The sequence below is a fragment of the Paenibacillus sp. FSL E2-0177 genome, assembly GCF_037992975.1.
GTDB classification, from domain to species: Bacteria; Bacillota; Bacilli; order Paenibacillales; family Paenibacillaceae; genus Paenibacillus_AQ; species Paenibacillus_AQ odorifer.
This window is the reverse complement of sequence record NZ_CP150307.1, coordinates 1,499,460-1,614,802: the sequence shown is the minus strand read 5'-3', so window position 1 is coordinate 1,614,802 and position 115,343 is coordinate 1,499,460. Positions and strand designations below refer to the sequence as shown.

The following is a 115,343-nucleotide window of genomic DNA, read 5'->3' as shown; positions in this document are numbered from 1 at the left end:
GTGAAGTCATAGTTAATCATAGCGCCATTAGGACCTGCGAAGAGGCCGGTTCGGACCGGTTTGGTCACTTCTTTCCCTTCAGCGTCGATATAGCTAAGCGTAATATCCATCGTGCGGTTGGTGTTGTTCCACCAGTCCCGATGGAATGACGTAATCGTATATTTGCCTGCATTCAAAGGGAGCAGGTATACAAGTGGATTATTTTTTGTATCCGAACCATAAACACCTGTCTGACTTTTATCAGAGAGAACTACAGCGCCACCAAGCCCCTTGAGGAGGTACTTAGTACTGGTATGCCCCCATACGCCATTGCCTGTCGAAGGCTGATCCGCCTTGTTATTAAGCAAGCTGTCACCTACAAAATCCTTGATTAACGTATACGGCGGCGTGATACCGTCCACCGATACACCAGCATCGAGGAAGTATAAGAGCCCCTCCGGTACCACTTCCACATAACAAGTTGTTTTCAGATTTCCATAAGTGCCGGTTACAGCTACCCGTTCATACGGATTGTTGAAGCTGGCCGCATTTACATTCCACTTTACTGATACCAGCAATTTGGATCCGTCTGCCCGAGTGGCTTCCACCTTGTCTGGAAGATTCGGCAGTTTTCCAGCATAAGTAGCCAAATCCTGAGGAGCGACAAGCTCCCGTATATCTCCCGTAGTCAACTGGTTCTGGGCGGAGATCAGGCGTGCTTCAAGCTGAGTAACTCCTTCCTGATCCAATTTGTATAAAATAGGATTATCCAGTGCTTCCTGTGCAGCGCTCTGTGCATCTACGAAGAGCTGCCAGTCTCTGTCCGAATATTCATCCTGTTTGTTCATTTCTTTCGCGGCTGTTACCGCCGCCTGAAGAGCAGCAGTATCTACAGTACCGGTTACTTCCCCGGAAACAACCGCCACCGCGTCGACAACCAAGGTGCCGCTTACCACCTTTATCTGCACATGGTGCTGGCCATATTTAAGCCCGCGGAGTGCGTACGTCTGGTACAGCTCCTTGGAAGCTAATGTATCAGCCGATAGAACAATAACTTTTCCGTCCACCGTTACCTCAAGCTTCGCCGATCCGTTATTCGCTCCTAGAATATCCAGTCCGGTGCCTTCAAACGTATATTCCATTGCAGCGTCTACAGCCTGGCTGGTAGAAAGAGAACGCTGGTAAATGTACATGCCCGCTCCATTTATATGGCTCCACGACCCGGTATATATCAGTTTAGGGTTCGGAGCCGCAGCCAGGTCATACATCTCAAGATTGTCTAGAAGCTCTGAATAATACGGCGTGTAGCCCTCAACCTTCTCCACCTTCAAATTATCGAAGCGGACGTGATAGTAGCCGCTGGCCAGATCTACCCGGCCGGACAATTCAGGAGTAGGGTCTGTATAGGAAGCCAGCTTCACCCCATCCAGATAGGCAGTCACTTTATCGCCTGCAACCTGAACGGCAATATTATGCCATGCGTCATATGCGGTATCGAATCCGTCGATCTTCACGCCGCCGGAACCGTTCGCGGCATTTCCGCTCGCAACTGCGCTATTGTTGACCAGCAGCTGCCAGCCGCCGTCGAACCAGAATTTCAGCACATACGGTGTACCGGTTATGGAGTGGGAACTGCCACCTCCCTGATAACGGGCGCCTATCGCAGCATAATTTGCTCCGCCCTGAGTATTGTTTGTTTCGAACGAAACATCAACACTGGCCTTGTAGTTCATCCACCGGTTGTCGCCGATGGCCGTTACGGGATCTCCGCTGTTCCATGTGCCGCCAAGCCCCATGGTTCCCGTGTCCAGCTGCTGCCGCAGGACATAATTGTCTGAACCGTCCGGAAGATAGGCCTCAAATGCCCCGTTGCGGTCATGGGTATAACGCGGGATAACGCTTTGGGAACCGCCGCGGGATTCGATATAGCTCTGGGTACCCTCAGATTGACCGCCTGCACCAATCTTCACAACAGTCTGCTTGGAATAGTCAAAATCATCAGCGTACAGAATGTTGTCCCCAGTACTGTGTCCTGCTCCTGTAGCATCAGTATCCAGTACGGTACGCTCGCCTTCTACAGGCAGCGGTGTATTATATTCTTCTTTGTCCTTGTTCTTCAAAGTAGACACAGTCACGGTCGAATACGGTTTAACCTTAACGGTATACACCCCGCTGCCATCAGCAGTGACATCACCGAGATACTGCATATAATTGCTGTTGAACGCTTCTCCTGCATCAGCGGCACGGGTTTCCCATACTTCCATGGATGGATTACCCGTATAAGCCATATTGACTGTCTGCAGTTTGTAGATTTTGGAATACTCGCTATCGTTCACGATAACCGTCGAGAAATCTTTTTTATCAGGTGCTGCAAGGGTTATATAGCTAGGGGAACCGTTGCGGCCGCTGACCGGATTGGTGCCTGTCGCACCTGTAGAGCTGGCTTGAGGAACCGCTCGCCAGATCCCAGCAGTATTATCCTCGTTCTCCCAGCCTACATTCGCAAACCAGCTGTAATGCTGCAGAGTGACAAGACCCGCATCATAATGAATCCATCCCGACCACGGATCGCGCATGCTGACCAATTCCTTGAAGGAATATTGTCCGCCTTCATAAAAGGAACCAATGGCGGGTTGGTAAATAAAGTGTGTCCGGCGGGAGTTAACGAATCCTTTAATAATCGTGTTACTCATCTCCAGCGGACTGCCGACACCACCAATTCCTGTTCCTGCCACTGTAGGATCTTTCATATTGTTGTTGGGACGGAAAGAGGAATTACTGAAGGTAGACTGCGCCTCGCTGTTCCAAACCTCAATATCATATTGTTCTGCAAGTTTTTTGAAATTGCCTGCGCTGTCGTCGTCCGTGTTGTAGTGGTATCCAGCGATCGGCACGGCTTCCCGCAGAGAAGGATCACTCACCATACTGGCACCGAAACTGCCAATCCCGACTTCATCGGATATCACAGACTTGATCCGGTTGTACAGTTCCCGCTCTTCGGTGCTGTTGAAGCCTTCGCTGTCAGTCTTGACTCTCTCAGCGTACTGTTTGGTCCACGCCAAATCTGGAGCGTGCTCGTTGATATAAGGATTAACGTAATCGGCCATATAACCGTATTCACGATAAGCGGCCAGAATGGTTTTTTTGTACCAGGTATAGATTTTGTCGTTGTTATTCGCCCAGGCCGGAGCACTCCATCGCAGGATGCTCACTTTAAGATCAGGGTTCACTGCCTTGGCATCTGCGGCAAGCTGGAAGCCGGGATGCCGGGTAACATTTGCCTCTTCATCGGCCGTACGCATAGTCGCCGGGTCAGGTCCCGTGGAGTTATTGCGGTCATTGCCCATCTCGATTTTCACATGCGTCATGAGCGGATGTTCTCCACCGAACAAGATCTGTAGCATTTCTGCATAAGCCTCTGGATGCTCTGACTTATAGTCCATCAAAAGCGCACTGGTGCTGTTAGCGCTTAGTACGCCAAATCCCTTGAATGTGAGGCCGTTGACATTGTCAGCTTGGATATCGTTGCCGTCAAGCAGAACCTTGACCATAGAAGCTGCGCTCTGTGTAGCCTCTTCGATCTGTTTCTTGATTCCGCCCTTGGCAACGGCGAACCAGCTCAAAATAGGTTTTTCGTCAGCAACATAGGCGTAAGTCAACGTCATTGGACTACTAACGTCAATGTCTCCAGGAATGGTGAATTCGCCGGAAATTAGCTTAGTCACATTAGTGTTGAACTGGTCAAACAAGATCGTCTTGGTTGCCCCGATAGCATCCTTATACTCGATCTGAGGACGTATTACACGGGAGCGGCTGCCGTACCAATCATGGAAACCGCTGCTGAGCGTATAGGTTCCAGCTTCAAGCGCTTTTAATTTATACACGATATGATTGCTGGCAGGGTCGGCACGAAGTCCGACAGTCCATAGGGACGGATCGGTGGCTGGATCGGTAAGTCCCCCGTCTTTGGAATTCTTGACCTTGTTTACGGAATCATCAAATCCCCAGTCCGCCGTACCGCTGATATACTTCTGGTCGGGTGACTGGTTGAGCAAATCGCTGCCGCTCAGCGTGCGGACCGCTTCGTACAGCGGCGAGGAAGTAGGCCCGTTGCCTACGGAATCGCCCCCTCTGCCGCTATCCACAAAGTAAACCAACGGATTACTTGCGGGCGGAATAACTTCCACACTGGCTACGACCGGCCCCCCGTTTGCTGTACCGCTGACGGTCACGGCATCGTATGGCACGGCAAAGGTATCTGCTCCAATATTCCAGTTCACTGCTGTGCTCTGGCCTCCGATATCAATGCTGGCTGGCAGAGTAGTATCTGCAATTGTTGTAGCCCCCATATGGGCGGCAGCGTAGATAGAATTTACGGTAGCAGCAGAGGCTGCAGGCAGAGTGAATGCCGGAAACATCCCAACTACGAGCGCAGTAGTCATCGTTATTGAGAAAAGCCTTTTTCGAAAGTGCTCTCTGTTCATTCTCTTCTCCTCCTTTGATGGCCAATAATAAAAGAAAGCGTATTCATTTTATTGTTAAATGAATAATTACTAGAGTTATACAGACCCCTTTGACTTATAAAAAAACCTGGCAGCCTATGAAGCATGCAACTGCCAGGTCAAATACGGTTCTAGCCCTTAATGCCCGATGCTGCAACACCTTGTACAAAGTACTTTTGCAGAGCCAGGAAAACAATTACAACCGGAATAATGGACACCACACTCGCGGCCATAATCAGGCCATATTCGGCGGAATATTGCGAGATGAACATTCTTAGTCCGATTTGGATAGTCTTGAGTTTCGTATCTGTCAGATAAATCATTGGCCCTAGGAAGTCATTCCAGGTAGCGACAAAGGTGAAGATCGTCAATGTAGACAATGCTGGCTTGGACAACGGCAGCATGATTCGCGCCCAAATTCCATATTCGCTCAAGCCGTCAATACGGGCAGCCTCGCATAATTCATCCGGAACACCTTGATAGAACTGGCGCATCAGAAATACTCCAAATGCCGAGAATGCCTGCAGCAGTATGATTGCCAAATGCGTGTTGTTAAGTCCCATGTAACGCATCAGGATAAATTGCGGCACCATGTAAGCCTGCCAAGGGATCGCAATTGTTGCAATATATCCAAGGAATAGAATGTTTTTTCCCCGGAAATGCAGTTTGGAGAACGCGTACGCAGCAAAGCTAGAAGTCAGTAGTTGTAGAATCGTTACGATAATCGATAATTTCGCCGTATTGTAAATAAAACGGCCCAGCGGAATCCGTGTCCAGATATCCGCGAAATTCTCCCAGCGCGGATTCTGTGGAATCCACTGCATTGGGAAGGAAAACACATCTTTGTTCATCTTGAGTGAAGAAGACAACATCCATATATACGGAACCAGCATCGCCAGTACTGTCGCAAACAACAAAATATACACAAGAACCATAATGCTGATTCTAAGTCCTTTACTTTTACCAACCATATCTTTTGAATCCTCCTATTGTCCGTATTTCTTCTCGCCGCGGAACTGGACGATGGTGATGCCAAGTACCAGCAGAAACAATACAATGGCCATGGCGCTGGCATATCCGTAATCAAGCGAGCGGAACGCCGTATTATAGATTTGATACACCATAACCCTTGTAGAATCATTCAACTGGTTATCGGCGCCGGCAAATAGGTTGATAAAGATATCGTAGACTTTGAACGAATTGATGACTAGAATCATCAGAACAAAGAAAGAGGTAGGCGCCAGTTGAGGGACCGTCACATTGCGGAATCTTCTCCACGCGCCCGCACCATCAAGTTCAGCAGCCTCATACAATTCAGGGTTGATGCCCTGAAGACCTGCCAAGTAAATAACCATGTAATAACCCATATTTTTCCACACTGTAAACAGTATTACTGTGAACATCGCCCAGTGTTTATCCGCTGCCCAGCGGGGAAGATCCTCCAGCGGGATACCGGTAAGGGTATGCAGGATATTGTTGATCGGACCCATCGTAGGACTGAAGATAAAGTTCCATACGGCAGCAACGGCTACCAGGGATGCTACATAAGGGAAAAAGAATACGGTTCTCATGAAATTGCGGGCCATTATCTTCTGATTAAGCAGAATCGCCAGCGCCAGCGCGACAATCATGGTGAACGGTACTACGCCAATAGTGTAAACAATGGTATTCCATAATGCTTTGTGAAATGTTGTATCTCTGATCAACCGGGTGAAATTGTCCAGCCCGATAAACTTCATTGGATTGGCCCCGTCCCATTTCACAAAAGCAAGGATAAAGGCAAAAAACATAGGTACCAGTGTAAACAGGGCAAATCCGATAAAGTTCGGCGCAATGAAGCTGTAAGCTACCAGGTTTTCCCGGACACCTTTTGACAAATGACGTTTAGGGATCTTTTTTGTACCCAATATGGTTTCGTTCTGCATTCTTTCTCCTCCAAACCTTCTAAAACTTTCCCCACAAATCTATACTCTTTAATATAAAAGGCGGGCTTTCACCCGCCCTTAGAACCGGCTCTCTTAAGGTTAATTATTCAAGAGCTGCTGTACGCGAGCATTCATATCATCCAAACCTTCGTCAATCGAAGCATTTTTAGTCATAATATTGTCATGCGCTTCATTCAAAATAACTTCGATGTCTGCGCTCTTTTCATGCATAGGCATTTCCAGATAAGTCTTAACAGTAGTCAGTGCCGCTTTGCTGTTCTCATCCGTAGGGAAGCCCTCGATGGAAGTAATGGAATTGATAACTTCATCATTCTTAATCGCTGGAATGGTTCCGGTGGAAGCAATGACTTTAGCGCCTTCTTCACCAGTCACGAATTTCATGAAATCAAGTGCGGCTTCTTTATGTTTGGATTTCTGATTTACAGCTAGGGATGTAATTGTACCCAAGGTTGTACCGGCTTCCACACCATCCGGATGAGGGTATTTCGCAATGCCCCAGTTAGCCGATTGGGACTCGCCACTCTTCACTTTCTCAATTTGTGTAGCGATAAACCAGCTGCCCATGTTCATAGTAGCAACGGAATTATTGTAGAATACGCCAGAATAGTGCGTGCTTGAAGTCTTCAGTGTGGCGTAATCCATTACGATGCCGTCTTCCTGTTCTTTCAGGATCCGCTCATAGGTTGGTTTCAAGAAATCGTAGTTTCCGTCAACAACAGTGTTCTTGCCGTCCAGAATACCGAACAGTTGAACCGCACTACGCCAAGTATGGTAGTGAGCTCCGTACACTTTTTCAGAACCGCTGCCGGAAGTCATTTTTCTGGCCAACTCATCATATTGCTCGAATGTCATATCATTGCTTGGATATTCCACGCCTGCTTTGTCGAACAAATCTTTATTGTAGTAGAGAATCCAGAAATCGCTGCGGAAAGGAAGCGCATACACCTCATCGTTCACTTCGATTTGTTCTACAGTACCTCCATATACCGAAGGATCAATAGCGTTGCCACTCATAAAGCTTTTAAGCGGCTCCAGGTGATTCTGTTTCACAAGGTTCGAGTAGCCCGGAATATCTTTAATTGTAAGTACGTCCAGATCTGCGCCACCGGAAAGTTGTGTGCTTAACATGGTCATATAGTCCGTCGACCCCAGATCGACATATTCGATCGTTACATTCGGATGCTCAGCTTTATAGGCATCGATTAGCGGCTTGTAGTAAGCAGTAGCTTCCCAATCCCACAAGGCCCATTTCAAAGTCACAGGCTCCTGGCTCGGTTCAGCGGAAGCGTTTGCAGAATTCCCCGTTGCTGGAGCTGTCGTTGCAGCAGCACCTTCGTTGTTGTTATTACCAGAACATCCAGCCAACAGACTCATGGAGAATACTGTGGCGAGGGTTATGCCATAGAATCTTTTCAGTTTCATTTAAATATCCCCTTTTCTTCTGATTGTGTAACTACGATCGGCTCTTCTGAGCTTAGTTCAAAGTTTATAGCTTTTTTCGCAAGAATGGCATGCATTATCAAACAAAGTTCATTCACTTTTCTGTGTTCTTCTTCCCTGCTCCGGTTCAAACCTGTAATTTTCTATCTAAAACATGTAAAATATTCAGCTTATGTACCTCCCCCTGTATCGGAACGCAGGAATATGCTATGGTATATGAAAACGCTTTATATGTTTTCACATTTTGTAGAGGAGTGTTAAATACGGTAAGAAAATCCACCATTAAAAGTCGCATTATTCTGCTCATGGCCGTATTCGCACTGCTGATAGCGTCGCTGTTGTCTTTTTTTAGCTATGAATTAATTACTTATTATCAGCGTAAAACAACCATCCAGGCGACCGAATTCAATCTGCAGCTGGTATCCCATATTATTGAACAGGATTTAATTGATCTGTCATCGCTGGCGATGACTTGCAGCACTAACTCTTCTACTAATACCCTGATTACAGACTACTTCAGCTCACCTAAGGCTAGCTCTAAGGAAGCAGTTAATGTATTCAACTCGATGCAGCAGGACTTCCTGAACAACCGCTCCAACAGCTATGCCCGCCGTCTGATTGTTACGGATAGCAACGGAAAGTTTCTGCAGGTGGATAAAACCGGCACCTCTGTTCCGCTTACCATACACAATATCGGTCAAATTACCGGCCTTAGCAATGATGCCGAGGAGAAATGGGACCGGGTGATCAAGGACCCGCTCTCCAACACGAACGGAATTCCTTTTGTTTTTCCTATTTACGGCAAAGGAGCTTCCCGCGTTGGAACAGTGTACCTGTTAGCGAATACCACTGTTATTACCGACAAGCTGAAAGGGTACTCCCTGCCGAAGAATTCCCGGCTGCTGCTGACGCTCGGCAATCATCATTATCAGCTCATCGGCGACCAGGTCATCGCCATTGCAGAGCCGTATGAACCGGTGGCCTATACCAATGATAAACCTGTCGGTCCGCAAACTGAGCTATCCATGGTCAAGCTCGAGGACGAGAAAGAGAGCCATATCGTGGTATCTTATCCCGTACGCAGCGGAGTCATTCTGTCACAGACTTTATCCAATGACCTGTTCGCTCCCAAGACAAATATATGGATTCTGGTTATGCTCGGCGTCTGTCTCCTGGTTATTGTCTTAAGCGCTATCATTACGCTGTATCTGACCCGTACCATCAGTCTTCCGGTGGAAAAACTGAAGAAGCGGATTGATAAGATCGCCCAGGGCAATTTCCTGCTGGACCGCAATATCGAATGGAACAGCGAGCTTGGCGATGTCGGCCGGGGCATTAACCGCCTGTCCCAAGATATCGTAGCGCTTATGGACAGCCGGCTCGCTGACGAGAAACAGAAGCAGGAGCTGGAATACCGGATGCTGCAGAGTCAGATCAATCCCCATTTCCTGTACAACACACTGAATTCGATCAAATGGATGGCTACAATTCAGAATGCTACCGGCATCGCGGAAATGACCACTTCACTATCCAGACTGCTGCGCAGCATCGCCAAAGACAACCGTAGACTAATGCCGTTGAAAGATGAGCTGAGCCTGCTGGATGATTATTTTCTAATTCAGAAATATCGCTATGGCAGTACGGTCTCTATGGTAAAGGAGATTGACAACGAGGAACTGCTAACCGGCCTAATTCCACGATTCACGCTCCAGCCCCTGGTCGAGAACGCCATCTTCCATGGCATTGAGCCCAAAGGCAGAGGAGAAATTCTCATTAAGGTGGCCAAAAGTGGATTCGCCGATATTCTAGTTACGATTGAAGACAACGGTATAGGGATGAAGGAAGAAGAAATCTCCACGATTCTGTCGAATCCAGGTAATGGAAGCAAAGAAATGCCCGAGAATATTGGACTCCGCAGCGTAAATGAACGTTTGCGCCTGGCATTTGGGGATAATTACGGTCTTTCGATTGAGAGTGAGTCGGGCCAATATACCCGGATGAAGATTCTTCTGCCGTTCCTGCAAAAGGAATAGAGTAGCATATCAAGCAAGGATGTGATGGAATTGATCAAGTTGTTAATTGCTGATGACGAGGCGCTGGTCTGTATCGGCTTGCAGTCCATGCTGAAGTGGGAGCAATATAATATAGAAATTGTCGGCATTGCACACAACGGGGCTCAAGAGGAAGAAATGATTGACACCCTTCGTCCTGACATCGTAATCAGCGATATAAAAATGCCAATTAAAAGCGGCTTAGAAGTTGCCAATGCGGTACGCAAAAAACACGGCCGGCTTCCGCTGTTCATCATCTTAACAAGCTACGAGGAATTCGAATACGCGCGTGGAGCGATTGAAGTGCAAGCCACAGATTATCTAGTGAAGCTAGAACTGACACCAGAGGCACTTGATGCCTCCATTCGGAAAGCAATTTCCCAGTTGGAGGCTTTTCAAACCCTAGACAGCTATCCCATGCTTGCTCATAGAGGCAATCTACAAGCTCAACGCGATAAATTTTTCATCCGCCTATTCAATAACTTATTCGCAAATAAAAACCAGTACCTTTTGCAGAGAGATGATTTAAACCTTGAGCTCAAGGAACCTGCTTATCTAGTCTGCACTTGCCGTATTTTGGGGCCAGACAGTGTCCCGCCCCGCGGCGATAAAATGGTTGCTCTGTGTTCAAGTACCGTCCAAATGGCCAAAGATACGCTTACTTCCATAAGACCTTGTTATGTGAGCAGTCTGGACTTGCGCAATTTTGCTGTAACCCTGCCCGTCAACGGGACGGATTCACGGCAATGGATGCCTGAGATTGAAATGCTATTGACCCATATGGCCTCCATACTCCATAACTACTTCAATGTAAGGATCATCGGCGCGATCGGCTTTGCGGTCGAGGATCCTTATTTGCTGCGGGAAAGCTACCTCGCTGCGCGAAAAGCGCTTCCTGCTGCGGTTAAAGCACAGTCGTTTGTGTTTTTTGCCGAAGGAGAGTCGCTGGAGCAGGATCATCTGTTGTTTGATTTCTCCGAATTGCGTACAGAGATCCGCCGTGCTTTTGAAGAAATGGATACCCAAGCTTTATACGCCATTATCTCCAAAATGATCGAAATCTTCGACGGCCGGGCCGACCTGCTGGTTCCCGCCACTGATGCCGCCTGCAACATTCTGTACATGGCCACTTCACTGCTCGCAGACGGTGAGAACATTGTGGAACAAATTTTCGAAAATGAACCGGAGGGCTACCGGGCTATCTACCAGATGCATACGATTGAAGAGATCGCTGGCTGGCTGATCCAGTTCCGGGACGGTTGCTCAGACATCCTCTCTACCCGCAGACAAAGCTACAAGGAGCAGCTCGTCAAAAATGTCCAAGAGTATATTAAACGAAATCTCGGAACTAAGCTCTCGCTCAATCAAGTGGCTGATGTCTTCAATTTCAGTCCCAACTATCTAAGCCACCTTTTCTCCAAGGTTGCCAAGGTCAACTATGTGGAATATATCACGGAGATCAAAATCACGACAGCCAAAGAAATGATGGCACGTGGGGAAGGTCGCATCTACGAAATCTCACAGAAGCTGGGATATGAGAGTGCCTTCTATTTCAGTAAAGTTTTCAAAAAGGTAACCGGAATTTCCCCCAGGGAATACATGCAGCAACTTAAAGCAGATTCACCATCTGACCGAAGCCTCGGAGTGAACAACCGTTCTTGAGATCAAGAGATTATTAAGAATAATCCCACTTCGCAAAAATAAAGCCAATAAATCTGCAAGGAGCAGGCTCTGTTCCTTACAGATTTATTGGCTTGCCATCACCCTCAGCAGCATCCCTAAGTATCACCCTTATTCCTGCAATTTTTTTATTTTTATTTTTAAACTAGCAAAATGCTAATACTCCGGTCTTTCTGCCCTAAAAGTCTACCAAAAAACCGCTTACGAGACACTTTCCCAGCTATTAAGACTGCTGTTCCCATATTGACTTTTCAACATATAGTAATTAAAATAAACAACGCACACTAAATATAGTATAGATACGATTTTTCAGAATTTATAGCTTATCCATTCAGTTTTCATACTATTTTCAATAGTTTTTAATATTTACAGGGGGACAGACACCATGCTAGTCGCGTATGATTCAAAAACAGGAAATGTCAGACGCTTCATCAGCAAACTTAAGTTGCCGGCTGTGCAGATTGAGGAGCATATGACGATTGATGAGCCCTATGTGCTTATTACATATACCACCGGCTTTGGACAGATTCCAGAAAAGGTGTCTACTTTCTTGAAGAACAATAATGCCAATCTGAAGGGCATCGCCGCCAGCGGCAATAAGAACTGGGGCGAGCTGTTCGCGCACAGCGCGGACTTGATTGCAGATCGGTATAACGTGCCCGTTATCGGTAAATTTGAGTTATCGGGTACATTTGGCGATGTAGAACGGATTAAACAGGAGGTGAGCCGGGTTGCGGCATATTGAATTAAACAACATGTTGATGAAGAGAGACGAAAGTGGCTTCTTTCAGCTAGACAAAGATCTTGAGGCAGTAGCCGAATTTATGCGGGATGTAGAGCGGCGGAGTCTGGTTTTTGCGAATACAAAAGCCAAGGTTGATTATATGATTGAACAGGATTTCTACGAGAATTTTTACGAACAGTACAGCACGGCGGAAATTGAAGAAGTCTACCAGATTACCCATGCCTACAACTTCAGTTTTCCATCTTATATGGCAGCTTCGAAATTCTACACGGATTACGCTGTAAAAACCAATGACCGCAAACAATATCTGGAGCATTATCCGGACCGTGTGGCGGCAGTCGCCCTTCACCTGGGACGCGGCAACGCCGATACTGCGGGGGTACTTGCCCGTTCGATGATGGAACAGCGCCTGCAACCTGCGACACCAACCTTCTTAAATGCCGGTAAGAGCCGGCGTGGTGAGCTCGTCTCCTGCTTCCTAATCGAAATGGACGACTCGCTCAATTCCATCAACTATGTGCTGAATACCTGCATGCAGTTGTCGAAGATCGGTGGCGGTGTGGCCGTTAACCTATCCAAGCTACGCTCCCGTGGTGAAACTATCAAGGGTGTTGAGGATGCTGCGAAGGGAATTATACCTGTACTCAAGCTGATGGAAGACGGCTTCTCCTATGCAGATCAGATGGGTCAACGTAAAGGATCAGGAGCAGCCTATTACAATATTTTTGGCTGGGACGTTCTGGAATTCCTCGACAGCAAGAAAATCAACGCTGACGAAAAAACAAGACTCAAAACCCTGTCCATCGGCCTGATTATTCCAAACCGCTTCTATAAGCTGGCGAAGGACAATGAAGCGCTGCATGTATTTGCTCCTTACAGTGTGTACAAAGCCTACGGCACGCATCTCGACGATATGGATCTGGATGACATGTATGATAAGCTGCTGGCCGATCCACGTGTCAAAAAGAAGAAAGCTATGAGCGCACGGGATATGCTGACCAAAATTGCCATGATCCAGCTGGAATCTGGCTATCCATATATCATGAACAAGAGCAATGCCAATGCGGCCCATGCCCTGAAAAACGTCGGACAGATCAAAATGTCCAACCTTTGTACTGAAATCTTTCAACTGCAGGAGACCTCAGAGATTGCCGACTACGGACAGGAGAGTACAATCCGCCGCGATGTAAGCTGCAATCTGGCTTCCTTGAACATTGTTAACGTGATGGAACATGGCAAAATCCGTGAATCCGTACATGAGGGCATGATCGCCCTGACCGCTGTTAGCGATATGACCAGTATTTCCAATGCCCCAGGCGTAGCCAAAGCAAACAAGGAAATGCACTCTGTCGGTCTTGGCGTCATGAATCTGCACGGCTATCTGGCTAAGAACAACATTGCTTATGAAAGCGAGCAGGCCCGCGATTTTGCCCGGACCTTCTTTATGACTATGAATTTCCACTCGCTAGAGAAAAGCATGGAAATCGCTGCCGCCACGGGTCGATCTTTCCATGGATTTGAGGCTTCTGATTATGCTACGGGAGCTTATTTCGAGCGTTACCTGACTACTGATTACCGCCCGGTTACCCCAAGGGTACAAGAGTTATTCGGAGATATTTATATCCCATCCCCAGCAGACTGGGAACAATTGCGGGATGCGGTAAAAGCAAATGGCCTATACCATGCTTACCGTTTGGCGATTGCGCCAACGGCCAGCATTTCCTATATCCAAAACGCCACTTCAAGCGTTATGCCGATTGTTGAGCAGATTGAGACTCGGACTTATGCTAATTCAACTACTTATTATCCGATGCCGTACCTGCGGCCGGACAATGTGTTTTTCTATAAATCGGCTTACCAGATGGACCAGTTCAAGGTAATCGATCTGATCGCGGAAATTCAGCCCCATATCGACCAGGGTATCTCGACCGTTCTGCATGTTAACAGTGATGTTTCCACCAGAGAACTGGCCCGCTCCTACCTGTATGCGGCGCATAAAGGCTTGAAGTCGCTGTATTACACCCGGACCAAAAAGCTGTCTGTCGAGGAATGCCTCACCTGCTCGATCTAAAAGGAAGGCTATAGCCGCAGAAAAGGAGATTGCAATATTATGACCGCTATCCAAGCCGTTAACTGGAACCGTCCCGACGACGATTTCTCATTGATGTTCTGGAATCAGAACATTATGCAATTCTGGACGGACGATGAAATTCCATTATCCGATGATAAAATGTCCTGGCTCACGCTCAGTGAGCAAGAAAAGGACTCCTATATGAAGGTGCTGGGCGGTCTGACACTGCTGGATACGATTCAAGGCGGAGTCGGAATGCCACAGATTATGGAGCATGTCGAAGGCCTTCAACGTAAAGCCGTACTGGGCTTCATGGGTATGATGGAACAAATTCACGCCAAATCGTACAGCAGTATTTTCACCACTTTGTCCTCTACAGAGGAGATCGACAGTGTATTCCGCTGGGTAGAAGAGAACCCCTTCCTCCAGTTCAAAGCGGAGACCATCTCACAATATTACAAAAACATAGACTCACCAAAAGACCTGTACCTCGCCATGGCAGCCTCCGTGCTGCTCGAGAGCTACTTGTTCTACAGTGGTTTCTTCTATCCCCTATATCTGGCTGGGCAGGGCAAAATGACTTGCAGCGGTGAGATCATCGACCTTATTCTACGGGATGAGAGCATCCATGGGGTATATGTCGGCGTGCTGGCACAGGAGATCTTTGACGGGCTCCCAGAAGACGAGCAACGCGAACTTCACCATACGCTGGTAGAATTGCTTCGACTGCTGCATGAGAATGAAGAGCGTTATACCGAGCAGATCTATGCCCCTATCGGATTGGTGGACGAGGTGAAGACTTTCCTAAGATACAATGCCAATAAAGCGATGATGAACCTGGGCCATGATCCGCTATTTGACGAGGAAGAGATCAACCCGATTGTTCAGAACGGGATCAGCACCCACACCAAGCAGCATGACTTCTTCTCGAAGAAAGGCAACGGATATGTCCGGGCGCTTAATGTGGAGCCACTGAAGGATGAAGATTTTCAATTTTAAATATAGATAAAACAAAAAGTGCGGAGAAAGCTCTCCGCACTTTTTGCTAACTCTATTTATTAGATTATTGCAATTTTTTCAGTACTGTTCTAGCTTCTTCATAGGTATCGTAAGCATCAGCAAAATCTCTGCCAAAAATACGTTTCAATTGCATTTTCCAAATTGGGTTTTTAGTTACATAAGCCCATCCTGCTTGGCCAGCTGCTTTCGCCATCTCACCTGTTGGAGCCAACATTGCTGCAACTTCAGGAGAAAGTACACTTGCAGATTCAGTTACATCAGTTGTACCCGTAAATTTAGGACTAACAAGCTTCATGATATTCTCAAAATCTTTCAAGTATCCTGGAACATCCTCAGCAGAAAAATCGATAGATACTACATCGATGTGGTTTTCACTTTTGTTGTATTTAATTGTGTATGACATAATTGTATTCCTCCAAGTTTTAATAGTTATTTTTTAATAATAGAAAGTAATGTATGTAACTCCAACAGACAAAAAATTTCTGCCCAGGCTTTTCAGTAACTTCTACTTTTGGCAACTGGGTTTGGAACAAACTGCCTTGTTTAAATGATGCCATATCGTTACAATCAATAGTTAATGACATCTATTTCCTGTATCGTTTTATTGCAACATCCTTTCTAATATATTTTAACTCATACCTATTACCTATATTATTATCGACAAATTTCTTTTTTTATTTATATTAAAATACAAATTTCTACAAATTCCAACATATCCATGGTTATATTTGCCTTAATTTCATTCACACTTGTGTAATTCCGTTATCGTTTAGAAACAACTAAAAAAGGCTCTGCGTGCGCCTTCCAACTCCAGTCCATTCATCCTATAGATATTCGAACAGGAATACGCCGCAAAGCCTTCAATACTAAATGCTTATATAAGTAAATTAATCCGTCTAATTACTTAGTTGCGGAGTAGCCCCCGTCAATCACATGTGCTGTACCTGTAATAAATGAAGCCTCATCACTTAGAAGGAAACATGCAAAAGCAGCTACTTCCTCAGGCGTACCATATCTGCCCAAAGCCGTTCCAGAAGCGATAAGAGATTGAAGCATCTCTACATCATCAGACAACAACTTTTCGTATCTGTTCATGGTTGGTGTAGGAATAGGACCAGGGCAAATAGCATTTACTCTGATATTACGGTGACCCACTTCTTTAGCAACCGATTTAGTCATGCCCACAATGGCGTGTTTACTTGCTGAATAAGCTGCATCATTTGCCATCCCAATAAAAATACCATGCAAGGAGGAACAGTTTAGAACGGAAGCACCGGATTTCATATGTGGTAATGCATAATGCAACATGTAGAATTGGCCATTAAGATTTGTCTGAATCACCTTTTGAAACAATATCGGATCATATTCTGTAACATCCGCATTATCTCCTGTAATTGCTGAGTTATTATAAAGGCAATCAATCTTTCCATAAGCTGCTAAGGTTTGATCTACGATATTTTTGCAGTCTGCTTCAACTGAAACGTCTGACCGCACAAACAGCGCTTCTCCACCTAAAGCTTTGATTTCTTCGACTGTGTTAGCGCCAGCATCTGATCGATTGGCAACTACTACAGTACCACCCTCTCTTGCTACTCTCAATGCTGTAGCTTTTCCGATTCCGGTACCAGCACCCGTAATAATAACTACTTTGTTTTCAAATCTGTTGCTACTCATTATGCGCACCACTTTCTTATGTCTTTTTCAGGAAGAGGATTTGAACCTCATAGACCCTAATGTCACCTGATACAATGTGGATTGGAACATTTTTGCAGAAAAATCGACAAAATTATCCTCTATATGACAACTTTATTGTATTTAATTGTATATAGCAATCAATATTTTAATCTACTTTTCCAACAATTGAGAATTTGGTTTTGATCGTCATAAAAAATACACCCCTTAGAATTTCATCAGATAAACCAGAAGTTTTATCCAATGTTATTCTAAGAGGTGTAATAAACCTCTACCTAACTCCACGAACTGGGACGTCGATTCGAACTTGACCTCCACTCGTCAGGGGAGAATTGCTAATATGCAGACTGCCCTGATGCTGCCTGACAATGGTGTCGGCAATGTAAAGTCCCAATCCATAGTGACTTTTGGAGGTACGGCTACTGTCCCCTTGATAAAACTGCTTAACTGCTGATTGGAGTCCCTCACTTGTAAATCCTGATCCACTGTCTGTTACCGTTATACTCCACCGATCTTGTTTTGCCTCAACCTGCAAATAAATCACACTCTCATAGGGGGAATACTCTACCGCATTAGCGAGTACATTCATCATAGCCCGATGAAGTAGCTCATCGTCAATCAACACCTCAGGGGGCAGATTATTGTCCTGGTGGAATTCTATCTGAAGACGCTTAGGGACAACCAACGCATCTAACTGCGTACGAATTTGCTGGATAAAGGCTTCCGTTGCAACCCATTTAGAGCGGGGAGAAATTTGTTTTCTTGTATTAGAAATCTCAATGAGTGTTGCCATGTATTGTTCGATTTGATCTGCATTTTTGGAAATATACCCTATATATTCTTGCTGATTCTCTGCTAAATCTGAGTCTATCAGCAAATCTGCATTTCCTTGAATAATCGTAAGAGGAGTCTTAATGTCGTGGGCAAGCGCAGAAATCTGCTCTTTTTTCATTTGTTCCAGATTCCATTGCTGTTCTAGTGACTTTTTCAATTCCTCTCTCAGCTGTTCCAGGGATGATAGCACCTCATCAATTTCACTGACCCCAGAATACACGACAGTAAAATCCAAATTTTTAGCTTCAATGTGATGTGCAGCTTCCTGCAAGGAAGCCATTTTTTGACTCAGTCTTCGAGCGAAAAATCCAGAAATCAGAATAACTTCCAGTAACATCAGAACTACAAAAAACAGCAATAGCGTTAATTGCGGATTAGGCAGCGTGTTATGCAGAAAATTTGAGGTGAACTGCGGTACAATTGCATATTGCAGTACGATAACCTCATGCTCCCGCTCAATCACATCGCTGCAGTTTGTACCCATGAGATTGCAACTGCTTTGATTCTTCTGCAATATATCTAGAGCGCGTTCTTTAGGAATATTTCCTGAAATATAGTTCTTTTGCTGATCCAATACCGCATATTCCGCTCCCCAAGGGATCATTTCTTCCGTAATTTGTGGCGCACGCTGCAAAACATCCCAAGACTTTGCAATGGATTGCTCGGTATGGTTTGCTGGAACAATCATTCCATACTGCATTAAGAGAGTAAATACCCCTAAACACAGAAATGCCAATAATAGAGTACACGCACCTAATGATAATAAATATTGAATGAAGACTGTACGGAGCCGTATTCGTTTCACACCCATTTGTAACCTATCCCCCAAACGGTTTCAATCGGTGAAACCTCCCTCGCACTCAGCTTATTGCGGATATTTTTCACATGTTCTGTAATAGTTGAGCTATCGCTTTCTCTGTCATAGCCATAAACCGATTCATAAATTTGTTCTTTGGAAAAAACCTGACCTTTATTTCTAGCAAGAAATTCACATATCTGATATTCACTTTTAGTGAGATTTATTTTCTCTTTATCAACAAAAATCTCCTTTGCCGAGAGATTGAATTTCACTCCAGATGCGCTTAACATATGATTTTTCCCTCGATTTTCACGCCGCAAATGAGCGTTCACCCGAGCCTTCAACTCGCCTGCGCGAAAAGGCTTCACGATATAGTCATCTGCACCTACACTAAGTCCAAACATAATATCCGTTTCCATTGATTTAGCTGTAAGAAACAGAATCGGACAGTCTACGATATCCCTGATTTGAGTACAGAGCTCAAAACCATCGATATCTGGCATCATCACGTCCAACAGGATTAAATCAAATGTCGAGTACTCGTTCAAAGGCATATGTCGTGCACTTGTTTTTACCGTAACCCTATGGTGATCTTTGCTGAGAATATTATTTACTAACGCCAAAATATCAGGTTCATCATCTATTATTAAAATATTAGCCAGTGACCTCACTCCTATTTATTCATATGATTTCCTACCCTGAAAGTAATAAAACCATATCAAGCCTAACACTGCCATTACCATTGTACTAATAAGTATAGCAGGTACGGAATGAATAAGTTGCAGCTTCAATACTTCCGTTTCAATGAGCCCGTTGGGTTGTGCATAAAATAAGGGAAGTTGAATCATCCGCATCGACCAGGCCCACGGTATGTATAACCACACTTTATCGCCTACAATTGTTCCACCTACGATGGCTGCAATTAGCGTACCTGCACTACCCACCGTTAGAGAAAGTCCCATGCCTCCAGCATAACTTAAGATGAGATGAAAGATCATTAAGATTAGAGCAGTGCCTACTACCCAACAAGCTCCTTGCCAGAATATTAGATATTGTATCCGCTCTATATGCAAAATTTTTTTCATGCCCAGTATTAGAATTGATGTTGAACCGAATACGATCCATATCATCGCCAAGATTATGAACCCTAGTTTTCTTATATAACACTTCGGACGTGAAAGAGCACTTAATAGATTATAGAATCCCCCTGCCCCCTCCTCTAAACCACTCATTAAAGCAGAGAATAATCCTATCCCAACAGGCAACCCAAAGGCTAGTAATGAAAAATAACCATCATAGATGTGAAGCTGATCCGCACGCTGTGAAAAATACCAAAGTACCATCATCGGATATAGAACAGGAACAAGGAATATCAACCAACGAATTGCAGTGTGCTTAGTCATCAACCATTCAGCTTGTAATAGTCGGAGTATCACCATCTCTATCGCACCTCTCTTCTACTAAACCAGCAGCTAGTTAAGGTGAGGGTTACCAAAAAGAATACAAGCGACACCACAATTCCAGGTAAAATAACCGAAGAGTCTCTTAGAGCATCCTGTGCTGAAAGAGCCACACCATTGGGACGCACACCAACAATCGGACACATTAACCTTAAAGCCCAACTCCAGGGAACATAAATCCATGAAGGTTGATCCGCTGCTAGTACACTCACAATCATCCCAAACAGACCTGCAAGAATAGATACTACCGCCCCAAATTGTTCGGCTAAGAATAGATAGATTGGAATCATCCCCAAAGAGGTCAACCAAACAACAATAGCGGCTGTTGTAATTTCAGATAAGGGTGCTGCACCCAAAGGAAACAAAAGACCAGATAGGTACATTACTGCAATAAGGAGCAGCGAAGACAGCAGCAAATAATATGACACCACAATTATTTTACTGAGCCAAAGTTTAGCGATACTAATTCCGTGACTGCTTAAGCTACGGTACCCTCCAGCCTTACGATCCTTGTTATTCGATAGTGTAGACAACAAAGCAGATCCTATGGTCATGAATAACAGCGGCCACCAATTAAATACCATTTCCATAAAATAGTGGTCTTCCGTTTGCAGGTTCTGTTGTGTGAAAAATGAAAATAGAAGAAAAAACAGTGGCACCACGACAATCAATTTTCTCGAAAATGTTCGTTTGAATTTAAGATTTTCGGATAAAAGATAGTGGATCATCTTGTTACCTCCTGTCTGTTCCGAGTCACGACTTCCATGAACAATTCCTCCAAATCATCACCAGGATATATTGCATTCTGATACCCTAGAACACCATTACTAATGATCCCAATATGATCGGCAATTTGCTCCACCTCATGAAGAATATGACTCGATAAGATGACGGTAATCCCTTGTGCAGGAAATGAGCGTATAAGCTCACGTAATTCCTGAATCCCAATCGGATCAAGCCCATTTGTCGGTTCATCCAGAATCAAGAGTCTAGGTTGATTTAACAAGGCGATCGCAATCCCGAGACGTTGCTTCATGCCCATAGAGAATTGTCCCGCTCTTTTTTTGCCTGTTGTTGTTACATCAACAATTTCAAGAACTTCCCGAATCCGAGAATCCGGTAAGTTTAATATTGTCGTATGTACCTTCAAATTTTGGGCAGCAGTCAAATTCCCGTAAAGTGGCGGGGACTCAATCAGCGCTCCAATGTGTAGTAAATCCTTACGTGTCCATGGATGACCGTCAAATAAAATTTGTCCTGACGTCGCTCGAAGAATCCCTGTTATCATTTTTAGGGTCGTCGATTTACCTGCGCCGTTTGGGCCTAGCAGTCCATAAATCGAATTAGTTTTTACGGTTATGCTGATATCGCTAACCGCACGCTGCCCCCTGAAACTCTTGGATAAATTATTAGTTTGTAAAATATACTCTCCCATCCTATATCATCCTCTCATTTGCTATACGTTGATCATATATAGCAAATCTAAGGACTTTATAAGGTTTTACTGAGCTCAAATTATAAGGAATTATAACGAGCATAAAAAAAGCTCGGTTCAAATTTAACATTGAACCGAGCCTGTTGAATTTTTATCATCATGCTCTGCGAATTGTAAATTCAAAATCCATATCTAAGGATGGATTGATTTGATATTCATCAAGAACTGGAGCTCCCCAGCTGTCATCCCCGCCTACACCCATTTGACGTCCAGCAATGGTAACAACGGTATAGTGGACGTTCGGCAGCTCATAATGATGTGTCGCATTCTCCAGCTCCATTGCCGAGTAAGGCGAGATATTGGCTTCAACAGGGGCTGTAGCGGGTGCCGATATTATAATGCCTTGACCATAATCGTTCTTAATGGATACTTCGCGCACACCTGTGCGGTTGCCCGATTCCTGCGGCACCAAATAGGACGACACATTGTCCACCGCATGATTCTGGAAGCGACACAATCTTGCTCCACACGCACGGTCGATATAATTTTCTTCCGGCCCATTTGCATACCAATTCAGCTGGTGATAATCCGCTGGCACCTTAAAACTTAAAGCGAAGAGTGGAAGCTTTGGTAAACCCGCTGCTCCATGGTAGCTTGATTTCACCTGCATGCTTCCATCGGAGAACACTGTGTAAGTTACACTTACACGTACCTCCTCTGATACACTAAGCTTATACACGTAAGTCACGGTCGCACGATCTTTCTCCTCCACGAGTTCGAAGCTTAACGTTCTACGGGTCAAGCTTGCTGCATACCAAGGGGAAGAGTCGAAATGCATTCCTGCCCCCTTATCATTGTCTGTCATTGCTCTCCAGAAGAGTGGTGCCGGCGGTGAAGAGATCATTTCCTGTCCTGAATATTTAACAGAAATTAATGTACCCGCCTGCTTTGAGAACATTACGGAGAAGTCACGACCATGTACACCAATATTCACATCTCCTTCAACCACGCGAAAATCATTCAATACAGATGTTATTTTAGCATCTGTTAAAGACTCCTCAGCTGACGTATTGGCCACTTGAAAAACATGCTGGCCAAAAGCGATTTCATAACCGCTATTCGCCCATAATGAATCTTCCTTCAGGACAAGTGAAACATCCAAGCTATACTCGCCAGGCTGATTCTTAATATCAGGTTGATCCACTTGTACATATTTTTCCTCGCCCGGATTAACCTGAGCGAATACAGTTCCACGCTGGATGACCCTACCCTCATAGTTCAGAGCGTATTGTAATTCATAAGCATCCAAGCCTACAAATAAGTTTTCATTTCTGATTGTAAAACCCTGACTGTCCGGGAGCAGCTTGACGTTCTGATACAGAAATTTCACTTCCTGCATTTTTGGCGACCATCTCCGATCCGCATACACAATTCCGTTACCTGAGAAGTTGTAGTCGGTTGAACGGTCATCGAAGTCTCCTCCATAAGCCATGAAGGGCTTACCGTATCGATCATTTTTTATAATCACCTGATCCATATAATCCCAGATAAATCCACCCTGATACATTGGATACTTCTGTTCTAGCTCTGTGTATTTATGCAGTCCCCCGACGGAATTACCCATCGCATGCATGTATTCACAGCTAATATATGGCTTTAACGGATCTTCTGTTAAATACCTTTCAATATCTGCCGCTTTCGCATACATGCGGCTTTCCATATCGCTCGAATCATCATATTCACGGTTATGGAACACCCCTTCATAATGAACCAAACGAGTAGGATCCTTCTCTCGAAAATAATTGGCTACGTTCAAAATTACTTCTCCTGCAAAAGATTCGTTCCCACAGGACCAAATTAGAATGGAGGGATGGTTTTTGTCTCTCTCTACCATGGAAATCGCACGATCCATTACGATATCCTGCCATTCAGGCTTATTGCCGGGGATGTTCCAAGACGGCTCAACTGCCCCCATTTTCTGCCATGATCCATGCGACTCTAAATTCATCTCGTCAATGACATAGACTCCGTATTCATCACACAACTCATACCAGAGCGTCATATTCGGATAGTGCGAGGTCCGCACAGCGTTGATGTTTGCCTGCTTTAAGGTTTTTATGTCCCATAGCATATCTTCTTTTGTAATGCTGCGTCCAAAGCGCGGATTAAACTCATGTCGGTTGACGCCTTTAAATACAATACGTTTGCCGTTTAAGTGCATAATCTTATCTATCATTTCGAATTTCCGAAAACCAATTTTTTGCGGCACCACTTCTACAAGATCCCCGGATGCGTTGTAAACAGAGACGTAAAGGGTATACAGATTAGGAGCTTCTGCGCTCCACAGCTGCACCTTTGTTGCCGCAAGCGTAAGCGAAAGGGAATCTCCTGAAACTTCACTTTCAGTACTAGCCACAAGATTACCTGCTCTATCCTTAAGCTCAAGGAGCACTTTTGAGGCAGACTCACCTATCAATTGCATGACAGCCGTCAGCGTTCCTTGCTCAAACTTTTCATCCAAATCGGTTTGAACGTGGAGATCCCGCACATGAACATCCGGCACGGTGTATAGATACACCTCACGAAAGATTCCCGAAAAGCGCCAGAAGTCCTGATCCTCCAACCAACTCCCCGTGCTGCGCTGATAGACTTCGACCGCCAGCTTATTTTCACCTTCCGTCAAGTACGATGTTAAATCAAATTCACTCGGTGTAAAGCTATCTTCGCTATAGCCAACAAATTCCCCGTTTAGCCATATATAAAAAGCCGATTCAACTCCTTGAAAAGAAATATACACCGGACGTTGCTCCCAGCCCGCAGGAACTTCAAAATATTTGACATAGCTGCCTACAGGATTGTGGTCCTCAGAGATCATCGGAGGTCTAAGATGCTCATGACCGTCCCATGGGTACATCGTATTCACGTACTGAGGCTGCCCATAACCCTGAAGTTGGATATGACCGGGAACTTTAATATCCTTCCAGCCTCTGCAAGACACGTTCTCCTTATAAAAATGAACCTGTCGTTCCATGGCATTTTGGGCATAGCTAAATTTCCAGCTGCCGTTCAGGCTGTGGCGCCAGGGCATTTCTCCAAGCGCTTCGGCTTCATTTTTCGTTTGGTAATATCGATGGTCAGAATGCGCGTGCACTCTGCCTATTGCATAAATGGAAGGGTCTGATAACCATTCCAGACTTGGAGTGAGGTTTCGTTCAACCTGCTGCTTCATCTATATTTCCTCCTCTATTCATAACATGATCGCTAACTTATTTAACCGAACCCGTCATCCCAGCTACAAATTGCTTTTGCATCATGAAGAACACTAGTGCTGTCGGCAAGGTTGTAATGACAATCGCAGACATGATCAGACCATAGTCAGGGGCATAACCTGAGCCTAGATTCGAGATAAGAAGGGGCACAGTCATATTTTCTGGTGATTGCAATACGATCAAAGGCCACAGATAATTGTTCCAGCTGTTTAAAAATGTGATAATCGCTGCGGCGGCGTAAGTTGATTTCATCGTTGGCATATAAATGCGGAAGAACAAACCAAATTCCGAAAGACCATCGATGCGCCCAGCCTCCATCATATCCTTAGGAAACATTTTTGTACTTTGACGAAAGAAGAAAATTAGAAATGCTGTTGTAAATGTCGGAAGAATGACCGCCGATGCTGTATCGATGCCCAGAAAAGGCACTACACTAGATACTTTTGCGAACATTTGAAATAGAGGTACCATGATCGCCGCAAATGGAATCATCATTGAAGCAAGTAAAATATTGAATACGATATCTTTACTCCGGCTACGGTACATTTCAAAACCATATCCAGCCGCCGATGCGACTAGCAGTGAAAGCACAGTAGTCACCACAGAGATTTTTGCAGAGTTCCAGAGAGCCTGCCACATATCCACTGAACTAAATAGATTGTTTATATTTTTCACTAAATGTGCACCCGGCAACAATGTTCCTTTGGTTACATCAACCGACTGGTTCGTGGCGCTTATAACCATCCAGATAAATGGAAAGATAGAGATCAGCGCAGCGATGATTAGAAATACGTAAGTAAACATGCGTTTGGTTTTCATTATCTCTTATCCCCTCCTACTTTGTTCTGAATAAGCGTCAGAATGAGCACCATTACAACAATCGAATAGGAGACAGTTGCAGCATATCCAAAGTTAGGTGTGTATTCAAAGGAAAGGTTATAAATATATTGGGAAATCGACATGGTTGCATTGCCGGGTCCACCTTTCGTGATGTTAACCACCTCGTCAAACAACTGAAGGGTACCAATGGTCGATGTGATCGTCGTGAACAAGATAATCGGCTTCAATAGGGGAATTGTAATTTTGAAAAATTGTGTAAATGCACTCGCACCATCTATATGAGCAGCCTCATATATTGATTTGTCGACATTTTGCAGTGAGGACAAATAGAAAATCATATTATAGCCAGTAAAGCGCCAAGTGATAGCGATAATGATAGTGACTTTGGCCCAGAAGGGGTCAGTAATCCATTGAATCGGTTCGCTGATTAGATGCAGATTCACCAGAAATTTATTGACGATACCTTCGGCTCCAAACATGTACTTGAAAACAACGGAGTAGGCTACAAGTGAAGTTACCGTTGGCAGAAATATGGCCGTTCTGAAAAACCCTTTAAATTTCAGTCTTTCGTCATTTAGCAGCACAGCGATAAAGAGCGCCAGCACCAGCATAACTGGGACCTGAATAATCAAATAAATAAAAGTGTTTTTGACGGCTGTAAGGAAAGTGGTGTCGCTAAACAGCCGAATATAGTTATCAAGGCCGGTAAAATGAAGATTGTTGCCTCTACCTGTCTTGAAGGATAGAATTAAGGCTTGAATCATTGGATAGAAATAGAAAATACTGATCATAATTACCGGCACAATAACGAATAACCAACCTGTCAGATGGATCTGCCGTTGACCCTTAGAGCTTTTATGTCTTTGAGAGCTTAGCCCTGGCTTTACATTTTCCACTCCACTTCACACCCTTCTGTCTGATTTATTAGAGATGAAAGCCCCTGCTACCCATCCTTCTGTAGAAATCCAATTTACAGGAGAAGTAGAAGCAAGGGCTTAGATTGTACAGCCTAAGTGTGATTAGCGAACTTGGGTATCTGCTTGCTTCTGGGCATCCTTCAGAACAGTATCTACATCTTTTCCACCAAGATAAGATTGCACTGCTACAACCATAATGTCCTCTATTGCGTAAGTGTTCATGCCGTAGTTGACGTTAGGAATTTGCTCGGTCCATGCCGCAAAATCTGATACAACCTTTTGACCTTTGAAAAATTCATCCGCTGCTGAATAAGCTTCTCCGCTTGCCGCAGCTTTTAAAGTGCCGATAACACCAACTTTTGTATTCAACGTCTGATACAAATCAGCATCAGAAGCAAATGTTTTTGCAAGGAACTCCGCAGCGGTTTCTTTACCATCTACATTCATTACATACCAGGAGCTGCCCCCAAGGTTAGATGCATGGACGGAGCCTGCTGTTGCTGCCAGCTTAGGAAGTGGAGCTACTGCCCACTTACCGGATTGGGAAGCTTCGGCTTTAATTGAAGGGGTAATCCAGTTACCCGTCGGTACGGTTGCCACTTCACCACTATTAAATGCGCCTACAAATTGGCTCCAGTCTGAGTTAACTTTCACGATGCCGGAATCCATCATTTCTTTGTACAATACAAGTGCCTCTTTCAAAGCAGCGTTGTCTGCAATGGTCGGAGTCTGACCGTCTTCACCTGTATACCATGCACCCGCCGATTGAATCATGACCCGGATAAGTCCAAGATCATTGGGATCCAGTGTGATCATGCTTTTGCCGGTTTTTTCTTTTACAGCTTTACCGATCTCGATATATTGCTTCCAGTCGATATCCTGTAGTGCATCCAGGCTGTAGCCTGCTTGCTCAAGATAGTCTGTCCGTACATACATTCCAGTCACACCAGAATCAAACGGAACACCGTATTGCTTGCCGTCAACACTGGTCGGGCCAATCTTATAATCCGCAAAATCAGCGGCTTTTACAACATCAGTCAATTCATAAAAGGAATCCGGATACGCTTGTAAAAAGCTTTGCGCACGGTAATCCTCGATCAATACAATGTTAGGAAGACCCTTCGTAGATCCAGAGTTCAGCCCTGTGTTCAGCTTTTGCACGATATCAGCCTGCGCGTTCTCTACGACGTTTACCGTTATGTCTGGATTGACTTTCGCATAAGCTTCTTTGGCAACATTCATGGCTGCAATGTTAAACGCTGGGTCCCAAGCCCAAACTGTGATTTCTTGTGGCTTACTGCTACCTTCGCTTCCGGAGTTGCCCGTTTCGTTTTTCGTTCCACCTGAGGAACATGCCGAAAGTAGAACCACACTAGCCAGCATCACGGATAATAATTTTTTCACTTCGTAACCCCCTTGTTAATCTGTAAAATAATAAAGATGGAAGCGTTTTCTCTGCTGCAATTCCATATTATCATTTTGTATTCGCTTTCTTTGGCAGTATCTTTGTTAGCTTTGGTGTTATTATTGGATTCTATTTTCACTCTGAGATCGACTCTGGTACTAATTTTAGATTTTTGTAAATTTTTTAGCTTTTTAACAATGGAAGCGTAATTATAATCTTCGTACCTTCATTTCGTTTGCTTGTGATGTTAATACCGTAACTCTCTCCATACAACAATTTGATTCTGTCATCAACATTCCGTATACCGATCCCAGAGAACAATTGGCGTTTGTGCTTCGAGGCTGGCAACTGTTCTTCTTTCAGAAAATTAGGATCAAGGTCCATCCCGTCACCATTATCTACAACTTCGCATACAAGCTGATCTTCCTGAACGGCGATCATGATTAGAATTCTTCCCTCATCTTTAAGATTGAATGCATGAAAGAACGCATTTTCGATAAAAGGCTGCAGAATTAGCTTTGGCATATGATAATCCAAGCTTTCAGGCTCCACAAAATAATTCACGCGGATCTTCTCGCCATACCTTACATGATTGATATATACATAATGCTTCAGCGATTCTAATTCCTGACTAACAGGTATAGTGGATTGAACATCACTGACAGTATTTTGCAGGAGTGAGATTAGCGAATTTATCGTGCCAGCTGCTTTTTCCTTGTTGCCCTGTTGCACCAGAAATTTGATAGAAGCCAGTGTATTGTATAAAAAATGGGGATTGATCTGCATTTGAAGGGCGGCCAGCTCCGCATTACGCTGCTGCTTCTGGGTCTCCATCAACCGATCAACATAATCATGTAGGGAATCAAGCATAAAATTAAAGGCATTGCCTAGCTCCTTAACTTCATAACTACTAGTGGCGACATCCACGTGGTTATCGAATCCCCCCTTAGGAATACTCGACATCTGTTCAACGAGTACACGCAGGGACTTCGTCATTTTCCTTGTAATTAAAAATACAATAATAAGCGAAATGGCTACGATAGCCATGATCGTCAACGACACTGCTTTGGCATTAACCATCTGCCCGGTCACAGCTTTCTTATCGATCAGATTCACCAAATAAACATCAAATTCAGGCAAGTATTCCGAGAATACTACCCGTTCATTCCCCATCACATAGACAGATTCTCCATTGTCTCCTGTGCTCTGTTCATCAACTACTTCTTGAAGCAGCTGTTGATCGTTCAGCCCAATCAGCTCTGTCCTGTTGCTGGATACGATTTGCCCTTTTGCATTCAGCAACACAACATCATTACCTTCACTCGTAAAATTGGCATAGAAGGCCTTGAAATCGCTATCACGAATTGCAATGTACATAGTGCCATAGATACTGCCGGTCGAATGATCAAATAGAGCTTTAGAAGCCACTAACATGATCTCTTTCTTATGCGTTTGACCATCCTCTTTTTGATAAAGCTGGTACAGAATTTGCTGCGGATGAGCCACTGTCGCTTTCGTAATCGGGTGGTTCTTCAATTCTTCAGCAGTAGCAGACCAATACCAAGGGTCAGTTGAGTAACTTCTGCCATTCGCACCTACAATCATAATCCCCACATCAAAAGCACTGAGGTTGGAGCGGACTGCCCGCATGCTTTCTGTCATCTGGTAGGTTTTGATAGCGAGTGTCAATGAATCCGTCTCTCCCCCAGACAAATAGCTGCGGATGGCACCTTTCTGAGCTGTCATTGTAGCACCCGTAGCTACAACGTTGTTGTAGGACTCCAAGTTTGTCTTCATCTGATTTAGTAGTTTGCCATTCGTTATGCTGAAGGTCTTTAAGAATAAATTTTCTGACATACGGATGGTAATAGACAAAGTCAGCAGGGATACAGCAACAATGCTTATGAGGGTCACAAGAAAAAGCTTAAGAAATAGGCCCTGCTTTCTAATCTTGTTAATGATAGTTCCAATCATGGTCGCTCTACGTCCCGTCTTCGGTACTGGCTCGGAGAAATACCAGCCTGTTTCTTAAACACTTTAGTAAAATAACTCTGATCCGAATACCCCACACTAGCGCTGATATCAGAAATTGTTTTTTCCGTCGTCACGAGTAACTCCATGGCTTTCTCCAACCGGACCTTGTTCAAATATTCATTAAATCCTTCACCATTCTGAGCAGTGAAATGGCTCGATAAATAAGAAGCGTTGAAATGAAACTGCCGCGCAACCCCAGTCAACGTGATGGGATCAGCGTAATGAGTCTGAATGTATTCAAGCAATCGGGTCATATTGGGATTGATCGTTAGGTTCGTCTCACCAATCGCACGTTCAGCTTCGCGAATAAAGGCTTCAGCAACAGCGATTGCGTCCCCGGCATACATCGCTTCATCTATTTTTCGAAAGAAGTCGTATTTGGATGCCTCCAAGCCTCCAGTCTCGTACTTCATTTTTCCAAGTGTGGTCGTTACGTTAAATATGAAATTCCCCAATAACGATTTGAATTCGAAAATATCGGTCCGATAATCCATCGAACGGAGATGAACATATTCCAGAAATCCAGTAAATGCCTTCTGGTATTGCTTACGTTTCAGTTGTTCCATTAATTCGCCCATATCATATTCCTGATAGGCTCTTGGAAGGCTGGGCAAATGATCGTTTTCAATTAAGCTTCGATCCGGCAAGTAGAAACTGTATCGTGTAAGCTTTAAATAATTGTCTCGATAAATCTCTCCCAGCTTATTAAAATCCGTAAAGCTTTGGCTGATAACGAAATGTGTTTCTCTCGCCCAATGATCCATTTCCGAGACCAGATATCGGAGCTCTATAACAAGCTCGTCCCACTGTTCCGGGTTTGCATTAAGCAAATAAATAACTGAATCATTGACAAACTTCAACCGAATAAACACTGTATCACCCAAAGGGAGTGTACTAAGCCCTTTTTCTATTTTCTGTGTGAAAGTTAACCTATCCCCAGAATCTTTAATATGTCTCATATCCGCTCCGAAGAAAGCGAATAGTGGGTGTGGAAACTTCGCATGAAGCAAAGCAGGTTCAAGCCCAGACTCATATCCGGTCATAAGCTTCTCGATAACTAGCAAAATTTGCTTTTCACCAGGATCCGTTCCTTGATCGGACATCTCCATCCCTACCAATTTAGCAGTGGTTTTATTTAGGATGGATAACAAATACTCAGCTTCCAGCTTTGGCTTTAGAATGTAGTCCGCTACCCCACTTTGAAATGTGGATCGGACATAATCGTATTCACTGAAACTACTTAAGACGATTACTTCAATATGAGGGTATTTCTCCTTAACAATCTTAACCAGTTTCTCTCCGCCCATTATTGGCATAACAATATCTGTAATGATGATATGGGGACTGACCTCATCCATCATATTTAGTGCTTCAAGACCGTTAGCAGCCTCACCAACAATTCGATACCCTTCATTTTCCCAATCCAAAAGATGTTTGATTCCTTGTCTTACTAGCATCTCGTCATCAACAATCATAATTTTGAATATTGGTTTCATTTCTTCCCCCTTGTAACCGTTTTCTTTCCATTTGTTAGTATACAATACATCCAACAAGGAGCAAGCTTCTAGACAAGTAAAGCCGTAAGCTTACTTAAAAATTGTTCATTCCAAATCATATGCCCCGCCGACAAATATGGTCAACCTCTCATTTTTCATTCCATGAAATATTCTTAAATTTAAGGAAATAACTTCTAGCGGATACAACAAAAAAAGCTGCGATAATTGCAGCTTTTTTGTTAATGAAACAATAATCCAAATAAATTATTTATTGGCTTATAGATAAAAATAATAAGAAACAGCGGACTGGGGATGTTCAATTTTAACAACGAGCAGAAGGTCGCACCTAGACCCAAAATCCAAAAAATAAAATATACGCTAAGATCACGCACTCGGCGCTTTCGCATTAATTTAGGCAAATCAAGTGCCATACAACCTACAGCAATCACCGAGAATAACAGTACTAGCATCTGACTTCACTCCTTGATTTTTTCAAGAAAAGAATTATCTGTGAGACCCACGCGGTTAATAACTGCTGAGGCTTTGTAATGGATGGGCAATGATTTAAGGTAATCGTCACCCTTTTGTTGCTGCAGCTTTGCCCAAGCTTTAGGGCTGGCATGGTAGATCGATTGTCCGAATCCCATAATATCAACATTGAAACGATCATTTACATGCTCCACAGTTTTTTGCATCCGCTCTATAATCCGCTCCTCTGTTTCCTTTTCCAAACGTTTTATAGTACTTTCCGATTCCAAATTTTCTACACTTTGCACTTCTTCAATATTGCAAAGCGTCTTAACACTAAGGTAAATATGCGGCTCCCCATTAATGATTTTCACTTTGCGTTTAGTTGTAGCCTGGATCGCTTCGATTACAATGGGCTTTCCGTCTTCCCCTGCGATCGGGCCAGAATGTGCGGTTACCTTATCGTTGATATAATTGTAACCAATCGTTTCTCCCTCGGTTAGCCAACCGATCAACTTGTCTTTTTTGAATACAGCTACAGTATGGTATTCCAATCTTGCCTTAGGCATTGTTCGCTCTACATTGCTTTTGTCCTCTCCATCTTTGGGATCGCCTATAATTTTCACTCCGGTTAGCACAGGATTCTCGCCTTCAGACAATAAATTCTCAATAAAATCATCCAGTGTAACAGCGACTGTTTTTGCTGAATCTTTATAAGAATTATCCAAGGAACTAAATAATTTGTTCGCTGGTAATTTATCCATAGGTGTAAGGACATTCAAGACATTGCTGGCGGTTGTATCTCTGGCAACCATAACGTAGAAATCCATCCGGGGTTCCCGACTTCTTTTAAATACATCGAGTATCTCACCCACTCCGGTGCGGGCAAGCCCCTCCCCAATCACCAACACCCGGATATGACCGAGATAACTTGACCTAGAGCTATCCAGATTCAGCTTACGCAGCGCATCATAAAACGTAGGTACAGTAAATTTATATACAACCACTGGGACTCCACTGCCTCCCCCTCCTCCATTCGTTTGGGAGGAAATCGCAGATGGAATAACAACCTGCATCGAAACGGTATAACCTTTTTCTGCCTTGTCAATCCCTATCCCCAAGACAAAAGCTATCTCATTCAGCTCATTTCTTTCCCAACAGCCGCTTAGCACTAACGTAAATTGGAGAGCTATCATTAATCGAAGAACGCCTCTAACTAATTTTTTATTCATTTGGTTGGTTCCTTATCACTGGATGTGCTTTGACGAAACAGGTTCTGCGTCTTATTCTCAGCAGGCCTTGTCTTTAAAAACGGCCACGGAAAGCGAAAAATAGAGTCTTTTAAATCTTTGGAATTATACGGTCCGAGCGGACTCATATAAGGCATTCCGAAAGAACGCAGACTCGACAAATGCAATACGATGATGAAAATACCGAAGAGAATTCCATATAATCCGATGAATCCAGCCAAAGCTATAAGCACAAAACGGATCATCCGCGCAGCAATAGACATTCCTGTCTCCGGAATAACAAAACTAGAAATGGCTGTTAGCGATACAATAATGACCATTGCGGATGAAATAAAACCCGCTGCTACCGCGGCTTGTCCAATCACCAGCGTTCCGACAATGGAAATCGCCTGACCAATATTTTTGGGTATCCGCACCCCGGCTTCCCGCAAAATCTCATAAGTCATTTCCATGATCAGCGCCTCAACAAAAGCAGGAAAAGGAACACTCTCCCGCTGGGCAGCTAAACTGATTACAAGATTGGTCGGTATCATCTCCTGGTGATAGGTAGTAATCGCAACATACAATGAAGGGGCAAGCAAAGTAATAAAAAATGAAATAAAACGAACTAATCTCAGCAATGTTCCAATATCGGCCCTTTGGTAATAATCCTCAGCTGACTGGAAAAATGCCACAAAAAATGTGGGCACAAGCAGTACAAAAGGAGTTCCATCAACAAGAATGGCCACTTTTCCTTCCAAAATACCCGCTGCAATCGTATCCGGACGATCACTGTTGTATACGGTAGGAAAAGGTGTAACTGCCGTCTCTTGAATAAACTCTTCAATATATCCACTCTCGAGAATACTGTCCGTATCTATTTTATTCAGACGGCGCTTTACCTCTTGCACCAGTTCCTTATTCGCGATGTTACTTAGATACATAATGGATACGCTGGTTTGAGTCACCCTTCCGATCTGAACGGTTTCCAGCCATAAATGGCTATCTTTGATTTTTCGCCGAACCAGTGCCGTATTCGTCCGTAAATTCTCAGTGAATCCTTCCATTGGACCCCGAACAACCGACTGTGAGCTAGGCTCCCCTACATTACGATCTTCCCAGCCTGGTAAGCCGATCCGCAGAGCGCTGGATAACCCGTCAAGCAGCAGCATTATATTACCGGACAATAAATGATGAATAAATTGGCTGTAATCGTCAATAACGGCTATATCGCCGGCTATTAATATCTGTTTCTTAATCATCTCAAACTTCTGCTCGGGAGAAAGCCCCCTCAGCTGTTCGTAAGGAATGTGTTCCTGCAAGGAATACAAAATTGAATTATGCAGCACCTGAGTATCCACAAGACCATCTATGTAAATCAAAGAAATATGAGTGTTCTCTTCTATCTGCAACTCTTTTATCACTACATCAGAGCTTTCACCCATCAATTGGTACAAATTAGCAATATTAACTTCCAACCGGCTTGATAATGTACCAATCTCCGTATCTTTCATGATGCAGCCTCCACTTCTCCATAGATAGATGAGTATAGTTTGATGTTAATTATGATAATTATTCCTTCGGATTAAAAAATCGGGATGGCATAATTCTGGTAACTACAACCATACTAAAACTAGTCCAATAAATTTGAGGGGGTATATGAGTTTGGAGAAAGATCGAATTAGTACCAATCAAATGATTATACTCGGGCTATTCACATTTATTGGGGATATGGCGCTTGTGTATCCGGCGTTAATGATATCAGGAGCGAAACAAGATGCATGGATTGCTGCTTTGATTAGTATTCCCTTGGGTCTAGTGACCATAAAACTGCTACTCTGCTTAGCAGACCTTGAGCCGAACAAGAATATTATCGAGCTTAGCCTACAAATTTTAGGGAAATGGATCGGATCTGCTGTAGCCTTGTTCTATTTAGTGTTCTTCCTGATTGCCGCCGCCACTTACATAAGAGAAATTGAAGATTTCATGTGTACACAGATTTACGAGAAAACACCCGGTGGGGTTATTCGTTTCATGGCCATTTTCCTGCTGGTATATGGGGTACGACTTGGCCTAGAAACCTTGGGCCGGGCAGCTCAGCTTTTTTTCCCTTTATTTGCAGTTTTTTTAATCGGTCTGCTGCTCCTGCTGACCCCCGATGTCAAAATGGAACGTTTATACCCCATCTTGAACACACCAGTACCGGACATGCTTCATACTTTGATGTATGGTGTTTTTTATCCTTTTGGCGAATTGTGCGTGTTTCTAATGATATATCCTTATGCTCAGAAAAATGGCAAAACAAGCCGGGATATTTTCATAGCCTTGATCATCGGAGCTCTGGGCCTTAACCTCATCTTATTGTTTTCCCTTACCGTTCTAGGTGTTTACGCTTCTGAACATCAATTTTATGCCGCTTATATTCTTGCTCAAAAAATTAATATTGCTAATTCTCTGCAACGTATTGAAGCGCTTATGGCTACAGCATGGATTATCAGCACATACTTCAAAACTGCAGTTTATTACTATGCTTTAACCTTAGGTACAGCCCAATTATTTAAACTCAAAAGCCACCGTCCTCTGATCATCCCCACTGGATTTTTGTTATTCGGGATGTCACAGCTGATTGCCAAAGACATCATTTTCTATGTGAAGGAGATCCCCGCCTACTGGGTAGATTGGGATTTCACCTGTGCATTTGTTCTGCCGCTTATATTGCTAGTTGTGTATAAATTTAAGAAACGCCACGCTTCTAAGGTTTAAACGACACTAGATTGTGAATAAGTGAAATTAAGATTGTAGATACGAATCCCGCTTAATGATCTAATTACGCTCCACTAAAATAATTGGGGAATTTCTCCCTGAAATTCACAAAGTGAATATTCCGCCGCCCAACCTAATGGCATAGAATACTTTGTGTGCGTAGCCCATAGTCTATTGGCTAAAGCAAGAATCCGCTTATAGACTATTTACTAAAAAAGAAGCTGCCTCATAAGTAGTATTCACTACTTTTGAGACAGCCTCTTTGTTCATAAGTTTCTTGTATGAAGTAACTCTATTCCTTCTTATCCAAAGAAAACGACGATGGAGTTACATCACTGACAGGTTCTTTTGCCACTTCAAAAGTGGATCCGCAGGCCGGACAAAAGCGTGCCTCGATCGCCACATTCCCACCGCATGCTTTGCAATGCTTTACATCGGACAACTCAGCTATTTGCTGAAGGTTCGTCTCAATCTCCGCCTTCAATTCGAGAATACGATTGATATTAGTCTCGATTTGCTCACTTGGCAGTGGTCCTGCACCTTGAGTTACGGCTTCAAATAACAGTTTGCCCATGACCTGATACTGCTGGTCAATATCATTTTGCTTACCGTTATTTTGCAGCTTCAACCGGTTAATCTCCACCACTGTTTTTGCTTTATTCCCAGCCTCGCTTACCCCTGCTTTTACTTTGTTAAAAAAACTCATATTCAGCCCCCAATTCCGTAGTAGTCATATATAAGCATATTTCGACACCGCCAGAAGTATTCCTTTCTTTATTGTACCTAACTTCGTCCATGGTTTGTAGCCTATAACCGATTTACTAACCCTTTCCCCGCCTTCCTGCGGGAACGAACCTCGACTCAGGTCTGGTATACAAAACCGCCTCCAGGCCGTTTTTTCGCATGCAAAAAGACATTAGAATGAGTACATAAGCAAACGGGTTGCAGGATTCAATAACAATCACACCCATACGAGAGGAAGAAAACAATAAATGAAAAAATTATATCGTTCCCAAAGTGATCAGAAGATAAGTGGTTTGTGCGGAGGTCTTGCTCGTTGGTCTGGTATTGATGCTACAGTAATCCGGCTTGTTGCTGTTGCCGCAGCATTGTTCAGCTTCGGAACTGTACTTATCTTCTACGTCATCGCTAGTATCATCGTTCCTAAAGAACCTTTTAACAGCTTTTCAGATGGACATGATTTCTATTAATTAATCGTCGTTTAATACAAGCCAGCCCTAATATAGCCATAAAAAAGGAGAGATAGAACATGAGTCTATTAAAAAGAATTTCCACAATTACTAAAGCAGCCCTACACGAAGGTCTAAATAAATTAGAAAACCCGGTATTGCTGACAGGTCAGTATTTACGTGATCTTGAAAATGATATTGCTAAGGCGGAACGCAATGAGCGTGATCTGCAAGTTACAGCAAGTGTGTTGGAACGCCGCAAGCAAGAATATACTCAGTTAGTAGAGCAAAGTGAAGCCGAAGCCGTTCAAGCAGTTGAGCAAGGAAATGAAGAAAGAGCTCGCCTGGCACTCATAGCCAAGTTACGGTACGTGGAACAGCTGGAAGAGTCCATAAATAGTCAAGTACAAACTAAGCAATCCCTGGCAGAGCTTGAGATCAATATCGCTAGAGCTAAAGAAGAGCGTGAACATCTCAAAGCGAAAAGAACTGAGCTTATCGCTCGCGCTCAACAAGCCACAGAAACACTCCACTCAGCTCCACGTAGTTCTACGAAAGGTCTAAATGTAGGATCAGCTTCGCAAGGCTTCGAACGTATGGAAGAGAAGATTTTCGAGTGGGAAGCATTGGCGGAAAACTCCAAAAATAAATTCAATACAGGTACAGGAATAAGTCCTTCCATCGATCCTAACCTGCGTAGCGCTGTTGACATCGAAATCGAGCGAATCCGCAACCGTAAAACTAACACTGAAGTAAACACTGAGAAAAAATAAATAGGACAATAAACCCCTTATTACTCAGCTATTGTGCTGAATAAGGGGTTTGTTTTTTACTTCTTTTCATCCCGCGAATCCATTTTTTCGTTTCCGGATCCACGCGATAAGACTCCGTGATTTTCTGCAAAGCCTTGTTGTAAGTGAAATCATCTAAGCTGTTGTTTCTCAAATAACTCATCGTAGGCTCTGGCAATTTCACATAACAAATCGAAAGCGCCCAAGAAACCGCCATTTTTACATAATAGCCTTCATGACTGACCTTATCGAGCAATGGTAAAATCCGGCTGATATACGTTTCTTCAATAAAGAAATTAAGCAGCATTACCACAGCAAATCGGATCTCATATTCTTTATCTGATGATAAGTACGGCATTATAAACTCCCATACCCGTTCTTTATTCTTTACGGTAAACTTCAGGCTTGTGCAAAAGCTATCGCATACCGACCAGTTATCGATTCTGGGAATAAAGTCAGCGATATAACGTAGGATTTCTTCAAGATCTGTCTTCACGTAGCCAAGCACCATACCTTGCAGCATCACTTCTTCAAAATAATCTGTCTCGGCATGCTCCAAATAGGCTCTCCAATCACCCTTTGCAATGATTTTGGCAAGCTTGCGCAGTTCCGGTAGCCTGACGCCTATAACATTATCTATCGTCGGAATTAAGGCCGCAGAAAACTTTTGGTAGTCCACATCTGCCAAATTCAATAGCTGTTCTCTTATTGTTTTTTCCATAGTAGTACTCCTTACCCGTCCATTATTCAAATGAAATTTCCCATAAATATATAGAAGCCACAGAACCCAAAGGAGAATAGTTTAGCCGGTATTGTTCAAATTGATCTTTGGTAAGCTTATCAAGTCCATACAGCTTCATCATCCCCCGACGAATCGCAATATCTCCCCAGCTGACCACATCCCGTCGTTCCATAGAATGGATTAACATCATTTCTGCCGTCCACTTGCCAATGCCCTTTAACGTCATAAGTTTTTGTATAACCTCTTGATCTGATAACCCAGGCAATTCCTCCAGCTTAAAATCACCCTGAGCGACCAAATTGGAAATCTCATGGATACATAGTGCCTTTTTCATCGTCATCCCACAGCTTTGAATCTCATCCGCCGTATGTAAGGCTAACTGCTGCGGAGTGATGTCTCCGAACTGAGCCAACATTCTGTTCCAAATGGTCCGAACCGCTTTTACTGAAATAAGCTGTCCTACTATAGCATAGATAAGCGCAGCAAAAAGATCCGGTATAATTACACGTTCCACTCTGCCCATCCGTGCCATAGCTGCGCCAAGTACTGGATCCACACTTCGGAGATAATCTATTTCTTCTTGCCCATAATCAAAAAACTTAGTAACTACGCTGCTCAAAGTGTTTCCTCCCGTATCTGATAGTGATGACCCTAATCCTAATATACAATACCTATTTGGCAGTGTACGGATTGTTGAATAGAATAGCAAGATAGCGAAACTAAAAAAGCCATAATACCTCCTAAGATAGGTGGTTATGGCCTATAGTAACGCACAGGCTTATTCATTTTCAGTAATGTATTTTTATGTTCGCAGGATTCTTTTTTCTTTCGCTGCGCTTAGCCACAAGGGGAATTCATTCAGCAGCTGATCATATAGATCTTCATCAGTCACCTTTTCAATGTTGTCCAGATGAATAAAATTGGCGTTATCCACCAAACGGCCCTTCATCGTATCAAGTTGCTTCAATACTTCAAAATCCGAGTTACCGATTCCGACAAACTGCCAGAAAATCGGTTGGACCGAAGCTGCCATAATCACATTTTTAGTGGATTTCACTACACCACCATCGTTAATAAATATGATAAATACTGGTGTAGAATCGGGTTCTTCCTCCGTATATTTTTTAATGATATCCTCCATTACTGGCGGTTCATTATTGCGGCCAAACTTATGAATGGTACGATTATTTAAAATATGTGTAAACACATATCTTCCTAATTCCTGCTCTGTCACAGGTGGCAGCCGGCTAAACTCCGTATCGTACACCCACACATCTAATGATTGGTTATCATCAAATTTGCAGGCAACGGCTAATATACGCTCAACTACTTCTTGAACGGTTCCATTATTATAGAGATTTCTCATAGATCCTGTAATATCCAGGACAACGCCTACCCTTGCAATGACTCCTGTCAGATTCTTTTTTTCTAAGGTAATCTGAACAATTTTTTTACGTAAATCAATAGAGGACAGTACATTCTTCTCTTCATAACGGATCGTCTCTAAAGGTAGGGTTAACTCAGCTGTGGCCGCTACCTCAGGGTTCCCTTCCTCTTCTTCAATAACGAGCCCATAGTTTGTACATAACGCAGCCAATCCTCCCTCAAAGCCACTACCAATAGCACTGAATTTCCACTCTGGGCCATAGCGATATAGCTCTCCAACCACAATAGCTGTCTCCGTCGACAGGTCAGAGCCATACTCGAAAACGAATAATTCCTCACCGCTAGCAGCATCCACTAAGCGTAGATAAGGAGAGGTTACTTGCTTCATAGAGTGTCCTAATTTTTCTCCTTCATAGATCGTTAAAGTTAAAGCTATTCTAGTAATATCCTTAGGAAGTTGAGAAAATGTAATGGCGATAGCTTCTTTATCCCCTTGTTGTAAGACAGAATGAGTTACAGCTTCGTCTATAGACAACGGATTACCATAAAAGATAAAGTTCTCATCGCGTTCGCAACGGTTCTGTTCTGACAGTAAAAAAGCAGCAGAGTCTATGCCAATTCTAGTATCAGCAGTCATCCACCCAAATTTCAGCAAAAGCTTGTTCACGTTTCTCCCTTTCGTAATATCCACCTTTTGCCCCTTTATAAGCCGCACTCTATCATCTCCTTATTTTTACTGAACAGCTCATTGTGATTCACTAGATTGTATTTATCATTTTACTACTTTAATATGAAACGTATATATGATAGATAAGGAGCTTTACGAATGGACTTTATAGCAATTGACTTTGAGACCGCGAACTCCAGTCGATCCAGCGCATGTGCCTTGGGACTTGTGGAAGTTAAAGCTGGAAATATAACCGCAGAGCATTCTTGGCTAATTGACCCGCAGCAGCGGTTTGATGGCATGAACATTTCGATACACGGCATCACGCCATCAATGGTAATCGGGCAACCTACTTTTCAAGAACTGTGGCCCACCGTTGAACCGTTACTACACGGACAAATCGTCGTGGCGCATAATGCTGCTTTTGATATGAGTGTCCTGCGTTATTGTCTCGATGGAATGTCCCTGAGCTACCCAAGCTTTCAATACTTATGTACCTATTTATTAGGCAAAAAAATGCTGCCCGACCTGCCCTCCCATAAACTTAATGTAGTCTCCGAGTTTTTCGGCATTACGCTAAAACACCATGATGCCTTGGATGACGCACGCGCAGCCGCTGCAATTCTAGTAAAACTTATGGAGCAGGAGGAGCACTATGATCCTCTATTGCTCTCTGCCAGTCAAGGATATACTAGCGGAACGATGTTTGCCGGCGGGTATACCCCATTTTCCACTCGCGCGAAAAAGCCTGCTAAGAAACAAGGCACTAAACATAAACCCTCCATTTATAGCAGCCGCGCCACTTTGTCCAAATAACCAAAGAACATCAAAAACCCCCAACCAGCTGCTTTCTGCTGATTGGGGGTTTTTTTTACAGGGTATCTCTTAAATCTTCAAACGATACACAGCCTTATTCTCTAGACCTCTGATGAACGGTGTCCATTCCTCGGTCTCCGGTGTGGTATCCAAAGCATCCTCCACCATTTGCAGCTTCGCATCCATCGCATCGATATGATGCAGAGCGACTGCCTCAGCTGTCTGTGGCTGAACAGGACTACCCCATTCGCCCAAATTATGATGTGACAATACGAGATGCTGTAACGCCATAACCTTTTCCGAATTCAAATCAATATCTAAACGGATAGCCGCTTCCGTGATCCAGTTAGACGCCATCGAGATATGGCCAATCAACTTGCCCTGAACGCTGTATTCCGAGACAATCCCAAGCTGGGAGACCATCTCCTCCGGCTTCGCGATATCATGCAGAATGATTCCTGCCTTCATTAGATCTGGATTCAAGAACGGACGCTGCTTGCACAGAAAATCACCAATCTCCAGCATACGCACCATATGATAAGCAAGTCCGGCAAAATAAGCATGATGATGTGTTTTGGCTGCCGGATAATGCATCAATTTCTCTTCCACTTTACCCACACAAAAAGAGACAATCGAAGCAATTTCCGGATCTGAAATACTTGCCATAACCCCTTTAATCGTATGAATAAGGTCTACTGGACGAATTGGGGCAGAACGGATGAAATCCGTAAGTGCAACACCATCCTCATCGTTAACCAACCTGATTTTAGTAATTTTTATTTGTAATTTCTCACGATAAGTATGAGCAATCCCGCGTACCTTCACAAGCGCCATAGGAAAAAAAGTTTCTTTATCGGTTGTGCTGGCATCCCAATATTTCGCAGATAATTGTCCAGTGGAATCCCCCAGAACGATGTCAAAATAATCTTTTGGAGGAGTGCCGTTCGTTTGTTTAATTGCCAGCTCTCTTAAAAGATAAAAGCCAACAAATTCATCTTGTGGAGCGAGCTGTTTAATTTGTGTCATGTTGGAGCCTCCTATTAATAACAGGCTTTTGGCCTGCTCTCTATATTAAACTTTAGACACTCACCTCCAAAATCCCTTTAAATCACTATACGATCTATTTTCATATTTATGTACAAGCCAAGAATATTTGAAAAAGGAGGCTACTCCCCGGCCATATTCTGGCACTGGAATATCCTCCTTTTATTATAAAACGATAATTATTTACCAGCCGATTCAAGCGCTGATTTAATAGCTTCTACCGCTTTAGCGGATATTTCTTTCTCTGCATCATTTTTTCCGAAGGCTGCTGGACGGTAACCATATTTGTGCAGGCTGTATCCGGTCGATGTCGACTCGATTTCACCTTTCACTGCCAGCTCCGCGTCCGTTAACTGATTGATTGTTCTTACACTTCCGTTTTTATCCAAATAATAAACAAGCATTTTGACAGGAACACCGTACTCTACATTCACCATAACATTTACAAGCTTATCGGCACTTACACCAATGAAGATTCCATCGAAATAAGCCGCTTTATTAGCTTCTACAACCTCAGCTTTTCCGTATGCTCTATCCACCGCAGTCTTCAAAGCCACGCTGCTGCTGGTTGCACTAGACACAGCATCTACTTCCTGCACACCTTCTCTAGTCCCTGCTGCGAGGAAGCTAGCCGTCAACTGAGGAATTGCTTTTACCACCTCAGGGTAAGCAGCGTTCCCTCTATCTACAAGGTTCATTCCTACACGGTACAAGGCTACATTTACGATTTTGCCGTTACGCAGGGTAACGTCTGCTCTGTTCGTTCCTTTATCATAAGCATCACCAAATGCAGTAAAGGTTCCGTCTTTATAGGTTCCTTGGACTTTGGATGCATTGGTCAAAGCATCTGTCAGTGCTGCTTTAGCTGCTGCCGACAATGCTTCTTGGCCTGTAATATCGGCCATTTGTACACCTTTTTCTAACAGCCCGGATGTGAGTGTAGCTACCCATCCTTTTTGTTCTGCACTCATTTTATCGTCAGCAATCAGCTTGCCGTCAGCTCCAAACAGACTTACTTTAATGCCTGTTACCGCATCTGCATCAACATCAACTAGCAGCAGCACTTTAGATTGGTTATCTACTCCGGCAAATTTGCCGTCAAAATATTGACCTTCAGCAGGAACCTTCAGCGCTTTCTCAAATGCTCTTTCTACAGCTTGGTTCCAGCTGTGACTACTTTCCGTAGCTCCGGAAATTCCGTCAACCTTTTCATCATAGTTAGCGATATATGAACCATTCGCTAGCAGCTTAGCTGTCATAGGAGCATTTGCTTTTACTACTTCCGCATAAGCTGTTGCCCCTCTGTCAATCAGGTTGTTGCCAAGTCTAAACAGCTTCACATCAACCAACTTACCGTTGCGAATCACGATGTCAGCTCTTTCAACGCCAACACTTCTTGCCGTACCATAAGAGGAATAGAATCCGTCTACATAAGCAGATGTATTGTTGATTATTGCATTCTGCTCAGCATCCCAGAAAGCGTTAATCGCTGCTTTAAAGTCGGCTTCAAGACCTGCAACAGGCTGTGCCTCTGTTCCTTTGGCCAGCAAGGCTGGAGCTATAGCTGCAACCGCTGCCGCTTGCTCAGCTGTGTAAGCTTTCTCCTCAATGAAATCACCAGCGCTGTTCATAGGATACACTTTAACATCTGTAAGCTTGTTGGATTCGTAGGTCGCGAATACAGAATATTTACCTGTAGGATCTACGCCCATATGAACTCCATCAAAGTAAACGGCATTTGTATCTTTCACTGTCAGAGCTCTTTCAAACGCTCTATCTACAGACAATTTCCAGCCATTACTGGAGCGGGTAGCTCCCGAAACAGCATCAACTGCCGCTGCTCCATCTCTTGTTTTGCCAAGCAATCTATCCTTCATCAATCCATAAGCTTGCCATAAAGCACTATAATTGTTACGAGCATCTCTATCAATCAGCTTAGGACTGGTTCGCAAAAGCTCAATGCTAGTAATTTTGCCATCTTTAATTTCGATCTTGGCACCTTCCGTGCCTTTGGAGTATGCATCGCCATAAGCTACGTAAACTCCATCTTGGTATACGTTTTCATTAACTGTAACAGGCTTTGCTGTAGCCACAGGCTTAACAGTTTCCGCCGGTACTACTGTCGCTGCTGGTGCAGCGGTTGCTTTTGGGGTTGCTACTGGTGCTGCTGTAGCTTTTGGGGTTGCTGCTGGTTTGGCTGTTGCCTTTGGTGTTGCTGTTGGTTTTGCCGTTGGCTTTGGCGTTGCTGTTGGTTTTGCCGTTGGCTTTGGTGTTGCTACCGGTTTTGCCGTTGCTTTTGGTGTTGCTGCTGGTTTTGCCGTGGGTTTTGCTGTTGGTTTTGCTGCCGGTGCATCCGCTTCTTCGGAGGCTGCCGATACTGCATCCACCTTCAAGTTTACAGCAGGCACATTAAGTGTGTAAGCAAACGGCGCTAACAATATAGCCGCGCTAACCGTTAAAGAAATTAGTTTTTTCAATGAAAATTCTCCTTTACCAAACCCCAGTGATATGTAGCTTTTTGTTAACCAAACCTTTTTCGTACGATGCCCCTTCTCTTCTTATGAAGCATAACTTCTCTCTTCATAAGAACTCATCCCCCCTCTCATGCCTTTACACGCTCGATTTTCAATAAAAAATAGCTTGAATCTATTTCATTTCTTCCTTTTAACACAAAGCTGTATAAAAGGTGAAATAATTCACATAAGTTACTATAAAAACACTTACACCCGTTTTCCATCAATTTCTGGTTTGATACTACCAGACCTTTCTGCGGTTCTTCTGTATCGAAAATCACACACCCTATAAGAAACATCACTATTTGCGATTAAATTTAATTTATACGCGCAAAGTGATCTCAATAACTGTGCATTCAAGGCTAGCTATGCTATTTTAGAACGATCTCTTATATGGGAAAGGAGTTCTGTGCTTTGAGCAAACAGCCACCTATTGGAGTTATACTCGCCCAAATCGGCACCCCTACTGCACCAACTGCAAAAGCTGTACGGCCTTATCTGAAACGTTTTTTATCAGATCGCCGAATCATAGATTATTCTCCTCTGCTGTGGCAGCCTTTGCTGCGAGGTGTCATTCTGCGTTCACGTCCACGCCGGTCCGCTGAGCTGTACAGTCAAATATGGACAACCGAAGGATCACCATTGCTCTTTCACTCTTTAGCTCAGCAATCTGGATTACAAGAACTGCTGGGTCCACGGTATCAGGTAGAGCTTGGATTGGCTTATAGCGAACCCAGCATGGAGCAAGCGATGGCGAAATTCGACACCGCCGGAGTTACCCGAATTATCATTGTGCCGCTGTTTCCGCAATATTCGTCCACGACTACCGCGTCCGTATTCGATCAGGCCAGCTTTGCAGCCTTAGGTCGCCAAAGCTCCACTGGACCTGTAACTAAACGTCTGATTCCGGCTCTAAGATTTATTGATGCCTACTATAATGAGCCCGGTTATATTTCAGCCTTGAAGTCACACCTACTGCGTCAATTGGAGATTCTGAGCAAAGAACCTGATTATTTTGTACTGACCTTCCATGGGATTCCCAAACGGTATGCGGATACCGGCGATCCCTACCCGCAGCAATGTATGGAAACCGCGCATCTTCTTGCTTCTGCTATGAATTGGGAGCCCGAACGCTGGCAGCTTAGTTTTCAATCACGTTTCGGACGAGAAGAATGGGTAGGACCCTCTACTGCGGATGTTCTGGGAGAGCTTGCCGGACGAGGAATACGTAAGCCTCTGATTTTTTCACCGGGTCTTGTGACCGATTGTCTGGAAACGCTGCATGAGCTAGCCATAGAAGGACGAGAACAATTCGAGGCTGGTGGAGGACAAGCAGAGGAATTTATGGCAATCCCCTGTTTGAATGACCATGAGGATTGGCTTGATTTTTTGGCTGAACATGTAGAAAAAAACGCCCAAGGATGGTAAATCAAAAAAACCGTCTTGTCCACAGATCATTTCTGTTGCAGACAAGACGGTTAGCTATATCAATTGTTAAGCATGAAGAATCGAAAGGATACTTATGCTGTAAGCTGCTTATATTTCGTAGTCAGTTCATGGAACCACTGCTTGTCCTGCAAGGTCAACGCAAAATCAATCAGCTCGGCAATCTCACTCGGCTGTAAATCTGCTGAGTCATTAAAGGATACTTCAGCCGTAGCTGTAGCTGCGCCATTCCCATCCTCTGCGTAATCATAAGAAAAACATAACTTAATGTCACTTTCCAGAAATTCATTACGAAGGAAATATAATACCTCACACATTAACACAGGTCTAACATGATCATCAAAGACACATTCCATAACCTTTGCCCAATATTGCTGGTTGTTGAGGTGTAACTTATCATTAGTTAAGAGATATTTCTCACCCTGAAAATCGGTGACAAATCTCAGTTCAAGCGGCTTCATCTTAAAAATAGTAGCAATTTGCTTCATGCTAATACTCAAAATATCTTGCGTTTCTAGTCTGATCATCTCTCCATGCACCTCGTCCCTCTTAGTTGGGTTATTCGAAACCTGCCATTATCTATAATTCTTTATATGCCATTAATGTAAAATTAACTCCATTAATTCACTTTAATTTTATCTAATTTAACATTATTATCGTCACCTGACTATGCTTTATTTATATTTTTTTAGGATTTCGCTCAGAAAAATGTTTCATTCTCTAAAAATCTGTTTAATATTATTGTTCATTACAATAAGATGTATAAAGATTACGCATCATGTGAAGCTTTTGCTTTCTTATATTTAAACAAAAAAACTGTTCTGAAGGGTCATTACGACCTCAGAACAGTTTTTTGCATTAGGATTATACTTCAGTTAATTTACTTAAACAAACAATGGCACTAACTGTATTCCCTCGGGTGAAATCCGCACGAGTCCTTTATCTGTGATACGTAACGTTGGGATAACCGCCAAAGCAAGCAGCGATAAAGTCATAAACGCGTAATTCAAAGTACAGCCGGCATCATACAACGCTTTGCTGATCGCAGCTGATTTCTCAGCAGCAATTTCAAATGGCTCTGTAGACATTAGGCCTGCAATGGCCAACGGGAATAACGTTTCTCCACTAGATGTAATTACGGCGACCCCACCCTGAGCGTCTGCCACCGCGTTCGCAGCTTTGGCCATTAGCTCATTATCATTGCCGATGACGAGTACATTATGACTATCATGAGCAACAGTCATTGCGATAGCAGCCGGTTCTTTAAAACCGATGCCTTCCACAACAGCCACTGATTTATTTCCTGTTCCTTTATGCCGTTCGAGCACAGCGATTTTACATAGACCCTCTACAGCATTTACATCCAGCTGCCCTGCTACTACAGGTACCGAAACCATACGTTCAATGGTCTCCACATGATTTTCTCTTACTTTAATAACTCTTGTAGTAAGTTCACCTGTTTCAATTGGAGCCGAGATAATAAAATCTTCGGCGGTAGGACGCTGCGGCAAATGAACCGAAGCCAAAACTTCCTCTGGATATGAGAATTTAGCAAGCTCTGCCGTCATCACACCGTTTTCGGCAACGACTACACCAGCAGCAATCGTAAGTACCACACGAACATCGGCCAAATTCCCGTCCAGCAGAATAATATCCGCAAAAGAACCTGGAGTAATAGATCCGATATCCTGAGACAACCCAAAACGCTCTGCCGTATTAATAGTTGCCATTTGGAAGGCTGTTACTGGCTTCACGCCTTGAGCAATCGCATGGCGAACAACGAAATCCATATGACCTTCGTCCCGTAACGATTCCGAGCTGCGGTCGTCAGTTACCAGCATCATGCGACGCGGATCAAGTCCACGCTCTGTATGAGCGGTGATGGTCTTGGCAACATCATGCCAAGCCGAGCCCCGGCGCATTTTGGCATACATCCCCAGTCGAACGCGCTCAATCACATCGTCTGCTGTAACACACTCATGATCACCAGTTACCCCTGCCGCAGCATACACTGGCAGTCTCCAGTCGCTGGAAGGCCATGTGAAATGACCGTCAACAAATCTGCCTGCCCGCAGCGTAGCTTGAATCTCTCCAAGCATTTTCTCATCGCCGTAAACAACGCCAGGGAAATTCATCACTTCGCCCAGTGCAATCACATCTTTGCCCCAAGTAAAAGCTTCGGCAACTTCTTCAGGACCAATTGAGGCACCCGTTGTCTCGAATTCCGCACCTGCCGCAGGCACACAAGAAGCCACCTGCATGTAAGCAGCTAACGGCGTACCCCGCATCTCATCCAGCATCAATTGAATACCCTTCAGCCCGAATACATTAGCAATCTCATGTGCATCAAAGAAACCACCTGTTGTGCCAAGCGGCAGAACAGCGCGGGAAAATTCAGTAACGGTTAGCTGGGTACTCTCAATATGGCAGTGGCCATCGAGCAATCCCGGAGCTATATACTTGCCGTTCGCATCAATAACTTGCGTTCCTTCGCCAATCATATGTGTCACATCTTTACCAACATAAGCAATTCGTCCACCTTGAACACCAACAGACATTCCTTCTAGAATTTCACCAGAGCATACGTTGACCAGCTTTCCACCTGTAATTACCAGTGTTGCCGGTTTATCGCCTCTTGCCGTAGCCACAAGCTCAGGTACACAATCTGCTAAAGGCTTTCTTGTAAAAGTTGTCATCTTCATCTCTCCCCCGTTAGTATCCAAGTGTTGTCTTGATGTAGTGAATAGATCCGTAATCATAGAGGATTGCCTAACTATTAAGCCTAGGATAATATAGTTGCGCAGGTCTGTATTTGTAAGAAAAAACGGCTCAATCATCCCTGTAGATGATAGCCGTTTACTTATTCCCAAAGATTGTCCAAACCATCCGGACATGCCCCTGTTTTTACTCTCCCGCCATCTGCTCTATTCCAACGATTATCTTACTTTTGCCTCATATACGTCAAGTGCTGCCGGAACCCCAAACCCGCAAGGCCCCTTAAATCCATGACGCTGTAATGCGGCTTCCAGCGCTCCAAGCAGCCGCAACACGTTATTCTCACGACAGCTAAAACCCATCGTACCGATACGCCAGATCCTTCCCTTTAACGGTCCAAAAGAACTGGCAATTTCAATTCCGAACCGCCCCAGCAGCAGCGAACGGACAGCTTCCCCATCTATCCCCTCAGGGATGAGCACACAGGTAACAACAGTAAGCTTGCAGGAAGGATCCCCGTATAGTTCTAAACCCATAGCTGTTAATCCAGCTACAAGTGCTTTTTCATGGAGGATATGTCTGGCGAATCTGGCATCCAGCCCTTCTTCAAGGGTAAGCCGCAAGCCCTCCCGCAGTGCATAAAGCATTGAGGTCATCTCTGTATGATGATTGAGACGTTGTGGACTCCAGTAATCCTGAAGCATGCTGAGATCGAAATAATTGCTGCGGACAAAAGATAAGTCACCTGGCTGTACATCACTTGTTCTAATCCCGCGTTCTACTCGTTTTCGGGTCATGAGCTTAGCTTCAGCACGATCATTATACGTTATCGGTGCCATTCCGGAAGGGACGGACAGGCATTTCTGTGTACCGCCAACGACGGCATCCAACATCCAAGCATCTGTCTCGACAGGAATGCCCCCAATGGTTGCAACTGCATCGACTATGAATAAAGTATCCATCCGGCGGCAAGCTCTACCAATTTCCGCGAGTGGCTGCACACGTCCTGTAGAGGTCTCCCCGTGAACCATTGCCACCACATGTGGCTTAAAAGTCTCCATAGCTGCTATCACTTCATCCGGCTCAAACACGCTCCCCCATGGCTTTTCCAACACGAACACCTCAGCGCCACATCTTTCAGCAATCTCATGCAATAGATGTCCGAAGCGGCCAAAGATCGGAATCAGCACACGCTCACCCGGCAGGATCAAACTAACCATCACGGCTTCAATTCCAGAACGGGAGGTACCATCGATAGGGTAAGCCCATGAGTTAGAAGTAGCAAACAACTCCCGCAGCATTTCCATCGTTTCATTCATAATAGAGGTGAACTCTGGATCAAACTGACCCAGCACCGGAAAAGACATCGCTCGCAGTACACGCGGATCTACCTCGACCGGACCCGGAGTCATAATACAGCGTTGGGACGGCGACAAATCTTCGTAACGCTTCATGATGATCCTCCCTTAAAAGTTCGGCGAACTCTTTTTAATAAGCTAACTCATATAACATCGCAGTCAGAACCTCAAGCCCAGCAACGAGCTGCTCAGGGGAAGTATACTCTTCCGGAGAATGGCTGATGCCAGCTCGGCTTGGCACAAATATCATCGCAGTAGGGCAACGCGGCGCAAACAGCTGGGCGTCATGTCCCGCTCCACTTACCATCATGCGGTACGTCTTCCCCTCTTGGCGGCAGATATTTTCCAGCATTGCAGATAGCTTCGTATCCATAGGTGCAGGGACTGTGTGGAGCACGGATGTAACCTCAAGAATCACCCCACGTTTAACAGCAATTTCATTACATTCCGCAAGAAGCTTCTCACAGAAACGTTCCAGTTCGTCCTCTTCACTATGGCGGATATCTAGTGTAAAAAGAACCTCACCCGGGATCACATTTGGCGTATTCGGATACACCTCAAGCTTACCCGAGGTTGCTACAAGAGGTTCACCAGCCTTTTTAGCAGAGCTTTCAAGCAAGTACAGCATTTCAACCGCACTAGCCAGTGCATCCTGCCGCATAAACATCGGTGTCGTGCCCGCATGATTAGCAATACCACTGACCTTGACCACATATCGTCTCTGTCCAACAATCCCCTGAACTACGCCTATCTGAGTGTCCGTTTTCTCCAGAATAATCCCCTGCTCGATGTGCAGTTCTACAAAAGCACCAATATCATTTCTGACTCCAGTCCGCTTAGAAGCTTTCTCCTCCGTTATGTCCTGTAAGAAGCTGGATTGTGCCATTGCTGCTTTTAACGTCACGCCCTCTGCATCCATACAGGTCTCGGCCTCGCTTCCGTCATACCTTTCCGTGACATGGCCCGAACCCCAATAAGCAAGCGGAAATCGGCTCCCCTCTTCTTCACAAAAAGATACGACCTCAAGCGTCCGCTGCGGCTGGCCAAAGTTCCTCTGCAAATCTTGAAGCGCAATCATAGCCGCAGCGATCCCATACGCACCATCATATTTTCCGCCATTGATTACAGTATCAATATGCGATCCGGTTAAAATAACCTTTTGCTGCGGATTGCATCCACTCAATCGTCCATATACATTGCCAACCTTGTCTATGGAAACTTCTAAGCCGAGCCCAGCCATTTTTTCCTGCAAAAAAATCTGCGCCCGGCTCCATTCCTCCGTATATAGCAGTCTAGTAACTCCTGGCCCAGGTGTGCTGAATGCCGCCAGCTCCTCCAGCAGCTCCAGCAGTTTCTGAGTCGACGCTTGAACTCTGGAATCATTCATAGGCTGTACTGCTCCTTCCTAATTCGCAGCCACTGTCCACCTCCCTCACTGATCACTCCTTCTTCAGAGGTATAGATCACATTCCCGCGACAGATCGTAGCAACTACTTTGCAGGATAAAGTTCTTCCGATGTAGGGGCTGTGCTTGTGGCGATACAATAAATCCTCCGCAGTCAGCGTATAGGTTGTATTTGGATTCAGCAGAACTAAATCGGCATCTAGACCTAGGGCTATAGCGCCTTTGCGATGCTCTATTCCAAAACGTTTTGCGGGTTGCCCTGCAAGCAGACTGGAAATTAATGTAACATCCAAACCCCGCACATTCACGCCTTCATGGAACATAAGCTCCAGACTGCTCTGCGCACCCGAGATCCCACCCCAAGCTGCAAAAAAAGACAAGTCCGGCTTCACCTTCAATTCCGTTGGACAGGGGGAATGATCCGAAGCAATCAGATCGATTTTGCCTTGGGCCAGCATCTCCCATAACTTCTCCTGCTCCACCGCACTTCGCAGCGGAGGCGCACACTTCGCCACAGGGCCTAAAGCCTTCATATCATTTTCAGTGAGGACCAGATAATGTGGACAGGTTTCGGCCGAAACGTCCAGACCTCGAAGCTTAGCTTCATAGATTTTCTCAATGGCGGCGGCCGTGCTGATATGAACAAAATGCAACCGGCAGCCCGTACGTTCACCGTACAGCAGCGCCCTGGACACTGCCTCCAGCTCTGCTTCAGCAGGGCGGCAAGCCGCAAAATCACTTGCGCTGGTTCTGCCATTTCGCACTGCATCTGCGGTCAACACCGCCGTGATAGCCTCACTTTCTGCATGCAGCGCCAGAATCCCGCCCAGAGAAGCAATTCGCTGCATCCCTTGATAGAGTGTATCCTCATCCACTTCACGGAATCTGCCTTCGCCCTCCCCTCCAGGATTGGAGAGAAAGGCTTTAAACCCAGTGACGCCAGCGGCTGCCAAAACTTCTAAATCATCCAGATTGCCGGGAACGAGCCCACCCCACAGCACATAATCAACGGCAGAGTTTCCAGCCGCAGCATCTACCTTTTGACGAAGCCCAGCCTCGTTCACAGTAGGTGGATTGCCGTTAAGCGGCATATCTGCATAGGTTGTGCAGCCGCCAGCTGCCAACGCCGCAGAACCGCTGCGAAAGCCTTCCCAATGTCCAAACGTTGGTTCATTAAAGTGGACATGCATATCAATCATACCGGGGAGCACATAGAACCCCTCTGCGTCGATGACTTTGGTTAGCGGCGCAAGCGAAAGTTCCTCTCCAAGTGCGACAATCTTACCCTCTGATACTGCAATATCCAGCTTGAGTACCTGATCGGGCAGCACTACATTCCCGTTCTTAATCACAAGTTCATAGGATTCCTTCATGAGCTGCCACCTCCTCCGGTCGTCAACTTTCTCTTAACTTCCCCGATACGTACTATATCCACCAGGTGCTACTAGCAAAGGTACATGGTAGTGTTGCATGGAGCTCTCTATATGAAAGCGAATAGGTATCTGTTCTAGAAAAAAAGGCATCTCACGTTGAGTGTCTGCTGACGCTTTGGCATCCGCTCTACGGTAGTAATCGCCAACCATAAACAGCAGCTCGTAACATCCAGACTCCATTTCGTTTCCCTCCAACAGCGGAGCATCCAGCCTCCCGTCACTGTTCGTGACTTCTTCACACAGAAGCTTGCTCATCCCATCCGTAAGCTTCCAGAGCTGAAGCGTCAGACCTGTAGCAGGAATCCCCCGCGACAGATCCAGCACATGGGTGGTAAGACGCCCGCTCATTACGCTGTCTCTCCGGCCAGATCTGCACGGCTGACAGAAAAGCCCTGAAAGCCATAGGGTGGACGAGGTTCGGTGAAGACTCCACCTTTAGTTTCTTCAGGCTCAACAATGGTTTCCCAAGTCCGGTTATTGGACTCAAATGAAACGGTAGCCAGCTGTGGAAAACGGGACAATACGCGCAGCCCAATTTGATAAATCAACGATTGGATTGATGGACTGTTCAGCTCATGAAAAGCGCTATGGGCGATATCGCGAACCTGCTCCGATGCCACATATTGGCCTAGATCTCCATCCAGAGCATGCTGAACATCACTGTAGGTCCAGTTAATATTCAGAAAAATATAAAGCGGACGGTCAAAGCTCTCCGGCAATGTTGTATACTCATCACGGACGAATCCATAAAACGAGCTTCCACTCACTTTTATCAGCTGTAAATCCTTCAATCGGCATTCATGAGCGATAACCTCAGTCCCATTCTCTCCACGTTTTATAGTTAACGAAGCCGAATAAGATTCATTATTGGAGTGACGCAGTACTAAATGACTCTGTTTAAGCCCCTCAACCCCGGGCACCATCACCTGTTCAAAAGGTAACCGGTCTGCGGAAACTGAAACTGCGGTGACATGATCGTATTTATCGAGAAAACGGCTGCTTAGAAGCTGCAGTAGCCCCTCCGTTGTGCTTCCAGTGTAGTCCGCGGTATTGCGCAGGATGAAATTTTTCATAGAATCGGTAGCAACAACCATGGAATTATCCCCCTCTGAAAAAGAAGGAAGAAACGCTCCGCCCGTGACTGCGAATGTAATATTATGTGCGAATATAATGTTGTCGCAGCCCGTGAAGGAAGATTCGGGAACGGCGGTAACGGCCAGCGGTTTAGCATAGGTACGATAAGTTAGCACATCACTTTTTCCATAAAACATTGTACGTCCGTTAATTGGTTCCAGCATGGCTGACACCCTCCCCGTTTATGATGAATGAATGAATGAATAATTAAATAATTAAATCACTTAGGCGAAATCTCGTAATTGTACCGACTTCAGAAAAGGCTTGAACCCATTCCTCCTGAGGGGAACGCTCTACTCGCACTCCAATGGCGCTGATAATGTCATCTTTGTTTTTGCCACGAACAGCTAGAATAAAAGGAAAATGAAATTTGTCCGTATACTTTCGATTCAGATCATTCAATAGATTGAACTCTTTCGTTGTTAACCGATCCAGTCCAGCTCCCTGCTGCTCTGAGGCAGATAAAGCCGTAACTTGAAGCCTAGTCGCCAAATCCGGATGAGCTTTTAATAGTCCCTCCATTCGGCTCCGGTCAGCACTCAGTACGGTCTGCATCATGGTGCTATGCAAATGCTCTAAAGAATGGAACGGAATCTGCTTATAAGCCTCCTCTGCTACCCACGGTGAATGTTCAAAAATGCCGCCTAGATGCTTCACAAAATCCGTTATACTCATGGCATTTATCTCTTCCATCGTAAACCTGCCTTCAGAAACGACCATCCACTCAACCTCCAATAGCTTTGTTAACAGCTCGTAAAATGCCACCGTACCCCGTACAGCGACAAATGTTACCCGATAAAGCTTCTTCCACTTCAGCCTGAGTAGGATGCGGGTTCTCTTCCAGCAGAGCAACCACCGAGATGACCATCCCTGGTGTGCAATAACCGCATTGGAACCCCCCCTCTTCTAAAAAAGCCCGCTGAACGGGATGCAGGCCTACTTCACTAAGACCCTCAATCGTTGTAATTTCCGCACCTGAGCATTGATAGGCCATGACCAGACATGAATTCACTGGACGTCCATCCACCAGCACCATACATGCCCCGCAGCGGCCAATCTCACAAGAACGTTTTGTGCCGGTCAGCTCCAAATCTTCACGTATGACCTTTAAAAGCCGGCGGGAGGGTGGAATCTCCGTGGATATCGCTTTACCATTAAGATTGCAATTAAAGGTGAACCTCTCTTCTGCAAAGGCTTCCTCAGACGATAAGGGGTCAAGGTTATCTTCATCTAGATTCGCATCTGAATTATGGCTCGACATGGATGTTCACCACCTTTTGTGGAATAAACGGTGTAGACTGCAGCCATTCGGGATCAATGGGCAGCTTGGTTACCCGTTTCCCTACAGCCTGAAATATGGCTGACGCGACTGCCGGAGCTAAATTGACGGAACCCACCTCTCCAATGCCGCGAGGACCGTACGTGTCATGATCCGGCAAATCCTCTATCGGCTGCACCTGAATGCTGCCATTCATGTCGGCAATGGTCGGCACCAAATAGGTGTCTAAATTTTTGGTGACATAGCTGCCGCCTGACATCACAGCATCCTCTGACAAAGTGAAGCCTACCGCCATACTGCTGCCACCTTCGATCTGCCCGAGATAACCTTGCGGATTAGCCACCGGTCCCGCCGCTACCGCATGATATTGGTCCAGTACACGAACACGTCCTGTAAGCAGATTAACTTCCACACGGACCGCGATTGCGGAATAGGTGTATAGGAAATGTGCCCCCACTCTTTTAAAGGGTGTGGTTGGATAAGTAAACTTTGTATTACAGACAATGGGTTCTGAAATATGCTGTGCCAAGTCCTTGTAAGTCAGAAGCAGACCGCCGTCTTTTAGCCAAATACCGCCAGGGCCGAGCTTCATTTCATAGTTATCCAGCTCTGGCTTTATCATCGCAGCTGCCTGCAGCACTCGAGCGGTGAAGTCTGGACGCAGCCGTTTTAAGGCCATCCACATCATGCTGGTTGATCGGGAAGCCGTACTAGATCCGCTATCGGGCACAACATCCGTATCGCCAATAACGATGCTTAGATCCTCTGCCGCCAAGCCAAACTGTTCAATCAGCATTTGTTCCATTGTTGCGATTAACCCCTGACCAAACTCCTCGTAACCAAACACCGCCTCAATTTTGCCCTCTAGCGTCAAAGAGAGCCTGCCACCCGCCGGATCGGGAATACCATAGCCAAGTCCTGCACCATGCATAGCTATAGCAGCACCCGTTCCAGTTACGATCCAAGGTTCCACCACACCTGAATCACTGTCTGTAGATGCGGCCTCAGTCATAAGAGGCGAACCCGCCAGCGCTTCCCACACCTGAAAGGCACCATCGGTCTGAGCAATTTCCTGACCCAGCGGCCCCAGATCTCCATATTTACGCAAATTGCGGCGGCGCATTTCCCACGGATCGATCTGCAATCGCTCAGCCAACCGATCGATTTGTCCCTCCAAAGCAAAAATCGCCTGATTGCCGCCAAAACCGCGAAATTCACCAGATACACCGTTATTGGTATATACAGCAAAACCCTTCACATCCACATGATCGATGATATAGGGGCCCATCACATGTTCTGTCGCAAAGTTGAGCACCTCCGCCCCCAGTGTTGCGTAAGCTCCCGTATCCGAAATAATTCTGACCTGATGTGCCCTGATGATTCCTTCGGGGTCGCAGCCAGTCTTCATGGTGATTTTCATGGGATGGCGTTTTAGTCCTGCACGTACCGATTCAGCTCTCGAATTATGCAGTCTTACCGGACGGAGTGTCCGCAAGGCGAGCAGCGCTCCATATGGCTGTACATTCAGCTCGTCTTTTCCTCCAAAGGACCCGCCGATAGGACTCGAGATGACGCGAATATCTTCTTGAGGAATAGCCAGAATTCTGGATAGCTGCAGGCGATCCATCAACCCATGTTGTGTAGCTGAATATACGGTAAGCCGTCCGTTATCCTCTGGGATGAACAGTCCACCTTCAGTCTCCATATAAGTGTGCATTTGGCGTGGTGTATAATAAGTCTCCTCTACCACATGACAGCAATCCGTAAATACCGCTTCCGGCTCCCCTTTTCGATATTCCGTATGATGAAGCACGTTTCCCTCGGCATGCAGCAGAATTGCGTCCTTTTTCATCGCCTCTTCCGGGTTCTCGAGTAAGGGTAGAAGCTCATAATCCACTTCGATAAGAGATAAGGCGTATTCCGCAATTTCGTCCGTCTCTGCCGCGACTGCCGCAATCGCATCGCCAGTGTAACGCACACGGTCACTGCAAAATACCGGTTGATGCGGCAAAGCTATGCCAAAGCCGTTAAGTCCGGGCACATCCTCATAAGTAATTACAGCGTGTACACCAGGGACTTCAACGGCCTTCTCAATGCGTATGGACAAAATACGAGCATGTGCCTGCTCACTGCGGAGCACGCGGCCGATCAACATTCCTTCTGCCCTCATGTCGGTCAAATACTGCAGCTTACCGGATACCTTGCCCTCTCCATCGGGTCGTGTACGCCAGCGGCTACCGCTGGATTCCTTATTCAGCAGCATTTTCCCTCTCTCCTTTCGTCGGGTTATTCACCTCTTAACTCCGTATATTCATAGCCTTCCACAGCTCAGATACAACCAAATTCCCAGCAGTCTTTTTCTTGTAAAGTTCTGTTGCAAAGGGATCACTATACGTCTCAAAGCTGTTCTCAACCTCTTCATATAAAGAAGCCAACAGCTCCTCTGTATACCTCACACCTTCAAGCATAACTTCAGCTCTACTTAGTCGCTGCGGCCGCCCAGAGCCCCCACCTGCGGCGATACGCACCTCACGGAAACGGAGTTCCTCATCGATTGATGCTGAGATTGCTACTGTTACAAGTGAAGGGGTGAACACTTCCCTGCGGCCAACCTTACGGAAAATTTCTAGCCTATCCGTTAACGGACTCTCTAAGCGAGTAGGTGAGATGCGAATCTCAGCCACAAGATCTGCCGAAGGTTTTATCCCGCTCCAGTGATTGTTTAGCCACTCTATCAAAGGTAGTGCCGTCATAAATTTGCCGTCAAAGGAGATTAACTCCGCGTCATAGACCAGTAACGCAGGTAGAATATCTCCGAAGCCAGAAGCGATATTGCCCCCGAGCGTGGCAAGATTACGCACCGACGGAGCCGCTATGCAACGTGCAGCCTCTTGCAGCGCAGGAGCCACGGCCTGCAAATGCTCATTACTGCGGCACTGGGAGAGTGGAACAAGAGCGCCCAGAGATAAGTGAAATTCCGTTAAGGTAATGTCGCCGAGATTTGTGATTTGCCGAAGATCAATCAGCTGTTTGGGCATATGATCCGTTCCATTTTCCCACCCTGTTCTCAGCAATGTTCCTCCTGCGACATATCGGGAACTGTCTCCAAACGCCGTTTTTCTCTCCCAAGCTTCGTGCAGGCTGTGGGGTTGAATTACTTCAGGTAGCCTTCCATCCTCTTCCCGTATAACTCCCATACACTCCGCCTCCCTTTTTGAGTACCAGATTGCCGCTTCCCTTCTCGTATAGCCTGCCTTAAAACCTTTGTTCCCGAATATAAGGAACTCCGAGCGCCTCCGGTGTACCGGATGGTTTGTTGCGATTGCGGTACCCAAGGTACATTAGGACCAGAATGGTCACAAGGTACGGAATCATTTTGAGAAAATAGGGCGGAACTGCACTGCCCAGCAATTGAATGCGGAAGCCAAGTGAATCCAATGCCCCAAAAAAGTAAGCGCAGAACAAAGCGCGCAGCGGATTCCATCTGGCAAAAATCACTAGCCCTACCGCAATCCAGCCTCGACCGGCTGTCAGCCCTTCATTCCAGGTTGGCGCATAGGCCAATACCATATCCGCTCCGGCCAGGCCGATGAGAGCAGCACCGGTGATCACATAGCTGTAGCGGATAAGCTGCACACGGATCCCCATCACATCTGCGGTAGCCGGACTGTCTCCGACTGCCCGCAAATGCAGGCCCCATGAAGTGCGGTGAATTAGCAGATGCAGAGCAAGCACTAGCAGCAGGCTGAACCAGGTTAGGTAATCCATGTTGCCGAATATTTTTCCGATGAACGGTACATTTTCCAGCCAAGCCAGATGCAGCTTAGGGGAGGTTCCCGGCAAAGGAATGCCGCTGATTGGTTTACCAAGATAAGCGCTCAACCCACTGCCGAACAAGGTCATTGCAAGACCGGACATCGTTTGATTCGCCCGCAAGGTCACACAGAGAAAAGAATGCAGCAAACCAAGCACAGCCGTTACAGCTACGGTAGCCAGCAGAGCCAGCAACAGGTTTCCGGAGCGAATATACACGATACAAGTGGTGACCGCTCCCATCAGCATCAGACCTTCAGCCCCAAGCTGTATAATGCCGGCTCGTTCATTTAGAATGCCTCCCAGCGTAGCCAGCAGCAGCGGGGTCCCTGCGGAAATAGCGGCAATAAGTAGCTGTGTTGTAAAATCCATCGCCTATCTCCCCCCTTTCAGCTCAACCCAGCTACGACGAATGCGGAAACGATAGATCATATCGCCAGCAATCAAGAAAAACAGGATGGAGCCCTGCAGCATTTCTGATATCGATGAGGGCAGCCCGATGGTTTGAACACTATATCCGCCAACAATTAAGCCACCGAATAAAATAGAAGTAACGATTAGACCGAGTGGATTCAATTTGGCCAACCAAGCCACAATAATGGCGGTGTATCCATAACCCGGTGAAATGCCCTGCATCAGCTTGTGTGTAACACCGGAGACCTCCGCCATGCCAGCGATCCCGGCGAGCCCCCCACTGATCAGCATGACGATAATAATATGGCGCTTGATAGGAACCCCCGCGTATCTGGCTGCAACAGGATTAGCCCCAATCAGCCGGAGCTCGTAACCCCACTTGGTAAAACGAATCATTAAGTAATAAATCACAACGGCGATAAGTCCAAATAACAATCCAATATGCAATCTTGTACTTCCGAGAACAGGCAGCGACTGAGCCGCAGTAAACATAGGTGATCCCGGGAAATTAAATCCTTTAGGATCTTTCCAGGGTCCGAATACCACGTAATCGAGCGCCAATAGGGCAACATAATTCAGCATTAATGAAGTGATTAGCTCATTCACTCCAAAATGCGTCCGCGGAATAGCAGTCAGCAGTCCCCAAAGCGCACCCGCGGCAATCCCGAACAGCAGCATTAAGCTCAGGGACCAGAATGAAGGTAAGTCAGGAAAATAAATCGTGACCGCTGTGGCCGCCATAGCCCCAACAGTTAACTGGCCTTCTGCTCCAATATTCCATACCGAAATGCGGTAAGCCACAGCAATCCCAAGCCCACATAGGAGTAGCGGGATCGCTTTAACCATCGTTTCCGTGAGCCCATACGCAGTGCCAAATGCGCCACGGAACATTTTTTCATAGACCAGCACCGGATTCATGCCATTCGCCGCAATAAATAGGGCACACAACAATAGCGCTAAAATTATAGATACAATAGGTGTCCACCAAGGAGAACGGATGCGGCTGGCATCGTATTCGAAACGTAGAGAGAATCGTTTTCCGGAGTGAGAGGGGAGGGGTTCCAGTACTGCTGCTGCGGTATTTCTTCCATTCTCCAGGCTCATACGGCGCTCTCCTCTCTATTATGAATACCAGCCATTAGTAGTCCGATGCTCTCTCGATTCGCTTCCTCATGTGTACTCTCACCAATAATTGAGCCGTTATAGATCACTAGAATCCGGTCGGACAACTGAAGCAATTCATCTAAATCCTCCGAAATTAACAACACGCCACTACCTGAACCACGCAGTTCCATAAGTAGGTCGTGAACACCAGCCGTGGCACCTACATCCAGCCCTTGTGTCGGATGAACGGCGACCATCAGCTTAGGCCGATGACTGATTTCACGTGCAAAGAGCAGCTTCTGCTGATTACCACCTGACAACTGTTGTACTGGCGTCTCCAGCTCAGGTGTCTTGACGTTAAAGCGCTGGACCAGCTCCTGTGACCACAAACGGTTCTTCGCGGACTTCAAGAAACCAAATTTGGAGTGCTCCTCTGAGCGGTAAGACTTAAACAAAAGATTATCCACCGATCCGAGGCGTCCAGCTAAACCGCTCTTCATCCGGTTCTCCGGCACGTGGGAGATTCCTGAATCAATTGCCCCTCTAACCGAAGCCGATTTCACCGTTTTTCCATCAAACGTGATTTCACCACTTTTCCAGCCTCTAAGACCTGTTAACACTTCAGCCAGTTCCTTTTGCCCGTTACCAGCTACCCCAGCTACGCCTACAATCTCCCCTTTACATACGTTCAGTGAGAAGTGATCCAGTGCTTTTCGCCCGTGATCGGCATATACGTCCACATCTTTCACTTCTAATAAAGAATCCCCTTCAGTGGCTTCCCGTTCTTGACGGGTGATGGTTACTTCCTTGCCCACCATCAGACGAGCCAGCTCCAGTTCATCTGTATCTGCCGTGGTCAGTGTGGCGATCATTTTCCCTTTGCGCATGACGGAAATCCGATCGGAGGACGCCATAACCTCTTTCATTTTATGAGTAGTCATAATGACCGTTTTCCCTGCCTGCTTCATGACCCGCAGCGTTTCAAATAGCTGTTCCACCTCTCCCGGGGTCAATACAGAGGTTGGTTCATCCAGAATAATAATGTCAGCCCCGCGATACAGCGTCTTAACGATTTCAACACGCTGCTGCTCACCCACGGACAACTGCCAGATCGGGCGATCCACCGGGAAATTCAGTCCAAACCGTTCCGCTAATGCCTCTATCTCCTCGCGTTTGTTCTTCATCCACTTACGGCCGCGCCAGAAAGACGACTTTTCGCCAAGCACGATATTTTCTGCTGCTGTGAGGCTTTGCACCAGCCTAAAGTTCTGAAACACCATACCTACACCCAGCTGCGCAGCATCTTTAGGAGAACGGATCTGAGCACCTTTCCCATGAATGAAGATTTCTCCTTCATCTGCTCTGTACACCCCTGACAGCATGCTCATCACCGTGCTCTTCCCGGCCCCATTCTCCCCAAGCAACGCATGAATCTCACCCGCATTTGCCGAAAAGTCGACTTGATCACTGGCGGTTACCGAGCCGAATTTTTTCACAATCCCCCGCATTTCAACTGAAGTTCCCCGCATGGCCTGAACCCCTCCTTCCTTCAAGTTGTAGTACGGGTGGGGAAGTTTCCGCTTAACGGAACCCGCCCCACCCATAGATTGTGCACATCTTATTCCCTATTTTTAAACATTATTGCGGGATAGTTCCTTCCACACCTTTTACGAGCCAGTTCATGCCCAGCACTTCCTCCAAGGTCAGCTTCTGACCCTCCTGAACCTTCACATTCCCTTGATTATCTGAGATCGGACCTGTGAAAACCTCAAGCTCACCACTGATAATTTTGGCTTTGGCGTCTTCGACAAGCTTTTTCACATCATCTGGGATCTTGTTCCCGAAAGGAGCCAGCTCCACCATACCGTCAGCCATATCACCGGAATATTGCTCGCTCTTCCAGGTTCCATCCATAACTGCCTGCACAGCTTTTACGTAATACGGCCCCCAATTCCATACCGGATTCGTCAAATAATTGTCCGGAGCGTATTTACTCATATCCGAGTCATTTCCCCCGGCAAAAGCCCCTCGTTCAGCAGCAGCCTGCAGGGTTGCAGGTGAATCCTGATAGGCCAAAAGCACATCCGCCCCCTTATCCAGCAAGCTGATTGCCGCTTGACGTTCAGTCGTCGGGTCATACCATGTATTCGTCCATACCACATTCACCTTTACATCAGGATTGACACTTTGTGCTCCAAGGGTAAAAGCATTCAAGTTATAAATCACTTCGCTGATCGGAAAAGCCCCTACATAACCCAACTGATTATTTTTGGTCATTTTCCCTGCCGCTATGCCGCTCAGATAGCTGGCCTGATAGTTTTTCCCGAAGTAGGTCCCCATGTTCTCTGCGGTTTTGTAACCCGAAGCATGCAGGAACTTCACGTTGGGAAATTTGCCCGCTACATTTAATGTAAAATCCATATATCCGAAGCTCGTTGTAAACACGATGTCGTGTGATTGCGCAAGCTCTGTGATGATTCGTTCGGCGTCAGCACTTTCAGGGACATTTTCTACAAAGTCAGCTTTAATCCCCAGCTCCTTCTCCATATACAGCCGTCCTTGATCATGTTGGTACGTGTAGCCGCCATCCCCTGGAGGTCCGATATAAACAAAAGCAACCGTCGGTTTCTTTGCAGCCGGTTCTGTTGTTGCAGTTGCCTCTGTTGCCGCTGTAGTTGTCGCTGGTGCCTCCGTTGCATTTGTAGAAGTATTATTATTGCTGCCACACCCCACCAAAGCCACCGTCATTAGAACCATTAATGCAAGACAAGATGTTATGAACTGACCCCTTTTTTTCATAATTCTCCTCCTCCAAATCATCTCTCATCATGGCTGCAACCATTAATGTACTTCTACTATACTTAGAGGTGGCCTTGGCGTAAATTTATATAACATACGTTTGTATAGGAATATAAGAATCAGAACTTTTTTTGTGTGTAATGCACTAATTGGTTTTCGTAAGGTGAGTTGCGTGTCATATTATATGACCAAAGGTGGAAAAGGAACACTATTTCAGATTACTTTTCAGATTACTTTCAAGATTATTCTTTACTTCACTTTCCATTTTTCAGAATCCATTGCTCCTGAATCTCACCAAAATCTTCTTTTGTATCTGCGTCCATGAAATAATGGGCAGACTCAGATTCCAGAACAATCCCCTTATAATCAGGTGAACGCAATATCCCCGCCGCTCCTCGATCTCCATCTAATCCCTGTAGTGCTGGAAACAACGTCTTCGAGAACAAAGCCGGGGGCATAGCCGACCCATTACTGACGCTAGCGACATAATCCATCTCCGGAGATTGTTCAAACGTTTGTATTAGACGGTTCACTAATGCTGTAGTAATAAATGGCTGATCCGCAAGCGCCACAACTACTGCATCGGGCCGTAAAGGCAATACCGCATTAAGGCCGCAGCGCAGTGAAAAAGACAATCCTAGATGTGCGGTTAAGCAAGTTTCGGTACGTCTGGAGCCTTGCGGCTCAATCGCGGGTGGCAGCCATTCCAAGTTGTCATCCGCACGCACTACCACGATTAGCGGTTCTAGATTGCAACGATCCAATTCACTAAGCGCGACGCTCCCGAGGGAGACCTCCTGCGACAATTTCAGCGAAACCTTGGACACACCCATCCGCCTGCTCTGCCCCGCTGCCAAATATATTCCTGCTACCTTCAATACAATCCGCTCCTTTGGGCAGCTCTCGTGAGCCCACCCTTCTAATTTGAATAATTTCTGCTATAATACTGACCGCAATCTCCTCCGGACCTTCTCCTCCAATCGGCAACCCTACAGGTGCATGCAAAGATGCAGGAGCCTCAAACCCTTCCAGTAAAAGAGATATTCGCGCCTTCGAACCGATAATCCCTATATATAGAGGAGCAAGCGGAATCACACTCTCCAGGAACTGTCTATCCCGCCCAAGTTGATGACTGCAAATCAATACATAATCCTCCCGAGCTACGCCCAATCGCTGAACAACCTCCATGGGGGAACAAATTACTTGTTCAGCTCGAGGAAACTTATTGTGCAAGCTTCCTTCACGCCAATCCGCAACCGCTACCCGAAAGCCAACTCTGTCAGCAAGTTCCGCAATAGGAACCACATCACGTCCCCCGCCAAAAATCACAAGCCGCGGTTTAGATACGAAAGACGTATGGAATGCTGTCAATTCTGCTGGAGCGGCCATAAAGCGACCTGCCGCCAGGTTTTCTTTTGCCGAGTGGGATAATTTCGGATGTTTCTTGCTCTGCGGCAGTACAATTTCTGGATCCAGCTCCAGCTTATAGGCAAAACCTTTCTCCACTGCTTCGCGGAACAGAATTAGCTTTTCTCCCCTAGCCAATCTGTCACTCGCCTGCACTAAAAGCTTGTAGAGCTGACCCTGCACGGGTTCAAGCACTACTTTGATTTTGCCTCCACAGCCGACAACCTCACCCCAGGACAGATCATCCGGAGACAGCATGTTGTATTCCACAATTTCGGGCAGCCCTCGTTCCCAGATTTCAGAAGTTCGCAGTTGCAGATCGTTTTCCAGACAACCTGGACTCAGGCTCCCAATCGTACCTCCTTCAAAAAACAACATCACCGCTCCGGGTTTACGATACGAGTGTCCCTCCACCTCTATCAGCGTTGCCAGCACCGCAGGCGCCTGATGGGTTTGAATATGCATGGCGATCTCATGTGTATTCACGAGGTACCCCTCCTCCGTGTTTGCATTTCAATCCAGAACTTAGACCTTAGACTTTAAACCTTAGACCTTAGAACTCAGACCTTAGTCCCGTCCGAGCATCCTCCGAAACATGAATACTAACTTCAACCTCATGAGATCATTTATTTTTTTAAAATCGACGTCCAGCAGCTCACTAAGCTTCTCAATCCGGTAGGTAGCCGTGTTTCGATGAATAAACAGTTTCTTAGCCGTCTCATTAACATGACCATCGTTCTCTAGATAAACTTCCAGCGTCCGCAGCATTTCCCTGACATACTCCGGTTCTCGGCTAAGCAACCCTCTAAGACTTCCATTACAATATTTCTCCATAACCTCTGCCGGAATTTGCCCGAGCAGCAGGTTAAGCTCAAGCTGCCGGTAATGCACAACATTCTCTTTTACTCCCCCGCCCTGAAGCATTCCCATACAATCCTTTACCTCCGCAAAAGCCTCCTTCAGCCCCTCCGGCTTCGCTTTACAACTGCTTATCGCAGCTCGCGGATAATATCCCTTATCAAACTTCATGTTGTCAAAACAAACCTGGATTAGATCCCGAAATTGTTCAGGACGCTGACGATCTCCCGGATATATAGACAAAAGTCCTTGATCTATAATCACATGAATTCCCTTTACTTCCCGCAGCCCGGGATGTTCAAGATATTCTTCTTTTAGTCTGAGCAGCTCCCCTTGGCGTTCTTCCCCAGTCGCAGCTGTATCGGTCAATAAGAGACAAAATGGTAATTGAAGCAGCTCAATCTCCAAGTCGAGAGCAGCCTGCGCCAAATCTGTGTAAGATAAATTACCGCTCAAACAACGTCTCAGCAATCCGCTAAACTCCCTGTGTTCTGCCTGTTCAAAATAATCTTCGTATCCTGAATGAATATGATATGAAATAAGTTCAGCTCCCTGAACGAACAAACTTTCTTCCATTGGGAGCAACAAAGGGTCGATGGCACAAAACAATAGATATCCGGAGCACTTCTCTCCTTGCAAAAGTGGTGTACGGTAGCTCACATGATCTCCCACACGAAAGCGCTGATTCCGTTTCTGCCATGGCCACCCCTCCAGCAGCTGTGAAGGATGGTATTCAGAGTTGTTGTAGATCACATCCCCCCGTGCGCTAACCACCACAAGTGAATGGCCAATCACTTCAGACACCGAGTCAAATAATGGACGGCTGCGGACAGATCTTAAGGCGAATTGCATCAGCTTTTTCTGCTTCTCCATAATGCTCTGCAGAACGTGAGTGCTGCGGCTAAGCTCGGCGCGAAACAGACCATTCATCTGATCCGAAAAAGTAAACTCGAACGGCAGCTGGATTAGAGGGAAGTTAAGACTCTCCGCTTCTGCGACCAGTTGCTCTGGTACTTCATCCCAAAACCGCCCCAGCTTAATGCCCAAGGCCGAAGATCCCCGGCGATTTAAAGTCTGCAGCAAGGCAGAGGCTTCCTCCATATTGTCCTTTATCAAATAGGCTGTCGTTAGCAGCATCTCGCCTTCTTTGATCCAATCCGAAATATCGGGGGCATCCATCACATTAATTGACTTCACAATTCGATGTTTCCCTTTAGATCCAGCGATAAGCTTCGCCTCGGACAAAGGATAAATGGACAACGCTTCTTCAACCGTAAGATGCATGCCACCCCTCCTTATTAGGATCAATAGAACCATTTCTGATTTATAATGTTATTTTATGTAACATTATAATTAAAATGAACCGTGTTGAATAGAGGAAAGTTAAATTTTCATGATTTTTATGTTAATAAATTTAACACATAATGAACATGGATGATGAATGATGAATGATGAATGATAAATTATTGAACTTTAGCTCATATCGTTCATGTGAACTGTATAAGGGGATTGGAAAATAGTAGGTGGAGTTGAGGGAGGGCTTTCGAGTAAAAACAAGTTTTTACGGGTTCAACATGGGAGTTGATGGGAGGGTATTCTCGGGCCATTCGAATTGACCATCGGATCGAAGTTGCAGGCACACCAGCGCTGCAAGACGGGGAATTGAGCGGTGGAGGAGATCCATACGAGTAGAGATAATACCACCCCACTGTAGCAACTGTGGTGGAGGTACAAGCTCTTATAGATCCACTGCTGCCGGTAGAAGTGGAGGGCTTTTTTGCCCTTCTTTTTGGCTGTTTGGTCGAAATCGCCGAGGTGAAAGGCACTTTTGCCCTTTTTTTGGCTATTCGGCCGGAAGTGCCGAGGTGTGAGGCATTTTTGCCCTTCTCTTTGGCTGTTTGGCCGAAACTGCCGAGATGAAGGGCACTTTTGCCCTTCTTTTTGGCTATTCGGCCGGAAGTGCCGGGATGAAGGGCACTTTTGCCCTTCTTTTTGGCTACATAGGTGTCTTCGCCACATTCTACGGGATTTATACCGTTCTTTTTAGTTACTTATGCCACTTTCCTAGATTCTACGGGATTTATCCCGATCTTTTTAGTTACTTGTGCCACTTCCCAGACTTCTACGGGATTTATCCCGTTCTTTTTAGTTACTTGAGCCACTCTCTAGATTCTACGGGATTTATACCGTTCTTTTTAGTTACTTAAGCCACTTTCCTAGATTCTACGGGATTTATACTGTACTTTTTAGTTACTTGAGCCATTTCCCCGACTTCTACGGGATTTATACCGTTCTTTTTAGCTTCTTTAGCCATTTCTCCGATTTCTGCGGGATTTATACCGTTCTTTTCTCTCCAGCGACGTATTCACTTAATTCCACTGGTCTTACACCACACAATCGAGCGCTGAATTTATCTTTTTTCACACTACTGCCCCACTATTGAGCTAACTCCAACTACCTTAGTATTAAAAGCAACTCCACTAGGCTCCCCGGTGTCAATAAAACTAAAAGCAGGAGGGAATGACATGTGCATTTCGTTAATTTGTGAATGAATAAGTGAGTGTGGCGTTAGAGTGTATTGCTAGAATGTAATCCAAGAGTGTATTCCAAGAGTGTACTCCTAGAGTGTATTTCTAGAGTGTATTTCTAGAGTGTATTTCTAGAGTGTATTCCTAGAGGGTATTCCTAGAGGGTAATGGAGGAGTACCGGTTAACAGTAACTAGAAAAGTATCATCAAGATATGTTGTTCAGTACCTTCAGTCTGTTTAGTATCACTTTTTCAAGATCACTGCACCCAGCATCTCAGGACTGCTGCCACACTTCATTCACCCAAGAGAGTAACCGGAGATCCTGACCATGTCCGGCAATAACAGATAATCCCAGTGGCAATCCACTTGTGGAGAGCATAGGTATTGTTACCTGAGGCAAACCCGCCAACCCTGCTATGCAACTCAACATCATCGCACCGCTACGATTCTCCTCCAATTGGCGCAAATCCCCTCCACGCAGCGGCGCTGGTCCCGGAACTGTCGGAATCACAAGACAATTGTCCTCACCTAGCAGCAAGCGCATCTGATTAGAAATCTCTTTTTGCTTACATTTCGCAACACTATGATCCTCTTCCGCCAAACTGGCAGCCCACGAGAATCGCGCTGCAATATCAGGTCCAAAGACTGGTTTCTCGATCTCAATCCAAGCGCCATGAGTTTCCCAAATTTCATTCCCCTGCAATTCTCTAAAAACATCCATCCAGACCTTTAAACCCTCCAAAGCAATCTCTATCTCCATGAGATGATCTGCCCCTGATCGCAAACACCTTAATCCCTCCGATAAAATAGCTGCATTCTCCAGATTAACCAAAGCCCAGCAGTCAGTAGCAACAAATAAAGTACCCATTTTGATATTGTCTTCTATTTTCTTTTTTACCTTGTTCTCCGGGCCGATCTCTAAAATTTTATCCGTACTCTTCTCAATACGCTTCTCCAAAATCGTTTCTAAACTTTCCTTCTGGCTCATTTCTAAATTATTTTCATCAGTCTTCACCATGTCTCCCTCTAGGCTGTTCTCTAAATTTTTCATTACATTCTTTTCCATGCTCTTCCCTACAGTTTCCTCTATACTACTTTCTATTTTCTTCGCCATCTTCACAGATGTACTCCCAGCCACAAGCAACACTTCCCCTACCTGCTGGAGCACATCCAAACGATCTGACATCCAGCCAATGGTATCAAAAGCCGGAGATAATGGAATAACACCTTGAAAATCCACAGCTCCATGCGTTGGTCGAAAGCCATATACTCCGCAATAGGAGGAAGGTACTCGAATTGAGCCACCGGTGTCCGTACCGAGCGCAAAATCAACACTACCAGAAGCTACCGCTACTGCCGAACCACTTGAAGATCCGCCCGGGATACGACCTACAGCACGCGGATTAATCGGCGTTCCAAAATGATGGTTCTCGCCACCCAGACTATACATCAACTCATCCGTATGGGCAGCACCACGAAGTGTAGCACCCGACAACAGTAAACGATGTACAGCCACCGCATGCTCCGTGGACAGATGGTGGCTATGCAGCCAATCAGGATTACCTGCAGAAGAGCTATGTCCAGCTACAGCGAATACATCTTTTACTGCAAAGGTCAGTCCATCCAATATCCCGCTACCTAAACTCTCAACCGTAAGCCCAGGATCTATAAACGCACCATACCGATTATCCAAAACCATAATTACTCCTCCTCCCCTCACCATTACTATTACAATCCCTCTAGTAGCTTTTCGTATCCGTCACCTTCCCTCCTACGATTCCTTCAGAGTCCTTCCGGCCGCTCCATCATTCCTATACCTACCACCCAATCGCCGCACCCTCGCAGCGCGGGTCCGTTCCCCCACTGCGGTATCCATTGTCATCTATCGAAATCACGTGAGCATGACCCATAACCCCATCATAGTCATCTACTTTCCGGACAGTATGACCGGCTGCGGCCAATTCTGCCAGCACCTCATCAGCTACCCTGCTCTCCACCTTCAGTTCTTGCGTAGGCTCTCCCCACGTTCTCCCCCACACAAAACGCGGCTCATTCACAGCCGTTTGTGGATTCATGCCATAATGCAGCATCCTTGTGAGCAGCAGAGTTTGAGTCTGTGGTTGACCTTCGCCACCTTGCGTCCCATACAAAATCACAGGTTTGCCCTCGCGGCAGGCCATCGCTGGCATCAGTGTGTGGAAGCTGCGCTTATGCGGCTCAAGCGTATTGATGTGCCCGGGGTCCAGCGAAAAAAACGAACCTCGATTCTGCAGCAGAATCCCAGTATCCCCAGCGACCACTCCCGAACCAAATTCAAAATACAGACTCTGAATAAAAGAGACCGCATTCCCGTCTTCATCCACAACTGCAGCATAAGCTGTATCACTGCCGATAGGCTGACTTGTCAGTTGTGTAGCTTTTTGCATCGAAATCGCAGATGCTAATTGTCCTGCATAACGTTTTTCCAGCAGCTGCTCCAAAGGTATAGCACTAAAATCCGGATCCGTAAGCACCCTATCCCGATCGCGGAAGCTTAACTTCAACGCTTCAACAAGCAGGTGATAATATTCATACGATCCATGCTCGATTGCTTCAAAATTGAAATACTCCAACATATTAAGACTCATTAGTCCTGTGAAACCTTGAGAGTTAGGCGGCACTTGGTACACTGTATGCCCGTGATAATCCGTATGAAGCGGCTCGCCCCACTCGCCCTGATGATCCGCAAAGTCATCCCGAGTCAGATACCCGCCAGATGCCAGCATAAAGTCACAGATGTCCTCCGCAATCTTTCCCTTATAAAAAGCATCCCGCCCACCCGCCGCCAATGTCCGCAGGGTGGCCGCCAGCTGATTTTGCTGGAATCGCGATCCAGCACAAGGAATCACGCCGCCTGGCGTGTAAATCGCTGCCGCCTCCGGTGACAGCGCAGAGCCCGCAACAGCCGTGTTATTCCGCTGATCCGGCGACAGCGGAAACCCCTCCAAAGCGTAACCAACAGCAGGCTCCAGTACTTCCGCCAGCGTAAAGCGGCCATACTTACTCAGTATGGCATCCCAACTGTCCGCCATCCCCGGCACCGTAATGGCGCTGCGAATCCCCCGCCGCGGGATGAAAGCTTCCCCGGCGTAGCTGCTTCTGCGGACTCCGTACCCGGAGCGCCCGCTTCCGTTATAGGCCCGAACACGCGCCTCTTGCGTGTTATAGGTCAACCAAAAGGAATCTCCGCCTAGCCCCGTCATATGTGGATATACTACAGCTAATGTCGCACTGATCGCCACCGCTGCATCAAAGGCATTCCCCCCTTTTTCCAGCATACGTGCACCAGCAGCCGAGGCTAAATAATGGGGGCTAACTACCATAGTTTTTGTGCCTATTACGGGTTTCTCCGCCATGTCCCATCCCCCTATGTTTTACGGTTTTTTCCGCCATGTCCCAACTCCTTATTTTTTTGCGGCGGGTTTCTCCATCATATTCAATCTCCTATATTCTGCGGCAGGTTCCTCTGCGAGCCCCCTATAACTTCTGGTTTATTTAGTGTCATTTAACATTACACGAAAATCCTTTGTCAATCGGTTACGCTGAAACGCAAAATAAACCTCTTCTTTTTGTGAGCTATGCACAAATAAGAGGTCCTCTTTGTTTAACCTTGTAGAATCACGCCTACGAATATTATAAAATCATTTTAATTACAGGGAGCTGCATACACCCATGGCGTACTACCGTGACCTTTTGCCACCAAATCGCTACCTATCTCGAATATATATAGTCACCTTTTGCCGCCAAATCGCTACCTATCTCGAATATATATAGTCACCTTTTGCCGCTATATAGCTACCTATCTCGGTTATGTCTTGTGGCTGCCTATCTCAGATATATCTAGCTGCATCTAACCTTAGTAATCTTAGCCACTTTTACTTAGGGGGGCTTGTGCTTTGGAACACCAAATAAACAATTTATTTTAAAATATATTGCGATAACACGGCCTGCACCTCGTAAATATTTACGGATTTATTGAAGGTCTTCTTCACCGGAAGCGTGCTGCTGGAAATGTAGATACATAGCTCCGCATCCAGATCAAAATGCCCTGCCGTCTCCACGGAATAATGCGAGATGCTTTTGTAAGGGATCGAATGATATTCTGTTTTTTTGCCCGTCAGACCTTGTTTATCCACCAAAATAAGCCGCTTGTCCGTAAAAATGAACATATCTCTAATCAGCTTATAGGCGCGTTCAATTTTCTCCTGAGGGGCAAGAATTTGTGCGTATTCCCGCTGGACCTCCGTAAGATTCACTTGCGATGCATTGCCCATTAATCCGTCAAAAAGTGCCATATCTCTTCCTCTTTTCATCCGTTAAATTTAGCCACTTGCCCCCCACTACAAAACCATATTATTCTATTTTTCATATTCTATGCTGTGTAAAAATACTCTCTGACATCTTTTCACTTGCTTATTTTTTGATTTTTGATTACACTGTCATTAAATTTACTAAGAGAGGGGTGTGGAAGGAATGGATCACAATTGGACCAACAGTGTTATGAGTCGGCTACCTAAAGCGATAGCTGGCATTGCTCATGTAAATGGCGATAACGGGAGAAGTCTGTCCATTTGTATGAATTTAATAACACTACACAATTGTGAAATGCCTTTCCTGCCATCACCCGGACGGATCAGTTAACCGGAGAATGATAAGGCCGTGGGGAAATTTCCCTACGGTCTTTTTTTATGGTTTTTCACAGGATTTCGGAGCCATTTAGGGTACTGGCGGTGCGAAGGGCATTCTTAAAGGAGAATATATATGATCATCCAATGCCAAAATGTTCAAAAATACCACGGGGCACAGCTCGTGCTGAATAGCATTACCTTCGATATCCGCCAAGGGGAAAAAATTGGCCTGATCGGCCGCAACGGTTGTGGCAAAACGACACTATTCCACCTGCTGAACGGGGAAGAACGTCCCGATGAAGGGCAAATCTCAATACGCAAAGGTAGCGTAGTAGGCCTGCTGGCTCAAATACAAGAAGTTAGCGAAAAAGAAACCGTATATGATGTTCTACAGCGCAGCTTTGCTGAACCTTTGCAATGGCAGCACCGCCTGCGGGAGCTTGAGCTGGAAATGTCCAGCTTTAACAGCGGAACGGATGAAACCCTCTGGAATCGGCTGTTAAAAGAATATGGCAGCTTGCAGGATAAGTTCGAGGCCGCCGGAGGTTACGAGATCGAATCCTCTATTCAGCGCGTAGCCTCGGGTCTCGGGATCGGAACCGGACAATACAGCCGACTGTTCGCCTCTCTTTCAGGAGGAGAAAAAACAAAAGTCGGACTTGCGGAGCTGCTGCTGCGCCGTCCAGACATCCTTCTACTGGATGAACCAACCAATCATCTCGATATGAATGCCATCGAATGGTTGGAGCAATTTTTACAGAGTTATGATGGAACAGTGCTGGCGATCTCCCATGACCGCTACTTTCTGGACGCTGTAGTCAAGAAAGTCATCGAGATTGAAGATGGCGAGGCTTTTACCTTCCACACCAACTACAGCGGCTATCAAGTGGAGAAGGAAACACGACTTCTTCAACAATTTGCTGATTATCAAGAGCAGCAGAAAAAAATAAAACAAATGCAGGAAAGCATCAAACGTCTCATTGAATTTGGCAATCGCGGGACTCCTCCTAACCCTTCCTTTTACCGGAGAGCAGCATCCATGCAAAAAGCACTGGATCGTATGGTGAAGGTTAAACGTCCCATTCTGGAGCGCAAATCAATGGATTTGCAGCTACAGCAAAATGACCGTTCCGGTAATCAGGTTGTCATTTTGGAGGATATCGGAAAAGCATATGGTCAGCGAAGCCTTTTCACAGAGGCAAACGAAGTGCTTCGCTACGGAGAGACTACGGCACTCATCGGCGGTAACGGGGCAGGTAAAAGTACACTTTTAAGAATTATTTTAGGGCAGGAAACCCCGGACAGCGGAAGCTGTACACTCGGTTCAAGAACTGTGGTCGGCTACCTCGCACAAGAGGCTGTTCCGGAAAATAACAAACAGTCTGTACTCCGCTACTTCCGCGAAGAAGCTGGACTTGAAGAAGGTGAAGCTCGCGGGCAGCTTGCACGTTTCCTATTCTATGGTCCCGATGTATTCAAAGACATTACGAATCTGTCCGGTGGTGAATGGACCCGCCTGCGTTTCGCTGTACTAATGCATCGCAAGCCAAACCTGCTGATTCTCGATGAGCCGACCAATCATCTGGACATAGATTCTCGTGAAGCACTCGAAGAAGCATTAGAGGAGTTTCCAGGCACAGTTCTGGCGGTATCTCATGACCGTTATTTCATCAATCGTCTATTTCACAAACTATGGTCCATTGAAGACGGGCGGTTTGGAGTGTTCAACGGAAACTATGAATATTACAAGGAAAAACAAGCTGAAAAAGCATTATTAGCTCCCTCTTTTGCGGATCAAGCTAAACCTTTCTCTGCAGAACGAACAAGTTCAGGCTCTGATAAGCCTCAATCTAACAATTCAGGGAAAGAAACCAACGCTAAATCCTCCAGTTCCCGTAGGAAAAACACCACCTTCGACTGGGAAACGGCCATTGCAGAGGTAGAGAAACGCCTTGGCGTGATCGATGCCAAGATGTTAGAGCCCCTGATCAGCAGCGATGCAGTTGAACTTGCTGAACTGCAACAAGAACGTGATGCGATACAGGAACAGTTGGATGAGCTCTATACAGGATGGATGGAGACAACTGATCTAAAAATTGATCTATAAGGAGATGAGCATATGAGCAACAAAGAGAAAATTAAGTTGTTATGGAAAGAATATACCCAGCTTCATCCACAAACAGCGGATAAATATGACGCCTGGGCCTTTGGTGACAGTCCCCAGATGGCCGATAAACTGCTCGATCTGGTGATTCGTGGGATCAAGACAGGAACTGCTTCAAATTATGATATATTTGAAACTTGTGACGAGACGTTTCCGCAAGTTGGCAGGCACAGTATCGTGCTGGATGGTTCTGGTGATCCGCAGGCAATAATTATTACTACAGAGGTACAAATTATACCTTTTGATGAGGTTAGCGCTGAGTTTGCCTATACTGAAGGAGAGGGTGACCGGACGCTTAAGTCATGGCGTCATGATCATGAGCAGTTCTTCACCCGAGAATCCTTAAAATTCTTAAACAAACCCTTTGATCCAAAGATGAAAGTTGTTTGTGAGAATTTTAAAGTGGTATATACAAAAGGCTAAGATCTTCAGAAAACGCAAAAGGCTGTCTCTTCCACAAGGAAGGGACAGCCTTTTGTGTATACTATAAATTCAACAGAATTAGATCCTCATTAATTTATGGTTTAGTGCCAAAATCCCAAAATCCAGCCAATAACAGAGATCCATAACGGAATGCTGATTAAGATACCCCAAACCAGCCCAGTGGCAATATTGCCTTCTGCAGGACGCACCACATTTTCCTGTTTCAATGGAATGCTCAATTCTTCTTGTTCCATGCGATCCCCTCCTAAAATATCTTATCGTCACAGTAGAGGAAAAAATGTAGACCGCTCGACCCAAAAAATTAAAATTTTGAATTTTGGTAGATATAAAGGCTCAGCGGCCAAACCGTTGTAAGTGCTTACATATTAGATATTAACCAAATTTTGAATAATTAAAAACTTAAATTTGCGGAAGTCATACAGTATATGCAGATTCTTAGTCCAATATTACTACTTTTTCCGGATTTCGTAAATATTCAAACATCGTCCGAATCTGTGCCTCTGTATTCCGCTCTGTTGAGAGCTCAGGCAGCTTATCTTCTGCAAAAAAAGAAACTTCGCTTGTCTCTACCCCTTCCATTGCCTCTCCGCCCACAATGCGGCATAAAATAAAGAACTTATACACGTGATAAGGCTCCGGTGGATGGTTATGAAATTTCTTATCTAATACAGCCAGTAAGCGAACTGCTTCTGCCTCAAAACCCGATTCCTCTTTGATTTCTTTCACAACAACCTCACTCGGGGACAGTCCAATGTCTCCCCAACCACCAGGAAGCGCCCAATTCCCGTCCAACTTCTCGCGAACAAGTAGAATTTCATCCTCCCGGAATACAACACCACGGACATCAACTTTTGGAGTAGCATAACCCCCTTCACCCGCAAAGGAGAGTCTAATTCTCTCCTTGCTTTCGAAGGTATAATTAGCGAGGATATCTACACTGAGCTCCCGCAAAGCTTGATACCGTTCTATATCATAAACATCCTTAGCATAAGTTAATCCAGTCTGTGCGATGGCCTGAATTTCTTTGGCCCACGTTAACCATTTCTGCTCCATTGCTGCACCCCTTTTTCGGTACCTTGATTAGGATTACTGGCAAAGCATTAAATGACGCGAGAAGGCTCCTTTTTTAGCTTCACAACGGTCTATGATTGTAAATCCAGCTTCAGTGATCATCTCGTCCATCGGTTCAATCGCAACGATAACCACCCGATCTGCAATCCGGCGCGCATTCACTAGAATCGCGAACTGCTCCTCAGGTGTAATACTAGAATATAGATTATATGGCATATCTACAATGGCTACATCGTAATGATCAGTGATATCCGCAATATCCCCAAGCGTTACCTCACTGGTGAATCCAAAATGGGCAATATTTGTTCTCGCACCGGTAGCAATCATAGGGTTAATATCACGTCCAACCATGTCGATTCCCATTGACAAGGCTTCTACCATTACAGTTCCAATACCACAGCAAGGATCTATAGCACGTATACCTTCAGGATTCGGAATAGCCATATTAACCGCGGCACGGGCAACACGTGTACTAAGCGCGATAGAATAGCTGCGTGGCTTCTTCATTTGGCGGAACCAAGTTGCCTTGTTTTTATGATAAGATCCGAAGTACCAGCGTCCACCCAGCGTAACAATGCCGTATACCAGCTCCGGATGGTTAACATCCGCTTCTCCTTCAATCCGCAACCCAATTTCCCGCTCGATCACTCTGCGCTCATCATACTCTATTTTGTCTGCAGGGCCCAGATCGTTGGTCTTCACAAAAATAACCTTAAACGTCTTGCCGCCAAGCTCCACCTGCTCCGTTTGATCATAAATCTCAGGCAGACTATCCCCTTCATACATTACATCAATCCGCTCTTTAATGAAGGGACTGCGGCTGACATCCACTTCAACCTCACTCTTAAAAATAGCAGTCGGGACCTGCTCGCCAAAAAGACATCGCAGCTCCATCTGACACAGCGATAACTCGTCCTCTGAACAGGTGTAAGTATAAATAAATGTGTTTGTTCCACTTTCCGTATGCAATATAATCCATCCTCTATCCCAGTGAATTGTTCTGCTGTCTTGTTACTCCTGTGTGTCGTGCTGGTGGTCATAATCTATACGCGCTTTGGCGATCTTCCCATTGTTTTTGTTGACCCAGTCCACAAGCGAGGTTAAAGGTCCCAACAATGATTCTCCTATGCTCGTCAGACCGTATTCCACAGTCAGTGGGACTGTAGGCGTCGCCTTACGCCAAACTAATCCATCCCGTTCCAAATGGCGCAGGGTCTGGGTCAGCATCCGTTGTGATATCCCTCCAGAGCGCCTTTGCAACTCTTTGAACCGCAAAGCTTCAGCACCTAAATTGACTATGATCAGTACACTCCATTTGTCTCCGACCCTGTCCAGAATCTGGCGGGTAATGGAGCAATCCTCCAGCATCGGCATGAACCGGGTGGGTTCTTCCTTTGAATGTTCCAACTGTGGTTACCTCCATGTAACTTAAGCATGTAATAGTGCCTTCTTGTCCCTCAAGCCTATTCAGCTTATCATGGTTACTGTTAGTAATCAACAACCGGAAAGGAACTAATAAATCATGAAAAAGACCATTGCCATCATGGGTGCTGGACCCGGCCTAGGACTCTCAATCGCCAAAAAATTCGGAGCCAACGGATTTCAAGTGGCATTAATCTCTCGACGCTGAGGATACTTTTCCCAAAGGTGTGACACCGGCTACAATCATCTGGTGAGAGGTTTGCCCCATCGCTTTTGATCCATAGTGAGTTCTCCAGTATAATGGTTCCTATAGAATGCTAAACAAGACGGTCACGCATGGCCAATAAGCTTATGCCCAGGCGCTTACAAAGCCGGTTTTGCGCAGCAAAACTTAAGGAGGTACATACTCACTATGTCATACGAAACTTATTTTTCAACCCACCGGGATGAACATCTCGAAGAACTAAAACAATGGCTCAGAATTCCAAGTATTTCTGCCTTATCTGAACATAAGGACGATGTACTGAAGGCAGCCCATTGGCTGACAGACACCCTGAAAAAAGCCGGACTTGAGAACATTGAGTTGCATCCGACAGCGGGACATCCCGTTATATATGCCGATTATCTTCATGCTCCAGGCAAACCAACCATTCTCGTGTATGGTCACTACGATGTACAACCAGTAGACCCATTAAACCTATGGACCACACCTCCATTTGAACCAGAGATTCGTGATGGCAAGCTTTATGCACGCGGAGCAACAGATGACAAAGGACAAGTATTCGTTCACCTCAAAGCCATTGAGGCGATCCTGAAACAAGAAGGTACTCTTCCTGTGAATCTCAAGCTTTGCATCGAAGGGGAAGAAGAAATCGGCAGTGTGAATCTGCCTCCGTTCCTTGAAGCCAATAAAGAAAAGCTCGCTGCGGATGCGGTGTTAGTCTCCGATACATCCCTATTGGAACGCGGTCGTCCTGCCATCTGCACTGGGCTACGTGGACTAGCTTCCCTTGAAGTTGATGTAACTACCGCTTTGACAGACCTGCACTCCGGTTCTTACGGCGGCGGTGTTCCGAATGCACTGCATGCCCTAGTATCTTTACTAAGCTCGCTTCATGACGACAAAGGACGTGTATCTGTAGACGGATTCTATGATGGTGTTCCTGAACTATCCCCAATGCTGCGGGAAGAATTCGTGAAGCAAGGTGTGAATGAAGATAAAATCCGCGAAGGTCTTGGATTGGAATCGTTATACGGGGAAGAAGGTTATTCCTTTGTAGAACGGATTGGCGCTCGTCCTACGCTTGAGCTTAACGGCGTATACGGCGGTTTCCAAGGGGAAGGCAGTAAGACGGTTATCCCTAAAGAAGCCCATGCGAAGATTACCTGCCGCCTAGTAGGCGATCAGGATCCACAGCATATCCTCGATGCCGTTGAAGCACATCTGAAGGCTAATATTCAGACCGGAGCGAAAGTGCATGTTAAGCAAATGGAGAAGGCACGTGCCTTTAACATCGATCCGTCGAATCCTATTCTGCAAACTGCAGCAGACGCATATGGCAAAGTATATGGAACCCGTGCCCTCTTCACCAAAGACGGCGGCTCCATTCCGATCATGGAGAGCTTCTCCCGTGTGCTGGAAGCACCTGTCGTTCTGATGGGCTTTGGTCTCGATGATGAAAACCTGCATGCACCGGATGAGCATTTCAACCTGGAGAACTTCGACAAGGGATTACTCACCATTGTTGAGTTCCTAAAGACTGTATAAGCTCCCTACAAACAATTAAAGCCAGGTTCCCTAAATTGGGAGCCTGGCTTTTTAGTATGCGGCCAAACAAAAGAGCATCATTGCTTAGTCCATTTATAAAACCACCATACCATTGCTATCACCATTATTATTAAAAGAAAAATCAGGCTTTTAACTGAGCTACTTATTATTAAAGGTCTTAAATAAGCGATCATTATCCGTCCCCCATATAGAATGAATATAAAAGAGATATAATCACCATATCACTTAATACAAAATATTGAAATAGCAGAGAAACTCTGTGCTTAATCACCATTATTAGCCTTCATGTAATATCTCCAGCAACAAAAATAAGCAACGTTTCAATCGTCCCTGAGATATTCTCCACTTTGCCATGACCATAAGGATGAGCTTTATTCGCAGAGCGACTCGACCATCGGACCGAGAAAAAAGCAATCAACGAAGCAACTACATCTAAGGAGGAGTGGATCGCTTCCGAGATAATTGCTACTGAACCTGTAAGTACTCCGACCATAAGCTTTAAAGAAACGATAAATGTATTGCTAAGTACAGATAGGAACGCAATTTTTGCACCATTCAAAAGTTTCACAACCTTTTCTTAAAAGTACGCTATATTAAAGTTTTTCCATTAGGCAAATAGCATAAACAAAAAAATCCCACCAACCATTAATAGGCTGATGGGATATAAAAAAACCCTTGCATCGCAAGGATTTGGAAGTTTGAATTTATGGAGCGGGTGATGGGAATCGAACCCACGCTATCAGCTTGGAAGGCTGAAGTTCTACCATTGAACTACACCCGCACTAGAAATTGAATACAAGAGATATTGTATCATCCCTACAAGTAAAAATCAACAATTTTTTAGTTTACAGGGAAGCGCCGAGGGGTGCCTTTTTTAAAAATATCGCCTCAAACTCTGCTGGTTGAATAGGTTTGCTGAACAGAAATCCTTGAGCTTCATGACAATGCTGCTCACGCAAAAACTGCAGCTGCTCCTTGTTCTCAACACCCTCAGCCGTAACCTTCAGCTTCAAATGATGCGCCATAGAAGTGATTGTAGAGACTATAGCAGCATTGTTGCTGTCCTCCATAACCTCTGATACGAACGACCTGTCGATTTTCAATCTGTCGATCGGCATGTTCTTTAGATAATGCAGGGAGCTGTAGCCTGTACCAAAATCATCAATACTGATGAAGACACCAAGCTCTTTCAGACGTTTCAGCTGATCAAAGGCTGTTTCTTTATCCAAGGTCATACTCTCAGTAATCTCAAGGTCGACATAACACGGATCTAATCCAATGTCGGTTAAGATGGTATGAATCCTCCCTGCTAGATTAGGCTGAAGGAATTGCCGCATAGATAGGTTGATGGAGACGCAAATCGGCACATAGCCGGCCAGCTGCCATTTTTTATTCTGCAGACAAGCTGTTTTGAGTACCCATTCCCCAATCGGAACAATGAGTCCACTCTCCTCAGCTAACGGGATAAATTCCGCAGGAGAGACCAGACCACGTTTCGGATGATTCCAGCGGAGCAGAGCTTCCATTCCTACGATCTCTTCCGTCTCCAGCAAAACCTTTGGCTGATACACCAGAAAGAATTCATTGCGTTCAAGCGCTCTGCGGAGGTCATTTTCCAGCTTTAGACGTTCCTTTGCTTTCATCTGCATAGCTGGGATATACCGGCGAATCTCCACTCCCTGTTCCTTGGCATTATGTACAGCCGTATCAGCATTCTGAATCAGATGTTCCGCAGTTTCACCGTCACCGGGATAAATACTTAACCCCATACTAAGCGAAATATGGTACTCCCCCGACTCTAAGGCAATAGGTACCTCAAACAATCGATGCAGCTCCGTAGCTCGTACCAAACATTCTCCAAGACTTGCTCTCTCCATCATAAGAAAAGCGAACTCATCCGCCCCCATACTATAAAGCTCTTCAGTAGATTTGGCCTCATTCACAAGCCGCTCAGACACCAGCTTCAATAAATGGTCTCCGGCAAAATGGCCCAGGGAGTCATTTATATTCTTGAAATGATTAATATTCATAATAGCTAACGCTGAGAATTTATCGCTCGTTTTCTTCTCTCCAGCAATAATCATCTCTTCTACACGCTGCGTCAGACGACGTCTATTGGGAAGTCCCGTTAAATCATCATGATAGGCTAAATAATTGATCCGCTCCTCAGCCAACTGCTTTTCGTAAAAAGGTTCTTCAATCGTCAGACGATATACTCCAGTAAGCAGCAAGTAGTAAGCAACTCCGCTACACACCATTCCAAAAAGATCATCTATATTGCCACTACTGAATGGACTCATAAAAAAGGCTTGGCCCAAAGAGAAAAAGATAAGTGCTCGAATAATAATAAGCAGTGAGGCTGACTTTTCACTTTTTTCAGGAAATACAATAACTGCAACACCTGCCAAGTAAACAAAAAGAACTGCTAAATCAGCAATCTGCTTCAATGGATTCATCCAAGGCTTAGTTAATAACTGAGGCAACGCCGAGTGGCTGAAAATAAACAAAACAATGGAAATTACAATCAACATGAAGGCTATTCTAAACAATTTTCTTTTTTCAGAGACAGACACGGGCTTATCTTCCCTGCTAAAAATAAACAACATTCCTAAACCGCTGATTAGTCGTGAGAGGGTTCGCAGCCACAACGATTCTTCAAAAGTTATGAATGATGAAATCAACGGGACGCCGACAAAACCCAGTGTATGCAAGAAATCAATAATACATATTCCACCAAAAAGAGCTGCGGCATATAATCTTCCTTTAGATAATCTGCTAGAGAAGAATAACCAGCCCTGTGCAAATATTGCAAATCCAAAAGCAACATTACAGCAGCCGACAATGAGATAGAGAGAAGAAATAATATCCCAATCGTCCAATCGGTTAAGCGATGTATGGAAAATTTGAATTAAAAGGAACAGCAAGGCGCCTACAGCAGCTGCTTGAATTGTCTTTTTCTCTTCTTGTCTCATAAGTCCCTCGCGTCTGAAAATAATATCTATTAATTAACATTCAAGTATAGTTATGTCCTATGTATAAATATCGGCGGGATAGGACTTTTAAGTTACATTTCTTTTATGGGCATTCAAATGGAAGGCGCGTTTATAAGTTATATATTCATAAATCTTGCATAAATATAAACCATTTTCTGCTAGCAGGCAACCAAAAAAGCACTTCCCCCTACGAAAGGGTTCAGTGCTTCTAAGAAACTCAAGTTTATTTGTCACCAAAGGTTACTTCTGGTGTTGTAAGCTTATCAAAAAAATCAACGGATTTATCCTTGTCTGCAGATGCACGAAGTGCCATTGCTGAGCGTGGATGCTCATCAAGTGTACCTGTGATCATATAAGGAATGATATAGCCCCACTCCTCTTTCTCACGCAAAGGAATCATCAGGCGTTCAATAATATCAAGCACAGGGCGCAAGGAGTAACGTGTATTCTTCAAATGAGTTACTAACAGCTCTGTAGGGCAATTTCCTGCAGCTCGTCCCATTCCATAACAAGAAGCATCCAGTAACTCTACACCATTCTCAGCAGCAATCAACGTGTTGGAGAACGCCAACTGAAGATTATTGTGAGTATGTACGCCTAGACGTTTGTTTGGCAGATGTGTCTTGAACTTCTCAACCAGATAATTCATGTCATTGTGATCCAAGCTGCCGTATGAATCTACAATATATACCACATCAACAACGCTCTCACGGATCATTTCAAAAGCTTCCAACAATTCATTCTCCATAACATTAGACAAAGCCATAATGTTGATCGTTGTCTCATAGCCTAGATCATGGAAAGTTTGTACCAATTGCAAGGCTTTCTCTACATCTTTGCTGTAGCATGCCACACGAATCAAATCCAGCATACTTTCGCTGCGGGGCAAAATATCATTCTCATCCACGCGGCCGATATCAACCAAAGCAGATAGCTTGGTGTGACCTTTTTGCGGAATCACTTTACGCAGGAAATCATCGTCCAGAAAACGCCATGGTCCGGCACCCTCTGCTCCTTTGAGCAATTTTGGTGAATTTTTATAACCGATTTCCATATAATCAACACCAGCTTCATTCAAGCCGGCATATAAGTTTTGTACAAATTCCACACTAAAATCCCAGTTGTTCACTAGGCCCCCATCTCGGATGGTGCAGTCAACAATCTTACATTGATTAGTCTTCATAATTATCTCCCTTCAACTATTGCAATCATTATAACCGCGAATATAGCTTTACTATGCAATTTATATCGTATAATCATACTTTAATGAAGAATAAAATGTAAAGGAATTTCATCTTCTTCTCTTTAATGCTATTACCACATCGTGTCAGCGACAATGATCACAGTAAATAAGCCCTAAAAATGCTACATTACAAGAAAATCATTGAGATTGATTATCAGTCTCTTTTGGAGGGATAAAAATGGCTTCTACCTCTTGCTCATTACTGCGACTACAACCGGGTTCGACTGGATGTATTCATAAAATAGAAGGAATCAACCCCATCCTGCGTCGTCGTCTGGCTGATCTTGGAGTGTCCGAGGGTGTAAGCATTCGCCTGAAAGGAAAAGGACCTTTTTTAGGACCTATTACCTTGGAATGCAATGGACAACTGTTCGCCATCCGCCGGAAGGAAGCTTCATTGATTGAGGTGAACGTGTCTTGAGTTCAATAGCACTTGTAGGTAACCCCAATACAGGTAAAACCTCTCTCTTCAATACATTGACCTCCTCATACGAATATGTTGGTAACTGGTCTGGGGTAACGGTAGAAAAGAAGATCGGCAGCCTGAAGAACGGCGCTGGCAAGCTCATTGATTTGCCGGGCATTTATTCCTTGCACCCACTCTCACGTGATGAGGGAGTTGCTGCCCAGTATTTAATAGAAGAATCTCCTGAAGCCTTAATTAATATCGTGGATGCTTCACAGCTGGAACGAAATCTGCTGCTCACGCTTCAATTACTTGAGTATGGCAAACCTACCTTACTCGGACTGAATATGATTGACGTCGCTAATGCACGTGGAATTCGCATCAATCATGAAGTCTTACAATCACGACTGGGTATAACTGTCCTCCCACTTGTTGCAAGAACGGGAAAAGGCTGCGCACAAGTCCTCAGTATTTTAGAGAAATCCTCTGCGATTCCCGCTGTAAAGTTCAAGTTAAACTACGGTGAGATTGTAGAGCATGCGATATCTTCTATAGAAAAGGAATTACTTCCTATCAAGGACTTACCCAATCACCGCTGGATTGCTCTACAGCTTATGGAGCAGAATCCGGTTATTCTTCATTTTCTAAAGACACGTATGGACACCACCCGCCTGCTAAACATCTGTGAATCCTGTCAGAGTGAGCTACAGATCAAAAAGCTGGCCCTGACGCTCCCCCAATGGATTCGCTCACAGCGGATGGATTATATCCACTCCATTTGTGAGGTTGTACTTGATACAACAACGCAGAAACCTCATAACTTAACAGAAAGATTAGATTCCATATTGACGCATCGTTTTCTAGGACTGCCCTTATTTATCTTCTTTATGTATGCTCTCTTTAAGACCACATTTGACTGGGTCGGCGGACCTCTATCAGATCTCCTCGATGGCCTGATCTCCGGACCGATTAGTGATGGAGCCAATTCCCTGCTACAGACGCTTGGAGCATCCAGCTTCACCCATGCCCTGATCGTCGATGGATTAATTAGCGGTGTAGGGGGCGTCCTCGTCTTTGTCCCGCAAATCTTCATTCTCTTCCTGATCATTTCCTTCTTGGAGGATTCAGGATACATGGCTCGGGTTTGCTTATTAATGGACAGCACGATGGAACGTATGGGACTAAACGGAAAAGCATTTATTCCATTCATCATTGGCTTTGGCTGCAATGTACCTGCCATAATGGCGGCGCGCAGCATCGAACAGCCCAAAGACCGAATGCTGACCACATTGCTAATGCCGCTGATGTCCTGTTCTGCGAGACTGCCTGTTTACGCTTTATTCGCAGCTGTGTTTTTTCCGGCGCAAGAGGCCGTAGCAGTTCTGTCCATGTATGTGATGGGTATTGTGTTTGCGCTGATTCTTTGTAAGGTATTCTCTAAATATTTATTCAAAAATGAATCCTCAGTTTTCATGATCGAGCTTCCACCTTATCGTATGCCGCAGATCAAGACCTTATCGCGCAGCACTTGGGAAAAGGGCAAAGGTTTCCTGCGAAAAGCTGGAACTATTATTCTTGCAGGCTCAGCAATTATTTGGTTTATGTCTTATGCCGGTCCTGGCGGGTTTGATGTGGACATGGATCACAGCTTCCTGGCTAAGTTTGGAGGTATGATCGCACCGCTACTGGCACCGCTTGGTTTCGGAACATGGCAGGCTGGCTCTACATTGGTTCCGGGTTTTTTGGCAAAAGAGGTCGTAGTCTCTACCATGAATATCATCTATCACGCACCAGATGCTGCTGGTTTAGAAAATCAAATTTCTCAAGTCTTCACACCATTGAGTTCGATCAGCTTTATGGCCTTTATCCTGCTATATATTCCTTGTTTGGCTACTGTAGGGGTAATCAAAAAAGAAACAGCGTCTTGGAAATGGACCTTCTTCTCCATGGGCTATTCTCTCGTTCTGGCGTATATCGTATCTTTAATTATTTTTCAAGGCGGACGGTTATTAGGATGGTCGTAGACTTGTAAATTATAAGATTCTCATGATGAAAGTGGGGTACCATTATGATAAATGTTGTGATTGTCGCCTTAATTTTCGGTTATTCTGGCTGGACCATCTATCGACATGTGCAAAAGGGGAAGCAGGGCGCTTGTGCAGGCTGTGATAAAGGAAAAAGCTGCTCGGCAGCATCGATGGATTCCCCTCTTTCTTGTTGTTCAACACCGGTTAACAACAAGAAGTAAGCTTGTAAAACGAGCAATAAATAGAGATTTATCGTTTAGCCTCCTTAACTAACGGGTATGTTTGTTATAAGCAACTACAGACAATACCAAGGAGGTAATTCCTATGAATACCAAAAAGACATTATTTACAACAGTCGCATTGGGAGCAGTATATTTACTGAAGAATAAGGGAACTCGCGATAAAATTATGAACGGCATTCAATCCTACACTTCCCAATCGAAGGCCAAAAAATCCAGTGGTACTGTTTAAGCTTCTGCTCTTGGATTTCAATAAAGGGGTGTTCCCTAAACCAGAGTCTGGTTTAGGGAACGCCCCTTGTTGTTTAGAACGGACAGCTCCCCGGATGTTTAGATCTCGCTTTCGCTCAGCAGCCACTGAATGATAGAACGAACCATGACACCTGTTGCTCCCTTAGGATTAACTCCACGTTCTTTAGATACATATGCAGTGCCAGCAATATCTAGATGAATCCATGGCAAGCCCTCAGCAAACTCACCTACAAATAATCCGCCTGTAGTAGCTCCACCATATCTTCCAGCAGTGTTACGGATATCGGCAACCTCGCTCTTTAGCATTTCACGAAATTCCGGGTATGCCGGAAGCTGCCAGACCTTTTCCCCTGAATAGCTTGAAGCGGCCAGAAATCGCTCCAGAAACGCTTCATCATTAGTCACAGCACCTGTTGCTATATCTCCCAAAGTGGACAACACAGCGCCTGTCAGCGTAGCTACATCGATAATACGTTTCGCTCCCCATTCCCGAGCATAAGTCAGCGCATCTCCCAGGACAATTCTGCCTTCAGCGTCGGTATTCAACACTTCTATTGTTCGTCCGCTCATGGAGGTAATAACATCTCCAGGCTTAAAAGCATTGGCCGATGGCATATTCTCCGCAGATGGAATAACCATAACGACATTCATTCGTGGACGTAAGCGGCCAAGCGCCTCCATTACTCCGAGTACAGCCGCTGCCCCTCCCATATCACTAATCAGCTCTTCCATACCTTGTGCTCTTTTTAAGGAGATCCCGCCGGTGTCAAAGGTAACTCCCTTCCCTACAAGCCCCACTACGTTATCCCAATTCCCTGTCCCCTGATAACGGATGACGATCATTCGTGGAGGGTTTACACTTCCTTTTCCGACGGCGAGCAATCCGCCCATTCCTTTTTGCTCAATTTCCCGTTCGTCCAGCACCTCAGAAGGAAAGCCATATCGTTCAGCAACCTCTATAGCGGCCACAGCAAGGTCTGAGGGGGTCAATAGATTACCAGGCATGTTGGTCAAGCTCCGCGCCAAATTCGTGGCCTCACCGAAAGCTAGCCCCTTCTGAATGCCTTGAGTCCAACCCCGCCCGGCAGTACCCTCTAATTTCTCTTTTATAGTGAAAACAACTGCTGTTGGGCCTGTATAAAAAGACTGCACCTGCTTATAGGTAGCCCGACGATAGGAACCAAGCATTAGCCCCTCCGTCAGCGCATAAGCAATAGAAGTCACATCCTTCTCTACGGTAAGCTCCTGTAATTTGTCCGGCACTTCAAATATCAGCTTGAGCGCCTTCAAACGAAGTGCTGCACGGGCTGTCTGAGCCCCCATTTGCCTTAGATCCTCAGTCGTGAGAAGTTGGTCCCCCCTGCCAACCAAAATAACAACAGGACAACCAGATGAATTCTCAGCAGGTAGTACATAAGTCTGATTAAGCTTGCCTTTAAATAAACCTGCCTTTCCCAATAGGCGAATTCTGTCATCCCAGCCCTCGGAAAAGCCTCCATTTTCGACCTCAGACTCAGAAATAATAAGGATAAGGGCATCACCCTGCACATTGTTGGCAACACCACTGTTGTAATCTATATTCATTGTGATTCCCTCCATTTGTTTCCCAAAACCAACACCCATTGTAACATAAGCAAAGGCTGATCTCCGCATCTGTATTATCCGCAGGGATCAGCCTCTTATTACTTATTCTAATGGATTAGTGGTAAAGAGATCACAAAATGAGTACCCTCGTTGACTCTGCTGCTAACAGAAATGCATCCGCCATGATTTTTGATGATGCGGTCACTTACGGAAAGACCCAATCCTGTACCATTCTCCTTGGTAGTAAAGAAAGGATTAAATAACCTGTCCAGTGTACGAATATCCATTCCTTTACCGTTGTCAGATATGAAAATACGGACCTCAGAGCCTTCTCTGCGGGCACCAACTTCGATTTTCCCCATCGAATCATCTTCTCGATCCGCTACAGCCTCCATTGCATTTCTAATCATATTAAGCACGACTTGCTTCATCTGTTTGACATCGCCAGAAATCACCATGTCCTCTTGAAGAGGATGAAGATTGATCTGGCAGCCTTTCATTAAAGCTTCGCTCTCTGTAAGGAGAACAACCTCCTTAAGCAATGCGGACACGGGTATCATCCCCACCTGCGGAACTGACGGCTTAGAGGAGGATAGAAATTCATGAATAATATCGTTCGCACGATCGATCTCGGCCAATATAATCTTGGCATATTCCTCTTTCCCCAGTTGATGCAAGTATGGATGAAGCAGTTGAATAAATCCCCGGATCGCGGTCAACGGATTCCGGATTTCATGGGCAATAGATGCGGATAATTTGCCTAGCATAGCCAAGCTATCGTTCTGGTAAGCCGTTTGTTCGATTAACTTATAATCCGAGATTTCCTTGACAGTGAACAAATAACAGCCTTTCATTTGCTCTCCGCAGCATAAAGTAACCTTCCAGTAACGGCCATACTCGTCTAGAAACTCATAATTTGATTTTCCTTTGTATACCATCTCTCTGTAGCTCTGCAGTACTTGTTTTTTCTTGGAACGGCTCAGTCGAATATTAGACAGCAGATGGGAAAATGTGCAGCCCACAAGAGAGTGACGGGTAAGCTCAAGCATCCCGTACATTTGCTTATTTACAAAACTTATAACTCCCTCTTCATCAAAAAGCATGATTCCGCTGTCAATATTCTCTAGAACATCCTCGTATGTAGTATCCACAGGTCCAGTTTGATAGGTTCTTCCCGGTAATAGAAGACTTTCTTGATATTGGCTAATCACGATACGAAGTTCCCCCTTTTACTGCATTTGACGAAGACGCTTAAGCGACATCAAATTACTATGTATTTGAGTGTATGACGAAGCCGCCAGAACATTCGGTAATCGTTGCACTTTTTCCAACCGGTTCAATTATATTCCAATCATATCCAAGAGAACTAGACAACGCAATCGGAGAAACTGTCGAATGGTAAAAAAATTCATAAAATGATTCCAAAGACATATGAAACATCACATCAAATTATATTTATCGCTATTTATTCGCCTAAATGATTTAAAACAATCTAAAAAGGATCACGAAAAGCTAAAAAGGATTATAAAAAGCTAAAAAGCCCCCGCGATTGCGGAGGCTTACATGGAAAAATGGGGCATGCCCAAAAAATTAGTAATAAACTTATGCCTTTTGTTGCAGGCGTAGACGGCGCTGACTCATCACAGCTAACCTTTTTTTCAATTCCCGTTCCCACTTGGTATCCTCAATCTGTTTGGCTACAGCTAGCAGGTCAAGCGCCATATCGATTTGATTGCGTACAACGGCTAGAGGATCTTCACTCTCGACGTTAATGACGTTCTCGAATATTGCAGTTTCGTCTTCCATGACATAGTCCTGAAAGTCCACGTCGGTAACACCATCTCCATGTGCATATTCCGCTAAGATCTCATATTCATTCTCGACCTTGTAGTGAACCTCCACACGATGACATACCGGACAAAAAAGCAGGGGAACATTATGGACTTGCGTGCGATAATGTTTTAGGGTCCCCTTTGTTCCTACCATACTCGCTCCACAGCAAAAGCTCATATTTGTTCGCCCTCCTTAGAAATAACCCTTTGATTGTTTATTATTGTATTACATTACCCCAATGGAGATTCCTCCACTCGAGGACATAATATAACTTTTCGCGCCTATTTTCAAATCTATTTAGATATACAAGATCTTTTGGAGCAAAAAACCCCCTTACAGAAAATTTTCTGCAAGGAGGTAGAAATCAGAATATCAAGGATCACTATGATAACGGTCTAAAATTTACAGATTCTTATCTCCCGGCTTCCAGTTCATTGGGCATAAACCACCAGATTGCAAGGCTTGCAGAACACGAAGTGTTTCTTCCACGCTGCGGCCTACATCATTGTGGTTAACGACTTGATATTTCAATTCGCCTTCAGGATCGATTATGAACAAACCACGCAATGCGATACCTTCTTCTTCAATCAGAATGCCATAGTCTTTAGAGACTTGTTTCGTAATATCAGCTGCAAGCGGGAAATTCAAACGACCCAGGCCATTAGAATCCTTAGGGGTATTGATCCAAGCTTTGTGGCTGTGGATCGAATCGATGCTTGCGCCAAGAATCGCTGTATCAAGTGCTTCAAACTGTGCTGCTGCGTCACTGAGAGCTGTGATTTCAGTTGGACATACAAATGTGAAATCAAGCGGATAGAAGAAGAATACAAGCCATTTGCCACGATAATCAGACAAGCTTACTTTACCAAAATCCTTACCATCACCTGATACGGTTTCCATAGTAAAATCGGGAGCCGGTCTACCTACTAAACGTTCCGCCATTGCTAGAATCCTCCCTCTGATTATGTAAGAAAAAGTACCATTTGTATCTCTCAATATACTGAAATATATTGAAATTTGCAGAAATCGATAATATCTTGTCTACTAAACAAATGGTATCATCGCACAAAATCAAAGTCAAGATTAGATCAATTATTTATTTATAATTATTATAAATAGAAGATTAGGCTTTGCGGATTGCTGCAACAATCAGGTCGCCCATTTCAGTTGTACTGATCGCTTTGCTCTTATCCACGGCGATATCACTTGTACGGTGCCCTGCATCCAATACTGCAGCAACTGCAGCTTCGATTGCAGCAGCAGCATCCTCATAACCAAAGGTTAAGCGGAACATAAGGGCCAGCGACAAGATTGTTGCGATCGGGTTCGCAAGCCCTTGTCCGGCAATATCAGGAGCAGAGCCGTGAACGGGCTCGTAGAGACCATAGTTGCCGTCACCCATCGAAGCCGAAGCAAGCATACCGATAGAACCTGTCAGCATAGCAGCCTCGTCGCTCAGGATATCACCAAACATGTTCTCAGTAACGATAACGTCAAAGCTAGATGGACGGCGCAGCAGCTGCATTGCGCAGTTATCAACCAGTACATGCTCTACCTCTACCTCCGGATATTCTGGAGCGATCTTATTCACAACCTCACGCCACAAACGTGAAGTTTCAAGTACATTCGCTTTATCAACACTCGCCAGTTTATTGCGGCGCTTGCCGGCAATTTCAAAAGCTTGGCGGACAATTCGTTCTACTTCCATTACGTTATATACACAGGTGTCCACAGCTTCTTCACCATGTTCTCCTTGACGGCGCAATTTATCTCCGAAATAAATCCCGCCAGTCAGTTCGCGAACTACCATAAGATCTGTGCCTTCCAGGACTTCAGGCTTCAAAGTCGAAGCATCCTTAAGACAGTCAAATACGACAGCTGGACGCAGGTTGGAGAACAACCCCAGTGCTTTGCGAATTCCGAGCAGTCCGGTTTCAGGACGAAGTTCCTTTGGATTATTATCCCATTTCGGTCCACCAACAGCACCCAATAACACAGCATCTGCGCTACGACAGATTTCAAGTGTATCTTCCGGCAGCGGAGTGCCCTTCTCGTCTATAGCGATACCGCCAAATAATGCATGCTCTGTTTCAAAGGCATAACCGAATACTTCTTCTGTTACTTTCAATACTTTTTCCGCTTCTGCTACAACTTCTGGTCCAATACCGTCCCCTGCGATAACGGCGATTTTTTTAACTTCACTCATCTCAGTCACTCCTCAAGTTTTCTGCTCTAACAGACATAGTTCTTCTTTATATTGTTGTATCATACCCAGTCGTAAAGGACAAAGATATAGATTCTATTGAGCTGATAGGTATAGCCTATAAACAGTGAGAATCAGACTACTACCGTGAATGCTGAGCATATTTGCTCTTAGTTCTGAAGATGTTTACAATTACTATGAAGTCATCTATCAAAGGAGTGAATGCGAAGTGCATTATACAAAGCTTGGCAAATCCGGCATGAAGGTCAGTCGCCTATGTCTGGGAACGATGAATTTTGGCCCACAGACGGATGAAAAAGAAGCCTTCCGCATCATGGACGCTGCACTGGATGCAGGTGTTAATTTTTTTGATACCGCTAACATTTACGGCTGGGGCGAAAATTCTGGCCTGACTGAAACCATTATCGGACGCTGGTTTAAACAAGGCGGCGGGCGGCGGGAAAAGGTTGTACTAGCCACCAAAGTTTATGGAGCCATGAATGATAAGCTTGATGGTCCTAATGATGAAGAAGGATTATCCTCATATATCATTCGCCGCCATCTTGAAGGGTCCCTGCAGCGTCTTCAGACCGATCATATTGAATTGTACCAGATGCATCATATAGACCGCAGTACGTCCTGGGAAGAGCTCTGGGGAGCTTTCGAGCTGGCTGTGAATCAAGGCAAGATTGGTTATGTCGGTTCCAGTAACTTCGCAGGCTGGGATATCGCCGTAGCTCAACAAGAAGCTAAGGCTCGTGGTTTTCTTGGACTAGTCTCAGAGCAGCATAAATACAGTCTGACCTGTCGGCTTCCTGAGCTTGAAGTTTTGCCAGCCGCTCGCCATCTGGGGCTAGGTATTATTCCTTGGAGTCCACTCGATGGAGGTCTTCTCGGAAGAAATGCACTCAAAAAAATAGAGGGCAGCCGAAGTGGCGGAAATGCAGATCGTGTAGAGCAGCACAAGAGCCAGCTTGAGGCTTTTTCCAGCTTATGTATGGAGCTAGGAGAACCACAGGATAATGTCGCTCTTGCTTGGCTACTGGCTAATCCTGCTGTAACAGCTCCTATTATCGGCCCCCGCACACTGGAGCAATTCGAGAGTGCGCTGCGCAGTCTTGAGATTGTACTAGATGAAGCTGTGCTTAAACGACTAGATGAAATATTCCCTGGACCCGGCGGTGAAGCCCCTAAAGCCTATGCTTGGTAGGTAAGTTCTATCATAAAAGGAGCTGAGGCCTCAGCAGAATCCATTCGCTGAAGCCTCAGCTCCCTTTTACTCATACTTATTCAGCTGTGTCCACGGTCACACTTCCATTACTCGTGCTTAAATCCACAGTATACGTGGCTTTACCAAGCACAGCGGTACCATAGCTATCGCCGTCCCGATCCCAGGGTACATTCCCCTTCAGCGAGCCATTACTTGTATCTGCAATAATCTTCGCATCCGACACGGCCGGTAAGCCCACTATAATCTTTCCGTTACTGGATGTACATTTCCAGTTTCCGGTCACTGCTGAGTTTATAGTAATTTTGCCATTGCTGCTCTTGGCTGACAACGCCCCATCAATGTTATCCAATACTATGGCTCCATTAGAGCTCACAAGTTCAACTTCACCTTGGATATTCTGTACGGATAGTGACCCATTGCTGGTATGTGCATCCACTTCGCCGACAATATCATGAATATTTAATGCACCATTACTTGTCTCAACCTCTATACCTGACTTAAGATTCCAGGCTTCTATAGAGCCATCACTTGTCTCAACCTCAACAGCAAGGTTATTGGGTGCACTTATATTTAAATAAGGACTTTTGGTATTGAATCCAAACTGAATGTTAGAGAACCAATTATGATCGGTATCAAGCTCCATAATCAGTGTATCTCCTTCAGTACTAACCTTCCATTTCTTTTCTAATGCACTTTCAGCATCACTTTGCGATTTTCCAGGCAGCAGTAAACTTCCCTCATAATCCAAAGAGCTTCCAGCTACACCCTCAACCTTTACTTTTCCACTTGGAAGTACGATTTTGAGCGTCGTAATATTCTCTTTCACTTCCACATTCCCACTAAGCGGAGTTAGATGTGTATTACCGATCAGATTGCTGAGTGAACCTCCGGCCATTACTGTCTGAGCACCACTTGCTCCGATCAGCACAATAATTAACAGGATGGCCCAGCCGCTTACACGGCTTTTGACATCGGATTTGATAAAAAGTCTAATCAACATCTCAAGTCCGAATAAGACCAACAACGCCGGCCATAAAAAACCAAGCACCTCATAGCTGATCATATCATACTGAGCCATCACGATAATGACACCAAGGGCAATGCAGCCCAAGGCTGCTGTGAAACTTCCTATTTTCCATCTCCCCATAGTTAAATCCCCGTTTCTTATGCTCTCGTATTGTTCCTTAACATCTTCAGTCCGTACGCAATCAGACCCACTGATAATAAGATCGTGCCGATGTTGATCTCAGTCAGCATATCCCAAAGGGTAGGGAAAGCTGTGATTACCAACATAAGGAACCCAGCAACAACACAGCCGATTCCCACCCAAGCTGGATTGATCTCTTCATGTGGATATCCAGGCATAGAGGACATACCCATGGTCCAAGGGGCTCCGAAGCTGTCTGGATGAAACATCATTCGTTCGTGTTCAGCAGCCGTTATTTTCATCCAAGCCGCCTTCTGCAGGGCATCAAACAACTGATAAAACCACAGCGCCGCCAGGGCAAACGGGAAGATCAAGGGCTCGGACGGAATAAACATTATACATAAGGAGGCCCCGATCATAAACTGTAAACCCTGCTTTTTAAAGCCTAAGTACAAATGACCTACTCCAGGTATCATAGCCAGCATAAAAGTGAGCCAACGTCTCTTCTTAATCATAATACATCCTCCTAAAATTTGGGTAGCAAAACTTTAGCCAATTTAAACATCTATTGATGATCAATTATTTTATTACTATCTCCCAAAGCCACCAAACCACTGGGTTACTGAATTCGACATATGGCCGTTTATTTCGGTAATGCCATAGGCCAAATTCTCAAATACCCCAAACTGCAACAATAACAAACTGAGGCAAGCAGCCACTCCATAATGAATCCATGAGGTTTTTGGGGCAGAACGACGTCTTACATTGGTTGCCTTAGTCGCTCGTGATCTGCGCCCTGTTTCGAGCTGCTCAATATGTGTCATAACATCTGCTGCGAGATCCGGGAAGTCCATCTGCGCCTGCAACTGTTCTCTGTCAGCATCCATTTCCGACCACAGCTCCGACATTGCCTTGGCTTCCTCCAGCCACTCTGCGCAATCAGGACATGACTCTATGTGCAATCGGATACTCAGCTCCATCTCTGGAGACAGTAGGCCGTCTATATAATGTGGCATCCATTCCTTCACTATTGCACAATTCATCGCCATTCCTCCCTTTGTTTACGCATCATCTGTCTGGCTCGATAAAGCTGCGATTCGATTGTTTTCACGGAAACTCCCTTTTGCTCTGCAATCTCTTGATAGGAATTCCGCTGAAAATAGTACAGCTGGACGACCGACCGGTACGGTTCCGCCAGACTGTTCACATTCTCACCTAATTCAGCTGATGTTTCCTGCTCAAGTACCTCATGCTCCGGAGTTTGAGACGTTACCCAATCATTTTCTGTGTAATCAGCTGCACTTCGGTACTTCCACTCCCTATCGTTGGCCCGTTTCCAGTCCAGACAGGTTCGGTAGGCAATCCGATACAGCCATGTCGAGAAGGAGGATTGTCCTCTGAAAGAGGGGAGCGCTTTATATGCTTTTATAAAAACCTCCTGGGCCATATCTTTGGCCGATTCGGCTTCTCCTGTGATTTTGACGCATACTCTGTATACCATGCCTTGGTAACGTGTCACCAAATGCCCAAAGGCTTGATGTTGACCGTTCAGCACAGCAGCAATCCATTCTGCCTCTTCCAGCTTTCTCCCCTCCTTCACCTTCATAACGTTAGACGCCAACCAATCGTTCTCCCCTGCAACCTATACATAAATTTTTTTGGTTTTTTTGAAATAGGCTGAAGAGAGGAATATATAGTTTGTTGTCGAATAATGTTTAACTACTATGACTAAAAGAAAACTCTTCTTAATTATCGCATTGTTTCTTATTATACTCACTGGATTCCGTATCCTATGGGTAAAGATTTCTCCGCACACCACACAACCACCACTGATCAATGGTGTGTTGGATTTACGGGATAAACAATGGAATCAGGACAAACTCCTTATTTTAAGTGGGCAGTGGGAGTTCTATCCGGGTATGCTGCTTCCTTCATTCAACGAACAATCTGTAACTGCTGCTCCTGCAAAATATATACAAGTCCCGGGGAACTGGAAAGATGCCCTTAGCGATAGCGATAAATCTGCTTATGGCTACGGCTCCTATCGGCTACGTGTCCTAACAGATAATCATAAGAAGCAATCCTATAGTCTTCTAATTTCCGGAGCTCGGTCCTCTTCAGAAGTGTATATCAACGGTGAACGGCTGGACAGCTCTGGCACTCCTGCTGAGAGTAAAGAACACTATATTCCGTACATACTGCCTTATTCAGTATCCTTTACAACCGATAAAAGTGAACTTGAAATTGTGATCCATGTAGCCAACTATTCCTTTTCCCAAACGGGAGGAATTTCTAAAACGATTGTATTTGGCAGCGAAAAAGCTTTAACACAGGAAAGACTGCTCTCTATTAGCCTACAGTTGCTATTATGTGTTGTTCTAATACTGCACGCTGTATATGCTGTTATTTTATATATAATTGGGCTGCGGCAAAAGATGTTGATCTATTTTTTTCTACTGGTAATATCCGCTATAACTACCGTACTCATAGATGATGACAGGCTTCTATTGCACGTATTTCCCTTGAACTATCAATGGAATTTCAAACTATTTTACATCTCTTATATTGCTGTATTTATTTTTATCCTGCAGACAAGCAAACATCTTTTGTTCACGGATTTAAAAATAAAAAGTATTCGTATCCTAACCATCCTGTCCGTAGTAGACATCCTGTTCATATTATTTGGACCCGTTGTTCACTATTATGAATTTCACACACTGATTTTCGGCATAAATTTATTAGTTTTAGCATTAGGTGTCGTAATTCTTTTTCTGAGATCTATTGTTAAAAATTACGAAGGCTCTATTTTCCTGTTGTTATCTATGTTTGCCATCGTTAACAGCACACTTTGGGGAATGTTCAAGAATTATAACTGGGTTAACGTTACCTATTATCCTTTTGATCTAATTATCGCCTTTTTGTGCTTTGCGACTTTTGGATTTAAGCGATATCACTGGAATACTAAGGAGACAGAAAAACTGGCGCACAGCCTGCAGAGAAGTGTTACACAAAAGGATGCTTTTTTGGCTAACACCTCACATGAATTAAAAAATCCGCTGTACAGTATCATTAACATTGCCGAAACTGTCCTGGGCAGCGAGCGTGACACTGTAACGCATCAAAATGCTGAGAATTTAAAACTGCTCATTACCGTTGGAAGACGTATGTCTCTTCTGGTAGACGATCTGCTGGATCAATCCCAGCTCCGTGAAAGCAATATACAATTGCAGCTCAGAGAACTTAAGATCCAATCCTTCGCAGTGGGTGTGCTTGATATGTTCAAATTCTTAACGGAAGGGAAATCTTTATCCTTAGTCTCAGAAATACCAGATTCATTCCCTTCTATTGTGGCTGATGAAAAAAGACTCATTCAGATCTTGTTCAATCTGCTTCAAAATGCTGTTAAATATACGACTGTAGGCACGATAAGAATCCATGCAGATATTCATAAAAAATCGGCGCAGATTCATATTACGGATACGGGTCTTGGCATGAACGAGGAGACGTTGCTCAGAGCTTTCCAGCCCTATGAACAGGGCGATTCCAGCATGAACGAAGTTAGCGGTGGCATCGGGCTTGGATTAAGCACCAGCAAGCAGTTAGTTGAACTTCACGGCGGGAAAATAAGTGTAGTCTCCACACTTGGAGAAGGTACTACCTTTACATTCACAATGCCATTATACGATTCAACCAACCGGGTATTGAGTTCAGAACTGCCCTCTATGACTGAATTCTCAGACACGCCATCTATGATCACTTTATCCAAATTAACCGCACCGGGTATCGTTTCATCAGCCCATGGAAGGAGACCAAAGCTTCTGGCTGTAGATGATGATCCGGTTAATCTAAAAATACTTACCAACGTACTTTCCATCAAGGACTATGAAATCGTTACGGTGACCAGCGGAAACGATGCTTTACTATTGCTGGATACCGTTCAGTGGGATTTAATTATTACAGATGTAATGATGCCACAAATGTCCGGGTATGAGCTGGCGCATAGAATTCGTGAACGTTACACCATTGCTGAGCTTCCCATTCTGCTTCTGACGGCACGAGGCCAAGCGGAAGATATTTATACCGGTTTTATTTCAGGTGCAAATGACTATGTAATGAAGCCTATGAATGCAATAGAGCTGAAGGCCCGTGTACGCTCCTTAACAGATCTAAAACAGTCCGTAAACGAACGGCTTCGTGTGGAAGCTGCCTATCTTCAAGCGCAAATACAACCACATTTCTTGTTCAACACATTAAATTCAATATCCGCGCTGGCTTCTTTTGATATTAATAGAATGAGTCACCTTGTGGATGCCTTCAGCTCTTATTTGCGTTTAAGCTTCAATTTCCTGAATGCTGAGCCTATGATACCGATTGAACGAGAGCTTGAGCTTGTTCATGCCTACCTCTACATAGAAAAGGAGCGCTTTGAAGATAGGATGACCATTCTTTGGGATTATGAGGAAAGCTTGCATTTTCAGCTGCCGCCCCTGACTATACAGCCACTGGTTGAAAATGCTGTCCGGCACGGTATTTTGAGTCGCTCCCAAGGAGGAACGGTGTCCATAACCATCAAGGAACAAGCTGGCGATATTGAAATCACGATATCAGACAATGGCCAAGGCATGAAAAACGAACAACTCCAGCAGTTGCTCAGCAATCCGTCTAATGATGCAAGAGGAATCGGATTTTTAAATACACATAAACGGCTGTTGCGGGTCTACGGAAAAGGGCTGCAGATTAAAAGCTCCGAAGGGAAAGGAACTTCTGTGAGTTTTATTATTCCTTCTGACAAAAAAAATCCGCTTCGAAAACTTTCTGATTAACAGACAAACTATTGTGAACCGAAATATCAAGTAAGGATTCGACGTATTTTGGCTAAAATACTATATCTGAGTGGTGATTAATAATGATTCAGGCAATATTAGTTGACGATGAACGGCTTGCCCTTGTGAAATTAGAGTTTATGTTAAAAAAAATACCATCTTTACATATAGCCGCTTCCTATACGGACCCCTCACAGGCCATTCAAGAGGCTCCGTCTTATCATCCTGACGTTATTTTTATTGATATTGAAATGCCTGAAATTAATGGTCTTCAAGCTGCGGAGATGCTCCAAGAGGCCTGTCCAAATGCAAATATTATCTTCGTTACCGCGTATAACCATTATGCTGTGGAGGCTTTTGAGATCAATGCGCTCGATTATATTTTGAAGCCTGTGCGAAATGACCGACTATTGAAAGCTGTCCAGCGGTTAGAAGAAAGATTGTCACTTGCACCAAAACTCATAATTGCAAAAGAAGAGGTAACCATTCGTTGTCTTCAATCGCTTCGTTTTGAACGAGGCGGACAATCTCTGAATAATCTGCGTTGGAGAACCTCTAAGGCCCAAGAGTTATTTGCCTTTTTGCTCCATAATCGCAACCGCTTCGTAAGTAAAGACATGCTGATTGAACTGCTGTGGCCAGACTTCAATCTGAAAAAGGCCTCTACCCATCTCTATACAACAATTTATCAAGTCCGGCAATGCTTAAAGCAGAATGAAGTCGACCTGCATATCAGCAACCTTAGCGGGGGGGAAGGCTATACCCTTGAAACCGGATCAATGTTGATTGATGTAGATAAGTGGGAACAGGGTATCCTGGCTCTGGAAACCATCAGTGAAGTTAATTGTGCGGAGCATCAAGTTTTATTCGAGCTTTATTCTGGAGATTACTATGACGATTATGATTATTTATGGGCTGAAAGTGAGCGGCAACGTCTTCGTACCATTTGGTTGCACCATGCAATGGGCATAGCCCAATTTTATATAGAAAGCAACAGAATTGCCGAGGCCGTTACTGTCTATCAACGAGTAGTGCAGTTACAGCCTTATTTTGAACAAGGGCATTTAGGATTAATGAAGGTCTACGACAGCATTGGAGAACGTTCCGCTGTGGAAGAGCAATACAAGCTGCTAAAGGGTTTATTCCATCAGGAGCTTAACATTAATCTTCCAGCCAGCGTTGAGCACTGGTACGAGCAATGGGAACAGCTTAACCATAGAGTGCGATGAGCTAAATACCCTATCAAGACATAATAAAGACACCCGGATAAAACCGGGTGTCTTTATTATTACCTTCCTAGTTATTACGTTTGAATCGTCTTGTTAATACAAACCCTAAAAGCACCAGACTTCCACCAGCCAAGTAGATCGGAAACGCGCTGTCTTCTCCTGTTTTCGGAAGCTGAGTCGGTTTATTGCTGTTATTTCCCGGCTCAGTAACTGTACCCTTTGGTACTTCCTCCACATCAATCTCTATGAGGATTTCTTCTTCATTTCCATTCTCATCTGTAACAATAATGGTGAACTTATCTTTACCAATATAGCCCGGATCAGGTGTGTAGACCCATTTGCCATCCTTAGTAATAGTCACTTTACCATGTCCCGGCTCATCTCCCAAGCTTGGCACTCCCCCAAGTGGAATTTCACCTTCAATAGGAACATCTTCATTGGTAATCTCTTTCTGCACAGGTGGGGTTACCTGCGGAACAACAGGCGTACTAGTTGCCACAGGCTGGCTTGGAGTAGCTGTTGGCGTAACCGTTGGCGTTGCCGTCGACACTGGCGTTACCATCGGTGTTGGCGAAGGTGTTGCCACCACAACTGGTGTTGCTGTTGGTGTAGAAGTAACGACTACTTCCGGTGTCGGTGATGGTGTCCAGATAGGACCTGTCGGTTCCTCTGGCGTCGACGTTGGTGTTGCTGTTGGCGTCGACGTTGGTGTTGCTGTTGGTGTCGATGTTGGTGTTGCTGTTGGCGTCGACGTTGGTGTTGCTGTCGGCGTCGACGTTGGTGTTGCTGTCGGCGTCGACGTTGGTGTTGCTGTCGGCGTCGACGTTGGTGTTGCTGTCGGTGTCGACGTTGGTGTTGCTGTTGGCGTCGACGTTGGTGTTGCTGTCGGCGTCGACGTTGGTGTTGCTGTCGGCGTCGACGTTGGTGTTGCTGTCGGTGTCGACGTTGGTGTTGCTGTTGGCGCTGGCGTTGGTGTTACCGTTGGTGCGGGCGTTACAGTCGGTATAGGCGTTGCTGTTGGTGTCGGAACTTTGTTTTTTACCTCAAGGCTTATCCCTGTCGTCGAAGAAATAGTCACTTCATGTGGTGTTTGATCAAGAACATAACCAGCAGGCGCTGTTTTCTCAATTAATATATATTTCCCACCTGTCAGTTTGGTAAATTCAAGTATCCCGTTTGTATCCGTAGTGCCTTCCTTAATCCAGATCTTATCGGCATCAACTACCCGATACAGATCAAAAACGGCCCCACTTAACACCTTACTCGTATTCCCGTCTTCTACTTTGGTAATCGTCAACGGTCCTCTTACGCCGCTTCCTGTGCCGGAGCCGCTAGAGAGCTTAACGATAATTTCCTCGGTGCTTACACCTGGAACTACCTTGATGTTTTTACCATCGAAACTAACCTTATTGGTTACCTTATCATTGTTTTGTGCTGTGATCAGGGAGTCATATTTCAAAATATAAGCTTCGGAAATATCCTTCAGGAAACTAAGCTTAAAGCTTTCTTTTCCGTCATTATCCGTAGTGATTTCCAGCTTATAATCTGTACCACTCACCAATTCTTGGTTGGTCGATGTTACATCCCCATTGCTTGCAACTTTCGTTTTGTAGACATGGAATGTATTGGACAGCAGGATTTGATTGTCGCTTGGAATATCCGTAATTACCGCTTCTTTTACAAAAGATTGGTTACGGTTGATGTAAACCGTCCAATGTATTTTATTTCCATCCTGCGCACCTTCTTTGTTAACGTATTCCCCGCCCTGAGGGATATTAACAGAAGCTTGCAGTTTAGCGGACTCTACTTTCGCACCGTCATATAACGTAGCTGTATTTTTAATTTCATTTGAATCAATCGCTTGATCCGCGAACGTTGTTTTGAAAGTGACGTAGAACGCATAATTAATCGTTTTATTAAATGTCACCTTCAGCTCACTGCCATCCAGCTCCACTTTATAGTCCGCGGAATTCACACTAGCTTGAGGAGAAGGATTTCCATCCTTTCCATACTCCCATTTATTCACTTTCACAGAATCCATATTTACAACTTGGCCAGCTGAAATGGTATCAACCAGTTGAGCTTGGTTTAACGTTTTCTGATTATAATTAGCCCCAATGTTCCAAGTGATTTCCTTAGTTACAGCATTGTAGGAACCACTCTTCTTCCCATTGTTTTTAACCTCATCTCTTGGATTAAAGGTTACGGTCGCTTCTTTATGCTTAGACTCCTGCACCCCATTAACCGTTTCTTTCCAATCGAGTGCACCTGTATTAGTGAATTGAGTTTTGCCCGGAGCCAGCCAATCATAGTTAAAGCTTGTTGTATAAGTAATTGTGTAAGGCTCATTTATCGGCGCATTAAAAGTAATCACAAATCCATCGTTTACTGCAACCGGATCATGCGCATTGTAAACAACACTATGGACGGTAGCAGTTCCGCCTTTAGTTGGTTGAACCTTTAATGTACCCGGAACAAGCTTTAATCCGGCATTGCCAAAAGTGTCCGTCACCACTAAATTTTCCATAGTCTTGCTGTCGTCGTTAATTTGGATAGTCCAATCAAGGGTCTTAGTCGCATAATTAACGTTGCTATAATATTTATGGAGAATTTGCTGCTTGATATCACTGTAACCCGTTTCTGTTTTTCCATCATAAGTAACTTTGTTCGTAATCTTGCCATCATCAAATACTCTGCCATTTGCCTTTGTCTGATATTCAATACGGTAGGCAGAATTTATATCATTGTTAAATTTCAGATCAAAACCATTTAATCCCGTTGCAGTTGTTGGAGTTATTGTATATTCGCTTGAAGCGATTTCCGCGCTTTTAACCCCGTTGCCATTACTGTCGATCGTTACAGGATAAACTTTAACCGAGCTGAGAATTAGATCTTGGGTGTTATTGAATGTATCCTTCAAAATAGCATTTGCCGCTAAAATTGTTTTTTCATTGTAATTGAAATTAACAGCCCAGGAAATCACCTGATTCGCTGCATCGTAATTGATGGACTCTTTCGATAGTGGTTTGCCACGTCCTACTGTAACTGTAGTGCTAGCCTTTTTAGAAAATCCGTTATCTCCTGTTAAGACTGCCTCATTCAAAAAGGTTTTCGCATCTACACCAGTACCAGTAATATCCGTAGAGAAGCCAATCCGGTAAGCCTTAGTAAGCGGGTTATCCGCAAATTTCAGCTTTAACTCTCCCAAAGTGGATCCTGTCACATCATACTTGCTGCTGTCCACTAGATTGCCAAGACTCACAGTCCCATCGACCTTCACATCAAGCTCATAAACAGCAATAGATACCGTATTCAGTGATAATCCCGCAGGGAGTGTGTCGGTGACAACTGCATTTTTTACGCTTTCCAGTGCCTTATTCACATCAACCGTCCAAGCGATGCTTGTTGGATTATAATACTGCGGCTTAGGCGAACCGTCTTTTTCTATAGTAGAGCTAACCTTCGGCTTAAAATTAAGCTCAATGGTCTGAGTACCGCCTTGTATCGGGAAAATCAGGGTTTGCTTCGTGGAGCCTGTAATTTTCTTGGAGCTCAAAAGCGACCTTACGGAGAAAGTCCCTCCCACTTTATCGTGAGTTTCGATATAAGCATTAAATGTAAATACAACGCGGTTAGTATTTTTGTCGACGGTATAAGTCCCTACAGGCTCATCGTCAAAAATAAGATCACCATTCAGATCGTTATAAAGTTCAAACTGTGTTGGAAGATCAAAGGTATAGGTGGACCCATCCTTATATCCATGCCCATCTGGAAGTGACCATGTATAGTTCAATTCCGAATAGGAATCAAGTTCATATACGCTTTCTGTAACCGTATTTGTGTATTTATCATCGGTGTATACAGCAAGCGTAACACTAGTAATGAGGTCATCTCCAATTACAGTACCGTTGCCACTCGCATATGCCTGCGAATTGACTCCAAAGCCAAAGCTGTAAGCCCATTGCGTCACAAGCAAGAATACTACGAGCAATGCGCTAATTTTCTTTTTTGATAACATTATTAAAAATGCCTCCTTTGTCACTCTGTTTATCGTGCTTTTCCTAAGCTTTATCCTTTGAATCCCGTACTCTACTCCCCCGCATTAACCTCCTTGACTCTTTCTCATGATATAAATTTGCAACCTAACAACTATTGTAAATAGTCCATCTATACATAATCTGAACAGCGTCCTATTGCAGTCTTGGAGATCTTTTTATTGCAAAAAAAAACAGGGATATGCGCAATAACTCGCATATCCCTGTCGTATTTACTACTTAGTGGAAAATAAAAATAACATTGTACATCTTATAGACTAGCGTGATCACGTTTGGTGTAAGTCTTACGCTTCTCCAGAAGCTTGTTCAGCGCATCAATATAAGCGCGGGCACTTGCTTCTAGAATATCGGTGCTAAGTCCACGGCCTTGTGCAGCTACTTCTCCCTGCGAAAGCACCACATGAACCTCACCCTGCGCATCTTTACCACGGGAGACCGATTTAATCGAATAATCTCCAAGGGTAACTTCCTCATTCGTGGCTTTATCAATAGCATTGTAGATGGCATCTACTGAACCATTACCTTCGGCCTCAGCTACAATCGGCTGGTCTTCCGGACCCGCAATAATAACCTTGGCGGTTGGAACAGCTTCATTACCATAAGTAACGAACATCGTTTGCAGCTTAAAGACTTCTGGCGTATCAATTAATTTCTCTTCAATCAAAGCCAAAATGTCTTCATCTGATACTTCTTTTTTCTTATCTGCCAAATCCTTAAATCTAGAAAAAGCGGTGTTCAGCTCTTCTTCGGACAAATCATACCCAAGATCACTCAACTTATCGCGGAAAGCGTGCCGTCCAGAGTGTTTGCCGAGTACCAGCTTGCTCTCTTTAAGTCCAATAGTCTCCGGTGTCATGATCTCGTAGGTAGTTTTCTCTTTTAGCATCCCGTCCTGGTGAATACCCGATTCATGAGCAAATGCGTTAGCTCCTACAATCGCTTTATTCCCTGGAACCACCATACCTGTAAGCTTGCTGACCAGACGGCTTGTGCGAGAGATCTCAGATAACGTAAGCGATGTTTTTGCACCAAAAAATTCAGCCCGTGTCTCAAGCGCTAGCGCAACTTCTTCAATCGCTGTGTTCCCGGCACGTTCACCGATACCGTTGATCGTTCCTTCGATCTGATCTGCACCATTCTGAATCGCAGCCAACGTATTTGCTGTAGCCATACCAAGATCGTTATGACAATGGGCACTAAGCTGTACGCGTTCAATATCAGGCACATTCTCTTTTAGATATTTAAAGATAGCTCCGTACTCCGAAGGATTCAAATAACCTACAGTATCCGGGATATTAACAACATTAGCGCCTTCCCGGATAGCCATGCCGACCATTTCAGCCATGAAATCATACTCCGTACGGCCCGCGTCTTCTAATGAAAACTCGAGCTTAGGGAAATATTTTTTAGCGTATCGGATAGCAGACTGTGCAGTTTCCAGCACCTGAGCCTTATCCATCCGTAGCTTATGCTGGCGGTGAATAGGAGATGTAGCCAGAAAAATATGAATACAAGGGTCCTGCGCTCCCTGTAGTGCTTCTTTTACAGCATCAATATCTGTCTCTCTAGAACGAGAAAGGCCGATTACCGTGACGTTCTTCACAGCTCTTGCCACCGCATTAACAGAAGCTAGATCACCTGGAGAAGCTGCAGGAAAACCCGCTTCCATGCGATCAATTCCCAGCTTCTCTAACTGGTAAGCGATCTCCACTTTCTCACGCGTGTTGAGGTTCACACCTGGTGACTGCTCTCCATCTCGCAGTGTCGTATCGAACACATAAATTTTCCGCATGCTAAGCACCTCCCAAAAATTGTGCTGAAACTCTCAAATGCGGCTCGCAAAGTCACGGCCGCATTTGAAGGTAATACTATTTAATCATAAGTATGATTATGATTATTTCTTAATCCAGTGCATCATTTCACGCAATTGGCTACCTACAACTTCTACTGGGTGAGCAGCTTCGTTGCGGCGAGTAGCGGTAAGGAAAGCACGTCCGGATTGGTTCTCAAGGATAAAGTCACGAGCGAATTTACCTTCTTGAATATCTGTCAGAACAGCTTTCATAGCTTTTTTAGTATCTTCAGTTACAATACGTGGTCCAGTTACATAGTCACCGTACTCAGCAGTGTTACTGATAGAATCGCGCATGCTGGACAATCCGCCTTCGTATACCATGTCAACGATCAGCTTCAATTCGTGCAGACATTCGAAGTAAGCCATCTCAGGAGCATATCCTGCTTCTGTCAATGTTTCGAAGCCAGCTTTGATCAGTGCGGATACACCACCGCAAAGTACAGCTTGTTCACCGAACAAGTCAGTTTCGGTTTCTTCACGGAAGGAAGTTTCGATAACCCCTGCGCGTGTACAGCCGATACCTTTTGCATAAGCAAGACCGATTTCTTTAGCTTTTCCAGTTGCATCTTGTTCGATAGCAATCAAGCCAGGAACGCCAAAGCCTTCAACATAAGTACGACGAACCATGTGACCTGGAGATTTTGGTGCTACAAGCAGCACGTCTGCATCTTTAGGAGCAACGATTTGTCCAAAGTGTACGTTAAAGCCGTGGGAGAACATCAAAGCTGCGCCTTTTTTAAGGTTTGGTTCTACTTCATTTTTATATACCGAAGCCTGTGTTTCATCTGGCATTAGGATTTGCACAACATCTGCACGGGATACTGCTTCAGCTACTGGCAATACTTCAAAACCGTCATTTTTCGCAGTTTCAAAAGATTTACCTTCACGAAGACCGATGACAACTTGAAGACCACTGTCACGCAGGTTTTGTGCTTGGGCATGTCCTTGGCTACCGTACCCGATTACCGCAATTGTCTTTCCTTTTAATACACTAAGTTCTGCATCCTGTTCATAGTACGTTGTAACTGCCATTGTCAATATCCTCCTTTAATTTGAGACCCATCATAAAGAGCGGGTGCTTCAAGAGAACTGGAATCATAGAAGATCTAGCTGCTCCTCAAGCTCCCGCTCTTTAGCGGGAAGTTCATTCATATCATATCAGATTAATGCAATCAAGCAGTAATCCGTTAAAGTCGCAAAATAAACTATTTAAGAGTTACCGCGTACCATAGCCGTAATACCCGTGCGAGACAGCTCTCTGATTCCATAAGGTTTCAAAAGCTCGATCATCGCATCAATCTTCACTGTATCTCCAACTACCTGTACTAACAATGTAGTGCTGCCAATATCAACAACTGAAGCCCGGAAGGTTTCTACAACGCCCATAATTTCCGGACGCTCACTTGGATCGGCATTCACTTTAATCAGAGCCAGCTCACGAGCAACCATGGGCTTAGATCCAAGATCAACGACTTTAATTACATCAATTAACTTGTAGAGCTGCTTCTCGATTTGTTCAAGCGTATGCTGGTCTCCAAGAGTAACGATAACCATCCGGGACAATCCAACCTCTTCAGACTGGCCAACCGTTATACTCTCAATATTAAATCCGCGGCGACCGAACAAACCCGACACCCGTTGAAGCACACCCGGCTGGTCATTTACGAGTACAGAAATCGTATGTCTTGTCACTGTTATTCATCCCCCATCAGCATATGATCGATGGTTGAACCTTGAGTTACCATCGGGTAGACATTCTCGTCTTTTGGAACAACGAATTCTACCAATACTGGACCCGGTGTTTCCAGTGCTTTCTGCCATGCATCACGTGCTTCTTCCTTATTCGTCGCCCGTAGACCTTTTACACCATAGGCCTCAGCCAGCTTAACGAAGTCCGGACTGCCTGCGAGGTCTGTAAAGCTGTAACGTTTATCATAGATAAGATTCTGCCATTGGCGAACCATGCCAAGCACCTGATTGTTAATTACTACAATTTTGACTGGTATATTGTTAATCGCACATATCGCTAGCTCTTGGGAACACATTTGCATGCCGCCATCACCATTAATCGATACTACCAACCGTTCAGGATGTGCCATCTGTGCACCGATAGCTGACGGGAATCCGAAGCCCATCGTTCCAAGACCGCCTGAAGTAATCCATGAACGCGGATGATTGAACTTATAGTATTGTGCAGCCCACATTTGATGCTGACCAACATCCGTTGTAACAATCGCTTCACCTTTAGTGGTGTCATTGATCATTTCAATCACCCATTGTGGTTTAAGCTCTGTTTCTGAATCCTTATACCGAAGCGGCTGATCTAGCTTCCACTGAGCAATCTGTGTTCTCCAAGCATCAGCATTAGATGCGCGGCCAACCTCAGGATTCAGCATTTCCAATACCGTTTTCACATCGCCTACAATCGGAATATCAGGCGATACATTTTTCCCGATTTCTGCAGGATCGATATCGATATGCACGATTTTGGCTTTTGGCGCGAAGCCGTCCAGTCTGCCAGTAACACGGTCATCAAAACGTGCACCGATATTAATGAGCAAATCGCACTGTTGGATCGCATTATTCGCGGTATACGTACCATGCATACCCGGCATTCCCATCCAAAGTTCTTCTGCACTAGGGAAAGCTCCGAGACCCAGCAAGGTTGTAGTAATTGGAATCTCTGTCCGTTTCACGAATTCGAACATAGCTTCATGTGCTCCGGAGTAAATAACTCCACCACCTGCAATGATGATCGGACGTTCAGCAACCGCAATCGCACGAACCAATTTATCAAGCTGCAGTTTGTTTGGAACTGTACAAGGATTGTAGCCCCGAAGATTCACTGTTTTCACTGGTGTGAACAACGTCTTCGCTGCTGATACGTCTTTCGGAATATCGATCAACACTGGACCTTTACGACCGGTATTCGCCACATGAAAAGCTTCATGTATAACACGGGGGAGATCCTCAACATCTCTTACAAAGTAGCTATGCTTAGTGATTGGCATCGTTATCCCGGTAATGTCTGCTTCCTGGAAAGCATCTGTACCGATCAGGCTGGAGAATACGTTACCTGTGATTACAACCAATGGAGTGGAGTCCATATATGCTGTAGCAATACCTGTTACAAGATTCGTTGCTCCGGGACCTGAGGTAGCTATACATACCCCTGGTTTGCCACTTGCTCTAGCGTAACCGTCAGCTGCATGAATAGCACCTTGCTCATGACGTGTTAACACGTGATTGAAATCCGTAAAACCGTACAATGCATCATAGATGTACAGTACAGCTCCACCCGGATATCCGAATACAGTGTCTACACCTTCTAATACAAGGCTGCGGAGTAATATCTCGGAACCGGAAATGACCTCCGGCTCCATCCATTTTTCTTTTAACTGCTCAGTAGACCGTAATTCCGGTATTTGCGCGCTCATCAGTATTCCTCCTCCGATATTTAACATTCATTATGCAAATGACGGACCGTCCTTTATACATCAGCAAATGGTTCCTTATAAAACAAAAAAACCTTTCGCCTCCCACGCACAGTATTAGCGCGTGAGGGACGAAAGGTTGATCTTCCGTGGTACCACCCATGTTTGCATTACATCTCGCGATGCAACGCCTTATCAGGTATACAAAAATCCATCGATGTAGGCAAGGGCCCTAATCTCTGTAACCTGAAGTCCCTAACGCGGACTAAACGATTTTCCCTAATAATTCCACCACTCTAGCCAGTGGACCTTTCAGGAAAACAGCTCCGAGGTGAGCTCGTATATAAGGGATTTCGGTGGAGGTTGCAGCAGATCCTCACACTCTCTGAGCAAAAGAGCCCTTAAAACTTCGTCCTCATCATTGCCGATACATGTATGTTCGATAAAATGTTTAGACACATTATATGATTCCTAACATGGATAAGTCAATACCCTTATTTTTAATATTGTCACAACTCCTACTTCTACGTGCTGGGAACCCCCACCACGCTCCCGACATATGATGTACGACAATGCGTAGAAAGGGGGCGCTCTATGATCCGTTATCGTCGACCCAAGCAGGATGACGTCATTATCCTTGATTTAATCGAGCGACAGCTTGTACCATTATCTCATTTACCAAAGACTGAAATTGCCAAAATCAAAAAAGATATCCCCCGTCGTCTGGGACACGGTATCACCTTAGTCGCCTGTCCCGACTATGAGAGTGATCCAATGGGGTTTGTCCATTTCCTGCTGCATGGTGATTTACTTTATATCGATATGTTAGCCATAGCACCCGCAGCACGGCGCAAACACTTGGGGAATATGCTCATGGATCGAGCAGAACGATTTGCACTATCACGCGGATGTCATCGGGCTAAGGTATCCGTCGATTTAGGAAACACAGCAGCTCTTGCCTTTTATCAAAAATTGGGCTACAGCGTAGCCCGTTATCAATCCCTAAGCTTCTGTTACGAATTGGAGAAAAGGTTCATCTAGTTAAATCGAATTTCAACTGAACTTAAAAGAATCCGAAAGGTGGATAGGGTGTGCCTCCGTACCCGTAACCTCCATAAGGATTACCATAGCCAGGACCTCCGCCATAAGGCGCTCCACCGCCATAGCCACCACCAAAAGCATAAGGTGCTGTACCAATAGCTAGCAAATCAAACAACACTAAAGGAATGATTGCTTTGGTTTGTACTTTTTTACCACTTACGCGTTGTAATATCAGACGATTTCCGGATACACGAAGCAGTTTCCCTGTCACCTGAGTACCGTCCTTTTTTACTGCAATGATCTGCTTACCTACGAGTCTCATAACCTGCTTCTTCGTAACTGGCTTAGTCATATGATCCCCTCCTAAATGTTTTGTACGCCTCTCATTTGCATCATCTACAAAACAGTCTATTCGATGGAAAGGACCTTCGCCTGTACACTTGCCCTCCTGCCTCAATGTTTATCCTTGCTGATCCTAATAAAAAAGCCGTATTTCCGGGAAAAGACCGGAAATACGGCTTTGAAAAGTTACATTTCTATCGCTTACCAGGATCGTATGGCTGTCCTAATGCCTTAGGAGCAGAGGATCGGCCTACAGCCCCTACCAGCACGATGATAGTCAGTACATAAGGGATCATAAAGATAAACTCTTGAGGAATATTTTGTGACCACTCATACAATTGAACATAGTTGCGGATCGCTTGGGAAAATCCGAAGAATACCGCTGCACCAAAGGCACCAAGTGGATTCCATTTCCCAAAGATCATCGCTGCAATGGCGATAAAACCTTGACCAGAGATTGTATTATGTCCAAAGGTTCCGGTTGTTGTTAAAGTGATTGTAGCTCCACCAATACCCGCCATCAATCCACTCAACATTACACCGATATATCTCATCCGATTAACTTTTACACCCAGTGTATCTGCAGCACTTGGATGCTCACCTACTGCACGCAAACGCAATCCAAATGGCGTCTTAAACAGAACCAAATAAATAACGATGACCAGTATTATGGCCAGATAAGTTGTAGGATAGGAATTAAAAATCCCTTCACCAATCACTGGGATTTTGGAGAGCCCAGGAATTGCAACCTTGCTAAACCCATCAATGATCGGAGTTTCAGCAGATCCATCAAACAGGAGCTTTACCATATAGAGCGTGCTTCCTGCAGCTAAAAAGTTAATAACCGTACCACTAATCGTCTGATCAGATTTAAAGGTTATAGATGCAACCGCATGAATTAGTGAGCCTAGCACACCAACAGCTATAGCACAGAGTACACCAACCCAAGGAGCCCATTCGCCCATTCCAGCGTCCTGAGCATAATAACCGCCTACTGCTGCCGCAAAGGCACCAAACATCATCAAACCTTCAAGTCCAATGTTTACGACACCGGAACGTTCAGAGAAGATGCCGCCAAGTGAGGCAAAAATGAGCGCTGTGGAAAAAACAAGCGTTGTATTAAGCAGTTGACCTAACGTCTGCAGATCCATCTATAACACCTTCTCTTTCTTGCGCTTGAAGTAAAAGGGCTTAAGCACCCAGCGCACAATCCCTTGTGCCGCAATAAAGAATATGATTGAACCAATAACGATACGAATAAGCTCTGGTGGAACATCTGCAGCAAAACTCATACCCGCAGAACCATAAGTCAGCGTACCGTAGAGAATCGCAGCCAGAATAACACCAAGTGGATGTGTTAAACCAAGAAGAGCAACAGCGATACCATCAAATCCATATCCTGGCGATGCCGCGAAAATAGCTTGATAATGGAATACACCAAGCACCTCTCCTGCTCCGGCCAGACCGGCGAATACACCACTTATGAACATTGCCTTCATAACGTTACGTCCAACATTCATCCCTGCATATTCGGCAGCATGTGGATTGTAACCAACTGCACGCATTTCGTAGCCCTGCTTGGTCTTCCATAAGTACACATAGAAGAATACCGCTGCAGCAAGAGCAATAGCTGTACCCCAGTGTAGACGTGCATTATCAAATATCGAATTCAAAAAGGTCATGGAAAGCGAGGCCGGAATATCCTCGGAACGATTTTGTCCTGGAAGCAACAAAAAGTTTCTAACGATATAATTCGACAGGTAAAGAGCAATCCAGTTTAACATGATTGTGGTAATAACTTCGTTAATCCCACGTTTTGCTTTCAAATAACCGGCAATCCCTGCCCATAAACCACCGCAGACACCCGCAATAATTACAGCAAGCGGGACAAGCAGGAAGGATGGCAGACCTGCCATCTTAATACCCACCACTGTTGCCGCTGTCATACCAATCATTACTTGGCCATCTGCCCCGATATTAAACATCCCTGAACGGAATGCGAAAGCTACGGCTAGCCCTGTAAGCATTAATGGTGTCATTTCGCGCACAGCTTCACCAAAGTTATACAAATTACCAAACACACGTTTGAACAGTGCGGAGTAAGCAGTTATCGGATCATAACCGCCCAGAAGCATAACTATTGCTCCCACAAGAAAACCAAGCACGATGGCAACCAGAGGAACGATGTAGCTGTCAGTTGTGAAGATTTTTTTGAACTTATTCAACTGCCTTACCTCCCCGCTGCAAGCTGCCTGCCATCATAAGACCCAGTTCCTGATCATTCGTATCTTGCGGGAACACTTCACCGACAATTTTCCCTTCATAGATAACAGCGATTCTGTCAGAGACGTTCATAATCTCGTCCAATTCAAAGGAAATAAGTAGAACAGCCTTTCCTTGATCACGCTGAGCTATGAGTTGCTTCTGAACAAATTCAATAGCCCCAACATCTAGACCGCGTGTAGGTTGTGCGGCAATTAACAATGTCGGATTTTTATCTATTTCCCGCGCAATAATCGCTTTCTGTTGATTTCCGCCGGATAAAGAACGTGCTTTGGTCTCTATTGAAGGTGTACGTACATCAAATTGCTCTATAAGCTTCGCTGCGTACTTATCAATGACATCATTTTGCAAAAAGCCATTTTTGTTGTAAGGACTCTTATAATAGGTTTCCAAAACCATATTCTCACTCATGGTGAAATCAAGCACTAACCCATGCTTGTGGCGGTCCTCAGGAATATGAGAGACATTCATCTCTGAAACCTTCCGCGGTGATAAATTAGCAATTTCATTGCCAGACACGGTTATCGAACCCGAATCAATTTTGCGCAGACCTGTAATGGCCTGGATCAACTCACTTTGTCCATTACCATCTACGCCAGCAATCCCGAGAATTTCCCCTGCTTTTACTTCAAAGCTAAGACCATCCAG

At 45.0% G+C, this 115,343-nt stretch carries 95 protein-coding genes, 1 tRNA gene and 3 pseudogenes (2 of these 99 cut by a window edge); 25 read left to right on the top strand and 74 right to left on the bottom strand.

Translation table 11 applies throughout. From position 1 onward, the window contains the following. From MHI25_RS07225 to MHI25_RS07210, 4 genes are all read right to left on the bottom strand, one after another. A protein-coding gene (locus MHI25_RS07225; RefSeq protein ID WP_340395174.1) for an S-layer homology domain-containing protein crosses the window boundary here: on the bottom strand, nucleotides 1–4,463 show its 5' portion. Its footprint begins 2,230 nt before the window's first position; 4,463 of the gene's 6,693 nt are visible here — the first part of the coding sequence; it begins with the start codon at nucleotides 4,461–4,463; the stop codon falls past the left edge of the window. Between the two features lie 149 nt (nucleotides 4,464–4,612). After that, nucleotides 4,613–5,452 carry a carbohydrate ABC transporter permease gene (locus MHI25_RS07220; protein ID WP_081383301.1) on the bottom strand — a complete coding sequence of 280 codons (840 nt, stop codon included), beginning with the start codon at nucleotides 5,450–5,452 and terminating at the stop codon, nucleotides 4,613–4,615. Between the two features lie 15 nt (nucleotides 5,453–5,467). Then, on the bottom strand, nucleotides 5,468–6,406 hold the full coding sequence (locus tag MHI25_RS07215) for a sugar ABC transporter permease (protein ID WP_036675858.1): 939 nt from the start codon (nucleotides 6,404–6,406) through the stop codon (nucleotides 5,468–5,470). A 99-nt stretch (nucleotides 6,407–6,505) separates the two neighbouring features. Then, nucleotides 6,506–7,849 (bottom strand): sugar ABC transporter substrate-binding protein, encoded by a 1,344-nt coding sequence (locus MHI25_RS07210; protein WP_036675860.1) that lies wholly within the window; start codon nucleotides 7,847–7,849, stop codon nucleotides 6,506–6,508. A 272-nt stretch (nucleotides 7,850–8,121) separates the two neighbouring features. On the opposite strand from MHI25_RS07210, the gene MHI25_RS07205 reads away from it, so the two are divergent. From MHI25_RS07205 to nrdF, 5 genes are all read left to right on the top strand, one after another. Continuing rightward, complete coding sequence (locus MHI25_RS07205) at nucleotides 8,122–9,900, top strand: sensor histidine kinase (RefSeq protein ID WP_036675958.1); 1,779 nt, start codon at nucleotides 8,122–8,124, stop codon at nucleotides 9,898–9,900. A gap of 30 nt (nucleotides 9,901–9,930) precedes the next feature. After that, the gene (locus tag MHI25_RS07200; RefSeq protein WP_076185377.1) at nucleotides 9,931–11,580 is read left to right on the top strand and encodes a helix-turn-helix domain-containing protein; all 1,650 of its coding nucleotides are present in this window, start codon (nucleotides 9,931–9,933) and stop codon (nucleotides 11,578–11,580) included. 403 nt (nucleotides 11,581–11,983) lie between these two features. Beyond that, a complete protein-coding gene (gene nrdI / locus MHI25_RS07195; protein WP_036675861.1) occupies nucleotides 11,984–12,343 on the top strand; it encodes a class Ib ribonucleoside-diphosphate reductase assembly flavoprotein NrdI in 360 nt (119 codons plus the stop codon). Continuing rightward, complete coding sequence (gene nrdE / locus MHI25_RS07190) at nucleotides 12,330–14,414, top strand: class 1b ribonucleoside-diphosphate reductase subunit alpha (protein WP_036675863.1); 2,085 nt, start codon at nucleotides 12,330–12,332, stop codon at nucleotides 14,412–14,414. The genes nrdI and nrdE overlap by 14 nt, the downstream gene beginning before the upstream one ends. Before the next feature lie 39 nt (nucleotides 14,415–14,453). Then, nucleotides 14,454–15,413 (top strand): class 1b ribonucleoside-diphosphate reductase subunit beta, encoded by a 960-nt coding sequence (nrdF, locus tag MHI25_RS07185; RefSeq protein WP_076099522.1) that lies wholly within the window; start codon nucleotides 14,454–14,456, stop codon nucleotides 15,411–15,413. Nucleotides 15,414–15,477: 64 nt separating this feature from the next. Here the strand turns inward: nrdF and MHI25_RS07180 are convergent, their stop codons facing one another. The 16 genes from MHI25_RS07180 to MHI25_RS07105 form a co-directional block, all read right to left on the bottom strand. Beyond that, on the bottom strand, nucleotides 15,478–15,837 hold the full coding sequence (locus MHI25_RS07180; protein ID WP_036675871.1) for a hypothetical protein: 360 nt from the start codon (nucleotides 15,835–15,837) through the stop codon (nucleotides 15,478–15,480). A 497-nt stretch (nucleotides 15,838–16,334) separates the two neighbouring features. Beyond that, nucleotides 16,335–17,108: an SDR family NAD(P)-dependent oxidoreductase gene (locus tag MHI25_RS07175; protein WP_036675873.1), complete on the bottom strand. Its 774-nt coding sequence runs from the start codon at nucleotides 17,106–17,108 to the stop codon at nucleotides 16,335–16,337. Nucleotides 17,109–17,397: 289 nt separating this feature from the next. Further along, nucleotides 17,398–18,660: a HAMP domain-containing sensor histidine kinase gene (locus tag MHI25_RS07170; RefSeq protein ID WP_340395173.1), complete on the bottom strand. Its 1,263-nt coding sequence runs from the start codon at nucleotides 18,658–18,660 to the stop codon at nucleotides 17,398–17,400. A 101-nt stretch (nucleotides 18,661–18,761) separates the two neighbouring features. After that, nucleotides 18,762–19,421, bottom strand: a complete 660-nt coding sequence (locus tag MHI25_RS07165; RefSeq protein WP_248547965.1) for a response regulator transcription factor — start codon at nucleotides 19,419–19,421, stop codon at nucleotides 18,762–18,764. A gap of 15 nt (nucleotides 19,422–19,436) precedes the next feature. Next, nucleotides 19,437–20,198 carry a lantibiotic immunity ABC transporter MutG family permease subunit gene (locus MHI25_RS07160; protein ID WP_282579684.1) on the bottom strand — a complete coding sequence of 254 codons (762 nt, stop codon included), beginning with the start codon at nucleotides 20,196–20,198 and terminating at the stop codon, nucleotides 19,437–19,439. A gap of 2 nt (nucleotides 20,199–20,200) precedes the next feature. Beyond that, a complete protein-coding gene (locus tag MHI25_RS07155; RefSeq protein ID WP_248547802.1) occupies nucleotides 20,201–20,947 on the bottom strand; it encodes a lantibiotic immunity ABC transporter MutE/EpiE family permease subunit in 747 nt (248 codons plus the stop codon). Then, nucleotides 20,944–21,654 carry a lantibiotic protection ABC transporter ATP-binding protein gene (locus MHI25_RS07150; RefSeq protein ID WP_340395172.1) on the bottom strand — a complete coding sequence of 237 codons (711 nt, stop codon included), beginning with the start codon at nucleotides 21,652–21,654 and terminating at the stop codon, nucleotides 20,944–20,946. Before MHI25_RS07150 ends, MHI25_RS07155 begins: the two co-directional genes overlap by 4 nt. A gap of 157 nt (nucleotides 21,655–21,811) precedes the next feature. Then, a complete protein-coding gene (locus MHI25_RS07145) occupies nucleotides 21,812–24,883 on the bottom strand; it encodes a glycoside hydrolase family 2 TIM barrel-domain containing protein (RefSeq protein ID WP_340395171.1) in 3,072 nt (1,023 codons plus the stop codon). Between the two features lie 37 nt (nucleotides 24,884–24,920). After that, on the bottom strand, nucleotides 24,921–25,742 hold the full coding sequence (locus MHI25_RS07140; protein WP_076185385.1) for a carbohydrate ABC transporter permease: 822 nt from the start codon (nucleotides 25,740–25,742) through the stop codon (nucleotides 24,921–24,923). Continuing rightward, entirely contained in the window at nucleotides 25,742–26,554 is an 813-nt protein-coding gene (locus tag MHI25_RS07135; protein WP_232061505.1) for a sugar ABC transporter permease, read from the bottom strand. The genes MHI25_RS07140 and MHI25_RS07135 overlap by 1 nt, the downstream gene beginning before the upstream one ends. A gap of 228 nt (nucleotides 26,555–26,782) precedes the next feature. After that, nucleotides 26,783–28,084: an ABC transporter substrate-binding protein gene (locus MHI25_RS07130; protein WP_340395170.1), complete on the bottom strand. Its 1,302-nt coding sequence runs from the start codon at nucleotides 28,082–28,084 to the stop codon at nucleotides 26,783–26,785. Between the two features lie 184 nt (nucleotides 28,085–28,268). Then, nucleotides 28,269–30,059, bottom strand: a complete 1,791-nt coding sequence (locus MHI25_RS07125) for a sensor histidine kinase (RefSeq protein WP_076125406.1) — start codon at nucleotides 30,057–30,059, stop codon at nucleotides 28,269–28,271. Beyond that, nucleotides 30,056–31,615, bottom strand: coding sequence for a response regulator (locus tag MHI25_RS07120; protein ID WP_076308073.1), 1,560 nt, complete (start codon nucleotides 31,613–31,615; stop codon nucleotides 30,056–30,058). The genes MHI25_RS07125 and MHI25_RS07120 overlap by 4 nt, the downstream gene beginning before the upstream one ends. A 239-nt stretch (nucleotides 31,616–31,854) precedes the next feature. Beyond that, nucleotides 31,855–32,085: a hypothetical protein gene (locus MHI25_RS07115; protein WP_076125408.1), complete on the bottom strand. Its 231-nt coding sequence runs from the start codon at nucleotides 32,083–32,085 to the stop codon at nucleotides 31,855–31,857. A gap of 6 nt (nucleotides 32,086–32,091) precedes the next feature. Next, nucleotides 32,092–33,315, bottom strand: coding sequence for a Ger(x)C family spore germination protein (locus MHI25_RS07110; RefSeq protein WP_340395169.1), 1,224 nt, complete (start codon nucleotides 33,313–33,315; stop codon nucleotides 32,092–32,094). Next, nucleotides 33,312–34,826: a spore germination protein gene (locus MHI25_RS07105; RefSeq protein ID WP_076125412.1), complete on the bottom strand. Its 1,515-nt coding sequence runs from the start codon at nucleotides 34,824–34,826 to the stop codon at nucleotides 33,312–33,314. Before MHI25_RS07105 ends, MHI25_RS07110 begins: the two co-directional genes overlap by 4 nt. Nucleotides 34,827–34,971: 145 nt before the next feature. Here MHI25_RS07105 and MHI25_RS07100 point away from each other — a divergent pair, with 145 nt between their 5' ends. Further along, nucleotides 34,972–36,075: an endospore germination permease gene (locus MHI25_RS07100; RefSeq protein WP_076125414.1), complete on the top strand. Its 1,104-nt coding sequence runs from the start codon at nucleotides 34,972–34,974 to the stop codon at nucleotides 36,073–36,075. Between the two features lie 292 nt (nucleotides 36,076–36,367). Here MHI25_RS07100 and MHI25_RS07095 read toward each other — a convergent pair whose 3' ends face one another. Continuing rightward, complete coding sequence (locus tag MHI25_RS07095) at nucleotides 36,368–36,781, bottom strand: zinc ribbon domain-containing protein (RefSeq protein ID WP_076125416.1); 414 nt, start codon at nucleotides 36,779–36,781, stop codon at nucleotides 36,368–36,370. Between the two features lie 286 nt (nucleotides 36,782–37,067). On the opposite strand from MHI25_RS07095, the gene MHI25_RS07090 reads away from it, so the two are divergent. Continuing rightward, nucleotides 37,068–37,286, top strand: a complete 219-nt coding sequence (locus MHI25_RS07090) for a PspC domain-containing protein (RefSeq protein ID WP_038569266.1) — start codon at nucleotides 37,068–37,070, stop codon at nucleotides 37,284–37,286. A 59-nt stretch (nucleotides 37,287–37,345) separates the two neighbouring features. Beyond that, nucleotides 37,346–38,038 (top strand): PspA/IM30 family protein, encoded by a 693-nt coding sequence (locus MHI25_RS07085; protein WP_076136267.1) that lies wholly within the window; start codon nucleotides 37,346–37,348, stop codon nucleotides 38,036–38,038. Nucleotides 38,039–38,066: 28 nt separating this feature from the next. Here MHI25_RS07085 and MHI25_RS07080 read toward each other — a convergent pair whose 3' ends face one another. From MHI25_RS07080 to MHI25_RS07065, 4 genes and pseudogenes are all read right to left on the bottom strand, one after another. Then, the gene (locus MHI25_RS07080; protein WP_076192961.1) at nucleotides 38,067–38,777 is read right to left on the bottom strand and encodes a DNA alkylation repair protein; all 711 of its coding nucleotides are present in this window, start codon (nucleotides 38,775–38,777) and stop codon (nucleotides 38,067–38,069) included. 22 nt (nucleotides 38,778–38,799) lie between these two features. Next, a complete protein-coding gene (locus tag MHI25_RS07075) occupies nucleotides 38,800–39,417 on the bottom strand; it encodes a DNA-3-methyladenine glycosylase (protein ID WP_076276655.1) in 618 nt (205 codons plus the stop codon). A 183-nt stretch (nucleotides 39,418–39,600) separates the two neighbouring features. Then, complete coding sequence (locus tag MHI25_RS07070; RefSeq protein ID WP_248547966.1) at nucleotides 39,601–40,272, bottom strand: VWA domain-containing protein; 672 nt, start codon at nucleotides 40,270–40,272, stop codon at nucleotides 39,601–39,603. A 111-nt stretch (nucleotides 40,273–40,383) separates the two neighbouring features. Continuing rightward, a pseudogene (locus MHI25_RS07065) lies at nucleotides 40,384–40,899 on the bottom strand (TerD family protein); the annotation flags it as partial. Nucleotides 40,900–41,010: 111 nt separating this feature from the next. On the opposite strand from MHI25_RS07065, the gene MHI25_RS07060 reads away from it, so the two are divergent. Further along, nucleotides 41,011–41,667 (top strand): 3'-5' exonuclease, encoded by a 657-nt coding sequence (locus MHI25_RS07060; protein ID WP_076125424.1) that lies wholly within the window; start codon nucleotides 41,011–41,013, stop codon nucleotides 41,665–41,667. Between the two features lie 69 nt (nucleotides 41,668–41,736). Here MHI25_RS07060 and MHI25_RS07055 read toward each other — a convergent pair whose 3' ends face one another. Both MHI25_RS07055 and MHI25_RS07050 read right to left on the bottom strand, forming a co-directional pair. Then, the gene (locus MHI25_RS07055) at nucleotides 41,737–42,693 is read right to left on the bottom strand and encodes an HD domain-containing protein (RefSeq protein ID WP_036680004.1); all 957 of its coding nucleotides are present in this window, start codon (nucleotides 42,691–42,693) and stop codon (nucleotides 41,737–41,739) included. 197 nt (nucleotides 42,694–42,890) lie between these two features. Then, nucleotides 42,891–45,188, bottom strand: coding sequence for an FMN-binding protein (locus tag MHI25_RS07050; RefSeq protein ID WP_340395168.1), 2,298 nt, complete (start codon nucleotides 45,186–45,188; stop codon nucleotides 42,891–42,893). A gap of 450 nt (nucleotides 45,189–45,638) precedes the next feature. Between MHI25_RS07050 and hemH the strand changes: the two genes are divergently transcribed. Continuing rightward, nucleotides 45,639–46,652: a ferrochelatase gene (hemH, locus tag MHI25_RS07045; protein ID WP_340395167.1), complete on the top strand. Its 1,014-nt coding sequence runs from the start codon at nucleotides 45,639–45,641 to the stop codon at nucleotides 46,650–46,652. A 92-nt stretch (nucleotides 46,653–46,744) separates the two neighbouring features. On the opposite strand, the gene MHI25_RS07040 is transcribed toward hemH, so the two are convergent. The 18 genes from MHI25_RS07040 to MHI25_RS06955 form a co-directional block, all read right to left on the bottom strand. After that, nucleotides 46,745–47,197: an IDEAL domain-containing protein gene (locus MHI25_RS07040; RefSeq protein WP_076193037.1), complete on the bottom strand. Its 453-nt coding sequence runs from the start codon at nucleotides 47,195–47,197 to the stop codon at nucleotides 46,745–46,747. Nucleotides 47,198–47,554: 357 nt separating this feature from the next. Continuing rightward, nucleotides 47,555–49,372, bottom strand: coding sequence for an adenine deaminase C-terminal domain-containing protein (locus MHI25_RS07035; protein WP_076193039.1), 1,818 nt, complete (start codon nucleotides 49,370–49,372; stop codon nucleotides 47,555–47,557). Between the two features lie 234 nt (nucleotides 49,373–49,606). Continuing rightward, complete coding sequence (locus tag MHI25_RS07030; protein WP_340395166.1) at nucleotides 49,607–50,839, bottom strand: alanine--glyoxylate aminotransferase family protein; 1,233 nt, start codon at nucleotides 50,837–50,839, stop codon at nucleotides 49,607–49,609. 34 nt (nucleotides 50,840–50,873) lie between these two features. Beyond that, entirely contained in the window at nucleotides 50,874–52,130 is a 1,257-nt protein-coding gene (locus MHI25_RS07025) for a Zn-dependent hydrolase (RefSeq protein WP_340395165.1), read from the bottom strand. After that, nucleotides 52,127–53,521: an allantoinase gene (locus tag MHI25_RS07020; protein ID WP_076125434.1), complete on the bottom strand. Its 1,395-nt coding sequence runs from the start codon at nucleotides 53,519–53,521 to the stop codon at nucleotides 52,127–52,129. The genes MHI25_RS07025 and MHI25_RS07020 overlap by 4 nt, the downstream gene beginning before the upstream one ends. A 33-nt stretch (nucleotides 53,522–53,554) precedes the next feature. Beyond that, nucleotides 53,555–53,929, bottom strand: a complete 375-nt coding sequence (uraH, locus tag MHI25_RS07015) for a hydroxyisourate hydrolase (protein WP_076125436.1) — start codon at nucleotides 53,927–53,929, stop codon at nucleotides 53,555–53,557. Further along, nucleotides 53,929–54,879, bottom strand: coding sequence for a factor-independent urate hydroxylase (gene pucL / locus MHI25_RS07010; protein WP_340395164.1), 951 nt, complete (start codon nucleotides 54,877–54,879; stop codon nucleotides 53,929–53,931). The genes uraH and pucL overlap by 1 nt, the downstream gene beginning before the upstream one ends. Before the next feature lie 43 nt (nucleotides 54,880–54,922). Then, nucleotides 54,923–55,435, bottom strand: a complete 513-nt coding sequence (uraD, locus tag MHI25_RS07005; RefSeq protein ID WP_076125440.1) for a 2-oxo-4-hydroxy-4-carboxy-5-ureidoimidazoline decarboxylase — start codon at nucleotides 55,433–55,435, stop codon at nucleotides 54,923–54,925. A gap of 4 nt (nucleotides 55,436–55,439) precedes the next feature. Continuing rightward, entirely contained in the window at nucleotides 55,440–55,976 is a 537-nt protein-coding gene (locus MHI25_RS07000; protein WP_081386353.1) for a (2Fe-2S)-binding protein, read from the bottom strand. After that, complete coding sequence (gene pucD, locus MHI25_RS06995) at nucleotides 55,963–58,257, bottom strand: xanthine dehydrogenase subunit D (protein WP_340395163.1); 2,295 nt, start codon at nucleotides 58,255–58,257, stop codon at nucleotides 55,963–55,965. The genes MHI25_RS07000 and pucD overlap by 14 nt, the downstream gene beginning before the upstream one ends. A gap of 34 nt (nucleotides 58,258–58,291) precedes the next feature. Beyond that, a complete protein-coding gene (locus MHI25_RS06990; protein ID WP_340395162.1) occupies nucleotides 58,292–59,191 on the bottom strand; it encodes an FAD binding domain-containing protein in 900 nt (299 codons plus the stop codon). A 58-nt stretch (nucleotides 59,192–59,249) separates the two neighbouring features. Then, nucleotides 59,250–60,179, bottom strand: coding sequence for an ABC transporter permease (locus MHI25_RS06985; protein WP_042185778.1), 930 nt, complete (start codon nucleotides 60,177–60,179; stop codon nucleotides 59,250–59,252). A gap of 3 nt (nucleotides 60,180–60,182) precedes the next feature. Next, the gene (locus tag MHI25_RS06980; protein WP_340395161.1) at nucleotides 60,183–61,325 is read right to left on the bottom strand and encodes an ABC transporter permease; all 1,143 of its coding nucleotides are present in this window, start codon (nucleotides 61,323–61,325) and stop codon (nucleotides 60,183–60,185) included. Next, nucleotides 61,322–62,854 carry an ABC transporter ATP-binding protein gene (locus MHI25_RS06975; protein WP_076185401.1) on the bottom strand — a complete coding sequence of 511 codons (1,533 nt, stop codon included), beginning with the start codon at nucleotides 62,852–62,854 and terminating at the stop codon, nucleotides 61,322–61,324. Before MHI25_RS06975 ends, MHI25_RS06980 begins: the two co-directional genes overlap by 4 nt. A 109-nt stretch (nucleotides 62,855–62,963) precedes the next feature. Next, the gene (locus MHI25_RS06970) at nucleotides 62,964–64,124 is read right to left on the bottom strand and encodes a BMP family ABC transporter substrate-binding protein (RefSeq protein ID WP_036680038.1); all 1,161 of its coding nucleotides are present in this window, start codon (nucleotides 64,122–64,124) and stop codon (nucleotides 62,964–62,966) included. A gap of 254 nt (nucleotides 64,125–64,378) precedes the next feature. Continuing rightward, nucleotides 64,379–64,951 (bottom strand): NTP transferase domain-containing protein, encoded by a 573-nt coding sequence (locus tag MHI25_RS06965; protein WP_340395160.1) that lies wholly within the window; start codon nucleotides 64,949–64,951, stop codon nucleotides 64,379–64,381. Beyond that, nucleotides 64,893–66,017 carry an XdhC family protein gene (locus MHI25_RS06960; RefSeq protein WP_340395159.1) on the bottom strand — a complete coding sequence of 375 codons (1,125 nt, stop codon included), beginning with the start codon at nucleotides 66,015–66,017 and terminating at the stop codon, nucleotides 64,893–64,895. Before MHI25_RS06960 ends, MHI25_RS06965 begins: the two co-directional genes overlap by 59 nt. 81 nt (nucleotides 66,018–66,098) lie before the next feature. Then, nucleotides 66,099–67,673: a PucR family transcriptional regulator gene (locus tag MHI25_RS06955; RefSeq protein ID WP_340395158.1), complete on the bottom strand. Its 1,575-nt coding sequence runs from the start codon at nucleotides 67,671–67,673 to the stop codon at nucleotides 66,099–66,101. Between the two features lie 438 nt (nucleotides 67,674–68,111). Here MHI25_RS06955 and MHI25_RS06950 point away from each other — a divergent pair, with 438 nt between their 5' ends. Next, nucleotides 68,112–68,309: a hypothetical protein gene (locus MHI25_RS06950; RefSeq protein ID WP_340395157.1), complete on the top strand. Its 198-nt coding sequence runs from the start codon at nucleotides 68,112–68,114 to the stop codon at nucleotides 68,307–68,309. Beyond that, complete coding sequence (locus tag MHI25_RS06945; protein WP_340395156.1) at nucleotides 68,288–68,596, top strand: hypothetical protein; 309 nt, start codon at nucleotides 68,288–68,290, stop codon at nucleotides 68,594–68,596. Before MHI25_RS06950 ends, MHI25_RS06945 begins: the two co-directional genes overlap by 22 nt. Before the next feature lie 596 nt (nucleotides 68,597–69,192). Here the strand turns inward: MHI25_RS06945 and MHI25_RS06940 are convergent. The 3 genes from MHI25_RS06940 to MHI25_RS06930 form a co-directional block, all read right to left on the bottom strand. Further along, on the bottom strand, nucleotides 69,193–70,617 hold the full coding sequence (locus MHI25_RS06940; protein ID WP_340395155.1) for an amidase family protein: 1,425 nt from the start codon (nucleotides 70,615–70,617) through the stop codon (nucleotides 69,193–69,195). 118 nt (nucleotides 70,618–70,735) lie between these two features. After that, entirely contained in the window at nucleotides 70,736–72,313 is a 1,578-nt protein-coding gene (gene ggt / locus MHI25_RS06935; RefSeq protein ID WP_340395154.1) for a gamma-glutamyltransferase, read from the bottom strand. Between the two features lie 561 nt (nucleotides 72,314–72,874). Further along, nucleotides 72,875–73,252, bottom strand: coding sequence for a PH domain-containing protein (locus tag MHI25_RS06930; protein WP_036680049.1), 378 nt, complete (start codon nucleotides 73,250–73,252; stop codon nucleotides 72,875–72,877). Nucleotides 73,253–73,430: 178 nt separating this feature from the next. Here MHI25_RS06930 and MHI25_RS06925 point away from each other — a divergent pair, with 178 nt between their 5' ends. The 3 genes from MHI25_RS06925 to MHI25_RS06915 all read left to right on the top strand — a co-directional run bounded on the left by MHI25_RS06925 (nucleotide 73,431) and on the right by MHI25_RS06915 (nucleotide 76,172). Beyond that, nucleotides 73,431–73,598 (top strand): hypothetical protein, encoded by a 168-nt coding sequence (locus MHI25_RS06925; protein WP_162636617.1) that lies wholly within the window; start codon nucleotides 73,431–73,433, stop codon nucleotides 73,596–73,598. A gap of 120 nt (nucleotides 73,599–73,718) precedes the next feature. Next, nucleotides 73,719–75,692, top strand: a complete 1,974-nt coding sequence (locus MHI25_RS06920) for an ABC-F family ATP-binding cassette domain-containing protein (protein WP_340395153.1) — start codon at nucleotides 73,719–73,721, stop codon at nucleotides 75,690–75,692. A gap of 12 nt (nucleotides 75,693–75,704) precedes the next feature. After that, nucleotides 75,705–76,172, top strand: a complete 468-nt coding sequence (locus MHI25_RS06915) for an ASCH domain-containing protein (protein ID WP_340395152.1) — start codon at nucleotides 75,705–75,707, stop codon at nucleotides 76,170–76,172. 101 nt (nucleotides 76,173–76,273) lie between these two features. On the opposite strand, the gene MHI25_RS06910 is transcribed toward MHI25_RS06915, so the two are convergent. From MHI25_RS06910 to MHI25_RS06895, 4 genes are all read right to left on the bottom strand, one after another. After that, the gene (locus MHI25_RS06910; protein ID WP_155288093.1) at nucleotides 76,274–76,426 is read right to left on the bottom strand and encodes a hypothetical protein; all 153 of its coding nucleotides are present in this window, start codon (nucleotides 76,424–76,426) and stop codon (nucleotides 76,274–76,276) included. A gap of 202 nt (nucleotides 76,427–76,628) precedes the next feature. After that, on the bottom strand, nucleotides 76,629–77,246 hold the full coding sequence (locus MHI25_RS06905) for an NUDIX hydrolase (RefSeq protein ID WP_340395151.1): 618 nt from the start codon (nucleotides 77,244–77,246) through the stop codon (nucleotides 76,629–76,631). A 33-nt stretch (nucleotides 77,247–77,279) separates the two neighbouring features. Beyond that, entirely contained in the window at nucleotides 77,280–78,233 is a 954-nt protein-coding gene (locus MHI25_RS06900; RefSeq protein WP_340393505.1) for an RNA methyltransferase, read from the bottom strand. Between the two features lie 42 nt (nucleotides 78,234–78,275). Further along, nucleotides 78,276–78,671: a helix-turn-helix domain-containing protein gene (locus MHI25_RS06895; protein ID WP_244886429.1), complete on the bottom strand. Its 396-nt coding sequence runs from the start codon at nucleotides 78,669–78,671 to the stop codon at nucleotides 78,276–78,278. Nucleotides 78,672–78,786: 115 nt separating this feature from the next. Between MHI25_RS06895 and MHI25_RS06890 the strand changes: the two are divergent. Together MHI25_RS06890 and MHI25_RS06885 are read left to right on the top strand one after the other, a co-directional pair. After that, nucleotides 78,787–78,888: pseudogene (locus tag MHI25_RS06890) on the top strand (short-chain dehydrogenase); the annotation flags it as partial. A 210-nt stretch (nucleotides 78,889–79,098) separates the two neighbouring features. Beyond that, complete coding sequence (locus MHI25_RS06885; RefSeq protein ID WP_036680069.1) at nucleotides 79,099–80,454, top strand: dipeptidase; 1,356 nt, start codon at nucleotides 79,099–79,101, stop codon at nucleotides 80,452–80,454. A gap of 316 nt (nucleotides 80,455–80,770) precedes the next feature. Here the strand turns inward: MHI25_RS06885 and MHI25_RS06880 are convergent. The 4 genes and pseudogenes from MHI25_RS06880 to MHI25_RS06865 all read right to left on the bottom strand — a co-directional run. Further along, a pseudogene (locus MHI25_RS06880) lies at nucleotides 80,771–81,034 on the bottom strand (cation diffusion facilitator family transporter); the annotation flags it as partial. A 148-nt stretch (nucleotides 81,035–81,182) separates the two neighbouring features. Continuing rightward, nucleotides 81,183–81,256 (bottom strand) — tRNA-Gly (locus MHI25_RS06875). A 64-nt stretch (nucleotides 81,257–81,320) separates the two neighbouring features. Beyond that, on the bottom strand, nucleotides 81,321–83,447 hold the full coding sequence (locus MHI25_RS06870; protein WP_340395150.1) for an EAL domain-containing protein: 2,127 nt from the start codon (nucleotides 83,445–83,447) through the stop codon (nucleotides 81,321–81,323). A 244-nt stretch (nucleotides 83,448–83,691) separates the two neighbouring features. Next, on the bottom strand, nucleotides 83,692–84,651 hold the full coding sequence (locus MHI25_RS06865) for an aldolase catalytic domain-containing protein (protein ID WP_170914180.1): 960 nt from the start codon (nucleotides 84,649–84,651) through the stop codon (nucleotides 83,692–83,694). Between the two features lie 238 nt (nucleotides 84,652–84,889). Between MHI25_RS06865 and MHI25_RS06860 the strand changes: the two genes are divergently transcribed. The 4 genes from MHI25_RS06860 (at nucleotide 84,890) to MHI25_RS06845 (ending at nucleotide 87,615) form a co-directional block, all read left to right on the top strand. Beyond that, a complete protein-coding gene (locus MHI25_RS06860; RefSeq protein WP_076218517.1) occupies nucleotides 84,890–85,132 on the top strand; it encodes a FeoA family protein in 243 nt (80 codons plus the stop codon). Continuing rightward, nucleotides 85,129–87,141 carry a ferrous iron transport protein B gene (gene feoB, locus MHI25_RS06855; RefSeq protein WP_036680095.1) on the top strand — a complete coding sequence of 671 codons (2,013 nt, stop codon included), beginning with the start codon at nucleotides 85,129–85,131 and terminating at the stop codon, nucleotides 87,139–87,141. The genes MHI25_RS06860 and feoB overlap by 4 nt, the downstream gene beginning before the upstream one ends. A gap of 44 nt (nucleotides 87,142–87,185) precedes the next feature. Continuing rightward, nucleotides 87,186–87,365, top strand: coding sequence for a FeoB-associated Cys-rich membrane protein (locus MHI25_RS06850; RefSeq protein ID WP_038569228.1), 180 nt, complete (start codon nucleotides 87,186–87,188; stop codon nucleotides 87,363–87,365). A gap of 103 nt (nucleotides 87,366–87,468) precedes the next feature. Continuing rightward, the gene (locus MHI25_RS06845; RefSeq protein WP_172628785.1) at nucleotides 87,469–87,615 is read left to right on the top strand and encodes a hypothetical protein; all 147 of its coding nucleotides are present in this window, start codon (nucleotides 87,469–87,471) and stop codon (nucleotides 87,613–87,615) included. A gap of 98 nt (nucleotides 87,616–87,713) precedes the next feature. Here the strand turns inward: MHI25_RS06845 and MHI25_RS06840 are convergent, their stop codons facing one another. The 5 genes from MHI25_RS06840 to leuB form a co-directional block, all read right to left on the bottom strand. Further along, nucleotides 87,714–89,288 (bottom strand): leucyl aminopeptidase, encoded by a 1,575-nt coding sequence (locus MHI25_RS06840; RefSeq protein ID WP_340395149.1) that lies wholly within the window; start codon nucleotides 89,286–89,288, stop codon nucleotides 87,714–87,716. Nucleotides 89,289–89,326: 38 nt separating this feature from the next. After that, entirely contained in the window at nucleotides 89,327–90,430 is a 1,104-nt protein-coding gene (locus MHI25_RS06835) for an ATP-binding protein (protein WP_076125474.1), read from the bottom strand. A 391-nt stretch (nucleotides 90,431–90,821) separates the two neighbouring features. Continuing rightward, nucleotides 90,822–91,229 (bottom strand): hypothetical protein, encoded by a 408-nt coding sequence (locus MHI25_RS06830; protein ID WP_036680100.1) that lies wholly within the window; start codon nucleotides 91,227–91,229, stop codon nucleotides 90,822–90,824. A 225-nt stretch (nucleotides 91,230–91,454) separates the two neighbouring features. Then, nucleotides 91,455–91,994 (bottom strand): peroxiredoxin, encoded by a 540-nt coding sequence (locus MHI25_RS06825; RefSeq protein WP_036680102.1) that lies wholly within the window; start codon nucleotides 91,992–91,994, stop codon nucleotides 91,455–91,457. 181 nt (nucleotides 91,995–92,175) lie between these two features. Next, nucleotides 92,176–93,258: a 3-isopropylmalate dehydrogenase gene (gene leuB / locus MHI25_RS06820; protein ID WP_036680106.1), complete on the bottom strand. Its 1,083-nt coding sequence runs from the start codon at nucleotides 93,256–93,258 to the stop codon at nucleotides 92,176–92,178. Nucleotides 93,259–93,484: 226 nt separating this feature from the next. On the opposite strand from leuB, the gene MHI25_RS06815 reads away from it, so the two are divergent. Then, a complete protein-coding gene (locus MHI25_RS06815) occupies nucleotides 93,485–94,465 on the top strand; it encodes an aldo/keto reductase (protein ID WP_339189970.1) in 981 nt (326 codons plus the stop codon). A 76-nt stretch (nucleotides 94,466–94,541) separates the two neighbouring features. Here the strand turns inward: MHI25_RS06815 and MHI25_RS06810 are convergent, their stop codons facing one another. The 4 genes from MHI25_RS06810 to MHI25_RS06795 all read right to left on the bottom strand — a co-directional run bounded on the left by MHI25_RS06810 (nucleotide 94,542) and on the right by MHI25_RS06795 (nucleotide 97,254). Continuing rightward, nucleotides 94,542–95,633: a DUF5668 domain-containing protein gene (locus tag MHI25_RS06810; RefSeq protein WP_076125478.1), complete on the bottom strand. Its 1,092-nt coding sequence runs from the start codon at nucleotides 95,631–95,633 to the stop codon at nucleotides 94,542–94,544. Nucleotides 95,634–95,650: 17 nt separating this feature from the next. Beyond that, complete coding sequence (locus MHI25_RS06805; RefSeq protein WP_076125480.1) at nucleotides 95,651–96,148, bottom strand: hypothetical protein; 498 nt, start codon at nucleotides 96,146–96,148, stop codon at nucleotides 95,651–95,653. A gap of 75 nt (nucleotides 96,149–96,223) precedes the next feature. Next, nucleotides 96,224–96,676 (bottom strand): zf-HC2 domain-containing protein, encoded by a 453-nt coding sequence (locus tag MHI25_RS06800; RefSeq protein ID WP_038569222.1) that lies wholly within the window; start codon nucleotides 96,674–96,676, stop codon nucleotides 96,224–96,226. After that, nucleotides 96,673–97,254 (bottom strand): RNA polymerase sigma factor, encoded by a 582-nt coding sequence (locus MHI25_RS06795; protein ID WP_076125482.1) that lies wholly within the window; start codon nucleotides 97,252–97,254, stop codon nucleotides 96,673–96,675. Before MHI25_RS06795 ends, MHI25_RS06800 begins: the two co-directional genes overlap by 4 nt. Before the next feature lie 103 nt (nucleotides 97,255–97,357). Between MHI25_RS06795 and MHI25_RS06790 the strand changes: the two genes are divergently transcribed. Continuing rightward, nucleotides 97,358–100,456: an ATP-binding protein gene (locus MHI25_RS06790; protein WP_340395148.1), complete on the top strand. Its 3,099-nt coding sequence runs from the start codon at nucleotides 97,358–97,360 to the stop codon at nucleotides 100,454–100,456. Between the two features lie 83 nt (nucleotides 100,457–100,539). After that, nucleotides 100,540–101,685, top strand: a complete 1,146-nt coding sequence (locus tag MHI25_RS06785; protein ID WP_076302180.1) for a response regulator — start codon at nucleotides 100,540–100,542, stop codon at nucleotides 101,683–101,685. Between the two features lie 67 nt (nucleotides 101,686–101,752). Here MHI25_RS06785 and MHI25_RS06780 read toward each other — a convergent pair whose 3' ends face one another. From MHI25_RS06780 to ilvB, 5 genes are all read right to left on the bottom strand, one after another. Next, nucleotides 101,753–105,703, bottom strand: a complete 3,951-nt coding sequence (locus tag MHI25_RS06780; protein WP_340395147.1) for a collagen binding domain-containing protein — start codon at nucleotides 105,701–105,703, stop codon at nucleotides 101,753–101,755. A gap of 287 nt (nucleotides 105,704–105,990) precedes the next feature. Next, nucleotides 105,991–107,532 (bottom strand): 2-isopropylmalate synthase, encoded by a 1,542-nt coding sequence (locus MHI25_RS06775; RefSeq protein ID WP_038569217.1) that lies wholly within the window; start codon nucleotides 107,530–107,532, stop codon nucleotides 105,991–105,993. Between the two features lie 102 nt (nucleotides 107,533–107,634). Continuing rightward, a complete protein-coding gene (ilvC, locus tag MHI25_RS06770; protein WP_036679485.1) occupies nucleotides 107,635–108,627 on the bottom strand; it encodes a ketol-acid reductoisomerase in 993 nt (330 codons plus the stop codon). Between the two features lie 177 nt (nucleotides 108,628–108,804). Next, nucleotides 108,805–109,293, bottom strand: coding sequence for an acetolactate synthase small subunit (gene ilvN / locus MHI25_RS06765; RefSeq protein ID WP_170914191.1), 489 nt, complete (start codon nucleotides 109,291–109,293; stop codon nucleotides 108,805–108,807). Continuing rightward, complete coding sequence (gene ilvB, locus MHI25_RS06760) at nucleotides 109,290–111,032, bottom strand: biosynthetic-type acetolactate synthase large subunit (RefSeq protein WP_036679490.1); 1,743 nt, start codon at nucleotides 111,030–111,032, stop codon at nucleotides 109,290–109,292. Before ilvB ends, ilvN begins: the two co-directional genes overlap by 4 nt. Before the next feature lie 591 nt (nucleotides 111,033–111,623). Here ilvB and MHI25_RS06755 point away from each other — a divergent pair. Further along, entirely contained in the window at nucleotides 111,624–112,070 is a 447-nt protein-coding gene (locus MHI25_RS06755; RefSeq protein WP_036679492.1) for a GNAT family N-acetyltransferase, read from the top strand. Between the two features lie 22 nt (nucleotides 112,071–112,092). Here the strand turns inward: MHI25_RS06755 and MHI25_RS06750 are convergent, their stop codons facing one another. The 4 genes from MHI25_RS06750 to MHI25_RS06735 form a co-directional block, all read right to left on the bottom strand. Then, the gene (locus tag MHI25_RS06750) at nucleotides 112,093–112,422 is read right to left on the bottom strand and encodes a hypothetical protein (protein ID WP_076128060.1); all 330 of its coding nucleotides are present in this window, start codon (nucleotides 112,420–112,422) and stop codon (nucleotides 112,093–112,095) included. Nucleotides 112,423–112,606: 184 nt separating this feature from the next. Next, nucleotides 112,607–113,563: an ABC transporter permease gene (locus tag MHI25_RS06745; RefSeq protein WP_036679496.1), complete on the bottom strand. Its 957-nt coding sequence runs from the start codon at nucleotides 113,561–113,563 to the stop codon at nucleotides 112,607–112,609. Beyond that, complete coding sequence (locus tag MHI25_RS06740) at nucleotides 113,564–114,637, bottom strand: ABC transporter permease (protein WP_076107269.1); 1,074 nt, start codon at nucleotides 114,635–114,637, stop codon at nucleotides 113,564–113,566. It lies immediately after the preceding gene. Then, nucleotides 114,630–115,343 carry the end of an ABC transporter ATP-binding protein gene (locus tag MHI25_RS06735; protein ID WP_076192998.1) on the bottom strand. Its footprint extends 825 nt past the window's final position, so 714 of the gene's 1,539 nt are visible here — the last part of the coding sequence; the start codon falls outside the window, past its right edge; its stop codon occupies nucleotides 114,630–114,632. Before MHI25_RS06735 ends, MHI25_RS06740 begins: the two co-directional genes overlap by 8 nt.

What these genes read in the sequence shown, in the direction of transcription:
- MHI25_RS07220 (WP_081383301.1), bottom strand. Translation starts at nt 5,452, where the DNA reads ATGGTTGGTAAAAGTAAAGGACTTAGAATCAGCATTATGGTTCTTGTG.
- MHI25_RS07215 (WP_036675858.1), bottom strand. Translation starts at nt 6,406, where the DNA reads ATGCAGAACGAAACCATATTGGGTACAAAAAAGATCCCTAAACGTCAT.
- MHI25_RS07210 (WP_036675860.1), bottom strand. Translation starts at nt 7,849, where the DNA reads ATGAAACTGAAAAGATTCTATGGCATAACCCTCGCCACAGTATTCTCC.
- nrdI (WP_036675861.1), top strand. Translation starts at nt 11,984, where the DNA reads ATGCTAGTCGCGTATGATTCAAAAACAGGAAATGTCAGACGCTTCATC.
- nrdF (WP_076099522.1), top strand. Translation starts at nt 14,454, where the DNA reads ATGACCGCTATCCAAGCCGTTAACTGGAACCGTCCCGACGACGATTTC.
- MHI25_RS07180 (WP_036675871.1), bottom strand. Translation starts at nt 15,837, where the DNA reads ATGTCATACACAATTAAATACAACAAAAGTGAAAACCACATCGATGTA.
- MHI25_RS07175 (WP_036675873.1), bottom strand. Translation starts at nt 17,108, where the DNA reads ATGAGTAGCAACAGATTTGAAAACAAAGTAGTTATTATTACGGGTGCT.
- MHI25_RS07170 (WP_340395173.1), bottom strand. Translation starts at nt 18,660, where the DNA reads ATGCAGTATGGAATGATTGTTCCAGCAAACCATACCGAGCAATCCATT.
- MHI25_RS07160 (WP_282579684.1), bottom strand. Translation starts at nt 20,198, where the DNA reads ATGGTGATACTCCGACTATTACAAGCTGAATGGTTGATGACTAAGCAC.
- MHI25_RS07155 (WP_248547802.1), bottom strand. Translation starts at nt 20,947, where the DNA reads ATGATCCACTATCTTTTATCCGAAAATCTTAAATTCAAACGAACATTT.
- MHI25_RS07150 (WP_340395172.1), bottom strand. Translation starts at nt 21,654, where the DNA reads ATGGGAGAGTATATTTTACAAACTAATAATTTATCCAAGAGTTTCAGG.
- MHI25_RS07145 (WP_340395171.1), bottom strand. Translation starts at nt 24,883, where the DNA reads ATGAAGCAGCAGGTTGAACGAAACCTCACTCCAAGTCTGGAATGGTTA.
- MHI25_RS07140 (WP_076185385.1), bottom strand. Translation starts at nt 25,742, where the DNA reads ATGAAAACCAAACGCATGTTTACTTACGTATTTCTAATCATCGCTGCG.
- MHI25_RS07135 (WP_232061505.1), bottom strand. Translation starts at nt 26,554, where the DNA reads ATGATCAGTATTTTCTATTTCTATCCAATGATTCAAGCCTTAATTCTA.
- MHI25_RS07125 (WP_076125406.1), bottom strand. Translation starts at nt 30,059, where the DNA reads ATGATTGGAACTATCATTAACAAGATTAGAAAGCAGGGCCTATTTCTT.
- MHI25_RS07120 (WP_076308073.1), bottom strand. Translation starts at nt 31,615, where the DNA reads ATGAAACCAATATTCAAAATTATGATTGTTGATGACGAGATGCTAGTA.
- MHI25_RS07115 (WP_076125408.1), bottom strand. Translation starts at nt 32,085, where the DNA reads ATGCTAGTACTGTTATTCTCGGTGATTGCTGTAGGTTGTATGGCACTT.
- MHI25_RS07110 (WP_340395169.1), bottom strand. Translation starts at nt 33,315, where the DNA reads ATGAATAAAAAATTAGTTAGAGGCGTTCTTCGATTAATGATAGCTCTC.
- MHI25_RS07105 (WP_076125412.1), bottom strand. Translation starts at nt 34,826, where the DNA reads ATGAAAGATACGGAGATTGGTACATTATCAAGCCGGTTGGAAGTTAAT.
- MHI25_RS07100 (WP_076125414.1), top strand. Translation starts at nt 34,972, where the DNA reads ATGAGTTTGGAGAAAGATCGAATTAGTACCAATCAAATGATTATACTC.
- MHI25_RS07095 (WP_076125416.1), bottom strand. Translation starts at nt 36,781, where the DNA reads ATGAGTTTTTTTAACAAAGTAAAAGCAGGGGTAAGCGAGGCTGGGAAT.
- MHI25_RS07090 (WP_038569266.1), top strand. Translation starts at nt 37,068, where the DNA reads ATGAAAAAATTATATCGTTCCCAAAGTGATCAGAAGATAAGTGGTTTG.
- MHI25_RS07085 (WP_076136267.1), top strand. Translation starts at nt 37,346, where the DNA reads ATGAGTCTATTAAAAAGAATTTCCACAATTACTAAAGCAGCCCTACAC.
- MHI25_RS07080 (WP_076192961.1), bottom strand. Translation starts at nt 38,777, where the DNA reads ATGGAAAAAACAATAAGAGAACAGCTATTGAATTTGGCAGATGTGGAC.
- MHI25_RS07060 (WP_076125424.1), top strand. Translation starts at nt 41,011, where the DNA reads ATGGACTTTATAGCAATTGACTTTGAGACCGCGAACTCCAGTCGATCC.
- MHI25_RS07055 (WP_036680004.1), bottom strand. Translation starts at nt 42,693, where the DNA reads ATGACACAAATTAAACAGCTCGCTCCACAAGATGAATTTGTTGGCTTT.
- MHI25_RS07040 (WP_076193037.1), bottom strand. Translation starts at nt 47,197, where the DNA reads ATGATCAGACTAGAAACGCAAGATATTTTGAGTATTAGCATGAAGCAA.
- MHI25_RS07035 (WP_076193039.1), bottom strand. Translation starts at nt 49,372, where the DNA reads ATGAAGATGACAACTTTTACAAGAAAGCCTTTAGCAGATTGTGTACCT.
- MHI25_RS07030 (WP_340395166.1), bottom strand. Translation starts at nt 50,839, where the DNA reads ATGAAGCGTTACGAAGATTTGTCGCCGTCCCAACGCTGTATTATGACT.
- MHI25_RS07025 (WP_340395165.1), bottom strand. Translation starts at nt 52,130, where the DNA reads ATGAATGATTCCAGAGTTCAAGCGTCGACTCAGAAACTGCTGGAGCTG.
- MHI25_RS07020 (WP_076125434.1), bottom strand. Translation starts at nt 53,521, where the DNA reads ATGAAGGAATCCTATGAACTTGTGATTAAGAACGGGAATGTAGTGCTG.
- uraH (WP_076125436.1), bottom strand. Translation starts at nt 53,929, where the DNA reads ATGAGCGGGCGTCTTACCACCCATGTGCTGGATCTGTCGCGGGGGATT.
- pucL (WP_340395164.1), bottom strand. Translation starts at nt 54,879, where the DNA reads ATGCTGGAACCAATTAACGGACGTACAATGTTTTATGGAAAAAGTGAT.
- uraD (WP_076125440.1), bottom strand. Translation starts at nt 55,435, where the DNA reads ATGGTCGTTTCTGAAGGCAGGTTTACGATGGAAGAGATAAATGCCATG.
- MHI25_RS07000 (WP_081386353.1), bottom strand. Translation starts at nt 55,976, where the DNA reads ATGTCGAGCCATAATTCAGATGCGAATCTAGATGAAGATAACCTTGAC.
- pucD (WP_340395163.1), bottom strand. Translation starts at nt 58,257, where the DNA reads ATGCTGCTGAATAAGGAATCCAGCGGTAGCCGCTGGCGTACACGACCC.
- MHI25_RS06990 (WP_340395162.1), bottom strand. Translation starts at nt 59,191, where the DNA reads ATGGGAGTTATACGGGAAGAGGATGGAAGGCTACCTGAAGTAATTCAA.
- MHI25_RS06985 (WP_042185778.1), bottom strand. Translation starts at nt 60,179, where the DNA reads ATGGATTTTACAACACAGCTACTTATTGCCGCTATTTCCGCAGGGACC.
- MHI25_RS06980 (WP_340395161.1), bottom strand. Translation starts at nt 61,325, where the DNA reads ATGAGCCTGGAGAATGGAAGAAATACCGCAGCAGCAGTACTGGAACCC.
- MHI25_RS06975 (WP_076185401.1), bottom strand. Translation starts at nt 62,854, where the DNA reads ATGCGGGGAACTTCAGTTGAAATGCGGGGGATTGTGAAAAAATTCGGC.
- MHI25_RS06970 (WP_036680038.1), bottom strand. Translation starts at nt 64,124, where the DNA reads ATGAAAAAAAGGGGTCAGTTCATAACATCTTGTCTTGCATTAATGGTT.
- MHI25_RS06955 (WP_340395158.1), bottom strand. Translation starts at nt 67,673, where the DNA reads ATGCATCTTACGGTTGAAGAAGCGTTGTCCATTTATCCTTTGTCCGAG.
- MHI25_RS06940 (WP_340395155.1), bottom strand. Translation starts at nt 70,617, where the DNA reads ATGGTTTTGGATAATCGGTATGGTGCGTTTATAGATCCTGGGCTTACG.
- ggt (WP_340395154.1), bottom strand. Translation starts at nt 72,313, where the DNA reads ATGGCGGAGAAACCCGTAATAGGCACAAAAACTATGGTAGTTAGCCCC.
- MHI25_RS06930 (WP_036680049.1), bottom strand. Translation starts at nt 73,252, where the DNA reads ATGGCACTTTTTGACGGATTAATGGGCAATGCATCGCAAGTGAATCTT.
- MHI25_RS06925 (WP_162636617.1), top strand. Translation starts at nt 73,431, where the DNA reads ATGGATCACAATTGGACCAACAGTGTTATGAGTCGGCTACCTAAAGCG.
- MHI25_RS06920 (WP_340395153.1), top strand. Translation starts at nt 73,719, where the DNA reads ATGATCATCCAATGCCAAAATGTTCAAAAATACCACGGGGCACAGCTC.
- MHI25_RS06915 (WP_340395152.1), top strand. Translation starts at nt 75,705, where the DNA reads ATGAGCAACAAAGAGAAAATTAAGTTGTTATGGAAAGAATATACCCAG.
- MHI25_RS06910 (WP_155288093.1), bottom strand. Translation starts at nt 76,426, where the DNA reads ATGGAACAAGAAGAATTGAGCATTCCATTGAAACAGGAAAATGTGGTG.
- MHI25_RS06905 (WP_340395151.1), bottom strand. Translation starts at nt 77,246, where the DNA reads ATGGAGCAGAAATGGTTAACGTGGGCCAAAGAAATTCAGGCCATCGCA.
- MHI25_RS06885 (WP_036680069.1), top strand. Translation starts at nt 79,099, where the DNA reads ATGTCATACGAAACTTATTTTTCAACCCACCGGGATGAACATCTCGAA.
- MHI25_RS06870 (WP_340395150.1), bottom strand. Translation starts at nt 83,447, where the DNA reads ATGAGACAAGAAGAGAAAAAGACAATTCAAGCAGCTGCTGTAGGCGCC.
- MHI25_RS06865 (WP_170914180.1), bottom strand. Translation starts at nt 84,651, where the DNA reads ATGAAGACTAATCAATGTAAGATTGTTGACTGCACCATCCGAGATGGG.
- MHI25_RS06860 (WP_076218517.1), top strand. Translation starts at nt 84,890, where the DNA reads ATGGCTTCTACCTCTTGCTCATTACTGCGACTACAACCGGGTTCGACT.
- MHI25_RS06850 (WP_038569228.1), top strand. Translation starts at nt 87,186, where the DNA reads ATGATAAATGTTGTGATTGTCGCCTTAATTTTCGGTTATTCTGGCTGG.
- MHI25_RS06845 (WP_172628785.1), top strand. Translation starts at nt 87,469, where the DNA reads ATGAATACCAAAAAGACATTATTTACAACAGTCGCATTGGGAGCAGTA.
- MHI25_RS06840 (WP_340395149.1), bottom strand. Translation starts at nt 89,288, where the DNA reads ATGCGGAGATCAGCCTTTGCTTATGTTACAATGGGTGTTGGTTTTGGG.
- MHI25_RS06830 (WP_036680100.1), bottom strand. Translation starts at nt 91,229, where the DNA reads ATGAGCTTTTGCTGTGGAGCGAGTATGGTAGGAACAAAGGGGACCCTA.
- MHI25_RS06825 (WP_036680102.1), bottom strand. Translation starts at nt 91,994, where the DNA reads ATGGCGGAACGTTTAGTAGGTAGACCGGCTCCCGATTTTACTATGGAA.
- leuB (WP_036680106.1), bottom strand. Translation starts at nt 93,258, where the DNA reads ATGAGTGAAGTTAAAAAAATCGCCGTTATCGCAGGGGACGGTATTGGA.
- MHI25_RS06810 (WP_076125478.1), bottom strand. Translation starts at nt 95,633, where the DNA reads ATGGGGAGATGGAAAATAGGAAGTTTCACAGCAGCCTTGGGCTGCATT.
- MHI25_RS06805 (WP_076125480.1), bottom strand. Translation starts at nt 96,148, where the DNA reads ATGATTAAGAAGAGACGTTGGCTCACTTTTATGCTGGCTATGATACCT.
- MHI25_RS06800 (WP_038569222.1), bottom strand. Translation starts at nt 96,676, where the DNA reads ATGAATTGTGCAATAGTGAAGGAATGGATGCCACATTATATAGACGGC.
- MHI25_RS06790 (WP_340395148.1), top strand. Translation starts at nt 97,358, where the DNA reads ATGACTAAAAGAAAACTCTTCTTAATTATCGCATTGTTTCTTATTATA.
- MHI25_RS06785 (WP_076302180.1), top strand. Translation starts at nt 100,540, where the DNA reads ATGATTCAGGCAATATTAGTTGACGATGAACGGCTTGCCCTTGTGAAA.
- MHI25_RS06780 (WP_340395147.1), bottom strand. Translation starts at nt 105,703, where the DNA reads ATGTTATCAAAAAAGAAAATTAGCGCATTGCTCGTAGTATTCTTGCTT.
- MHI25_RS06775 (WP_038569217.1), bottom strand. Translation starts at nt 107,532, where the DNA reads ATGCGGAAAATTTATGTGTTCGATACGACACTGCGAGATGGAGAGCAG.
- ilvC (WP_036679485.1), bottom strand. Translation starts at nt 108,627, where the DNA reads ATGGCAGTTACAACGTACTATGAACAGGATGCAGAACTTAGTGTATTA.
- ilvB (WP_036679490.1), bottom strand. Translation starts at nt 111,032, where the DNA reads ATGAGCGCGCAAATACCGGAATTACGGTCTACTGAGCAGTTAAAAGAA.
- MHI25_RS06755 (WP_036679492.1), top strand. Translation starts at nt 111,624, where the DNA reads ATGATCCGTTATCGTCGACCCAAGCAGGATGACGTCATTATCCTTGAT.
- MHI25_RS06750 (WP_076128060.1), bottom strand. Translation starts at nt 112,422, where the DNA reads ATGACTAAGCCAGTTACGAAGAAGCAGGTTATGAGACTCGTAGGTAAG.
- MHI25_RS06745 (WP_036679496.1), bottom strand. Translation starts at nt 113,563, where the DNA reads ATGGATCTGCAGACGTTAGGTCAACTGCTTAATACAACGCTTGTTTTT.